Below are 111,200 nucleotides of genomic sequence, written 5' to 3' on the forward strand. Positions count from 1 at the left end.
GAGCGTGGCGAGCTTCTCCGCGAGTACCGCGGTCCGGTTGGACAGAGTCCGCATCCGTTGCCTCAGCCCCGGACGTAACCACTCGACAACCGCGGGGCTGTAGGAGACGTCGAACATGCCGAGCGTCATCACGTCAGCGCCCGCGTCCTGCAATGCCGTGATCATCAACGTCAGCTCGCGGTCGACTCGCGCCGGGTCGTACGTCGCCGGGAACGCATCGTTGCCACCGCCAACGACCAGCGCGAGATCCGGACCGAACACCAGCGCCCGCTCCAACTGGGTGCTCAGAATCTCGCGAGTACGCAGACCGCTCGCGCCAAGGTTGAGATACTCCAGCTCGGGGCGACTCCGCTTCAGCTCGTGGGCGATCCGGTCGGCCCACTGGAGTTCGCTGTAGCCCTCGACCGGTTCGCACAGCCCTTCGGCGACGCTGTCGCCGAGTACGACGAAGCGCCGCCACGGGTGACCGGCGAGCAGCTCTGCGCTCTCGCCGGGCGCGAGACAGTAGGGATCGGTCTCCTCGTTCATGTCGCCTCCACCGCGGTGGCCGGTGCATCGAGGACGCGGCCCGGCCCTCGGCGTACGAGTGGGAAGACACTGACGAGCAGGCACACGATCCCGGACAGGACCAGCGACGGGATCAACCCGAACCAGCTGACCAGCTCACCGGCGAGCAGTGCGCCGAGCGGGAGCCCGGCGAACGACGTGGCCGCGACCACTCCGATCACCCGCGCCTGCAAATCCTTCGGGACGTGCTCGTAGAGCGCGGCGCCGAAGACCGGGTTGATGGCAGCCATCCCGATCCCTGACAGGAACGTCACCGCCATCACCAGCAGCAGGTCGTCGCTCAGCCCCAGCACCAGCAGCCGCGGGCTGCCGCCGATGAGCGCGCCGAGGGCGAAGGTGAGGTACCGCGGCACCCTGGTCGCGAGGACGGCGAATCCGATACTGCCGAGCAGAGCGCCGGCCGAGAACGCGCCCAGCGTCAGACCGAGACCAGCAGCCGTGCCGAGTTGCTCTTTCACCCACAACGGGATGAACACCGCCGTACTCGCGCTGCTGAAGACGTTCAACGTGAAGGTGGTGATCAACATCGTCGCGAGCAACGCATCCCTGCGGACGAACGCGAATCCCACGCAGAGCGAGCGGAAGTACTTCTCCCGTACGGCGGACGCCGGCACCGCCGGCGGGTTGACGAATCCGGCGACCAGCAGCCCGCAGACGAGGAACGTCACCGCATCGATCCACAGCACCGACGCGGCGTCGGTCCAGTAGATCAACAGGCCGGCGAGCGGTGCGGCGAGCAGCGTCGCGCCCCGCGCGAAGGCCTCGTGGAGTGAGGTGATCCGGATCAGTTCGACCTCGGCAGCCTCGGCCATCGGCCGCACGAGCAGGTCCTTGGCGCGATCCGCTGCGCCGCGCAGGCCGCCCGCGATCGCGACGAGGACGAGCAGGGCGGCGAACCCGAGCCCGGTGGTGGCAGCGATCGCCGCCACCGCGACCGCGCTCGCGAGGTTGGCGAGGACCGACGTACGCCGTGCTCCGAGGTTGTCGATCACCGGACCGGCCATGATGCTGGCCACGATGTACGGGATCATCTCGACCGCCGCGACCACGCCCATCCGGGCGGCACTGCCCGTGGTCACCAGGACCAGCCAGGGGATCGCCACCATCGAGATCCGGCTGCCCACGGCGGACAGCACATCCGCGGTGAACAACACCACCAGCCCACGACGAGGGGTCATCGCACCGTCATTCCCTCCGGGTGCAGCTCCGCGTGGAGCTTGCGGAGGGCAACCTTGTCGACCTTCGCGATGCGGGTCAGGGGAAGTTCGTCGACGAAGTCGATCGTGGCGGGCGTCCACATCTCGTTGAGGGTGGTGGTGACGAGGTCCTGCAGTTCGTCCGCGGAGACCGGCGTACGGGCGACGACGAACGCGTGCACGGCCTCGCCGACGACAGGATCGGGTACGCCGATGACGGCAGCGGTCCGGACGGTGGGATGGCTACCGAGGACGTCCTCGATCGGGCGGCAGAAGATGGCCCAGTTGCGGCGGGTGGTGACGATCATGTCGTGCACGCGATCGACCAGGAACAGATAGCCGTCCTCGTCGACGTACCCGAGATCGCGCGTCCGCAGCCAGCCGTCGACCAGCGTCTCCGCGGTCAGCTCCGGCTTGCCGAGATACCCGGCGAACGTGAGGTTGCTCCGCACCCACACCTCTCCGGTCTGTCCCGGCGGCAGCACCTTGCCGTCGTCATCCCGGATCTGCAGCTCGACATCGCCGTACGGCGTACCTGCCGAAGCCAGCCGCTCGGGATGCAGAGGATCCTCGGTGAGCCCAGGTTGTGCGGTGACGACCACGGCTTCGCTCAGCCCGTACACGATCCGCAGCACAGGCCCGAAGCGCGCGATCCCCTGCCGCAGCCGAGCGGGCGTAGCCGGCCCGGCGCCGACGTTCAGCATGAACAGGCTGCCGCAGTCGAACTCCTCACCACCGGGATGATCGAGCACTTCGTACAGCATCGGCGGCGTCACGTACGTCGACGTGATCCGCTCCGTCGACACGATCCGGTAGAACTCGTCCGGTGACCAGATGTCGGTGAGGAACAGCACGCCACCGGTGAACAGGTTGAAGAAGCTGGTGATCTGCCCACTCGCCAGCCACAGCGGCGATCCCGAGTAGTGCCGCAGCAACGGGAACCCGTTCGCGACGAACGCCGCCGCCAACTCGAGGATCTGCTCGTAGAACGCCTGCGTGTGATGCACGAGCTTGGGATCGCCCGTCGTACCACTCGTCTGCAGCACCGAGTCCGGCGCAGGCGCGGAGGCATCGATCACGTACGACGCTCCGTCGCCGGACAACTCGGCGACGCGGAACACCGGCATCGGCGCCAGCGAGGTCGCGAGCTCACGGCCGAGGTCGCCTGTGCCGTCCGGGTCGTACACGAACGCGTCCGCATCGGCGAGCGTCGCGAACCGGTCGATCTCGCGCCGGGAGGTGATCGGCGCGCTCCAGAGCACGCGGCACCCGTGCAGGTGCAGAGCCAGTTGCAGGGCGGGGGCGTCGAAGCAGTTCGCCGCCATCACCAGCACCTTGCCGCCCGGCCGGATCCCGGCGTCGCGCAGCCCCGCCGCGATCCGCAGTACGTCGGCGATCAATTCGCCGTACGTCGCCTTCCGGTCGTCGCGAACCAGCGCGAGCCGATCGGCGAATCGGTGGAACAGCGTGAATACCCGCAGCACATAATTGCTGCTGTTTTCGGGCACGGCGAATTCAGGCGGCATTTCGTCTGCTTTCCCTCGACTCCGGCCACCCCCAGCCGTGGCGGCGACTCTACCGGAGCCGCGGACGGCTGCAAAGTGCCTGGAAACCGCTCTGCCGCGGCGGATCCGTCGCTCTCCGGAGTCGGTCGATCACTCGATCCGCCAGATGAAGGAATACCCCTGCGAAACCAGGGTGCGAGATCGGCGCTAACCGTTGCCCATGAATTTCTGGAAATGCAATTCCGGTGCATTGACCGGATTCCTCGCGGCGTATTACGTTCCGTCCGCATCCATTCCGCCGGGAGGTCCGTCCATGCATATTTCCAGCAGTTGGCGCACAGTCGCGGTGACCGCCGCTCTCACTCTCGCAGGTTCGACTCTGGCCGGCGCGAGCTACGGGGGCGACCGCGACAGCGAGTGGGTCGGCACCTGGGCGACCGCGGTCACCCACGGCAACGCCACCGGCTCGACCAACCTCGGGCTGACCGACCAGAGCGTCCGGCTGGTGGTGCGCCCGACCGTCGGCGGCGACCGGATCCGGATCCGGCTGTCGAACATCTACGGCGAGAAGACCGTGACCGTCGGCGCCGCGACCGTTGCCAAGCCCAACAAAGCGACGCCGGAGTTGTCCGACATCGACCCGAACACCCTGCGGACGTTGACGTTCGGCGGTTCGGGCAGCGCGTCGATGGTGAAGGGCAGCGAACTGCTGAGCGACCCGGTCAACCTGCGGCTGGGTACTCTCGACGACCTCGTCGTCAGCCTGTACTTCCCGGAGAACACCGGCCCGACGACGTTCCACGGCTCGTCGATCCAGGACAACTTCGTTGGCCCGTCCAACCTCGTCACCGAGTCCGGCGGCGCGGCGTACACCCTGACCCGGCGCTGCTGCTGGTTCTTCCTGTCCGGCGTGGACGTGCAGACCGACGACTCCGACGGCTCGATCGTCGTACTCGGCGACTCGATCACCGACGGCACCAACAGCACGCCGAACGCCAACAACCGTTGGCCGGACCAACTGGCCGAGCGGCTCGCCGCGAGCGCCGGGCACAAGCCGTTCCCGAGCGTGCTGAACGCCGGACTGGCCGGCAGCCGGCTCAACCACGAGGGCAGCGAGCCGTCCGACAACGGTGCGTTCCCCGGGTTCAACGAGGTCGGGGTCAACTCACTGGCCCGGCTGAACGAGGACGTGTTCGCCCAGACCGGCGTACGGACCGTGATCACCGAACTGGGCGTCAACGACATCTGGATGTCGGACGACTCCGCGGCCGAGATCATCGGCGCGCTGCGACAGGTGAACGCGCAGGTGAAGGAGCGTGGGCTGCACAGCCTGGTCAGCACGATCACGCCGTTCGAGGGACTCAGTGGCACCGACAGCTGGACCCCGGCCAAGGAGGCCACCCGGCAGGCGGTGAACAGCTATCTGCGGTCGAGCCACGAGTTCGACGGCGTCCTCGACTTCGACAAGGTCGTGCGCGACCCTGCCCAGCCGAGCCGGCTGAACCCGGCGCTCGACTCCGGCGACCACATCCACCCGAACGAGGCCGGCTACCAGGCGATGGCCGCCTCGGTGCCGCTGAACCTGGTGCGCTGACCGGTGCGCACCGCCAACGAGATCCTCGCCGCGCTGGGATCCGAGGACGGTCGCCGCGATCCGATGCCGCTCTTCGCGGAGCTGCATCGGATCGGCCCGGTCTGCCGGCTCGCCCCCGGCAGCTCGCCGTACGCCGTGGTGGTGAACGGGTACGACGCCGCCCAGGAAGCACTGAAGGACACCAGGTTCCACCGGCTGCTGTCGGCGGATCCGAACCCGAAGGAGCTGGTACTGCGCCGGCTCGGTGGGTCGATGATGTTCCGCAACGAGCCGGACCACCTGCGGATGCGCAAGGTGTTCCAGGCCGTCCTGACCCCGCGCCGGCTGACCGGGTTCGAACCGGTGGTGGACGCCCTGGCCGAGGAGTTGCTCGACGACCTGGGCAAGGCCGGCGCGGACCGGAAGGTGGTCGACTTCGTCGACTTCGCCTACCGGCTGCCGATCACGGTGATCGGGACGTTCCTCGGCATCCCGCGCTCCGACCTCGGCTGGTTCCGGGACCGGACACAGCGGATCGACGAGTACCTCGACCTCGGCGGCAAGGCACCGGAGAAGCTGGCGGCCGCGAACCAGGCCGCCGGCGAGCTGAACGACTACTACGCCCGGATGATCGCCGAACGCCGGATCCGGCCGCGCGACGATCTGGTCGGATCCCTTGTGCACGCACTGGATTCCGGTACATCGGGGATCGACGAGCAGGAGCTGATCGACAACCTGCTGGTGCTGGTGAACGCGAGTTTCGTCACCACGATGAACCTGCTCACCAACGGGCTCGAGCTGTTGCTGAACAAGCCACGGCTCGTCGACGCACTGCGTGACGACCCCGGGCTGGCATCGGACTACGTCGAGGAGATCCTCAGGCACCAGAGCTCGGTCCAGCTGATCAGCCGGAAGGCGTCGACCGACATCGAACTGGCCGGCGAGACGATCACCGAGGGCAGTCTGGTCCTCATCCTGCCCGGCGCGGCGAACCGCGATCCGGCCAAGCACCCCGACGCGGACACCTTCGATCCGGGGCGCGACGACCTCCAACACCTATCCTTCGGCGCCGGACCGTTCTACTGTGTCGGCGCCGCACTCGCCCGGATGGAAGGACGCGCGGCGTTCGCCCAGCTGTTCCAGCGGTTCCCCGGTCTGCGACTGGCCGGAGAGCCGGTGCGCAGCCGCAGCCTGCTGCTGCGTGGGCATCAATCCATGCCGATCCGAATGGGGTGATCCGGATGCCGTTGGACCCGCAGGTCGAGGCAATGCGCGCCGAGCGCGAGGCCGCCAACGTGCCGCAGCTCTACACCCAGACCCTGGCCGAGGCGCGCGCCGCCGACCTTGCCTCGATCCAGGCCGCGGGTGGTGAGGCCGAATCGGTCCACCATGTCGAGGACCTCGCCACCGATGCCGGGCTGCCGCTACGGGTCTATCGACCTGACCTGACGGGTCCGCTGCCGACGCTGGTCTACTTCTTCGGCGGCGGCTGGACGCTCGGCAGCATCGAGACCGCCGACGGCATCTGCCGCAGGCTCGCCAACGCCGTTCCCTGTCAGGTCATCACGGTCGGCTACCGACTGGCACCGGAACACCCGTTCCCGGCCGCGGTGCACGACTGCCGCGACGCCACCCAGTGGATCGCGGCGAACGCCGACAAGCTGCAGGTCGACCCGGCGCGGATCGCGGTCGGCGGGGACAGTGCCGGCGGCAACCTCGCGATCGCGACCACCTTGCTTGCCCGTGACAACGGTCCGGCGCTGGCCGGGCAGCTGCTCGTGTACCCGAACACGCTCTACGGCTCGGACACGATCTCGATGCGCAACGGCGACGACCCGTACCTGTTCAACAAGACGTCGGTGGGCTGGTACTGGGACCACTACCTGACCGACTCGGCCGATGGTCTCGATCCGCTCGCCTCACCGCTGCTGGCCGAGTCGCACGCCGATCTCCCGCCCGCGCTGGTGATCACCGCGGAGTACGACCCACTGCGCGACGAGGGTGAGTACTACGCCGAGAAGCTGCACGCCGCCGGCGTACCGACCACGCTCAGCCGGTACGACGGGATGGTGCACGGCTTCTTCGCGATGTCCGGCATCCTCGACGGCGGCAAGAACGCGATGGCCGAAGCGGCGACCTGGCTCGGCGGGATCTTCCGCGATGCGTGACGCCCGGCGCCACGATGGCTGAGTCGCTCGCCGACTACGAGCGGCTCGCAGCGACCGCTCTGCCCCGCTCGGTCCACGACTTCGTCGCCGGAGGCAGCGGCGCCGAAACCACTCTCCGACTCAACCGCGCCGCCCTGGATGCGCTGAGCGTGACGCCGCGCGTCCTCGCCGGCGTCGACGAACCCGACACCTCCACCACCCTCCTCGGCACCGAGCTCACGATGCCGGTCGCCGTGGCCCCGATGGCGTACCAGCGCCTCCTCCACCAGGACGGCGAACTCCTCCTCGCGCAGGCCGCCGCCGACGCCGGGATCCCCTACGTCATCAGCACCCTGAGCAGCTACCCGCTGGAGAAGATCGCGGCGATCGCACCGTCCTGGTTCCAGCTCTACTGGCTGCGCGATCGCGGGCTGGTCGAGTCCTTGGTCGAACGCGCCGCCACAGCCGGCTGCCAAGCGCTCATGGTCACAGTCGACGTACCAGTGATGGGCCGGCGGCTCCGCGACGTACGGAACTCGTTCACACTCCCGCCCAGCGTGGTCGCGGCGAATCTTGTCGACATGGCGACAGAGGCGCACTCCGAGGTGCCCGGTCTGTCGGCCGTCGCGACGCACACCGCCTCGGTTTTCGATCCGACGTTGAGTTGGCGGGACCTGGCGTGGCTGCGGGCGCGCTGCCCGCTTCCCCTGCTGGTGAAGGGGATTCTCGATCCTCGCGACGCCTCCCGAGCTGTCGCGGCCGGCGCGGACGGCCTGGTCGTCTCGAATCACGGTGGCCGCCAGTTCGACGGTGCGCCGGCGTCGATCGATGCCCTCGGCCCGATCGTCGATGCGGTCGGCAACGACTGCGCCGTACTGCTGGACAGCGGCGTCCGCAGTGGCACCGATGTGGTCAAGGCGTTGGCGTCGGGCGCGTCCGCCGTACTCGTCGGGAGACCGTTGCTGTGGGCACTGGCTGTGGAAGCTGCCGACGAGGCACTGGGCCTGTTGAGACAGGAACTGCGGGATGCGATGCTGCTGGCCGGCTGCGCTGACCTGACCGCGGTGGCGGGGTTGACGACGGGGAGAACGCCGTGGCAGATCTCAGGTTGACCGAGTTGCACAGTTCGCTGACCGACCGGGCGCTGAACTCGATGAACTTCCTCAACGAGGTCTCGCACCACTACCCGGAGGCGATCTCGCTCGCCGCCGGCCGTCCGACCGAGGAGTTCTTCGCGCTCGAGGACCTCCACCGCTATCTGGACCTGTTCGCCGATCATCTGCGCTCGCAGGGGTACGACGAGTCCGCGGTCCGGCGGACCATCTTCCAGTACGGCCGGACCAAGGGCATCGTCCACGACCTGGTCGCCCGCAACCTCGCGGTCGACGAGGACATCCACGTCGACCCCGAGGCGGTCGTGGTCACGGTCGGCTGCCAGGAGGCGATGGTCCTCACCCTCCGCGCACTCCGCGCCGACCCGTCCGACGTACTGCTGGCCGTCTCTCCGACGTACGTCGGAATCACCGGCGCCGCTCGCCTCGTCGACCTCCCTGTGCTGCCTGTCACCGAGGGCGACGATCTTGCCGCCGTGGTGAAGGCGGCCCGGGCGGACGGCCTGCGACCGCGGGCGTGCTACGTGATGCCGGACTTCGCCAATCCGTCCGGCCTCAGCCTGGACCTGGATGCCCGGCGCCACCTGCTCGCGGTCGCCGCCGAGCAGGACCTGCTGCTGATCGAGGACAACCCGTACGGCCTGTTCCCTGCCGAGGGCGTCGACCGGCTGCCGACGCTCAAGGCACTCGACACCGAACGTCGCGTCGTCTATCTCGGCTCGTACGCCAAGACCGGGCTGCCGGGCGCCCGGGTCGGATACGTCGTCGCCGACCAGACGGTCGCTGCGCCGGACGGGACCACCGGGCTGCTGGCCGACGAACTGTCGAAGCTCAAGAGCATGGTCACCGTGAACACCTCCCCGGTCGCCCAGGCGATGATCGGTGGCAAGCTGATCGCGAGCGACTTCAGCCTGGTCGCGGCGAACCGGCGCGAGCGGGAGCTGTACGCCGCCAACCTGCGCGCGATCACCGACGGCCTGGCGACACGGTTCCCGGCCGGCGAGCTCAGTTGGACCGTGCCGTCCGGCGGGTTCTTCGTCGTCGTCACGGTGCCGTTCCCGGTCGACGACGTACTGCTGGAGAAGTCCGCCCACGAGTACGGCGTGCTGTGGACCCCGATGAGCCATTTCTACGACGGCGACACCCCGATCCACGCGCTGCGGCTGTCCTGCAGTGCGGTCACCCCGGCGCAGATCGAGGCGGCTCTGAACCGGTTGGCGGCGTTGATCGCCGATCAACTGCCGTAACTGGTCCTCTTGCGCGGCCTGAAACTGGATCTGTAGGGGATACCGGTCCGGCCCTAGCGTCAAGGTATGACCACGGCATGCGAGTTCCCCACAGTCCAGGTGACCACTGCGCCCCGACTGGTGACCGGCCAGTTCGGACGGTTGCTGGTGATGGTGTTCGGGTCCGGGCTGAGCATGTACCTGCTCACCTCGGTGGTCCCGCTGTACCTCGCCGCGAACGGGTCCGGCGGGATCGGGGCCGGGCTGTCGACCGGCGCGATGATGCTGGCCGCGGTCGGGACCGAACTGCTGGTCCCCCGGATGCTGGCGCGCTGGGGCTACCAGGTCGTCCTGGGTCTCGGACTGATCCTGCTGGGTGCGCCGTCACTGCTCCTGCTGGTCACCGCATCGCTGCCCGTCGTCCTCACGATCTGCGTGGTGCGCGGAGCCGGCCTGGCGATCATGGTCGTCGGTGCGGTCGCACTGGTCGCCGACGTGACCCCCGACGGGCGGCGCGGTGAAGCATTCGGGATCTACGGACTGGCCGTCGGAGTGCCGGCCGTGATCGGACTGCCCCTCGGTGTCTACCTCACCAACCTGGTCGGCTTCGGCGCCCTGTTCGTGCTCGCCGCGGCCAGCTCCCTCCTGGTCCTCGGGATGCTGGCCGGGATGCCCAAGGCGACCAGCGAAGAAGAGCAGCACGTCAAGGTGCTGGGCGGCCTGCGCGGCAGCGGACTGATGATGCCGACGTTCGTCTTCGCCGCCGTCACCGTTGCCGCGGGCATCAGCGTGACCTTCCTGCCGCTGGCCGTTGCCGAGGACAAGCACTCGCTCGTCGCGACCGCCCTGCTGATGCAGGCGATCACCGCTCCCGCCGCACGCTGGCTGGCCGGTCGGTACGCCGATCGTGTCGGCCCGGCCAAGCTGCTGGCACCGTCGCTGATCCTGGCAGCCTCGGGTGCGGGCGCCCTCGTCCTGATCGGCAGCACAACCGCGATCGTCGTCGGTTCGACGCTCTTCGGCCTCGGCTTCGGTGCCGCTCAGAACCTCACGCTGACGATGATGTACGACCGCGTGCCGAAGTCCCGCTACGGCCAGGTCAGCGCCCTGTGGAACCTCGCGTACGACGGCGGCTGGGGCGTCGGCGCCATCGTCTTCGGCGCCGTGGTCGCGGGCACCGGCTACTCCGTCGCCTTCGGCCTCACCGCCGCCGTCGTCGCGCTCGCGATCGTCCCGGCGGTCAAGGCGTCAGTAGCAGCCCGCTCGTGAGCGCTCCCTGCGCAACGTTGACCACCGGCCCGGCCCCGGGCACAGCGAACCGGACATAGGCGCCGGCCGGAGTACCACCGAACAGGTAGGGCGCGATACAGAACGGTACGGCGTCCTCGTCGACCTCACCGGTGGCGATCTCGACGAACTGCATGGTGAGCCGATCGACCGGGACGTACCGCTGCAGGATGTATCCGCCCTCGACCAGCGCGGTGTCCAAGGCCTCCCGCCAGGTCTGCGCGGACACCTCCGGCCCGACGACGACACCGACACCGCCGTAGGAACCGGACGGTTTCAGGACAAGTTCGTCCTGGTCCGCGATCGCCCGGTCGCGCAGGTCCCGCGACAACACCTCCGTTCGCGGGACATGCCGGCGGACGACCTCGGCATCGTCGGGGGACATCGAGTCCAGGTCCGTCCAGAGCCAGGCGAAGATGGACTTGCTCGCCAGCAGCCAGCTCGCGGTCGGGGTGAAGACCCGGACCGTCTTGGTCCGGATGGCGGTGCCCAGGGCGTCGAGGCCGACGCTCGGCGTCGTGCCCTGCGGGACGAACATCCGCAGTACGGCGTCGATCGGCCCGTCGTCGACGAGCAGCCGGCCGGCGTCGTCCAGGGTCAGCCACTCGACCGGGAACACTCGCATATCCAATCCGAGTTCGCGACCGCGCTCGCTGAACGGCTCGAGGAGCTTGATCATCGCCTGCCCGTCCTGCGAGCCCGGATACGTGCCGCCGGTGGTGAAGATCATCGCCAGCCGGTCCGTCCCGGTCAGCTCGAGCGCCGACCGGACCGCCTCGTACCGCGCATCGACCGCGGACGGCGGCGCCGCCAGCCCGATCCCGTCGAGCACCGGATCCCCGTCGTACGCCGTCAGGAATCGCTGGACGACCCCGTCGGAGTCGTGGGCACCACCTAGTGCGCTGTCGATGTTGGCCTCGACCACGTACGGCGTTCCGTCCGCGAGCAGGATGTCCGCCCGGACACCGCCGAGCAGGTCCTCGGTCAGCGGGAGATCCTCGTCGAGCAGGTCGATGTAACCGGCCGGCATGCCGAGCGCTTGCCGCAACTCCCCCGCGGTCGACGCACGCTGCAGGCACGCGGACAGGATCAGCCGGGCGACAGTCGCCGAGATGTCGGTGAACCGGCGATACGCGGCCGCGGACATGATCGGCGGCCTGAGCGGTCGCCACTCCTTGTTGTGCGTCGCCACGCCGTCGTACACCTGCTGCCACGCGTCGAGTCCGCGCGCGACCAGCGCCGTACGCACCGCGTCGGGCAACTCGTGCCACCTGTCCGTCATTGTTCCTCCAGTACGGCGTGGATCGCGGTGACCAACTGGTCCCGGCCGGGTTGCACGGCCCGGTCCAGCGCGAGAGCGAAAGGGAGCACGGCGCCATCCGGCCGGGTCACGCGGCGAGGTGGTGCGGCGAGGTCGAAGCGTTCGGCGGCGATCGCGAGGATCTCGGCGGCGAACCCGCTGGTCCGGTTCGAGTCGTCGATCACCACGAGCCGGCGGGTGTTGGCGACCGATGCGGCCAGACCCTCCACATCGAGGGGGTAGACCGTCCGTGGATCGAACACCTCGACCGAGATCCCGAGGCCGGCCAGCTCGTCGGCAACTGTCAGCGCGTCCTGCACGAGGTGGCCGAGGGCAACGACTGTGACGTCGGTGCCGCTGCGGGCGATCCGTCCGACGCCCAGAGGCACGGGTGCGAGAGTGCTGAAGTCGAGGTCGTCGCGGACGCCGAGGGCACCGGACGGCGCGAAGACGACGACCGGGTCGTCGTCACGGATCGCCGAGACCAGCAGACCGTACGCATCGGCCGGCGTGGCCGGGACCACGGTCTTCACACCGACGTGCGCGAACAGGGTGTACGGATGGTCGGAGTGCTGGCCGGCCCACCCGGTCCGCGAGCCCGAGCCGGGGACGACGTACGTGACCGGAACTTTGCATTGACCGCCGGTCATCAGCGAGAACTTGTGGGCCTGGTTGGCGATCTGCTCGAAGACCAGGAACAGCAACGACGGGATCTGGAACTCGATCACGGGTCGCATCCCGGCCAGTGCGGCACCGGTGGCGAAGTTGGTGAACGCCTGCTCGGACAGTGGAGTGTCCAGCACCCGGTCGGGACCGAAGCGCGCGAACAGCCCGGCCGTCACGTTGGACGCGGCGGTCCGGATGTCCTCGCCGAGCAGGAAGACCGACGGATCGCGCTCCAGTTCGTCGCCGAGTGCGCGGTTGAGTGCCTTCAGATAGGAGAGTTTGGGCATCAGCGCAGCACCTCCGGCGAGGCGTACAGGTACTCCAGAGCGGCCGCCGGATCTGGGTGGGCGCTCCCCAGAGCGATCACGGCGGCCGCATCGAGCAAAGCCTCGACCTCGGCATCGACTGCGGCCCGGTCCTCGGCCGTCAGTCGTGCGCCCTGGATCTCTACTGGGTCCCGCGACCGCCCAGCGGAGATCTCCTCGGTCGAGCGGTAGGTGAGCCGGGCTCGGTGCTCGAACGTGTGGTGCGCGTCGAATCGGTACGTGGTGCATTCGAGGAACGTCGGACCCTGACCCGACCGGGCCTGCTCGACGGCACCCCTGGTTGCCTCCAGCACCTTTTCCGGATCCTGACCGTCGACCGTGACGGCTGGGATCCCGAAGGCTTCGGCACGGGCCGTGATGCTGCCCGCGACCGCGGACGCCACCGGCATCGTGGTCGCGTATCCGTTGTTCTCGCAGACGAAGATCACCGGCACCCGCCAGAGCGCGGCCAGGTTGAATGCCTCCAGCAACATGCCCTCGTTCACCGCTCCGTCGCCGAAGAACGTCGCGGCGACGGTATCCCGGCCGAGGCGGCGGTGTGCCCAGGCGGCACCGGTCGCGATCGAGCCGGCCGCGCCGACGATCGCGTTGGCACCAAGGATGCCGAGATCGAAGTCGGCCGCGTGCATCGAACCGCCACGGCCCTTGTTCAGCCCGGTCTCCCGGCCCATCAGCTCGGCGAGCAATTGCGCCGGGTCCACGCCCCGGGCCAGCACATGCCCGTGGCCTCGATGCGTGCTGGTGATGACGTCGGTGTCCGTCAGCGCCGCGCAGACCCCGGCCGCGATCGCCTCCTGGCCGATGTACGGGTGAATGCCACCGACGATCTCCCCGGACCGGACGAACTCGATCGCCCGCTCCTCGAAGCGGCGGATCAGGCGCACAGTCCGGTAGAGATCACTCATCGGTCAGTCCTTCACCGCGGCCAGGATGGCGTCCCACAACCGGACCCGCGCCGCCAGCGCGCCGTTGATGGTGTCGGCGCAGGCCTCCCACTTCGCCAGGTCGTCGCCGCACAGGTCGGTGACCATCTGCATCGCCATCGGCGTGTGCTGCTCCCCGTCGACCTCGATGTGCCGCTCGAGGTAGTCGACGAACAGGTTGAGCTTGTTGGAGCGCTCGTTCACCGCGACCACCTGGGTGAACATGTCCGGGATCAGGTCCTCCCGGCCGAACGCGAACGCGGCCGCCTGGCAGTGGATCGGCGCGTTCTCGATGATGTCCCACGTGGTGCCGGCGAAGTCGATCGATGCCGGCGGCACGCCGGCCTCGCGCAGCGACTCGACCACCGGACCGCCCTGGCGCAGGAGGTCGATCAGGGCCGAGATCGCCGTGGTGTCGGCCCCGGCCTCCTCCATGCCGTTCACGTACAGCTCGAAGTGGCTGATGAACCCGTCGCCGAGTTCGTCGCTCTCCTCGACCATCACGATGTCGTTGATCAGCCGGCGACTGCCGGTGTGCGCGGTCGGGATCCACGGCACGGTGACACAGGTGAGCTCACGCTGCAACGACTTCAGCAAGGACATGAAGTCCCACACGGCGAACACGTGGTGCTCCATGAAGGTGACCAGAGCCTCGTGCGTGTCCAGGTTGGCGTAGAGCGGATGCTGCACGACCTTGTCGCGGGCCTCGGTGACGGCCTTCTCGAGCCGTTCGATGCCGGGATGGGTCTGACCCCAGTCGTAACGGGACATGGCGGTTCCTCTCAGCGGTCGGCCCACAGGGTCGGGCAGTAGTCGGGGTCGGCGTAGTCGGGGTGGCCGTCGGCGGTCCGGCGTACCAGGACGTCGTGGTTGTACGCCGCCAGGGTGCCGTCGGAGAGGGGGAACTCGCGGTAGTGGTTCGCCCCGTCCTGCAGGTGCAGGGAGACCGCGCGGCGCGGGCGATCGCTGACGTTCGCGCCGCTGCCGTGGTAGGTCCGGCAGTGGTGGAAGTTCATGTGGCCGCGAGGGATCGTGATCGGGACCTTCACCACGTCCGCGTTGTTGTACGCCGCGTTCTCGGCCAGCATCTGGTCCAGCTGGGACCGGTCCCGCTCGGCGAAGTGGCGTACGACGGTGTCGTCCGAGCCGATCTCCCGCCAGCGGTGGCTGCCGTCGACCATCGTGATCGTGCCCATCTCCGGCGGGCAGTCGTGGAACGGGACGAACGCGGTCAGCATCCGGTCCGACGCCGAGGACGACCAGTAGTGCTTGTCGAAGTGCCAGGGCACGATGTTCGACGGCTCGCCCTCGATCGGCGGCTTGTAGATCAGCGTGGACTGGAAGATCCGGATCGCGTCGGCCTGTGCCAGCCGGGCCGCGACCGCGCCGATCAGCGGCTTGCGCAGGATCTTCGCCAGGCCGTCGTGCTCGTAGTGCACGTAGTCGTTGTGCCGCTGGACGTCACCCTTCGACGGATCCCAGTACGCCAGCTTCGGCGGGGCCGTCGGCAGGGTCCGGTCCCGTTCGCCGGCGTAGTACCGCTCGCTGGCGTTGACCAGTTCCTCGGTCTCGTCGTCCGTCAGCAGCGTCTTCGACAGGTACCAGCCGTGCTCGTTGTAGAAGGCAACGTCCTCGTCGGTCGGGAGCAGGTCCAGCTCCTCCTCGGACAGCTTGAACTCCAGGGTCATGCGTCAGCTCCTGCCAGCTCGCGTTCCTTGGCTTCGTAGAGGGCCTTGATGTTGCCGCTGCCGAACGTCATCGCGCCGCGCCGCTCGATGATCTCCAGGAACAGCGTGCGGCGGACGTGCATCGACTCGGTGAAGATCTGCAGCAGCTGGCCCCAGTGGTCCCGGTCGACCAGGATGCCGAGTTCCTCGAGTTCCTCGATCGGGGTCTCCACCTCGCCGACGCGCTCCGGCAGGGCCTGGTAGTACGTCGACGGCGTACCGAGGAAGTTGACGCCGCGGCCCGCCAGCGTGCTCACCGCCTCGACGATGTTGCCGGTGCGCAAGGCGATGTGCTGCACTCCGGCGCCGGCATGCCAGCTGAGGAAGTCGTTGATCTGGCCGGGACGGCGGTTCGCGTCGGGCTCGATCAGCGTGAACGTGACGTGCTTCGACGGACTCTGGACGACCTTCGAGTCCATCCCCTGGCCGGCCACCTCGATGTACTCCTCGAAGATCCGCGAGAACCCGAACACCTCCTCGTAGAACGTCGCCGTCGGCTCGAGCTCACCGGACGGCACACAGATCGCCAGGTGGTCGATCTCGCTTAACAACTTCTCGTCCGGACCTCCCGCAGGCTCGGTGATCTGGAACGCGCCCGGTGCGAACTCCCGTCGTGGGCCGTGCCGCTCGACCAACCGATGGATCACATCGCCGAATCCGGCCACCTCGGCGATCACGACGGTGGTCTCCCGGCCGTCGGTGTACGTCACCGGCTCGCTCACCGGCTCGGCACCCCGCGCCAGCAGCTCTGTGTAGGCGACCGACGCGTTGTCCACCTCCAGACCGACCACGGCGACCCCGTCGCCGTGCCGCCGAACGTATTCCGCCGCCGGGTGGTCCGCGGCCAGCCCCGAGGTCAGCACGATCTGTACGGCGTCCTCGCGCAGCAGCAGCGAGCGCTGATCCGGCAGACCGGTCTCCGGACCGCCCTGGCCGTGAATCTGCAGGCCGAACGCGTGCCCCAGGTAGAACGCGGCCTGCCGAGCGTCGCCCACGTACAACTCCACATGGTCGATCCCGTGGATCTCCATCACACCCTCACCTCACTGTTCATTCGTCGCCGCTCCGGCGTGGTGGCGGTGCCGAGGAGCAGGCTCACGTTCTGGCCGCCGAACCCGAACGAGTTCGACAGTGTGTACTCCGGCCGCAGGTCGCGGGGTTCCTTGCGGACGTGGTCCAGCGGGCAGGCCGGATCCGGATCGTCCAGGTGGTACGTCGGCGGCACCAGGCCGGTCGTGACCGCGCTTGCCGCTGCCGCGGCCTCGACCACTCCGGAGGTGCCGAGCATGTGGCCGGTCAGCGCTTTGGTCGAACTGACCGCCGGGGTGTGGTCGCCGAACGCGAGCCCGATCGCGACCGACTCGGCCACGTCCCCGAGCTTCGTGCTCGTGCCATGTGCGTTGATGTAGCCGACCTGACTCGGTTGTACTCCGCCGCTCGCCAGGGCTCGCCGCATGCACTCGGCGGCGCCCATCCCGTCGGGCCGGGGAGCGGTCGGGTGGTGTGCGTCGGAGTTCACGCCGTAGCCGGCCACGTCGGCGTAGCCGCCGGCGCCTCGGGCTGCCGCATGCGCTGTGCTTTCGAGGACGAGCAGACCGGCGCCTTCGGACAGCACGAACCCGTTGCGGCGTAGGTCGAACGGGCGGCTCGCCTCGGTCGGATCGTCCCAGCCCCGCGCCAGCGCTCGTGCGTTGGCGAAGGTTTCAGCGAAGGTCGGGAACAGAGGGGCTTCGCTTGCGCCGCACAGCACCACGTCCGCCTCGCCGGATCGGATCAGCCGTACCGCGTCCGCGATCGCCTGTGCACCCGAGGCGCACGCCGTACCGACTGCTGAGGTGTAGCCGCGGAGGCCGAACCGGATCGCGATCCGGGCGGCCGGCATGTTCGGGAGGATGCCGGTCAGGAGGTACGGGCTGACGGCGGCACGACCTCGCTCGGCCCGGGCCAGGACCTGTTGTTCGAGCGTCGCCATACCGCCGACGCCGCCGACGATCACGCCGATGCGGTCGGGATCGACGTTGTCGCCGACGACCAGGCCGGCGTCGTTCAGTGCGTCCTCAGCCGCCAACTGTGCAAGGACAACCGTGCGATCCATCACCTTGCCGTCAGGGCCGGAGGCGATCTTGCCCGTGTCGATCGGCGGGAGGATGCCGGCGAGCTCGACGGAGTTCGCGATCGGGTGATCCGCCGGTGGTTTGACGATGCCCGATCGCCCATGCAGCAAGGCGTCGTACACCGCCTCTGTGCCTCGGCCGACGGGCGTGATCAGACCCATCCCGGTGATCGTCACACCGCTTCCCGGCGCGGTCATGCCTCTGCCCCGGTCAGGCGCGCCTCGCGGAGTGCGACCTTGCGGACCTTGCCCGTCACCGTGACCGGGACCTCCTCCGCGCCGACCACGGTCACCGTGCGGATGATCGTTGCGACTTCCTCACCGACCGCTGCCTTCACCGCATCGAAGCGGTCTTCCTCGGCCGCGTCCGGCGTGAGCTCGAGGAGGACGTCGGCGACGTACTCGCCGTCGCCCGGCGTGATGATCACCGTGCAGTCGAGGACTTCGGGTAGGGCGGCGAGGATGCGTTCCTCGGACTGCGAGGTGAACAGTTGCGGGCCGTCGAAGCCGGCGACCGCGTCGGGGATGCGGTCGAGGTGGAAGTAGTGGCCGGTGTCGTCGCGGTAGGCCACGTCGCCGGTGAGGAACCAGCCGTTCAGGCGGAAGCGGTACGTATTGACCGAGTCGTTCCAGTAGCCGGGTGAGACGCTCGGCGACTTGAAGCCGAGCAGGCCGGGCTTGCCTGGTGGCAGTTCCTCCCCGGTCTGCGTGAGAACGGCCGCCTCGGCGAACTCGTACGGCTTGCCGATGCACCGGCCGTAGTGGTCGCTGCCGCTCGTGTGCGTGATGTGGAAACCGTTGTGGCCCATCTCGCTGGACCCGAGACCGTCGATGAAGTGTGAGCCCCTGACGGTCACGCGACCGGCGCGCGTGACGGTCTGCCGGGTGCCGACGGCAACCAGTTTGCGGATGTGCGGTTCGTGGGCGCAGTCGCCGGTGTTGAACCACATCCGGACCGAGTCGAGGTCGTGGCGATCCAGGTCCTCGCGCGCCAGTCCGGCCCAGGTGACGGCGAATCCGTAGACGGAGTGCGGTTTCCAGCGTTCGATGTGGTGCAGGACGTTCGGGGCATCCTGGCTGGACACCAGCAGCATCTCGGCCCGGTTGCCGAGGACCTGGTTCACCATCAGGACCGTGGCGGTGTGCGGGATCGGGAGGGCGTTCAGGATCCTGTCGGTGCCTTGCGCCTGCGGCATCGTGAGCAGGTGCTTCAAAGCGGCGTACAGAGTGGTGTGGGTGTGCATCACCGCCTTCGGTACGCCGGTCGTGCCGCTGGTGTGGGTGATCACGACAGGGTCGTCGGCGTGGTGCCGGTAGTGCTCCGGCGCCCTGGCCGGGTCCGCCGTACCCAGGTCGCGCGGCTCGGCGAGTATCGGTGCCTCGTGCAACAACTCGCGATGTGCCGCGTCCGCGAGTACGCCGGTTGCGCGCAGGCGGCGGATGAACTCCTCGGCGATGGGTGGGCTCATCCTGCCGTTCATCAGCGCGGGGATCGCGCCGACCCTGGTCAGCGCGAGGAAGCTCAGCACGATGTCCTGCGCCTCGGTCGCCCAGATCGCGACCACGTCCCGGCGTCCGATGCCGTGCTCGTGCAGCCACGCCGTACGGGCCTGGACCCGCTCGTCCAGCTCGCCGAGGGTCAGTGGGTGCTCGGCCGGGTAGTGGTCGACGGGTGTGTCGAAGGTCAGGCCGGGGCCGTTCAGGTCGGCGCCGTGGGCGATGACCCTCGCCAGGACGTTGCCGGTTCCGATCGCCGGGTCCGCGGCGAGCCGGGCTCTCAGGCTCTTCATGTCGGGTCTCCCCCACTCACGATCCGGGCGGACGCCCGGTCGGCACCCACCTCCACGATCAGCACCTGGTCGGCGTCCCCATCGCCGATCAGCAACGCGGCCTCGTCCTCGCCGCCGTCGGTCACACACACGACCGGGCCGCGCAGGTCCCACTTCGCCGCGATCCAGCCGGCGATGCTGTTCGGCACCGACTGGAAGAAGAACAACGGACCGATGCGCTTGCCCTCAGCAACGGCCTGGCGTACGTGCTCCGCGCTCACGCTGTCCCCGTCACTCACCAGCACGATCCCGGTCCGGGCGTTGCGTGGCTTCGTCAGCCGGCTCAGGCATCGCTCAGCCGCCACCGCGGCCAAGGGGTTGAACACCGACAACACGAACCCCGGCACCACCGGCGGCCCTGCCGCGATGTCATCACCCGGCTCCGGCCAGTAGCCCTCACCGCGCACGACGAGGTCATGAACTTCCAGCAACTCGCTCATCCCGCCCGCACCACCAACGCGGTATTGGCGCCCCCGAACGCGGAGTTCACCGTCATCCCGTACGCCGACGTGGCCGGCCGCGGCGCATCCAGAATCAGATCCACCGAACACGCGGGATCCGGCTCGAGGAACCCCGCATTCACGGGCAACTTCCCCTCCCGCAACGCCTGCACAGTCACCACGAACTCCACCAACCCCGAAGCCTCCAACGCATGCCCGTGCAGCCCCTTCGTAGAACTCACCGCCGGCACCCCCGTCTGTTGGTGGTTGCGGGGGGAGCCGGGGTGGAAGACGTGAGCGATGGCCGCGGCTTCGGCTGCGTCCGCGAACGGGGTGCCGGTGGCGTTCGCGTTGAGGTAGCCGATCGCGTCTGGTGGTACGCCGGCCTTCGCCAAAGCTGATCGGATCGCAGTGGCCAGGCCCCGGCCGGCCGGGGATGGCTGGCAGGGGTGGTAGGCGTCGCCGGCGCGGGACCAACCGAGGAGTTGGGCCAGGCCATCGCCGGCTTGGAGGACGACTGCGGCTACGCCGTCGCCCAGGAGCAGGCCGCGGCGGTTGAGGCTGAACGGACGGACTGTGTTGTCGTCGGCCAACGCCCGCCCGGCGTCGAAGAGGGCGAACTGGTGTGGTTCGACCAGATACGCGGCTGCCACGACGATGCGATCGGCGCGGCCAGTGCTGATCAAGGTCGCTGCGTCAGCGATCGCCGTACTGGCTGAGACGCAGGCGCTGGTGTAGATGCGACGTTGCCCGAAGTCGCAGGCCGGCGCGGAGTGGAGTGCGAGCAGGAGTGGCGTCGTACTGCGGTCGACACCGGCTTGCGCGCAGGCGGTGGCGATCGCCAGGTCCAGTTCTTCTTCCAGCGTGCCGGTTTCGGCGGCCGTCGCGGCGTACCGGACCCGGCGGTTGCTGGTGTCGAAGCGCCGTACCTCGGTGAACGCCGGGGTGCCGGTGAGCTGCGCCTCCGGACCGCGGCCGAGGGCGGTCAGGATCGAGAGGCCGGAGACGGAGACCGGTCGCGCTTCAGACATGGCTGGTCAGCACCTCGGCGATCACGGTGACCGCGTCGTCGACGGTGGTCATCCGCTCGAGTTGGTCGTCTCCGAGCTCGACGCCGTACCGCTGTTCGACCTGGTGGACCAGCCAGGCCAGCTCCATCGAGTCGATCCGGTCCGTGCCGGGTGGTCGCTCGCCGAGGCCGGCGAGCCAGCTGATGATCTCGTCCCGCCCGGGCGGTGGTGGGTTCGAGTTCATCAGACCTGCTGAGCTACCCGGCCGGCCACCTCGGTGGTGAACTCACCGACCGTCATCAGCGCGAGCTGCTCCGACTCGTCGTCGGAGAACCTGACCCCGAACCGGTCCTCGACCCGCACCGACAGATCCGCCAGCGCCAACGACTCCAGGTCCACACCGGCCGGGCCGAGCGTGGTCTCGTCGTCGATGCCCTCGGTGTCGTAGTTCATGTCCTGCAGTTGCGCGATGACGAAAGCGCGAACCTCGTCCTTCATCGGGTTACCTTCTTTCGGTGGGTGATTCGGTACATGTCTGGGTGGCGCCGGCCGGCGCCGAGTCGCGCGCCACGGCCCACGCGCTGCTGCTCGACCTCGCGAGCACCCTCGTCAGCTCGCCGTCGCTTCATCACGCGGACAACGGGCAGCCGTACGTCGACGGGCTGGCCGTGAGCCTCAGCCACAGCCGCAATCTCGTGGTGGTGGCCGCGTCCCTGTCGGGTCCGCTCGGGGTGGACGTCGAGGACGTCCACCCCCGCGAGGTAACCGCCCTCGCGCAGCGCTGGTTCGACCCCGCCGAACTCCAGTGGATGTCCGAGCAGCCCGACCACCTGATCGCCTTCCTCCACCTCTGGACCGCCAAGGAAGCAGTAGGCAAAGCCGTCGGCCAGGGTTTGCGGAACGCCGGTTTGAGACGCCGAATGCCGCTCCCGGCTGACCCGGCCGAGAGAGGGAGTGCTTCCGCCGCCGGCCTGACGCTCCACGCCGGCCCGGTTCCCGGCACAGCCGGCTTGCTCCGCAGCGCCCCGGTCGCGAACCCCGGCGTGGGTCCTGGGGATGCTGGTGAGCTCGTGGTGATGCATGTGCCCTGGGTGGGGGCGGTCGTTGCGGTGGCTGCGGGTCCTGGCGTCAGCGACGTCCTTGTGACCGCGCATCACGGGGTGGCCTTGCGGAGGACTGTGACGTCTCGGACCAGTTTCCCGGTGGTGGTCCGGGGGAGCTGAGCGAGGATGCGGAGGGTGCGGGGGCGTTTGTAGGAAGCGAGGAGTTGGGCTAGTTCGGCTTCCAGGTGGGCTGCTTCGCGGGGCCGGTTGAGTTGGAGGTAGGCGGTGATCGCGCCGTCGAACACGACAACGGCTGCCTCGACGCCACGGAGAGTGCCCAGGGTGTACTCGACCTCGGTCAGGTCGACCTTCAGGCCGCCGACCGAGACCTGCGAGTCGAGCCGTCCCTTGATGCTGACCAGGCCGGTATCGGGATCGACCAGACCGGCGTCGCGGGTACGGAGCCAGCCGTCGGACCATCGCGCCGGATCGGACAGCCCGAGGTACGGCGATTCAGGCCGCTGGACATGGAGTTCGCCGTCGACGGCACGGACCTCGATCCCCGGCGCCGGCCGGATCGCCGGCCGGTGTTCCCCGTACAGGTCGGTGCCGATGACCCCGACCTCGGTCATCCCATACATGTTCCCGAGCGGTACGCCGTACTTGTCCTCGAACGACTGTGAGACCGCGGCCGGCACCAACTCGCCACCCGTCGTCATCCGCTTGAACTGCGGCAACTTCGGCGGCTCCTGGACCGACGCGAGCAGCCCGATGTGGAAGGGCACCCCGAGAACCGTCGCCGGCGACGTCCCCGCAGCGATCGCCTGCACGATCGCGTCACCCGTCAACCGCGCCGGCGGCACCAACTCGACCCCGGCATGCAGGCCGTAGAGCAGACCTCCGACCAGTCCGAGCACATGCACCATCGACGGAAGCAGAATCAACCGCTCACCCCGCACCGGCACCCCGTCGATCCGGGTGTACCGCAGAACCTCCTCGACGAGATCCTCCGCCGTCCGCCCGATCACCTTCGACGGCCCCGTCGACCCGGAGCTCAGCTGTACGACGGCGTGCGCGGTTCCGGCCGGATGACCCGAGTAGCTGGCCACATCGGTGTGCACCTCGACGAACGTCCGCAACCCCGACCGCACCGGCCGCTCCGGCGACACCACAACCTGCGGAACCAGCCGCTCGATCGCCCGCCGGACCTCGTAGTCGGTCAGCCGGTGATCCAGCAGGATCGCCTGCCCGCCACTGCGCCAGACCGCCAGCAAATGCGTCACGAAAGCCAATGAGGGCGGCAATCGCAAAGCCGCCGCACCACCGGCACGAAAACCCGCGTCGCGGAGTTCCGATTGACGATCCCGGACCAATCGGCGAAGTTCCGCGCGATCAACAGGTTCCGGAAGACGAAAACAGATATCGGTGGCCGGACCGGCGAGCAGGACGTCGTCGACCCACTGCGCGCCCTGGGTGGTTCCGGGCACCACGACAGTACCGTGATTGGTCATCCGAGCTCCGAAGTTCGTTGCACACAAAGGATTCGAAGACCAGGACCTCCACCAAGGTCTGGCGATGACGCGACGATACGACACGATCACACAACTGCGCTATGGACCAGAAGTGATGATCCAACTACCGTTCGCAACCTCTTGCGAAGGCTTGTCCGGCCGCCGAAATGACACCGGAAACAATTCATCGAGAGGTTAGGAATTCCGTCCAGTCTCGGGCGCAGTGAGGGTTTACCCCACGCACAAAGAAGCAGTCCGGCAGGCCGCACCGGACTATGCCACAGAGATTGCGAAACGCAGGTGCGCCGAGCTGACGCCGCTACAGTGATGGCATTGAAGCTGCCGTGCGGAGGGGCCGATGACAGCAGGTACGGAGGAGACGCCAAGGGACTGGGTTCCGGTCGAGCACCGGTGGTTCGGACTCGACCGACGGACCTTCCCGGCCGGGCTGACCAGCCTCGCCATCGCACTGGTGCTGATCTACGGCCTGCCGGCGCTCAGTGCGGCGATTCCGTGGCACAACCAGATCAAGGCCGGCCAAGTGCTCGAGCTCGGCGACGGCGCCACCGCGGTGCCACCGGTCGGCTGGCAACTGGAAGATGGGAGCCTGACCGGCGCGAACGCGACGAGCCTGCAGGTGAAGCTGGCCAGCGGAGGCGCCACGATCGAGCTGACCGGTACGTCGTACGACGGCACCGCGACAGCGTTCCTGGATCAGGTGGATCGGTCGGAAAGCGACGCCCCGGGCGTGAGTGGCCGGCGCGGAACGCTGACGACCGCAGCCGGCCTGGTCGGAGTCGTGGAGAGCCGAACGTCCACCGGCGGTGACGGCATCGATGCTGCCTTCAAGATGGCCACCGGCGCACCCGAGACGGTGGAGGCCGCGCCTGCGTTGCTCGTCCGCGTCCGCACCGCGCCCGGTCAGTTCGAGCAGTACCAGGACGAGGTGGCAGCCCTGCTGCGCAGCATCACACCGGGGTCGGGCCGATGACCGACACCGCGGTACCCGAAGGCAAGGCCGCACAGCTCAGCGCGATCGAGGAATCGGGCTGGGGGCAACCGTTCCGGTTCCTGCAACCACACAACCTCGCCTTCTGGGTCTACGTCCTCGGCGTCGGCGGCGGTGCCCTGACGATGCTTCGGTACTTCGGACCGCGCGCCTCGTTCTACTCGCCGGCCCTGGCTGGAGGAGTCCTCCTGTTCGCGCTGTACCTCGTGCCGTGGCTGCTGCTCCTGCGCCACCACAACCGTTTCACCGCCCAGCCTGCCGGGCTGCTTGCGACCGGCTTCGTCTGGGGTGGCGTCGCCGCGACGTTCTGGATCGCACTGCCGGCCAACCAGGCGTTGCTGGAGATCTGGGCGAAGGCCGGCGGCAGCTCTTTCGCCGCGGACTGGGGCGCCGGACTGACCGCGCCGATCAACGAGGAGTGGGGCAAGGCACTCGGGCTGGTGCTGCTCATCGGCCTCGCGCCACGCCTGGTCCGCAGCGCCTACGACGGATTCATCATCGGCGCGTACATCGGTCTCGGCTTCCAGGTGTTCGAGGACGTGCTCTACGTCTACAACGGCGCGACGCAGTTGTACGGCGTGGACCAGATCGGCTCGTCAGTGCGGGTGTTCCTGGTTCGGGGCGCGGCCGGGATCGTGTCCCACGCCCTGTTCAGTGCGATCTTCTGCGCCGGCCTGATGTGGGTCCTCGGCCGGACCCGCGGTGAGCGCAACGTGGTCAGAGGCGTACTCACCATGCTGATGGCCATGTTGTTCCACTTCGCCTGGGACGACATGGCCGGTCTGAGCGGCGGTGGCATCGCCGCGGCCGGCTTGCCGTTCGTGATCGCGGCCATCGAACTGACGGCGCTGTTCTACATCCTGCGGCACGCCGCCCGGCAGGAACGCGCCTGGACCCGCGCCCTGCTCGCCCCCGAACTCGAAACCGGCGCCCTCGACCCGGCTCTGCTGGACGCGGTCAGCGGCCTGAGAAAGGATCGCAAGGTCTACCGCAAACACCTCCACAGCCGCAGCAAGGCCCGGCACCTGCTGGAAGCCGCCACCGACCTGTCCCGCGAGCTGGCCCGGGCTCGCGGCGCCGAAACTCCTGCTGTAACCCACGCCCGATCCGAACTCCTCCGCCTCCGCTCCCCCGCCTGAGTGGCGGCGTGGCCTGCTCAGGCAGAGGCGGTGCGCTGGGGCGGGGCGCCGAGGGTGGCCAGGGCGTCGGCTACTCGGCCGTGGGCGTCCTCGAGGGCGGCCCGGGCCGCCGGGATGGCGGCGCCGGTGAGCAGGTGGACGAGGGCCGGCTTCAGTTCGCCTTCGGCCGCGGCCAGTGCCGCTTCGCACGCCTGCTCGTCGGCGCCGGTCGCCTCGGCGAGGATGCGCAGCATCCGGCCGCGGAGCTTCTTGTTGGTGGCGACCAGGTCGACCATCAGGTTCGACCAGGTCCGGCCGAGCTTGATCATCAGCGTGGTGGAGAAGGAGTTGAGGATCAGCTTCTGCGCCGTGCCGGCCTTCAGTCGCGTCGAGCCGGCGATGACCTCGGGCCCGGTGTCCGCCGCGATCACGATGTCGGCCAGCGGCGCCAGCGGGGCGTCCGGGTTCGACGTCACCAGCACGGTGGTCGCACCGGCCGCCCGGGCCGCCTTGAGCGCCCCGGCGACGTACGGCGTACTCCCGGAGGCAGCGAGGCCGATGACGATGTCCTGGCCGGTCACAGCGGCCGCGTCCGCGGCACCGCCGTCCTCGGAGTCCTCGACGTTCTCGACCGCGCGGAACAGCGCGTCCATCCCGCCGGCGTGGTGCGCGACCACCAGGTCCTCGGGCGTATGGAAGGTGGGCAGCAACTCGGCGGCGTCCAGTACGGCGAGGCGTCCCGACGTCCCGGCGCCGAAGTAGTGCACCCGGCCACCGCCACGGACCGCCTCGACGGCGGCATCGACGGCCTTGGTCAGCTCGGGGATGACCAGTCCGACGGCGCCCGCGACCCGGGCGTCCTCGTTGTTCACCAACTGCAGGATCTCGGACGTCCCCACCGCATCGATGGCGAGCGTCCTCGGGTTGCGCTGCTCTGTCGGTGAGGTCACAGATCCGATGTTAGTTTCCTACTGAAGGATTTTCAATTCCGTTCATCCTTGACAGAAAACCGTTGACGTCACTCTGAGCCCTTGAGCCGGTGACCACGGACCGAGGTGGCCGTCTCCTCCAGCGCCTTGCGCGCGTCCGGCAGCACCTGCTGCGCGACCCCGATGAACAGGCAGTCGATCACGGTCAGTTGCGCGATCCGGCTGGACATGGCCCCGGACCGGTACGTCGTCTCCCGGGCAGCCGTGGTCAGCACCAGATCCGCCGTCTTGGCCAGCGGCGAGCGGGGGAAGTTCGTCACCGCGACCGTGGTGGCGCCGTGCTTGGCCGCTTCCTCGAGCGCCTCGACGACCTCGACCGTCGTCCCGGTGTGGGAGATGCCGATCGCCACGTCGCCGTCCCCGAGCAGGGCGGCGCTGGGCAGCGCGACGTGGACGTCGGACCAGGCGAACGCGACCCGCCGGATCCGGTGCAGCTTCTGCTGCAGGTCGAGCGCCACGAACGCGCTCGCACCGAAGCCGTACAGGTCGACGCGAGGCGCGTTCACGACCGCGGTCACGACCTTGGCCAGGGCGTCCACGTCGACCTGCTGGGCGGTCTCGCGGACCGCCCGCTCGTCGGCGAACGCGACCTTGCTGACAACGTCGGCCAGCGAGTCGCCGGGCTCGATGTCGCCGCCCACCTCGGGCCGCACACTCTCCTGCGCCGACTGGGCCGCCAACTGCAGGCGGAGCTGCGGATAGCCCGGGACGCCGATCTGCTTGCAGAACCGGATGACCGTGGTCTCCGAGGTGGACGCCACCTCGGCCAGTTCGGAGATCGTCATCGCGGCCACTCCGCCCGGGTCCGCGAGGACCGCGTTCGCCACCCGCTGCTCGGCCGGGGCCAGCGCGGGCATCACCGCGCGGACCCGGACCAGCAGCGGCCCCGTGGGTTCTGGAGAGGTCGTTGAATTCATGACAGCCACGGTACGGCGCCTATGCACGAAGTGGGGTCACCGACGCGAAAGTCTCCAACCTGAAGCGGCAAATGATTCAGGCGTTCGCTCTCCGTCGAGAAGAACATCGTGTCCGTGCGTGATCTTCACACCGTCGACGTACACACCGCGGCCCTGGTACAGCGGATCGGAGGCGTACCGCCACCGGATCGTCTGCGCGCCCTCGCCGAGTTCGGCCGACACCTGGTGCCAGTGCCGGTCGCCGGAGCCGCTGATCGATCCGTCGGTGTCGATCACGGTCCCGCGGTCCCGCACGGTGAACGGCAGCTTCGTCCAGGTGGTCCCGTCGGTGGACGTCTCCAGGTACAGCAGATCCGTGTCCTCGGTGTCGACGAACAGGTCGAACGCCAGCTTCGCTCCCCCGGCCGGTACGGCGACCTGCGTGGACAGGGTGGTCGTCGCGTTGTCCGTCGTACCGGAGAACCAGGCGTCCTTGCCGTGCTGCGGACCGACGCCGAGGGCCAGGGCAAGCCCTTGCACGACAGCCCGGCGGGCCGGGTTGTTGCTGCCCCAGTTGCGGCTGGGGTGGACCCGGTTGGTCAGCAGGATGGCGAACGAGCGCGAGTCGAAGTCGATCACGATCGACGTCCCGGTGTAGCCGGTGTGGCCGGCCGTCCGCGGCCCGGACAGGCCGCCCATGTACCAGCGCTGGTTCAGCTCGAAGCCGAGGCCGTGGTCATTGCCCGGGAAGGCCTGGTTGAAGTTGGTGATCATCGCGGTCACCGAGGATTCCTTCAGGATCCGGGCACCGCGGTAGCTGCCGCCGTTCAGAAAGGTCTGGGCCAGAACGGCGAGGTCGTCGGCGGTGCTGAAGACGCCGGCGTGACCGGCCACGCCGTCCAGCGACCAGGCGTTCTCGTCGTGCACCTCACCCCACACCATGCCCCGCGGCGGCGCGGTCTGGTACTCCGTCGCGGCGATGCGCGGCTTCTTCTTCGGGTCCGGGTTGTAGCCGGTGTCGCGCATCTGCAGCGGCTTGGTGATGCCGTCGGCAACCAGCTTGTCCAGCGTCTTGCCGGTCACCCGGTGCGCCAGCTCGCCGAGCGTGATCAGGTTCAGGTCGCTGTAGAGGTAGGTGCTGCCGGGCGGATTCTGCAGCTTCGCGGTGAGTGCCAGCTGGAGCCGCTCCTCCGGCGTCTTGCCGGTGCTCCACAGCGGCAGCCAGGCCGGGAACCCGGTGGTGTGCGTGAGCGCCTGCCGGACCGTGATGGCTTCCTTCCCGTTCGCGGCGAACTCCGGCACGTACGTCGCGATCGGGGTGTCGAGGTCGACCTTGCCCTTCTCGACCAGCTGCATCACCACGATCGAGGTGAACAGCTTGGACACCGAGGCCATGTCGAAGATCGTGTCGGTGCGCATCGGGATCTGCTGGTCGGCCGGCAGTTCGGTGCCCGCGCCGTCGGCGTACTTCAGCGCCATCCCGGTGGCGGTCCGGGTCACGACCTTCCCGTCGTGGCCGAGTAGCGTGACCGCGCCGGCGTACAGGGGTTTCGCCGTACCGTTCGGGCGGGTCCAGCCGTCGACCTGTGCGAGCGCCGCGTCGATCGGCGCAGGGTCCAGGCCGGCCTTCGCCGGGGTCGAGTCACGCAACAGCGTTCCCTTCGGTGCGTAGCCGTCGTACGGCTGGTCGAACCGGCCAGATCTGTTGCCATTGGCAACTGCAGGGCTTGCCATCGTCAGCATCACCGCAGAGGCTATCGTGAGCGCCGCGATCCGCCTCACCGGTGGGCTCCCTTGTAGAGCAGGTACTTGGCGCGGCGCGCGGTCCACGCGTCGGTCTCGGACTTCCAGGCCGCGACGATCTCCTCGGCGGTAGCGTCGGCCATCAGCATGGTGCGGAACCGGTCCGACCCGGTGAGCAGGTCGATCCATCGGCCGGGCGGGTTCTCGGCCCGCCAGGTGAACTCCGGGTAGAGCTTGCGGGCCTCGACGATCATGTGCGTCGCCGCGGTGATCGCCTCGACCCGGGACGGATCGGTGATCTGCACCTGGACGCCGCCGCAGAGCAGGTTCGCGTTCTTGCTGATCGTCGGCGTGAAGTACGCCTCCCGGAACTCCACGCCCGGGATGGTCTTCTGCTGCAGCGCCTGCGCCCACTTGTAGTCGACGTACGGCGCGCCGATCAGCTCGAACGGCCGCGTCGTACCGCGTCCCTCGGACATGTTGGTCGCCTCGAACAGGCACATGCCCGGGTACACCAGCGCGGTGTCCGGGGTGGGCATGTTCGGGCTCGGCATCACCCAGGGCAGCCCGGTGTCGTCGTACAGCTGGTCCCGCTTCCAGTTCGACACCTGGATGACCTGCAGCTCCTTGAGCCGCGGGCCGCCGGTGTCGAGCGGTAGGTACTCGGCGTTGAACAGCCGGGCGAGTTCGCCGACCGTCATGCCGTGCTGCTGGATGATCTCCTCCTTGCCGACGCCCGAGGTGAACCCGGGCTTCATCATCGGGCCCCGGGCGTAGCCGCCGACCGGATTCGGCCGGTCCAGGACCACGAACTTGGCGCCGGTGGTGACGGCCGCCTGCATCGCCGAGTACATGGTCCAGATGTAGGTGTAGAACCGCGCGCCGACGTCCTGGATGTCGAAGACGACCGTCTCCACGCCGGACTTGGTGTAGAGCTCGACCAGTTTCTCCACGGTCGCGCCGTACGCGTCGTACACCATGATCCCGGTGCGCGGATCGACGTGGTCGCCCTCGGAGCCGCCGGCCTGGGCCGAACCGCGGAAACCGTGCTCGGGCCCGAAGACCGCGACCACGTTGACCTTCCCGGACGCGTGCATGGTGTCGACGACGTGGTTGAAGTCGGGCAGGATGCCGGTCGGGTTGCTGATCACCCCGACCTTCTGACCGGCCAGCGCCCGCCAGCCGTCCTTGGCCAGCACCTCCGCGCCGGTCATCACCGCCTTGCCGCCGTTCGAACCGCCGGCGTGAGCGGCGGGTACGTCGATCAGCGGGGCGGCGGCGAGTACACCGGCGCCCGCCAGCAAACTGCGTCGCTTCATCAGGTCTCTCCTTCGGGCAGGGGCGTCAGGGACGGAACGACAGGTCGGCTACCACGGGGCGATGGTCGCTGGCCGCTTGCTCAGGAGGCACCGCGACCCGCAGGACGTGCAGTCCCGTGCCGACGGTGACGAAGTCGATCCGCTTGACCGGATCGACGGCAGGATAGGTGTTCGGACCGCCGGAGGTCGTGCCGGTGGCGGTCCAGCTGTCGGTGACCCGGGTCCACAGTCCCGCGAGCTCCGGAGCGGTCGCCTCGGCGTTGAAGTCACCGGTGAGGATCTGCAGATCCTTGCGGCGGTCGCCGGCGAGGATCTTCGTCGTGTCGCGGACCTGGGCCTCCCGGACCGACGGATCCGCCCGGTAGTCCAGGTGCGTGCAGTAGACGTGCACGCGGCGACCACGGACGTCGATCTCGGCCTCGAGGAATCCGGATGCCGGGGCCGGCACCGGGTTCGGGTCCTGGGTGGACAGCCGGGTGATCGGGTGGTTCTCGGTCCGCACCAGCGGGAACCGGGACAGCACGCCGACGCCGTACTGGCGACGCGGCTGACCGGGCGTGGGCGGGTCGAGGTCGTAGATCGGCGCGAACCCGGCGTACATCCCGAGCGTGGCGGCCAGCTCGGCGATGGTGTCGCGCCACTCGCTGCGCGCGTCCCAGTGAACGTCGACCTCCTGCAGCCCGATCACGTCGGCGTTCAGCGCCTTCAGGGCCCGGGCGGTCCGGTCGAGGTCGAACACGTTGTCCTCGCCGGCCCCGGCATGAATGTTGTACGAGGCAACAGTCAGCCGGGTCTGCCGCGGGTCGAAGCCGAGGCCGTGACCGAACGGGTGCAGGGTCACGGACGGATCGGGCTGCGCCGGGATCGCCACGGGCAGCTTGCCGGTCGGCGCCAGCTCGCCGTACAGCACCTTGGCCAGCGCCTCCATCGAGACCGCCGCGTAGCCGTAGGTCGCGAGCGTGGTCGACGCGGACGGGAAGTAGGCGACGTCGTACGGATCGCGGACGGCGACCAGGATCACCGGCCGGCCGGTGGCGAGCAGGGCGTTGACCAGCTTCTGCTGCTTGGCCTGCTTGTCGGTGACCTCGGTGTCCCAGGCCTTCATCGTGAGGACGACGGTGAGGTCCGCGTCCGCGGATGCGGCGACGGCATCGTCGATCTTGGCGTCGGTCGGCGTCGCACCCGTGTCCTTCACGACGGCGGTCGCCCCACGGCCCTGCAGTGCGGCCCCGAGCGCCGCCGGGCTGTAGCCGGCGACCAGGATCTTCCGCGGCGCCGGGGACAGCGGCAGCAGGCCGGCGTCGTTCTTCAGCAGGGTCGTACTGCGATCCGCGATCCGCTGGGCGGCGGCGTAGTTCGCCGGTGTGCCGACCACCTTCGCGACGCGGGCGAGGTCGACGTACGGCTGGTCGACGACGCCGGTCCGGAGTTTCAGCTTCAGGATCCGCTCGACGCTCTGGTCGATCCGGGCCTCGCTGATCCGCCCGCCACGCACCGCGTCGAGCACCGAGTTGTACGCGAGCCCCGGGTCGACCGGCATCAGCAGTTGGTCGACACCGGCCTCGATCGCCCGGAGCGGGATCTCGGCGTCGCCGTACTTGTCCCGCACGCCCTTCATGCCCAGCGAGTCGGTGATCACGACCCCGTCGAACCGGAGCTGCTCGCGCAGGATCCCGGTCAGGATCGGCTTGCTCAGCGTCGCCGGGTCCCCGGCCGGTTCGAGGGCCGGTACGACGATGTGCGCGGTCATGATCGATTCGATCCCGGCCCGGATCGCCGCCTCGAACGGCGGCCGGTCGATCCGCGTCCACTCCTCCAGCGTGTGGCTGATCACCGGGATGCCGGTGTGGCTGTCGGTCGCGGTGTCACCGTGGCCGGGGAAGTGCTTGGCGGTGGACACGATCCGCCCGTCCCGCTGGTACCCCTTCACCTGCTCGGCGGTCAGGGCGGCGACCACCGCAGGATCAGATGAGAAGGACCGGACGCCGATCACGGGGTTCAGCGGGTTGACGTTGACGTCCGCGACCGGAGCGAAGTCGGTGCTGATCCCGACCGCCTTCAGTTCGCGGCCGCCGATTCCGGCCGCCTGCCGCGCGTACTCCGCCGACCGGGTCGCGCCGAGCGCCATCGCGCCCGGGAACTGGGTCGCCGGCGGCCCGACCCGGAACACGACGCCGTGCTCCTGGTCGGTGCTGATCTGCAGCGGTACGCCGGTGTCGCCCAGCGCGGCGCTCTGCAGTCCGTTGGACAGCCGGGCGATCTGCTGCGGGTCCTTCACCGAGTCGGTCCAGGCGAAATAGATCACCCCGCCGAGGTGGAACTTGCGCACCACTTCGGCCGGGGTCGCGACGCCGTACAGGCTCGTGTTACGCGCATCGGCCGTGTCCGCTGTCGGCCCGTAGGCGTAGCAGACGAACAGCTGGCCGACCTTCTCCTCCAGCGTCATCCGGCGCAGGGTCTCGCGGACCCATCGGTCGGTACCTGCTTGGGCGGTAGTTGTTCCGGCAACCGTCGTACCGGCGACTGCTGCCGCCGCGAGTCCGAGGGTCTGACGTCGGGTCAGGTGCAAGGCGAAAACCCCCACAAGTAATTGAATTACAGGCGCTCCCCCGCGACGCGAAAGTTACCCACATGCCCACGGTGGGTCAAGACTTGACTACGAAACTGACGCTGCTCCTACGTACAGATGAACGGGTAGTGCTGCGTGAGGGGGTAGTGCACCTGCGCTTGGGGGGCGGCGTGTACGGCGTATCGGGAGCGCACTACCCGTCCGTAGGTACGCCAGTGCCACCGGGTCAGACGGAGATGTCCACCGAGGGGCGGAGCTTGGCGGCCGCGGCGAGGGCCTCGTGGGCGGGGTTGTCGAGGAACTGCTGGACCAAGGCCTGGTCGGCCGGCTCGTGGACGCGGGGCAGGGCGATCTGCTCGTACGCCGCCTGGAAGCGCGGACCCCAGCGACGGGTGCCGAGCCGAGCTGTCCGTGAGCAGTTGTCGACCATGTAGGCGACGTCGCGGGCGTGCATGTAGGGCAGCAGCGAGTCGACCGCCTCGATGACGGATTCGTTCACGATCTCGGACCAGGCGTGGCCGCGGGCGGCGAACTCGTCGAGTTGGGCGACCATCGTGGCCACGAACAGTCCGGCGGTGAGCGGGTCGATCCCGGTCCGCACCGACGTTCGGCGGGCGTGCACCGCCGTACTGTGCGACCACATCGGGCTGCCGGCGATCGGGGACATCGGGCGGGTGGCGAGGCGCTGCTCGGCCAGGATCACGCTGCGCAGTTCGGTGCCCTCGGCAACTTCGTCGTAGATCTCGGCGACCAGGTCGCGAGCCGGCCGGTAGGCGACGGAGTAGGCCCGGTCGAACAAGTCCTCGTCCCCCGTGGCGCCCCGCACCGCCGCCAGGCCCGAGTCCGAGATGGTGCGGGCGATCGGGCCGGTGATCGACTCGGTGGATCGCTCGTACGCCGTCACCGGATCCCCGCCCGCGATGACGAAATGGCGATAGAGCGCCTCCACCAGACCGTGGACCGCGCCGAGCAGGATGGCACGCTCGCCGACGATGTCGGACCGGTACTCGTCGGCCAGCGTGGTGGCGAACGTGTACGGCGATCCCAGGCCGATCGACCAGGCCAACGCACGGTCCGTCGCGTGACCGTCGGGGTCCGCATGGACGGCGATGCTGGCGTTGATGCCGGCCCCGTTGACCGTCGCGCCCTGCTGGTACAGGCGGCGTACCGAGTCGCCCATTCCCTTCGGGCACACGGCGATCACCGGATGACCCGCGGGGAAGTCACTGCCGATCGACCGCAGATGACCCAGCAGGAAGCCGTGCGAGAGCCCGATCGTGGCGCCAGGCTCGAGCACCGCGAAGATCTTCTCGTGCTCGGCAGCCAGCGCTGCGTCGGCGATGAGCAGGATCACCAGGTCCGAGTCCGCGGCGACCGCCAGCCAGTCCCCGAGCGTGCCGTTCCCCTCGGTGAAGCCGTGCGCGCGGGCATCGTCCGCCGATCTCGAACCAGGCCGCAGCCCGACGGACACGACCACCTCGGTCCCGGCCAGCGAGTCCCGCAGGTTCTGGGCCTGGGCGCTCCCCTGCGGCCCCCAGCCCAGGACGCCGATCCGCCGGACGCCGTGCAGGGCCCGCGGCAGCAACGGGAACAGGTCACGGCCGCCACGGACGATCGTCTCCGTCCCGCCTGGAACCGTCATGGTCTCGGTCCGGAAGACCGACGAGGTGAGGGTGCTCATGGCCTTCAGTTAAGGTCGATCCCAGTCGTTGCAGCAAGCGCAACATCTGCACCGGTCCGTTGCAGGAGATGAAACATGGAGCATCGCGAGCTGGAGCTGTTCCTGCATCTCGCCCGCACGCTGAACTACGGGCGCACCAGCCTCGAGTGCCACGTCAGCGCCGCGACCCTGACCAGAACGATCCAGCGACTGGAGACACGCGCCGGCGTCCGATTGCTCGACCGCGGCCCGCGCGGAGTCGTCCTCACCGCGGACGGCCAGCGCTTCACGTCGTACGCCGAACGGGCCCTGGAACTGTGGGAGGACTACCGTGCCGGCGCCGGCGAACCGGCTGAGCTCGTCGGCGAACTGCGGATCTTCGCCACCGTCACAGCCTGTCAGGCGCTGCTGCCCGACCTGCTCGCACCGCTACGGGCGGCGCATCCGCAGATCCGGCTCGCAGTTCAGACCGGCGACGCGGCGGCGGCTCTGGCGAGGCTCGACGAGGGCGAGGTGGACGCGGCGGTCGCGGGCATCCCGAAGCGACTGCCGCAGACGATGGTGACTCGGACTGTCGCAGTCACCGACCTGGTCCTGGTCAGGAGCCGCAACGGCCTAGCGGAAGGGCCGTTCGTGGTGCCGGCCCGCGGGCTCGTCCGGGAAGCGGCGTTCCGCTGGTTCCGCAGGACCGGGATCAAGCCGGTGATCGCGGCCGAGCCGGACGGGCACGAGGCACTCCTCGCCCTGGTCGCGCTCGGCTGCGGCATCGGCATCGTGCCGCGACTGGTGCTGGAGTCCTCGACCACCGCGAACCGCCTCGTCGAGCTGCCCGCGGACCCGGCGCTCGAACCGCTCAGGATCGGGCTTTGCGCGCGCCGCGCCGACCTCCGCCGCCCTTTGATCGCGGCCCTCTGGGGGCTGCGACCGTAGCGCCGGGGTGGAGCTTGGCCGGGACGAGTTGGGGTGGCAGCGGATCGGCGCCTTCCAGCTGGCGAATGAGGGCATCGGTGCCGAGCTGACCGAGCTCGGGACCGGGCGTCCGCATGATGGTGAGTTCCGGGTTCGTGAGGGCCGCCATTTCCGGTGCCATCAGCAACGGCAGGACCGAGATGTCGCCGGGGACCTGATAGCCGAGGCGATTCAGGCCGGCGACCGCGCCGAGCGCGGCGAACTCGTTGACGATCAGGACGGCGGTGGTGTCCGGGTGGTCTTGCAGCAGGCGGCCCATGGCGTCCTGACCGGCGAGCGTCGATCCGGCGCATTCCAGGACGACTGTCTCCAGGCCGTACTCCGGGGCCACCCGGCGAAACGCGGCTTCGGAGCGCACGTACGGACCGTAGGTGCTGAACAGGGGATCGTTGAGGTTGCCCGAGATCAGCGCCAGCCGTCGATGGCCGAGGCCGTGCAGGTAGCCGACCGCGTCCTCGACGGTCCGGTCGAAGTCGATGTCCACATGCGCCAGGCCCTCCAGCGAGCTCGTCCGCCCGATCATGGCGAACGGCGTACCCGTCTCCTGCAGAACGGTGACGCGGGGGTCGTCCAGTTGGACCTCCATCAGGACGACACCGTCGGCCAGACCTTGGCCGACGAGCTCGGTCAGTTCGCCGCCGTCGTTGCCGACCGGCCAGAGGACCAGGTGGTAGTCCTGTTTGCGGGCCGCGTCGGCGGCACTGGTGAAGAACTCCGCGGCGGAGAAGCCGAACTTGTGGTCGAGCGCCGGATAGGCCATCGCGATGATGTGCGTCCGCCGGCTGGCCAACGCGCGGGCCACCGCGTTGCGGCGGTAGCCGAGCTCGGCCATCGCCTGCTCGACCCGCGCCCGGGTCGCCGCGGTCACCGGCTTGGTGTCGTTCAGCAGGAACGACACGGTCGCGATCGACACGCCCGCACGGTCCGCGACGTCTCGCATGGTGACCATCGAACTCCTCCCGTCTGAACCCTTGACAGCAGTGTGACCCAAGGAACATAGTCCTGGGACATCTCAGTTAAGCGGTTTACTCCCCTTTAGAGCAAGCGAACGGAAATTATCCACAGCCCGTGGTTAAACGCTTTGATCGAAGGAGCCCGATGTCATGATCAGCAAGCGGATCGCCGCCGTGCTGGCCGGTGCGACGACCGTGTCGCTCGTGCTGGCCGCCTGCGGCAGCAACGGCGAGGACTCCTCGTCGGCCTCGTCCGGGGACAGCGTCAAGAGCCTCACGATCCTGGACTACTACAACAACGACCCGGACAAGTCGCTGGTGCAGAAGGGTCTCGACACCTGCGCGAGCCAGCTCGGCATCACCATCCAGCGGGAGACGGTGCCTGGTGACACCTTGATCCAGAAGGTGCTGCAGCAGGCGTCGTCCAAGACGCTGCCCGACGTCCTGATGCTCGACAACCCCGACGTACAGCAGATCGCCGCGACCGGTGCGCTGGCGCCCCTGAACGACATGGGTCTGAACGGGGACGGCGTCATCCAGGGCATGGTCGACGCGACGTCGTACCAGGGCAAGCTCTACGGACTGGCGCCGGTGACGAACACGATCGCGCTGTTCTACAACACGCAGATGCTGCAGGAGGCCGGCGTCCAGCCGCCGAAGACGTGGGACGAGCTGAAGGCCACGGCCAAGAAGCTGACCAAACCCGGCCGGTACGGGATCGCGTTCAACGCCAACGCGACGTACGAAGGCTCCTGGCAGTTCCTGCCGGCGATGTGGACCAACGGCGGCGACGAGACCGACCTGAACACCCCGCAGGTGACCGAAGCCCTGCAGTTGTGGACGGATCTGGTGCAGTCGGGGTCGGCGTCGAAGAGCGTGATCAACTGGACCCAGGGCGACGCGAAGGACCAGTTCGTGGCCGGCAAGGCCGCGATGATGGTGAACGGGCCGTGGCAGATCCCGGCGCTGGAGAAGTTCCCGAACATCAAGTGGGACGTGGTCACGTTCCCGCTGAACAAGCCGGACCAGACACCGGTCGCACCGCTCGGCGGTGAGGCCTGGACCGTCCCGCTGAACAAGGACCAGGCCAAGCAGCAGAAGGCCGCCGACTTCGTGAAGTGCCTGAACTCGGACGAGAACGAACTGGCCTGGGCGAAGGCCCGGTTCACGATTCCGACCAAGACCGCTCTGCTGGACCAGTACGTCAAGGACGTGCCGTCGATGAAGGCCTTCACCGAGCAGGTCAAGACCGCCCGCTCGCGGACCGGCAAGCTGGGCGACAAGTGGCCGGAGGCCGCGAAGGTGATCTACCAGGCGATCCAGCTGGCGCTCACCGGTAAGGCCTCACCCCAGGACGCCTTCAAGCAGGCGTCCGGCGGCTGATCGCGATGGCGGCATCCACAGTGCTGCAGGACGACACCCAGGTGGCCGGCCCGAAGCCTGCTCGCAGGCCTCGTGGCCGGCGCCACCGGGGTGAGGATCTGACCAAGCTCCTCTTCGTCCTGCCGGCCGCGGTCGCGATGATCGCGCTGTTCGGCTATCCCGTGGTGAAGAACCTGATGATGAGCCTGCAGGACTACGGCCTGCGGACGTTCTTCACCGGTGACGCCCCGTGGGTCGGGCTGAAGAACTACAGCACGGTCGTGACGGACAACCTGTTCTCGGACGCGATGCTGAACACGGCGCTGTTCACCGTCGGCTCGATCGCGTTCCAGTTCGTGATCGGGCTGGCGCTGGCCCTGTTCTTCCACCGGCGCTTCCCGCTCAGCGGCGTACTGCGGTCCTTGCTCCTGCTGCCGTGGCTGCTGCCGTTGATCGTGTCGAGTGCGACCTGGCGATCGATCCTCGAGCAGGACAGCGGCATCCTGAACCGCACGTTGTCCTGGCTGCACCTGATCAACGAACCGGTACCGTGGCTGAACTCGCCGTCGGTGGCGCTGATCGCGGTGATCGGCGTGAACATCTGGATCGGCATCCCGTTCAACGTGACCCTGCTGTACTCCGGCCTGGCCGAGATCCCCGACGAGTTGTACGAGGCCGGCCAACTGGACGGCGCGACCGGCTGGCGCGCGTTCCGCTACATCACCTGGCCGAACCTGCGGGCGGTGGCGAGCGTGCTGCTGATGCTCGGCGTCGTCTACACGATCAAGGTGCTGGACATCATCCTCGGTCTCACCGGCGGCGGTCCGGCCAACGCCACCCAGACGCTGGCGACCCAGTCGTACGAGCGGTCGTTCATCGACTTCAAGTTCGGCGAGGGCGCCGCGCTGAGCAACATCCTGATCGCGATCTCGTTCCTGTTCGCGATCTTCTACCTGCGCAGCACCCGCCGCGCTGTCGACGAATAGGAGGGGTACGACGATGACCGACTCCACTGTCCGTCGCGTGATCTACAGCGTGATCGGCGTGCTGATCCTGTGCGTGATGCTGTTCCCGGTCTACTGGATGCTGAACGCGTCGCTGCAACCGTCCGGCAACACCCTGACCGCCGGCTTCCTGCCGTTGCACCCGAACTTCTCCGGCTACAAGCGGGCGCTCGACGAGCAGGGCGGGAACCTCGTCACCAGCATGATCATCGCGGCCGGAACCGTCGTACTCAGCCTGGCCATCGCAACGCCGTGTGCCTACGCGCTCTCGCAGTTCCGCTCGAAGTGGGTGTCGATCGGGCTGCTCGCGATCCTGATCTCCCAGATGATCCCGGGGATCGTGATCGCGAACGCGCTGTACACGGCGTACGAGCGGATCGGGCTGCTGAACTCGATCCCGGGCCTGATCGTCGCGAACACCAGCAGCGGCATCCCGTTCGCGATCCTGATCCTGCGCTCGTTCATGCTGTCGCTGCCGCCGTCGCTGGTGGAGGCCGCGCGAGTGGACGGCGCCGGGCTGTTCCGGGCGTTCGTCGCGATCGTGCTGCCGATCAGCAAGAACTCCCTGATCACCGCGGGACTGTTCAGCTTCCTCTTCTCCTGGAGCGATTTCCTCTTCGCGCTGACGCTGACCACCAAGGGCGGCGTGCGGCCGGTGACGCTCGGGATCTACCAGTACCTCGGCACCCAGGTGCAGAACTGGAACGCGGTGATGGCGACCGCGGTGCTCTCGGCGATCCCGGCCATCGTGCTGCTGGTCGCCGCGCAGAAGTACATCGCCGCCGGCGCCATCGGCGGAGCAGTCAAATAACCCCTTACGGACAAGGACTTTCACACTATGACGATTCGCGTACTCGTCTGGGGCGAGAACCGGCACGAGCAGGTCGAGCCGCACGTCGCCGAGATCTACCCCGACGGCATGCACAGCACGATCGCCGCCGGTATCGCGGAGAACCTCGGCGACGCCGCCAAGGTCGGCACGACCACTCTGGACGAACCCGAGCACGGCCTGACCGAGGAGGTGCTGGCCGACACCGACGTACTGGTCTGGTGGGGTCATGCGGCCCACGGCGAGGTCGAGGACAAGGTGGTCGAGCGCGTGTACCAGCACGTGCTGTCCGGGATGGGTCTGGTCGTGCTGCACTCCGGGCACTGGTCGAAGATCTTCGGCAAGCTGATGGGGACCTCGTGCACGTTGCGCTGGCGCAGCGAGCGGGACCGCGAACTGGTCTGGACGGTGAACCCGACGCACCCGATCGCACAGGGCGTACCGCACCCGATCGAGATCGAGCAGCAGGAGATGTACGGCGAGTTCTTCGACATCCCGGTGCCGGACGAACTGATCTTCGTCTCGTCGTTCTCCGGCGGCGAGGTGTTCCGGTCCGGCTGCACCTTCCGCCGCGGGCACGGGAAGATCTTCTACTTCTCCCCCGGCGATCAGGATTTCCCGGTGTACCACCACAAGGACGTCCGCAAGGTGATCGCGAACGGTGTCGCGTGGGCGATGACGGACCTGCCCCAGCGAGCGGTCCCGACGCTGCTGCGGTACGAGACCGGTGACTTCTTCAACGGCCACGGCTACAAGGGCCCGATCGAGGAGCCCGCGGATGCCTGAACCCCTGCGACTGCTTCAGGTCGGTGCCGGCGGCATGGGCCGGGCCTGGCTGCGCACGATCTCGGAGAACCCTGACGTCGTACTGGTCGGCCTGGTCGACCTGGACGTCGACGTTGCCCGGGCGGCCGCCGACGAGCACGGGTACGGCGACCTTCCGGTGGCGACCTCGATCGACGAGCTGGGCGTGGAGGCCGATGCGGTCGTCGACGTGACCGTGCCGCTCGCGCATCCGAAGGTCAGCGTGGATGCCCTGCAGCGTGGGCTCCCCGTGCTGTGCGAGAAGCCGCTGGCCGAGTCGGTCCGCGAATGCCTGGCGATGGTCGCGGCGTCGGAGATCAGCGGGAAGCTGTTGATGGTTTCGCAGTCCCGCCGCTACTTCCGGGCCGGGTCCGCGTTCGGCCGGCAGATCGCCGAGCTCGGCACCATCGGTTCACTGTCGTGCGAGTTCTTCAAGGCCCCGCACTTCAGCGGCTTCCGGGAGCGGATGGCCGAACCGCTGCTGGTCGACATGGCGATCCACCAGTTCGACCTGGCCCGCAAGCTGATCGGCTCCGAGCCGGTGACGGTGTACTGCGAGTCGTACAACCCGGAGTGGAGCTGGTTCGACGGCAACGCGGCCGCGTCGGCGATCTTTTGCTTCGCCGACGGCACCCGGTTCGCCTTCACCGGCAGCTGGTGCGCGCCCGGCTTGGAGACCTCCTGGAACGGGCGCTGGCGGGCGAGCGCGGCCGGCGGTACGGCGACGTGGGACGGGGACAACCCGCCGGTCACGGAGCTGGCCACCGGCGAGGCCCGGCCTGCGGTGATGGCCGACGACCCCGAACAGATCGCCGGGTCCCTGGTCGAGTTCGTCGCCGCGGTCCGCGAGTCGACGGTCCCGCAGTCGGAGGTCCACTCCAACGTGATCAGCGTCGCCATGGTCGAGGCCGCCGTACGCTCCGCGTCCACCGGCACACCCATCCGGATCGCCGACGTCATCACCGACGCCTACACGGAGGCTCTGGCCACCGTCCAGGACCCCACCCTGCACGCTGCCCTCACCTCCTGGCCCAACCCCCTCAAGGCAGTCGGCCTGGAACCCTGAGCTCCGGTATTGCGGAACCAGTACGCCGGAGAAGCGCGGGGCTTCTCCGGCGTACGCACGTCTGCGAGGCGGCGACGGGCCAATCATCCTGAGCGGATGATGGGCCGCGCGGACCCCGAACCTACGGTGGCTGTCGAGAGCAAGACCTGTCTAGACGCCTCAGCGTCGAGGCGAGAGGACGTCGACCCGTGCCGGACACAGGAATCAACCGCAGCCAGCTCCCGATCCGGCGACCACGGTTCGCGGGCGCGACCGAGCGAACACTCTCCGGCTCGACGCCGGACTGGGACCAGGCGAGCCATGTGAAGCCACCCGACGGCGCACCGAACGTGCTCCTCGTCCTGATCGACGACGCCGGCTTCGGCAATCCGAGCACCTTCGGTGGTCCGATCCAGACGCCCAACTACACCCGGCTCGCCGAGAACGGGCTGCGGTACAACCGCTTCCATGTCACGGCGCTCTGCTCGCCGACCCGGGCGGCGCTGCTGACCGGTCGCAACCACCACCGGGTCGGCTTCGGCATGGTGGGCGAATTCTCCGGTCCCTTCCCCGGCTACAACGCGACCATCCCCCACGATTGCGCGCCGTTCCCGCGCATCCTCCAGGAGAACGGCTACCTGACGGGCGGCTTCGGGAAGTGGCATCTGACCCCGGACAACCAGCAGGGGTTCTCGGGACCGTTCGACCGGTGGCCGACCCGGCTCGGGTTCGACTACTTCTGGGGCTTCCTCGGCGGCGAGGCCGGACAGTACGACCCGCTGATCGCCGAGAACCAGAAGATGATCGGCGTCCCCGAAGCGAAGGGCCCCGACCCGTACTACCTGCAGGACGACCTCGGCGACCAGACGATCGACTGGCTGCACCGGATCCGCTCCGAGAAGCCGTCGACGCCGTGGTTCGCGTACGTCGCCACCGGCTGCAGCCACGCACCGCACCACGTGCCGCGCAAGTGGTCGGACAAGTATCGCGGCATGTTCGACGAAGGCTGGGACGTGATGCGTGAGCAGACGTTCGCGCGACAGAAGGCGCTGGGTGTCATCCCCACCGACGCGGAACTGCCGCCGCGCAACGACGCCTTCCCGACCTGGGACTCACTCGACGAGACGCACAAACGCCTCTACGCCCGTCAGATGGAGGTCTACGCCGGATACTCCGAGAACGCCGACTGGAACGTCGGCCGGATCGTCGACGCGATCGACGAGATGGGCGAGCTGGACAACACCGTGATCGTCTGGATCTGGGGCGACAACGGCGCGAGCATGGAGGGCACGCTCACCGGCACGTTCAACGAGATGACGACCCTGAACGGGATCCCGCTCACGCCCGAGCAGCAGATGGGGATTCTCTTCAAGCAGGGTGGTCTCGAGGCCTGGGGCGGCGAGCAGCTCGCGCCGCACTACTCGGCCGGGTGGGCCTGGGCCGGCAACACGCCGTTCGACTGGGGCAAGCAGGTCGCCTCGCATCTCGGCGGCACGCGGAACCCGCTGGTTGTGCATTGGCCGAGCGGCATCACCGACGCGGGCGCACTGCGCAGCCACTACACGCACGTGAACGACATCGGCGCGACGGTCCTCGACCTCGCCGGGATCCCGATGCCCGACTCGGTCGACGGCGTCCAGCAGCAGCCGTTCGACGGCGTCACCTTCGCCGACTCGTTCTCGGACCCGGCCGCGCCGGAGCGCCACACGCAGCAGTACTACGAGATCCTCGGCAACCGGGCGATGTACAAGGACGGGTGGCTGTACTGCCAGCGGATGCCACGGATCCCGTGGACGTTCGACCCGGAGGCGCTCAAGAAGTTCGGGCCAGGCTGGGATCCCGACGCCGATCCGGTCGAGCTGTACTACCTGCCCGACGACTTCACCCAGTCGAAGAACCTGGCCGCCGACCATCCGGACAAGACGAAGGAACTCGCCGAGCTCTTCTGGGCGGAGGCCGAACGCAACAACGTGTTGCCGCTGCTCGGCGGACTGACGTCGTTCTTCGGTATGACACCGCCGCTGCCGGAGGTGTCGAAGTTCGTCTTCCGCGGCGACATCCAGAACATCCCGAGCGGGATGATCCCACGGATCTACAACCACTCCTACACGATCAGCGCCGACCTGGTCGTGCCCGAGGGCGGCGCGGAGGGAGTGATCGTTGCCGAGGCCGACCATCTCGGCGGCTTCTCGCTCTTCGTGCAGGACGGGCTGCTCAAGCACACCTACTCGATGCTCGGGGTGTTCGTGTACACGCAGGCGGCCGAGCAGCCGCTGCCGACCGGCGAGGTCGCTGTCGAGCTCGTGTTCACGGCCGACGCGCCGAAACCCGCGACCGGCGGTGAAGTGACGCTGCTGGTCAACGGCGAGCCGGTCGCCACGGGGCGGATGGAGCACACCGTGCCGGCCCGCTTCTCGGGCTACTCCGGCATGGACATCGGTCGCGACAACGGCCTGGTCGTCGACCGCAGCTATGCCGACAAAGCGCCGTTCGCGTTCACGGGCAAGATCAAGCAGGTCGTCTTCGACGTTGCGCCCGACTTGACCGACGAGGACAGGCACGCGCTGAACGAGCACGCGGCTCAGGCCCTGGCGGCCCACGCCGCGAGCGCCTGAGACGCAGGGCGAAAAGGAGCATCATGAGTGACAAGGACCAGCTGGACGTCCTGATCGCGGTCTACCTCATCCCGGACCTGGCGCAGCAGGACTTCGACGCCTACACCAAGCTCGCGGCCGACGGCGGGATCACCACCGACGGCGTGGCCCTCGTCGTCAAGGACGCCGACGGCGAGGTCACCGTCAAGGAGACCGGCGACCATCTCGGTCACCGGGGAGCCAAGGCCGGAGCCGGCGTCGGCCTCGTCATCGGGCTCTTCGCCCCGCCGCTGCTGGCGTCGACAGTCGTCGGTGCCGCGGTCGGCGGGCTGGCCGGGAAGTTCGCTCGCCACCGCATGAAGGCCGGCATCGGCGACAAGCTCGACGACGCGCTTCCGCCGGGATCGGCCGGCATCATCGCGATCTACGCGCATGCCGGGGCCGACGCAGTCGCGGGGGCGCTCAGCAATGCGATCCGCACCTCGATCGCCCAGATCGACAAGGCCTCGGCGGACGAGCTGAAGGCCGGTCTGAAGGAAGCATCCGCCGGACTCTCGGGCTAGCTGGGCACACGATGATCGAGCTGATCGACGGGCTCCCCGACGGGGTCGTCGGCCTCATCGCCGTCGGCCAGGTCGAGTCCGCCGACTACGAGGCGGTCGCGGCGCCGGCGGTGAAGAAGGCGTTGGAGCATCACCAGAGGATTCGCGTCCTGCACGTGCTCGACGACCGCTTCGGCGGCTACACCGCCGGTGGCGCCTTGCAGGACGCCATCCTCGGCCTCGCCCATCCGCGCTCCTTCGACCGCATCGCCGTCGTCTCGGACGAGGACAGCATCCGGCGACTGGTGACGCTCGCAGGCTGGTCCATTCCCGGCGAGGTGAAGCTGTTCCCGAACGAGGAGCTCGAGCAGGCGACCGCCTGGGCCGTCGAAGACCTCGAAACACCCTGATGGCGTGGCTCCCAGCCCAGGTGAGCGGGAACCACGCCATCGACGCGTGAGTGTTTCCTAGAGCTTGAGTGCGCTGGCTACGGTCTCCGCCAAGGAGTGAGCGATCTCGTGGGCTGTGTCGGAGGACTCGGCCTCGACCATGACCCGGACCAAGGGCTCGGTGCCGGAGGGGCGGAGCAGGACGCGGCCGGTGTCGCCCAGGCGGTTGGTGGCTTCGGCCACCGCCGTCTGGACAGCCGGGTCCGTGCCGGCGCGGGTCTTGTCGACGTTCTTCACGTTGACCAGGACCTGCGGCAGGCGGGTCATCGCGCCGGCCAGGTCGCTCAGGGACTTGCCGGTCTGGGCGAGCCGGGCGAGCAGCATGACCGCGGTCAGCGTGCCGTCGCCGGTGGTGGCGTGGTCGGACAGGATCACATGCCCGGACTGCTCGCCGCCGAGCTTGTGACCGCCCGCTTTCATTGCCTCGAGCACGTACCGGTCGCCGACCTTGGTCTGCTCGACCGCGATCCGCTCCCGGACCATCGCCTGGACGAAGCCCAGGTTGCTCATCACCGTGGCGACCACGGTGTCGTTGGACAGCCGGCCGCTGTCGCGCATGGCCAGGGCCAGGATCGCGAGGATCTGGTCGCCGTCCACGAGTTCGCCGTTGGCGTCCACGGCCAGGCACCGGTCGGCGTCACCGTCGAGGGCGATGCCGAGGTCGGCACGGTGACCGAGCACCTCGCGCTGCAGACCCTCCAGGTGGGTGGATCCGCAGTCCAGGTTGATGTTCAGGCCGTCGGGTGCGGCGGCGTACGTGATCACCTCGGCGCCGAGCCGGCGCAGTGCCTCCGGCGCGGTCTGCGACGCGGCACCGTTGGCACAGTCGATGACGACCTTGATGCCGTCGAACCGGTTGGGTGCGGAGCGGACCAGATGCGAGACATAGGTCTCGAAACCCTGGCCGTCCTCGAGCACCCGGCCGACGGCCGCGCCGGTCGGGCGCTGCCACTGCTCGTTCATCCGGGCCTCGATCGCGTCCTCGATCACGTCGTCGAGCTTGATCCCGCCTCGGGCCAGGAACTTGATGCCGTTGTCCGGCATCGGGTTGTGGCTGGCCGACAGCATCACGCCGAGGTCGGCGCCGGTCGAGCCGGTCAGGTACGCCACGGCCGGAGTCGGCAGTACGCCGAGCTTGACCACGTCGACGCCGGCACTGGCCAGACCGGCCACCACGGCGGCTTCCAGGAACTCGCCACTGGCGCGTGGATCCCGCCCCACAACGGCGCGTGGCCGGTGCCCTTCGAAGGCACCGGCCTCGCCGAGTACGTGAGCTGCCGCGACCGAGAGGTCGAGCGCCAGCTCCGCGGTCAGGTCCACGTTCGCCAGGCCACGGACTCCGTCCGTGCCGAACAAACGCCCCATCAGGTGATCAGCGCTTGCTGTACTGAGGCGCCTTACGGGCCTTCTTGAGTCCGGCCTTCTTGCGCTCCTTGATCCGCGCGTCGCGGGTCAGCAGGCCGGCCTTCTTCAGCCCCGGGCGGTTCGCCTCGAGGTCCGCCGCGTTCAGGCAGCGGGCCACACCGAGCTGCAGCGCACCGGCCTGGCCGGTGATGCCGCCGCCGTTGATCCGGGCGATCACGTCGTACGAGCCCTCGAGGCCCGCGACGACGAACGGCTCGTTCACGTGCTGCTGGTGCACCTTGTTCGGGAAGTAGACGTCCAGCGGCTTGCCGTTGACGGTCCACTGTCCGGTGCCGGGCACCAGGCGGACGCGGGCGACGGCCTCCTTGCGGCGACCGGTGGCCGCGGCCGGGTTGATCACCGCGACGCGACCCGTCTCGGCGCGCTGCTCCGGAGTCGGGTTCGTCTCGGAGGTGTAGGCGACCGGGCCCTCGTTGTCGATGGGGACCTCGGGGTCGAACTCTTCGGTCTCGGTGGTGATGTCGCTCACGCTGAAATTCCTCGTTTACCTGGCTCGTCGATCGCTTACTGGGCGATCTGGGTGATCTCGAACGGCTTCGGCTGCTGGGCGGTGTGCGGGTGCTCCGGACCGGCGTACACCTTCAGCTTGGTGAGCAGCTTCCGGCTCAGGCGGTTCTTCGGCAGCATGCCCCAGACAGCCTTCTCGACGGCCTTGCGAGGGTCCTTGTCGAGGATCTCGCCGATCGGCGTGGCCGTCAGACCACCCGGGTGACCCGAGTGGCGGTAGGCCAGCTTGTCCGTCCGCTTGGTGCCGGACAGGGCGACCTTGGAGGCGTTGACGACGACGACGAAGTCGCCGCCGTCCACGTGCGGGGCGAACGTCGGCTTGTGCTTGCCGCGCAGCAGGGTGGCGATCTGGACGGCGAGCCGACCGAGCGTGACGTCGGTGGCGTCGATCACGTGCCACTCACGGGTGACGTCAGCAGGCTTCGGGCTGTACGTGCGCACGGTCGTTGACCTTCGTTTCTCAGAGGTTGACAAAACTGGGACGTCGGCGAGCGGTCCGCCGACGTGGCAAGGACCTGGAACGCACAACAGCAGCCCAGAATACCGGCGTCGGCACCCTGGGGTCAAAGCGAGCCCTGACCCGCCGGAGACCCCGGCTTGGAAGGAGTCGAGGACAGCACTAGTTTAGCCGTGAAGAATCAAGTCCGAACCCGCGTCCCGCCGGCTGACGATAACCCTCACTCACCAGGCGATGACGCCAGCTTCCGAAGAGGGCATTGTGACCGAACAGTCGCTCACCGTCCGGGACAACCGGACCGGCAAGGACTTCGACCTTGCCATCACCGATGGCACCATCCGTGCCGCCGACCTCAAGAAGATCAGCGCCACCGACGGCGACGGTGGCCTGGCCACCTACGACCCGGGCTTCGTCAACACCGCCTCCTGCCGCTCCTCCGTCACCTTCATCGACGGCGACAAGGGCATCCTCGAGTACCGCGGCTACCCGATCGAGCAGCTCGCCGAGCAGTCGAACTATCTCGAGGTGGCTTACCTGCTGGTGAACGGCAAGCTGCCGAACAAGGCGGAGTACGAGGCCTGGGCGCACGACGTGACGTATCACACGTTCGTGCACGAGAATCTGAAGACCTTCATGCAGGGGTTCCGGTACGACGCCCACCCGATGGGGATGCTGCTGGCCTCGGTCGGTGCGCTGTCCACCTTCTACCCCGAGTCGCGCAACATCTTCGACGAGGAGTCGCGGGCGCTGCAGATCCGGCGGCTGATCGCGAAGATGCCGACGCTGGGCGCGTTCGCGTTCCGGCACGCCCAGGGCAAGCCGTACGTGTACCCGGACAACGAGCTGAGCTACACGGCGAACTTCCTGTCCATGCTGTTCAAGATGAGCGAGCCCAAGTACGCCGCCGACGACCGGCTGGTGCGGGCACTGGAGATCCTGTTCATCCTGCACGCCGACCACGAGCAGAACGCCTCCACCAACGCGGTCCGGGCGATCGGCTCCACCCAGGTCGACCCGTACACGGCCGTTGCCGGCGGCATCGGTGCGCTCTACGGCCCGCTGCACGGCGGCGCCAACGAGGCGGTGCTGAAGATGCTCCGCCGGATCGGCTCGGTCGACCACGTCCCGTCGTTCATCGAGGGCGTCAAGAACGGCGACGAGCGGCTGATGGGCTTCGGTCACCGGGTCTACAAGAACTACGACCCGCGGGCCAAGATCATCAAGAAGGCCGCCGACGACGTGTTCGAGGTGACCGGGATCAACCCGTTGCTGAAGATCGCCGTCGAACTGGAGAAGATCGCGCTGGAGGACGAGTACTTCGTCTCCCGCAAGCTCTACCCGAACGTCGACTTCTACTCCGGCCTGATCTACGAGGCCCTGCAGTTCCCGCCGGAGATGTTCACCGTCCTGTTCGCGATCCCGCGGACGTCGGGCTGGCTGGCCCAGTGGCTGGAGATGCTCGGCGACGGCGACCAGAAGATCGCCCGGCCCAAGCAGATCTACACCGGCGAGCGAGGCGTCCAGTACGTCCCCATCGGCGACCGCTGACCGCACACACACCTGAACGGCCCCTCCTCGGAGGGGCCGTTTCGTTGCTCGGGGCCGAGCGGGTCGGATGGTGCTCATTCGCCTGTCCAGTCGTGGATTTCGGCAAGTCTTCCAGTGGATCTCGCGCATCGATCCACGACTCGACGATTGCACGGCCCCGCGGGTCGGTGCGTTAACGGATGGGAGCGGTTAGCTTCGGGGGATGGGGCTGTTGGAGGGGAAGGTCGCGCTGGTGACGGGGGCCAGTCGTGGGGTGGGGAAGGGGATCGCGCTCGGGCTCGCTGAGCAGGGGGCGACGGTCTATGTGACTGGACGGACGGAGAGCGCCGGGGCGCACCCGACGCCGCTGCCCGGCACTGTGCAGGAGACGGCCGAGGAGGTGACGGCGGTCGGTGGGCGCGGGGTGGCCATCGCGTGCGATCACCGCGACGACGAGCAGACCAGGCAGGCCGTCCGGCAGGTCGTGACCGATGCCGGGCGTCTCGACGTACTGGTGAACAACGTCTGGGGCGGCTACGAGTACTTCTGGGACGGTACGCCGTTCTGGGAGGAAGCCGGCTTCTGGACCCAGCCGATCGAGCGCTGGGACTCGGCGTTCCAGGCCGGGGTGCGCGCGCACTACGTGACCAGTGTGGCGGCGGTGCCGACGATGGTCGCCCAGCGGTCGGGGCTGATCGTCAACGTCTCCTCGGAGGGCGCCGAGAAGACCGACACCGGGGTCGCGTACGGCGCGGCGAAGGCGGCGACCGACCACATGGTCGCCTGCATGGCCCACGAACTGCGCGACCACGGCGTGACCGCGGTGTCGTTGTACCCCGGCCTGGTACGCACCGAATCGGTTCTGCGTGCGGCGGAGTACTTCGACCTCACCGACTCGGAGTCCCCACAGTTCGTCGGCCGAGGTGTCGCAGCCCTCGCCGCCGACCCCGAGGTCATCCACCTCACGGGCCAGGTAGTCCGCTCAGCCCAACTGGCCCGCCGCTACAACTTCAGCGACCCCAACCCCCGCTAGCCCCGTCCGAACCGCCGACGTGAACACGCCCTGGGCGACCCTGTGGTTAATGTGTAGGAAATTAACCAACTTTAGGGTATTGATGGAGGTCTGGGGTCAGGTTAATGCTTTCACCATGAGTACGGAAGGCCGCACGACGCTGCGGGATGTGGCGGAGGCTGCTGGGGTGTCGGTGGCAACGTGTTCGTACGTGTTGAGTGGGCGGGCGGACCGGACCACCCCGCTGCCCGAGCCGACGAGGCGGCGGGTCGAAGAGGCCGCGCGGCAACTGGGGTACAAGGGCAACACGGCCGCGCGCAGTCTGCGGCGGCAACGGTCGGAGTTGATCGCGATCGTGTACGCCCCGCCGGTCGGACCGTGGCTGGATCGGTTGACCTGGGAATGCGAGGACGTCGCCGCCGCGCACGGCTATTCCGTGATCGGAGTACCAGTACGCCGGATCGACCGAGCCGCGCAGTCGTTGCGCGTGATCACCCGCGGCCATGTTGACGGCGCGATCTTCACCCCTGGCCTGAGTGACGACCTGGACCTCACCGCGGCCCGGCGCTCCACTCGCGCCCTGATGGCCTTCAGCGACAACCTCGAACTGCCAGGTGTCGACATCGTCCGCAACAACGTCCGCCAGGCCCTGTCAGAAGCAACCACCTACCTCATCCAGGCAGGCCGGGAGCGGATTGCCTTCCTCTCCCACACCGGCAGCCACGACGACAGATACCTCGGGTACGTCGACGCCCTGCACCAGGCGGGCCGTGAGGTCGACCCGGCGCTGGTCCGCGTCGGTGCGGCCTCCCGCGAGGACGCGGTGGTCGTGGTCCGCGAACTCCTCGACTCCCCGGCACCACCGGACGCGATCGTGTCAGAGTCCGACCGTGGTGGCTTCGCCGCCCTGCAGGCAGCCGTGGACCGCGGCTTCAAGGTGCCGGACGACCTGGCCGTGATCGGTACCGGCAACACCCGGGAGGCGACGTACGCCGCGCCGCCGCTGACCAGCGTCGGCATGCACCAACTGGATTTCACCGAAATGGTCGAGGCGTTGTTCGCACGCATCGACGATCCGAGTCTGCCCGCCCGGGAGCTGTCCATGCCCTGGGTGCTGAACCACCGCGCCTCCGCCTAGCTCCCACGAGCTTCCGCCCTCCCCGCGATCGAAAGGTCTTGTCATGCCCTCGTTCAACCGCCGCTCGTTCCTCCAGCTCGGCCTGGGTGTCACCGTGCTCGGCGCGGTCGGAACGGCCTGCTCGCCGGCCACCCCGGCGGCGAAGAAGCAGGATGCCCGGACGTTCACCATCTACTGGAACGCCGGCCACGGCTACCAGGCCTACAAGGAAGTGATCGACCAGTTCGGCAAGGACCACGACCTGCAGATGAACTGGCAGAAGTTCCAGTGGCCGGATCTGACCACGAAGCTGACCGCGGACTTCCGGTCCGGCAATGTCCCCGACCTGGTCGAGGAGGTCTCCGCCGGCACGGGGACGCAGTACGGGCTGGCCGGCAACGTCCTGGCGCTGGACGACTTCGCCGCCGGGGACAAGGAGTTCGGCTTCCCGGGGGACTACCTGGACCAGGCCGTGGTCGCGCGGCAGTACGAGGGCAAGACGTACTCGATCCCGCTGCACCTGACCGCGAACGGACTGCTCTTCTACAACAAGGGGATGTTGTCGGCCGCCGGTTTCGACAAGCCGCCGACCAACTGGGAGGAGTTCCTCGAGATCGCGAAGGCCACCACCAAGGACAAGGTCAGCGGCTGCGCACTCAACTCGGACCCGAGCTATGCGGCGCCGTACTACAACCAGCAGAGCGTGGACTTCAGCAACGCCGGAGCCAAGCAGTTCATGATGCCGGCCGACGGGGCGCTCAAGGCCCTGCAGTGGATGCAGGACCTGATCTTCACCCACAAGGTCTCCCCCGCGCCGGTCGCGACGACCGACTACTCCGGACCGCAGAAGCTCTTCTCCGCCAAGCGCGCGGCGATGTTCGTGTCGGGACCGTGGGACATCGGTCCGATCCGCCAGGGCAGTCCGGACATCGACCTCGGCCTCGCCGCACCGCTGACCGGCGCCGTGCAGTCCGCCGCGATGGCCGGGTCCGGCCTGATGATCCCGGCGAAGGCGAAGGACCCCAAGCTGTCGTGGGAGCTGATCACCAAGCTCGCCGCGGTGAAGGTCGAACTGGCCGCCACCAAGGAGGCCGGTATGTCGATGCCCCGCAAGAGCTGGGCCGCCGACCCCGCCGTCGCCGCGGACCCGAGCCTGGCCACCATCGCGAAATCCCTTGCGGTGGTGGCGAAACAGGACATCGCTCTGTCCGCGAGTGGGAAGGCCGCGCAGATCAACGAGCTGTGGAAGAAGGCCTACCAGCAGATGATCATCCAGCATGCGCCGGTCGAGCAGACCCTCGCCGACTTCCGCAAGCAGGCCGAGGCGGCGCTGTGACCCGTCGCCGGCAGGCGCTGACGGCATGGCTCTTCCTGACTCCGGCGGTTCTGTTCTTCGCCTTGCTCTTCTTCCTCCCGATCGGCAACCAGTTGCTGACCGGCCTGTACGACGCCGACGGCGTCTCGTTCGTTGGCCTGGGCAACTTCAGCCGCGCCTTCGCCGACCCGGAGGTGCTGCACTCGTTCCTGATCACACTGGCCTACGCAGCCGGGACGTTGGTCGTCGGTACGGCGGTCGGCCTCGGGCTGGCCGTGATCCTCAACCAAGCCCTGCCCGGCCGCACGCTCTTCCGCTCGGTCCTGCTGATCCCCTACCTGACCTCGGTGTCGATCGTCGGCCTGCTCTGGCGGAACATCCTCGATCCGCAGGTCGGCATCCTCAACCGGTTGCTCGAGGCCATCGGTCTGCCCGGCCAGACCTGGCTCAGCACCCACCCGCTCGCGACGATCGTCGGCATCACGGTCTGGGCCGGTGCCGGCTACACGATGGTCCTGTTCCTGGCCGGTCTGCAAGGCATCCCGAGCCTGTACTACGAGGCCGCACGGATCGACGGCGCCGGACCGTGGCGGCGGTTCTTCGCGATCACCATTCCGTTGCTGGCGCCAACGACCTTGTTCGTCTCGATCATCGGCCTGATCAGCACGCTGCAGCAGTTCGCGCTTCCGTACATCGTGACCGGCGGCGGCCCCGGCAACGCGACCTCGCTGTACGCGCACCGGCTGTTCATCGTGGCCTTCAACGACAACGACTTCGGCTACGCCTCCGCGCTGTCGGTCCTGCTGCTGCTCGTCGTACTTGTGCTGTCGCTGGCGCAACTGCGGATCGGAGATCGCGCCAATGCGTGAACGGCTCTTCCCCGGCGACCGGATCGCGGCGTACGTCGTCCTGGTCGCGCTCGGACTGGTCACGGTGCTGCCGCTGCTGTACATGATCGTGCTGGCGTTGCAGAGTGACGCCGAGGTGCAGTCGGGCGATCCGGTGCTGTGGCCCGCGGACCTGCAATGGGACAACTTCACCCGGTTGTTCGAGGCGGCGCCGTTCGGACGGTTCTTCCTGAACAGCTTCGTGATGGCCGGCGCGATCACGGTCTCGCACCTCATCTTCGACCCGCTGGTCGGCTACGTGTTCGCGAAGATGGACTTCCCCGGCAAGCGGATCGCGTTCGTCGCGGTGCTGTCCACGCTGATGGTGCCGTTCTTCGTGCGGATGCTGCCGATCTACTCGATCTTCGCGAGCCTGGGCTGGATCGACAGCTACCAGGGCCTGATCGTGCCGTTCCTGATGGATGCCTACGGCATCTTCCTGATGCGGCAGTTCATCAAGCCGCTGCCGGACGAGCTGATCGAGGCGGCCCGGGTGGACGGCGCCGGTGAGTTCCGGATCTACCTGCGGGTGATCCTGCCGCAGTGCAAGCCGGCGCTGGCCGTGCTCGGCCTGTTCACCTTCGTCTTCCAGTGGAACGAGTTCCTCTGGCCCCTGATCGCCACCAGCCGGACCGAGATGCGCACGCTGCCGATCGGGCTGACGCTGTTCAACCAGGAGTACTTCACCCAGTGGAACCTGACCGCGGCCGGCGCCCTGATCCTGTTCGTCCCCACCGCTCTCTTCTTCGTCATCACGCAGAAGTTCCTGGTCGAGGGCATCGCGCTCTCCGGATTGAAATGAGTACCTCTTGACGCGCCCTAACGTCATCGTCTTCTTCACCGACCAGCAGCGCTGGGACACCGTCGGCGCGGCCGGCAGTCCGCTCGGCCTGACTCCCAACCTCGACCTGATGGCCCGCCGCGGCACGATGTTCGAGACCGCGTGCACCACGAACCCCGTCTGCGCTCCGGCCCGCGCTGCCCTGCAGACCGGGATGTACCCGACCAACACCGGCGTCTACCGCAACAACGTGCCGCTGCCGACTGACGCACCGACCCTCGGCCGGTTGTTCGGTGCGGCCGGCTACCAGACCGCCTACATCGGCAAGTGGCACCTCGGCACGCAGGACCCGGTCCCGGCCGCTGAGCAAGGCGGCTACGACTTCTGGCTGGGTGCGAACATCCTGGAGTTCACCTCCGACGCCTACCGGACCATCGTGTACGACGGGGACGGCGAGCCGGTGTTCCTGCCCGGCTACCGGCCGGACGCGCTGACCGACGCGGCGATCCGCTTCGTCACCCGTGCCTCCGAGGACGACCGCCCGTTCATGCTGTTCGTCTCGTTGATCGAGCCGCACCACCAGAACGAGCACGACGACTACCCGGCCCCCGAGGTCTACCGGGACACCTACAATGGCGCGTGGCTGCCGCCCGACCTGGCGACGCTTCCGGGTACGGCGCACCGGCACGCGGCCGGGTACTACGGCCAGATCAAACGCGTCGACGAGTGTCTCGGGCGACTGCGCGACGCACTGCTCAGCCTGGACCTCACCGACGACACGCTGCTCCTCTACACGTCCGACCACGGCTCCCACTTCAAGACGCGCAACAGTGAGTACAAGCGGTCACCCCACGACGGATCGATCCGGGTGCCCTTGGTGGTCGAGGGTCCGGGGTATCGAGGTGGATCGCGGGTCAGCAGTCCGGTCAGCACCGTTGACGTCGTACCGACGCTGCTGGATGTGGCCGGGATCGAGCTGCCGGACCACCTGGACGGCGTACCGCTGCGAGAGGCCGTGGCGGACGCCGTACTCATCCAGATCAGTGAGACGGAGGTCGGGCGGGCGGTGCGGACCGAGCGGTGGAAGTACCACGTGCTCGCACCGGACGCGGGCGACGAGCCGGCCGCCGACCACTATGCGGAGCGGGCGCTGTACGACCTGGACGCCGACCCGTACGAATTGGACAACCTGATCGACAGTGCGGGGCATCGGGAGGTCGTCGACCAGTTGCGGGAGGTGCTGATCCGCGAGGTCACACGGATCGAACGGCGTACCGTGACCGTCGCGCCGTACCCCGGCGTGCGGGACCGGGGGCGCTTCGCCGAGACCACGGTACGACGGCTCAAGCTGGACGGCCGCCGGCTCGAGTGACCTACTCCCCCAGGCCTCAGGGTGACCCTGAGGCCTACCGCTGCTGGGGTAGCGGAAGTGCCCTCGGTTGCCCGACGCGGTAGGCGGGTGGTTTTCGGGAGTCTGTTCGTGACATCGAACACGACAGGGAGACCACCATGAATGCCTTGCTGTACAAGGGAAATCGACTGGCCGACTGGCTCGGCCGGCAGAGTGTCGACATCCTGAGGGTCAGTCTCGGACTGATCTTTCTCATCTTCGGCGTACTGAAGTTCTTCCCGGGTGCGAGTCCGGCGGAGGCGCTGGTGATGCGGACCGTCGACACACTGACTCTCGGCGTCGTCCATGGCCGCTCCGCGGTGCTGCTGACCGCGGTGATGGAGTGCTTCATCGGACTGACGCTGCTGTCCGGCCGGTTCCTGCGCACCGGGCTGCTGGTGCTGGGGTTCTCGCTGGTCGGGATCATGTCGCCGCTGGTGCTGTTCTTCAGCGACCTGTTCCCGGGTGCTCCGACGCTGGAGGCGCAGTACGTGCTGAAGGACATCGTGCTGGCGGCCGCCGGACTGGTGATCGCCGCGAAGGCTCTGGCCGGCTCGCCTCTGCGGTTGCGGGCTTGAGCATTGGAGATGGCCCCGGGCGGGCTTGGCGCCTCGGTCCGGGGCCATCCGGCGCCTCTGCGGACTACGACGCGGCGGGGGCGCCGACCGGTTCCCGCAGGACGTCGATCAACTTCTCGACCTGACCCCGGGCACGCATCATCGCCACGTGGTCGATGTAGTCCCGGGACTCGACGATCAGGCCGTCGCGGACCCGCAGCACGAAGATCCCGGGAACGCTGAACGGCGCACCGGTCGCGGTGACCGTGCCGGCGTAGGAGAACTCGGCCACGATCACCTCCGGGTCGGACGTGTGGTGGATCCGGATGCCGACCGGCTCGAACCGGACGACGTCGCCGACCAGTGACGCCGCGGACGCGAAGTGCTCGCGCAGCGCTTCGCGGCTCAGCAACGGGTGATCGCCGAACGGGTTCATCGGATGGCGTACGTCGGTCTGCTCGGCGTAGAGCTCGTGCAGGTCGTCGTACTCGCGGTTCGAGACGCCGCGGGCGACAGCCAGGAAGACCTCTTCGGGTGTCATCTGCATCCTCAGGGTTAAACGGAGTAGTTACTCCGAATATACAAAGTCACAACTTCGTTTACAACCCCTGGCGGCCGAGCGGCGTCTCCTAGGCTGAGGGCGAGGAAGAGGAGTTGGGGTGCGAGCAGACGCGCGGGACAACCGGGCCCGGATCATGACCGCGGCGGACGAGGTGTTCGGCCGGTCGCCGAACGCGTCCACCGACGACGTCGCCAAGCTGGCCGGCGTCGGCATCGCGACCGTGTTCCGGCACTTCCCGACCAAGGTCGATCTGCTCGAGGCGGTGCTGGCGCTGCGGCTGGAGCGGCTGCGCGACCGAGCGCTGGAGCTGGCCGCGAGCGACGATCCCGGGCCCGCGTTCTTCGGGTTCTTCAGCCAGGTCGTGGCGGAGTCGGCGACGAAGCTGGCGATCGGCGAGGCGCTGATCGCCGCCGGACCTGGCGTCGGCACGGGTGTGCGGGAGGCGGGGGCCGGCATGCGCGAGGCCTTCGACAAACTGCTCGCCCGGGCTCAGAGCAGCGGCGCGGTGCGGGCGGACGCGCAGTTCCCCGAGGTGTATGCCCTGCTGATCGGGACCTCACGCGGCGCGACGGCGGTCGGGCTGGCGCCGGAGGTGCGCGATCGGATGCTTGTCCTGGTCTATGACGGCCTGAAGCCTCGTTCGTGAGGCGCTGGTCGCGGAGGCGCCGGGTCCTGGTGGTCATCGCACTGGCGCTGGTCCTCCTGCTGTCGGCGTACCCGGTGTCGTTGCGCCTGCAGTACGCCGGTGAGCCCGCAGCAGACACGCGGACGCGGAATCACGACGCTCTCTGGCTCGGTCATGCCTGGGTCGACGGACGCAAGACGCCGGCCGATGTCACCGCGCTGGCCCAGCAACTGAAGGGCACTGGCATCCGGGATCTCTACGTCCACGCCGGTCCGCTGGAGCACGACGGCTCACTGCCGTTGGCGAAGGCCTCGCCGAAGGCCCGCTGGTTCACGGAGGCCATGCGGACCGCGGCTCCCGAAGTACGCGTGCAGGCGTGGCTCGGGGACGTCGTACAGCCGGGGAAGGACCCGGGGGTGGATCTGGACGACCCTGCGGTGCGCACCCGAGTGGTGGCGTCGGCGAAAGCTGTTCTGGACCAGGGATTTCAGGGCATCCACTACGACTTCGAGCCGGTGAAGTCCGGCTCCGAGGGCTTTCTCGCGGTGCTGGATGCAACCCGAGCCCTCGGAGTACCTCTGTCCGTCGCAGCTGCCCAGATCGACCCGCTCTGGCAGCTCCACAGGATCCCGATCGACAAGTGGTGGTCACAGGAGTACTTCGGCGAGGTCGCGCGCCGGGTCGAGCAGATCGCCGTGATGTCCTACGACACCGCCATGCCACTGGAGTCTTTGTACGGCGGCTATGTCGCCAAACAGACCAAACTCGCGCTGGAGGCGACTCCCGCGTCCACGGACCTGCTGATGGGGCTGCCGGCGTACTGGGAGAGCAATCCGTCGCACTGGGGCCATGCGGAGACCGTCGAGGCCGCAGTCCGAGGCGCCCGGCTAGGACTGGGCACCTCGGACCGGCAGAACTTCGGTCTGGCCATGTACGTCGACTTCACCGCCACATCGGCCAACTGGGCCGCGTACCGCGACGGCTGGTGCACAGCGCCTTGAATCAGAAGCCGATGGCTTCCCGGAGCAGCAGGACGGTACCGCGGCCGGGTTCGTACTCGGCGTTGAGGACGAGAAGGCGGTTGATGGCGCTGGGCCACCCGTAGGCCTCCAGGGAGCGGACGTTTTCCAGCGGGAGGCAGTGCTCTTCGACGCGGCGCAGCGCGGTCTCCAGGTCGGGAACCACCTTCTGCGCCCCGACGATCCAGATCGCCCGGGCGGCGCCACCGGCGTTGGCCGGGAGCTGGCTGCCACTGCCCGAGGCAATCACCAGGGAGCCGGTTTCGGTGACCGCGTGGACGCTTCCCACCACGACGTCAGGGCCGGCGCGCAGCCGCCGGATGTCGTCGCTCTGCGTGGCGCGGTCCATGGCCAGGGTGCGTGGCTTGACGGCCTGGTACCGCCCGCTGCTGTTGATGTCGTCGTCGATGCCGGACAGGCGGAGCGTCTCGCTGGCCCCGGTGAACACACTGGCGCCCTCCGGGATCAGTTCTTCGATCCGGATCCGCGCGGCGGCGGTGTCGTCGAGGATCTCCACGGTGAAACCGTGTGCGGTCAACGCAGCGGCTGCCCGCTCCAGGCGCCGCTCGGATACCGCGTCGGCGAACGTCGTTGCCGGCAGTGGGGTCGTCATGTGAGCTTCCTGTTCGCTGGATGATGGTTCGTCTCAGCGGTTTGACAAGACAGCACCCCGAAATGTCAGGTCGAGGCGTCGCCTGACATTTCGGGGTGCTGTCTTGTCTGACTGAATGAGGGAAGCTGCGACCAAGGGAGCCGTCGGCACCATGACCACCCCATCCGAGCCAGGACAGGACCGGGCCGATCCGGGCCTGGACGCGGTCATGAGCGAACGGCGTCAGCTGATCAACCTCGCGTACCGGCTGCTGGGCTCGCTGGCCGAGGCCGAGGACGCCGTCCAGGAGACGTACACCCGCTGGTACGCCATGTCGCGGGAGCAGAAGGACGCCGTCGAGTCCCCCGCCGCCTGGCTGACGACGGTCGCCAGCCGCATCTGCCTCAACCTGCTCAAGTCGGCTCGCGCCCGGCGGGAGACCTATGTGGGCGACTGGATCCCCGAGCCGCTACCCGACGGCGCGGGATGGGCCGGCGGGCGGCCGGGCGGCGCGACCGTCGACCCCGCCGACCGGGTCACCCTGGACGAGTCGGTCGGCCTGGCCTTCATGGTCGTGCTGGAGTCGATGACCCCAGCCGAGCGCGTCGCGTTCATCCTGCACGACGTCTTCTGCCACTCCTTTGCCGAAGTGGCCGAGATCGTCGGCCGTACCCCGGCCGCCTGCCGGCAACTGGCCTCCTCGGCCCGCCGCCGGCTCCGGACCTCGCAGCCATCCTCGACCCTGCCGGCCGAGCGCGCCGGCGTTGTCAGGGAATTCAAGCAAGCCTGGGAAGCCAAGGACATCGACGCCCTCATCGACCTGCTCGACCCCGACGCCACGGCGACCGGCGACGGCGGCGGTCTGGCCACCACGTTCCTGAAGCCCATCGAAGGTGGCGAGCAGGTCGCGCATGCCTGGGTCGAGATCGCCCGCCGGAGACCTGCCAACATGACGCTGCTGGAGCGTACGGTCAACGGTCAGCCCGGTCTGGTGGCCGAGCAGGACGGCGTGATCGTGACGGTGTTCGCGTTCGAGGTCGCGGGCGACCGGATCACGCACATCTGGGTCATCCGCAACCCCGAGAAACTCCGTCGCTGGACGACCGGCTGAGCTCTCAGCGGGCGCGTTCCACCCGGCCCTCGTCCCAGACCGGTTCGTCGGACTCGTAGACGGTGCCGTCGGCACCGAAGACGAGGTGGCGGTCGAAGCCGCGGGCGAACCAGCGGTCGTGAGTGACCGCCAGCACCGTGCCGTCGAAGGAGTCCAGGCCTTCCTCCAGCGCCTCGGCGGACTCGACGTCCAGGTTGTCGGTCGGCTCGTCGAGCAGGAGCAGCGTCGCACCGGACAGCTCGAGCAGCAGGATCTGGAACCGCGCCTGCTGTCCGCCGGACAGACTGTCGAACGTCTGCTCGGCTGCGTGCGCCAGCTCGTACCGGTCAAGCTTCCGCGACGCCAGCTCGCGGCCCATCCCCTCCCGGTGCTCGTCGCCCCGGTGCAGGATCTCCAGCAACGTCCGGCCGACCAGCTCCGGGTGCTCGTGCGTCTGCGCGAACCATCCCGGCCGGACGCGGGCACCGAGCTTGGCCTTGCCGGTGTGCGCGACCGGAGCGATCTGCACGTCGCCGATCGGCTGGTGCTCGATATCCGGGTCGGAGCCACCGTTGGCGAGCAGCCGGAGGAAGTGCGACTTCCCGGACCCGTTGGACCCCAGTACGGCGACGCGTTCGCCGTACCAGACCTCCAGGTCGAAGGGCTTCATCAGACCCGTGAGCTCCAACGCGCTGCACACCACCGCACGCTTGCCGGTGCGACCGCCGGTCAGGCGCATGCTGACCTTCTGCTCGCGCGGCAGCGCCTGCGGCGGACCGGCCTCCTCGAACTTGCGCAGCCGGGTCTGCGCGGCCCGGTAGCGCGACGCCATGTCGGAGTTGTACGCCGCCTTCTGCTTGTACATGAGCATCTGCGCGCGGAGCTTCGCGTGCTCCTCGTCCCAGCGCTTGCGCAGCTCCTCGAACCGCTCGAACCGGTGCTGCCGGGCCTCGTGGTACGTCCGGAAGCCGCCGCCGTGCGTCCAGGCGGTGTTGCCCGCGGCACCCAGCTCCACAGTGACGATCCGGGTGGCCGTGTTGGCCAGCAGCTCACGGTCGTGGCTGATGTAGAGCACGGTCTTGTCGGTGCTGCGGAGCTGCTCCTCCAGCCAGCGCTTACCCGGTACGTCGAGGTAGTTGTCCGGCTCGTCGAGCATCAGGACCTGGTCCGGACCGCGCAGCAGGGCCTCCAGCACCAGGCGCTTCTGCTCACCGCCAGACAGCGTCTTCACCTCACGCCAGCGACAGCGGTCGAACGGTACGCCGAGGGCGGCCGTCGTACAGACGTCCCACAGGACCTCGGCGTCGTACCCGCCGACCTCGCCCCAGTCGGACACCGCCTGCGCGTACTTCAGCTGGGTCTTCTCGTCCTCGGCGTCCATCATCGTCAGCTCGGCCTTGTCCAGCTTGGCCGCGGCGTCCTGGATCGCCTGCGGTGCGACACCGAGCAGCAGGTCGCGCACGGTCGACGAGTCGCGCACCGAGCCGACGAACTGGCGCATCACGCCGAGCCCGCCGGACCGCGCGATGCTGCCGGAGTGCGGCTTCAGGTCGCCGGCGATGATCCTGGTCAGCGTGGTCTTGCCAGAACCGTTCGCCCCGACCAGTGCGACCTTGGCCCCGTCGGCCACCCGGAACGTGATGTCGTCCAGCAACACCCGCCCGTCCGGCAGTTCGTAACCGATCCCGGCGACATCTACGTGGCCCATCCCACCAGTCTGACCGCCGTACCCACCGACAGGCGAACCCTTATCGTCACCAGTCCCCGAGAGCGCTCAGGAAGGTGCCTCCGGCCGGACGGAGGTCACCGACCATGAACAGCTTGAGCGGAGCGGAGAACAGACCGTAGGTGTGGGTGCCGGTGAAGAAACCGGCCGAGTCACAGCCGTCGTACTCGACCCAGACCTCGCGGACGCCGTCAGCGGTGTCGAAGCGCAGCACGATCGCCTCGGAGGGCTGAGCGGTCTGCGGCGTGCACTTGAACACGGGCAAGGTCGGGTTGCGCTCCGGCAACACCTTGATCGCGTCGACCACCTGCTGCGCGGTGGCCGCGTCGAACTGCTGCTGGCCGAGCAGTGCGGTGGCGTTGGGGGTGAGGCGGTAGCGGCACGCCTGCAGTCCGGTCACCGGCGTGGTCAGGTCCAGTCCGGTCCCGGGCGGGACCGCGTTGTGCCCGCCGGGCTTCAGGATCGGGTGGTTGGGCGGACAGGACGCATCCGTCTCGGACCCCACGAACCCGGGGCTCGGCAGCCCCTTGCCCGAACCGGTCGCTTCCTTCGCGCTGCTGTCGCTGGCGTTCGACGCGGTCGGCACCTCGTTGCCCACCGCGTTCCACACCCCGCCGATGGCTATTGCCACCACGGCCGCCGCCGCGGCCATGGTGAGTGTCTGGCGCCTTTTCCGGACGCGCCGGCGCGCTTCCCTCGCCATCCCGCTGCCAGTCAGCGCACTCGCGTCGGCCTTGTTCTGGAACGCGGAGGAGATCTTGGGGCCGAGCTCCTGCTCAGGGTCGTGCTCAGGCATCCTCGGCTCCTTCCTTGCTCAGCGTGGTTTTCAGTGCGGCCAGTGCTCGGTGTACGTGCGATCGGGCGGTCGCCTCTGCGCAGTGCAGCAGCTCACCGATCTCGGCGTACGAGAGCTCCTCGTAGAACCGCAGTACGACGGCTGCCCGCTGCTTGTCCGGCAGCGTCGCGCACAGTGCCCAGACCGCATCGGACTCAGCCCGCGCGGTCGCACCGTCCGAGGCGGACGGTGCGGTCCGGATCGGGTCGGGCGACGGTGCCTCCCGGCGGCGGAACCTGCGCCACCAGGAGATGTGTGCGTTCACCACCATCCGCTTCACGTACGCCTCGGGGTCGTCGGCCCTGCTGACCCGGCTCCACCGGGCGCAGGCTGTCGTCAGGGCATCCTGGACGGCGTCCTCGGCCAGGGCCTTGTCCCCGGTCAGGACGTACGCGAACCGCAGCAGCGCGTCTGCCTTCTCGCTGACCCAGAGCTCGAACTCGATCGGGCTCGTCCGTGCCTCTGCTGCCGCCAAGGCTGCCTCCATAACCTCAGGACGGCGACGGGCCCGCGTTCGTTGCACGCAGTACCCGGAACCCCTTCGCGCTGCCGGCCCGGTCGCAGGGATAGCCCTGCTCGGTCAGCCAGCGCTGCAACGAGTCACCGCCCAGGTTCTTGCCGACGACGAAGCGTGCCACGCCACCGGGGGCAAGGCGGGCCAGCCAGAGCAGCAGCATCTTGTGCAACTCCGCTTTGCCGATGTGGATCGCCGGATTCGACCAGATCTCGTCGAACCGCACCTCCGCGGGTACGCCGTCCGGCAGCACCGGGTGCACGCGGTCCGCAACCCCTGCGGCCTTGGCGTTCTCCGCGGTCAGCTCCAGCGCCCGGGTGTTCACGTCGACCGCCCACACCTGCGCCTCGGGCGCCTCCACCGCGATGGCACAGGCGATCGGGCCGTAGCCGGTCCCCAGGTCGAGGAACGTGCCGGATCCGGTCGGAGGGGCCACCTCCCGCAGTAATACCGCCGTACCGATGTCCAAGCGGTCCCGGGAGAACACACCGGTCGCGGTCGTGAAGGTGTACTCGCGACCCCAGATCCGCGCCTCGACAGTACGTCGTACGTCCGCGGAACCGGGCTCTGCCGAGAAGTAGTGGTCAGCCACGCTGGTGCACCTCTCCCCTCACTTGGCGGGCCTGCAGCGCCCGTGCGGCCAACTCGTCATCCGCCGGGTAGCGCACTTCCTCCAGTGTGAGGCCGTGCGCGGGCAGCACCGATACGGCCGAGTCCCGGACCTTGCCGGCCAGTACGGCGGCCGGCCAGTCGACGTCACGGCGTCCGTCACCCACGGGGATCATGGAGCCGACCAGAGCCCGGACCATCGAGTGGCAGAAGGCGTCGGCGATCACCGTGCCAGACAGCTGTCCCACGGCGGTGCGTTGCCAGGAGAACTCCAGCAAGGCGCGCACTGTGCTGGCGCCTTCGCGCTTCTTGCAGAAGGCGGCGAAGTCGTGCTCGCCGAGCAGACCGGCCGCGGCGGCGTTCATCCGGACCACGTCGAGCGGGCGGCCGACCCGCAGTACATGTCCGCGGGTCAGCGGGTCCCAGCCGGCCGGATCGTCACAGAGCCGGTACACGTAGCGACGGGCCAGCGCGGAGAAACGGGCGTCAAAGCCGTCTGGAGCGGCCGTGACGGCCGTGACAGCCACATCCTCGGATAGGACGCCATTGAGGCCTCTGAGGAGCCTGAGCGGTTCTACAGCGCCTTCGACGTCCACGTGGGCGACCTGACCGCGCGCGTGGACGCCGGTGTCCGTCCGGCCGGCGCAGGTGACCGTCAGCGGCTCGGGCAGCCGGAGGACGACCCGGATCGCCTCTTCCAGGGCTCCTTGCACGGTCCGGAGACCCTCCTGCCGGGCCCAGCCGTGGAAGGCCGTTCCGTCGTACTTGAGGTCGATCCGCCAGCGCACACGGCAATCTAACGCAAACAGCGCCCCTCACCGTGCGGTGAGGGGCGCCGTGTGCAGCTGGTGTTACTTGTCCTCGGTCTCCGGAGTCTCGTCCTGGACCTTCTCGTCCACGACGTCCTCGACCTTGGCGTCGTCCTCGACCTTGTCCTCGACCTTGTCGTCGGCCTTGTCCTCGGCGGCATCCTTCTTCGCCGCCGCCTTCTTGGCCGGGGCCTTCTTCGCGGTCTTCTTGGCCTTCGGCGAGTCGGCCAGCGCCTCGACCAGCTCGATCTTCACCATCGGGGCGTTGTCGCCCTTGCGCGGACCGAGCTTGGTGATGCGGGTGTAGCCGCCCGGACGGTCGGCGTACCGCTCGCCGATCTCGGTGAAGAGCACGTGCACGACGCTCTTGTCCTTGATCCGCTTCATCACCTGACGGCGCGAGTTCAGGTCACCACGCTTCGCCTTGGTGATCATCGACTCCGCCAGCGGCTGCAGGCGCTTGGCCTTGGCCGCGGTGGTGGTGATGGCGCCGTGCTCGAACAGCGACGTCGCGAGGTTGCTGAGGATCAGCTTCTCGTGCGCCGGGCTGCCGCCCAGCCGGGCACCCTTGGTGGGGGTTGGCATCTCTTACTCCAGGAATCTCAGGCCCGCTCGGACCCGGGGTGGGTTGGGCTCGGTAGCTCAGTACTGCTCGGTCTCGGCGAAGCTCTCGTCCTCGTCCTCGGCCTCGGTGCCGTAGGCCTCGGCGGCCGCACGCAGGTCGAAGCCAGGAGGCGAGTCCTTCAGCGACAGGCCCATCTCGGCCAGCTTCAGCTTGACCTCGTCGATCGACTTGGAGCCGAAGTTGCGGATGTCCAGCAGGTCCTGCTCGCTGCGCGAGATCAGCTCACCCACGGTGTGGATGCCCTCGCGCTTGAGGCAGTTGTACGACCGGACGGTCAGCTGCAGGTCCTCGACCGGCAGCGCCAGGTCGGCGGCCATCTGCTCGTCCACCGGCGACGGGCCGATGTCGATGCCCTCGGCCTCGACGTTCAGCTCGCGGGCCAGGCCGAACAGCTCGACCAGCGTCTTACCGGCCGACGCGACGGCGTCGCGGGGCAGCATCGACGGCTTGGTCTCGACGTCGACGACCAGCCGGTCGAAGTCGGTGCGCTGCTCGACACGGGTCGCCTCGACCTTGTAGGTGACCTTGAGCACCGGCGAGTAGATCGAGTCGACCGGCATCCGGCCGATCTCGGCGTCGGCGGACTTGTTCTGGATCGCGGAGACGTAACCGCGGCCCCGCTCGACGACCAGCTCCATCTCGAGCCGGCCCTTCTCGTTCAGGGTGGCGATCTTCAGGTCCGGGTTGTGCACCTCGACACCGGCCGGCGGCGCGATGTCGGCGGCGGTGACGTCACCGGGGCCCTGCTTGCGCAGGTACATGGTGACCGGCTCGTCGTGCTCGGAGGAGACGACCAGGTCCTTGAGGTTCAGGATCAGCTGGGTGGCGTCTTCCTTGACCCCGGCAACGGTCGAGAACTCGTGCAGGACACCGTCGACCTTGATGCTGGTCACGGCGGCACCGGGGATGGAGGACAGCAGGGTCCGGCGGATCGAGTTGCCGAGGGTGTAGCCGAAGCCCGGCTCGAGCGGCTCGATCACGAACCGCGAGCGGTGCTCGCCGACGACCTCTTCGGTCAGGGTGGGGCGCTGTGCGATAAGCACTGTTGTTTTCCTTGTCTGTCGCGACGACCACTATTTGAGGTCGCGAAGGGGTGAAGCACAGACCGGTCCCGCCGGCGGCCACCAGACCGCCGGCGGGACTGAGATCAGTTCTTCGAGTAGAGCTCGACGATCAGGTGCTCGGCGACCTGGGTGTCGATCTGCTGCCGGGTCGGCAGCTGGTGGACGAGGATCCGCAGCCTCTCGGGCATCACCTCGAGCCAAGCCGGGACGACGCGCTCGGAGTGCGTCTCCCGGGCGATGATGAACGGGGTCGTCTCGGCCGACTTCGCCTTGACATCGATGATGTCGTGGGCAGCCACCCGGTACGACGGGATGTTCACCTTGACGCCGTTCACGGTGAAGTGACCGTGTACGACGAGCTGACGGGCCTGCCGCCGGGTCCGGGCCAGGCCGGAGCGGTAGACCACGTTGTCCAGCCGGGACTCCAGGATGATCAGCAGGTTGTCACCGGTCTTGCCGGAGCGCCGCGAGGCCTCCTCGTAGTACCGGCGGAACTGCTTCTCCAGGACGCCGTACGAGAAGCGGGCCTTCTGCTTCTCGCGCAGCTGGAGCAGGTACTCGCTCTCCTTCGGACGGCCGCGGCCGTGCATACCCGGCGGGTACGGACGGCGCTCGAACGCCTTGTCGCCACCGACGAGGTCGACCCCGAGACGGCGCGACTTCTTGGTCATCGGTCCGGTGTAACGGGCCATGTTCGCTACCTACCTCTCTGGATCAGACCCGGCGCCGCTTCGGCGGGCGGCAGCCGTTGTGGGCGGTCGGGGTGACGTCCTGGATGGTGCCGACCTCGAGGCCGACCGCACCCAGGGAACGGATCGCGGTCTCACGGCCGGAGCCGGGACCCTTCACGAACACGTCGATCTTGCGCATGCCGTGCTCCATCGCCCGGCGTCCGGCGGCCTCGGCGGCCATCTGGGCGGCGAACGGGGTGGACTTGCGCGAACCCTTGAAGCCGACGGTGCCCGCGGAAGCCCACGAGATGACCGCGCCGGTCGGGTCGGTGATCGTCACGATCGTGTTGTTGAACGTGCTCTTGATGTGCGCGTGGCCCGCGGCCACGTTCTTCTTCTCCTTGCGGCGCACCTTCTTCGCGCCGGCCGCTGTGCGGCTCTTGGGAGGCATAGGTCAGTTGCTCCTGGGGTGGTCGAAAGTCATCCGGGTCATCACTTCTTCTTCTTGCCGGCGATCGCCTTGCGACGACCCTTGCGGCTGCGGGCGTTGGTCCGCGTGCGCTGACCACGCACCGGCAGGCCGCTGCGGTGCCGGCGACCCTGGTACGACCCGATCTCGATCTTGCGGCGGATGTCCGCGGTCACCTCACGGCGGAGGTCACCTTCGATCTTGTAGTTGGCTTCGATCCAGTCCCGGAGCTTCACCAGTTCGTCGTCGCCCAGTTCGTGGACGCGCTTGTCACCGGAAACCCCGGTGTTCTGCAGCGTCTCCAGGGCGCGAGTACGGCCTACACCGAAGATGTAGGTCAGAGCGACCTCGATGCGCTTGTCGCGCGGAAGGTCGACTCCTACGAGGCGTGCCATGTGGCGGTGTTCCTTTCGTCGGCAGAGGTGTGGTGGCGCGCCGCGTCCTTGCCCGCCTCGGTGAGTTGGTTGTCACCGGCAAGGCCCCGGCCTCTGTTCCGGGGGCGACGTCCGGCCGTGGTGCGTGGCCGGACGAGCATGCGCGCTGTGGTGCGAAAGTGCTGTGTGCTGCTCGACTGGGGGCTGTCAGCCCTGCCGCTGCTTGTGCCGCGGGTTCTCGCAGATCACCATGACCCGGCCGTGACGGCGGATCACCTTGCACTTGTCGCAGATCTTCTTGACGCTCGGATTGACCTTCATCGAGCTTCTTTCTTCGACAGGTGTTGGTGGTGGTCTTACTTGTACCGGTAGACGATGCGACCCCGGGTGAGGTCGTACGGCGACAGCTCCACGACGACCCGGTCCTCGGGGAGGATCCGGATGTAGTGCTGCCTCATCTTGCCGCTGATGTGCGCGAGCACCTTGTGCCCGTTGGACAGCTCAACACGGAACATCGCGTTCGGCAGGGCCTCAACGATGGTGCCCTCGAGTTCGATGACTCCCTCTTTTTTGGGCATGTCCTCGCACTTCTGTAGACGTCGTACTGAATGATGGTTGACACATGGCTCCAGCCCGGGCTCAAGGCGCCCTCCTGACCAGGTCAGGCAGCCGCGGGCAGCACGAGACAGAGGCTACAAAGAGCCAAGGAAAGAGTGTACGCCACTCCCCCACACGAAACCCAATCGAGACCCCGTCACCCCGCCCGCGAGGCCTCCAGTTCGGCCAGGTGGTCGGCACCCCAGGCATCCAGGGGACCCAGTGCAACGTTGAGTGACCGACCGAGCCCGGTCAGCGAGTACTCAACCTTCGGCGGGACCTGGTGAAACACCTCGCGATGGACGATGTCGCGGCTCTCCAGTTCGCGCAACTGCTGGATCAGCATCTTCTCCGTCACGCCGGCGATCGCCCGGCGCAACTCCCCGAACCGCATCGGCCCGTGGTGCAGCGCCCACAGGATCCGCGGCTTCCACTTCCCGCCGATCACGTCGGCCGCGGCGTCCAGTCCGCAGGTGTACGGGATCATCACTTACCTTTCGGTCAGTACCTCACAAATTAGTGGGTACTTGTCCACCCTAAAGTCTCCAGGCCAGGGTTGACGCCATGAAGACACCTGTCACGGTGCTCGGGCTGGGCGCGATGGGGACCGCGCTCGCCCGCACCTTCCTGGCCGCCGGCCACCCGACTACCGTCTGGAACCGGACCCCTGGACGCTCCCCCGAGCTGGACGCCCTCGGCGCCGTCCGCGCCACCAGTCCGGCCGACGCCGTCGCCGCCAGTCCGCTCGTGGTCGTCTGCCTGCTGGTCGACGCCACGGTTCGGAGCACGCTCGACGGACTCGACCTCTCCGGCAAGGCGGTCGTCAACCTGACCAACGGCACTCCCACGCAGGCCCGGGACACCGCGGCACGAGTCGCCGCCGCGGGAGCGGAGTACCTGGACGGCGGCATCATGGCCGTCCCCGCGATGATCGGCGGACCCGGCGCCTTCGTCTTCTACAGCGGCTCGCCGGTTGCCTTCGAACGACACACCGCGGATCTCGCCGTACTCGCCCGGCCCGAGTACGTCGGCAGTGACGCCGGGCTGGCCGCATTGCACGACGTCGCTCTGCTCAGTGCCATGTACGGAATGTTCGGGGGTGCCCAGCATGCGCTGGCCCTGGTCGGCAGCGAGAAGATCCCGGCCACACAGTTCACCGAGAACTTCCTGGTCCCCTGGATGATGGCCATGCTCGGGAGCCTGCCCAGGATCGCCAAGGAGTTGGACGACGGCCCGAGGCCTGGTGCGGCAGGGTCGAACCTGGCGATGCAGGCGGCGGCCTACGACAACCTGATCGACGCGTCGGTTGCCCAGGGCATCGATCCCGGCCTGCTCGCCCCACTGGGCGAACTGCTCCGGCGGGCGGTCGCGACCGGCCACGGCGACAAGGATCTGGCCGCCCTGGTCCCGCTGCTCAGGAGGAGTGTGTAGCGGCCCACTGTTCGCCTTCGCGCCAGATTTGCTGGGGCATCAGGTCCAGAAGGTCACAGGCTGCGTCCAGTTGGGCGAGTGCGGTGACGGAATCGCGGTACGCCGGGAGGATCGCGACGAAGCGCCGCCCCTCGCAACTGAAGCCGAACGGCGGGACCTGGGCGAGTGCCTCGACCGCACGCGGGTGCAGCACGGCCTGCGCGTGGTCCTCGCGACCGTTGAACAGGCAGTAGCGACCGGGCAGGCCGTCAACCGCGAGGTCCAGCGGCAGCAGGCTGGCCGCCGCGACCTGCGACAGCGACGCGGGCAGCACCTGGAGCGGCGGGAGCGGCCGATCCACCTGGAGATCAAGGAAGTCGAAGCCGAGCTCACGGCGCCCTACCTTGTGCCGGAAGCGCCCGGTCCAGAACTCCCGGCCGCGGTGCCGGCCCGTCGTCACATCGGACACCTCGGCGTTCGGGTCGACGTCGAACGGCGGGAACGGCCAGCGCTCCCGCAGTTCGGGCTCGGTGGCCTTGATCCGCCAGCCGAGCTGGGTCACCACGTCGGCCCAGGACTTCCGCAACCGGCCGTCCGCGACCCGCATCGCCAGCGTGAACAGGATCAGCACCAGGAACCAGCCGAGCATCATCCAGCCGACCCAGCGCGGTTCGAGCAGCAGCCCGGCCACCACCAGTGGGACGGCCACGGCGAACCAGATCACGTACACGAGAGCCGAGCCCCGCCGCAGCTGCCACGCCAGGTCTGGACGCAGACGCGGACCCGCGGGGCGACGGGTGACCGGGGTGGCTGTCAACGGCGCCTGCCGAGGCTACCCATCGCGATCAGGGCCCACGGGATCAGCAGCCAGACCGGCCAGAAGTGCGGCCAGTGCCCGCCGTTGGCGAGTCCGATCACGAACCAGATCACCACGTTGACCATCACGACACCGGTGAAACCACCGATCGCCCCACGCCGGTCCGGCTGCGCGTCCTTCTTGCGCTCCGGGAACTCGCCCGGAGCGGGCGCCGGCTTGCTGTCCTGCACCACCGCCGGGGTCTGGTACGTCCGCACCGGCGGCAGGTCACGCACCAGTGGCTCGAGTTCGCCGTAGGTCTGGACGGCGTACAGCTGGTCCAGGCGGGAGGAGAACTCGGGCTGGTCCAGCCGGCCGTCCGCGAACGCGTCCCGCAGCCGCCCGGCGATCTTGTCCCGGTCGGCTTCGGTGAAACGCTGGTGCGGCTGGTACTGAGGCATGTCTCAAGTGTGCCTCAGGCCGGGGTTCGGCGGCGTCCCCCGATGGGCTGACCCCAGAGGTAGTTCTTCTAGTCGGCGAGAGCGCCGCAGGCGATCCCGAGCTCCGCGAGCTTGGCCTCGCCCCCGTCCAGGGCGGTGAGGATCCACGGGCCCTTCGGAGTGAGCGTGAACGTGTGCTCGGTGTGCGCCGCGGACCGGCCGTCGTCGGTGACCACGGTCCAGTCGTCCTCGAGGGTGTGGTTGTCCTGCTTGCCGAGCGTGAGCATCGGCTCGACGGCGAGTGCCATCCCCTCGACCAGCTTCGGCCCGCGGCCCGGGCGGCCGAAGTTCGGCACGTTCGGCGGCTGGTGCATCGCCGAGCCGATCCCGTGCCCGACGAAGTCCTCGACGATCCCGTACGACGAATTGGCCCGGACATAGGCCTCGACGGCGGCCGAGATGTCGGTGAGCCGGCCGCCGAGCTTCGCGGCGGCGAACCCACGCCACATCGACTCCTCGCAGATCCGGGCCAGCTCGAGCAGCTCGGCACCGACCTCGCCGACACCGACGGTGATCGCCGCGTCACCGTGCCAGCCGTCCACGATCGCACCGCAGTCGATCGAGATCAGGTCGCCGTCGGCCAGCACGCGTTCGCCGGGGATGCCGTGCACGATCTCGTCGTTCACCGATGCGCAGATCGAGCCGGTGAAGCCGTGGTAGCCCTTGAACGACGGGACCGCACCGGAGGACCGGATGTGGTCCTCGGCGATCGCGTCCAGCTCACCAGTACTGATGCCGGCCTTGACCTCACCGCGGAGCAGTTCCAGCGTGCCGCCGACCACCAGGCCGGCGGCACGCATCGACAGGATCTGCTCGCGGGTCTTGATCTCGATGCCGCGGTCCCTGAACATCACACCCCGTGTCTTACTCCGTGATCGACTTCAGCGCGACGAGCACGCGCTCGCTCACCTCGTCGATCTCGCCGACGCCGTCCACCTCGCACAGCAGGCCGCGCTGCGCGTACACGCGCAGCAGTGGCTTGGTCTCGGCCGTGTAGACGTCCTGCCGGTGCCGGACGACCTCTTCGGAGTCGTCCGTGCGCCCCTCGGTGTGGGACCGCTTCATCATCCGCTCGACCAGTACGTCGATGTCGGCGATCAGCGCCACCACCGCGTCCAGCTTGTGACCGTGTTCGGCCAGGATGTCGTCCAGCGTGCCCACCTGGGCCAGGGTCCGCGGGTACCCGTCCAGCAGGAACCCTTCACCGGCGTCCGCCTCGGACAGCCGGTCGCGGACCATCGCGTTGGTGACCTCGTCCGGGACGTAGTCACCGGCGTCCATGTAGCGCTTCGCTTCGAGCCCGAGCGGCGTCTCGTCCTTGACGTTCGCACGGAAGATGTCGCCGGTGGACACGGCCGGGATATTCAGGCGTTCCGCAAGCACCTTTGCCTGCGTGCCCTTGCCCGCCCCGGGCGGACCCATCAGCAACATTCTCATCAGCGCAGGAACCCTTCGTAGTTACGCTGCTGCAGCTGACTCTCGATCTGCTTCACCGTGTCCAGTCCGACGCCGACCATGATCAGGATCGACGTACCACCGAACGGGAAGTTCTGGCTCGCGTTCAGCAGGACGAGCGCCACCAGCGGGATCATCGAGATCACCGCCAGGTAGAGCGCGCCCGGCAGCGTGATGCGGGACAGCACGTAGCCCAGGTACTCCTCGGTCGGCCGTCCCGCCCGGATCCCGGGGATGAAGCCGCCGTACTTCTTCATGTTGTCTGCAACTTCCTTCGGATTGAAGGTAATCGAGACGTAGAAGTAGGTGAAGAAGATGATCAGCGCGACGTACGTCACCATGTAGATCGGGTGGTCGCCCTTGACCAGGTTCCCTTGGATCCACTGGGCCCATTTCTTGTCCTGCTGGAACTGGCTCACCAGCACCGGTAGGTACAGCAGGCTCGAGGCGAAGATGACCGGGATGACACCGGCCTGGTTCACCTTCAGTGGGATGTACGTCGAGGTGCCGCCGAACATCCTGCGGCCGACCATGCGCTTGGCGTACTGCACCGGGATGCGGCGCTGCGCCTGCTCGATGAAGATGACCGCGGCCATGATCACGAGGCCGATCGCGACCACCACCACGAAGGTGGGGATGCCCTTCTCCTTGCGGATGTTCCACAGCTGGGTCGGGAAGGTGGCGACGATCTGGGTGAAGATCAGGATCGACATGCCGTTGCCGACGCCGCGGTCGGTGATCAGCTCGCCCAGCCACATGATCACGCCGGTGCCGGCGGTCATGGTGAGCACGATGACGCTGATCGAGAACCAGTCGTCGCGGTGCAGCAGCGGCTCCTGGCACCCCTGGAACAGCCGGCCCGGGGTGCGCGCCAGCGCCACGAAGGCGGTGGACTGCAGGATCGCGAGACCGACGGTCAGGAACCGGGTGTACTGGGTGATCTTGGCCTGGCCCGCCTGGCCTTCCTTCTTCAGCGACTCCAGCCGCGGGATCACCACGGTGAGCAGCTGCAGGATGATGCTGGCGGTGATGTACGGCATGATGCCGAGCGCGAAGATCGCGAGCTGCAGCAGCGCGCCGCCGGAGAACAGGTTGATCAGGTTGTACAGGTTGGCGTTGGCGCCACCTTGCGCCTGCTTGAGACAGGTGTTCAGCGACTGGACGTTCACGCCAGGCGCCGGCACGACCGAACCGATCCGGAAGATCACGACGATGAAGAGCACGAACAAGATCTTCCGGCGCAGGTCCGGAGTCTTGAACGCGTTGGCAAAGGCGCCTAACACCCTGTCCTCCCACATGTTTCCTCTGCCCGCTCAGGGCAGGGGCCTAGCAAAGCAGCTGGGCAAGAGACGAACCAGGGCTCGTCCGAACTCCAGCGCACGATATCAAGCGCCGGCTCGCACGAGCCCTGGACCTCGTTACACCTCGGTGGTGGTCCCCCCGGCCGCCTGGATCTTGTCCAGGGCGGACTTGGAGAACTTGTGCACCGAAACCTGCAGTGCCACGGTCAGTTCGCCGTCACCCAGTACCTTCACCGGCTGACCGCTGCGGACCGCGCCCTTGGCGACCAGGTCGGCCACGCCGACCTCGCCACCTTCGGGGAACAGTTGTCCGAGCTTGTCCAGGTTAACGACCTGGAACTCCACCCGGTTCCTGCTCTTGAAACCCTTCAGCTTCGGCAGCCGCATGTGCAGCGGCATCTGGCCACCCTCGAACCACTCGGGGATGTTGTTGCGCGCCTTGCTGCCCTTGGTACCGCGGCCGGCCGTCTTGCCCTTGCTGCCCTCACCACGACCCACGCGGGTCTTGGCGGTCTTGGCACCGGGCGCCGGACGCAGGTGGTGAACCTTCAGCGCCATGTCAGTCGACCTCCTCGACGGTGATGAGGTGGCGAACAGTGCGGACCATGCCACGGATCTCCGGGCGGTCGTCGTGAACGGCGACGTCGCCGATCCGCTTCACGCCCAGCGTGCGCAGGGTGTCGCGCTGGTTCTGCTTGCCACCGATGCCGGAACGGGTCTGGGTCACCTTCAGGCGTGCCATCAGGAAGCCACCTCCGCCCGCGCCTTCAGCAGTGCCGCCGGGGCGACGTGCTCGACCGGCAGGCCACGGCGCGCGGCCACGGCCTCCGGGGTCTCCAGGCTGCGCAGCGCCGCCACCGTCGCGTGCACGACGTTGATGGCGTTGGACGAACCCAGCGACTTGCTGAGGATGTCGTGGATCCCCGCGCACTCCAGTACGGCGCGCGCCGAGCCACCCGCGATCACACCGGTACCGGGAGCGGCCGGACGCAGCATGACAACGCCTGCGGCCTTCTCGCCCTGGACCGGGTGCGGGATGGTGCCCTGGATCCGCGGCACCTTGAAGAACGCCTTCTTGGCCTCCTCGACACCCTTGGCGATCGCCGCGGGCACCTCCTTGGCCTTGCCGTAACCCACACCGACGGTGCCTTCACCGTCGCCGACGACCACGAGGGCGGTGAAGCTGAAGCGACGACCACCCTTCACGACCTTGGCGACACGGTTGATGGCTACCACGCGCTCGATGTAGGCGGTCTTGTCAGCTGCCTGACCGCGACCACCGTCGCGACCACGGCGCTCACCACCGGCGCCGCCTCCGCGACGCTGCTGGCCTCCGCTCATTTCGAATCCTCGCTTCGCTCGGAGTTCTCATTCGCGAGACGCTGCTGCGTTGAACTGTCCACTCGCATGCGCTCGTGCACGGAACTACCTCTTCCTGTGTTTTGTGTCGCCATGTCAGAAGCCGAGCCCGCCCTCACGGGCGGCGTCGGCCAGGGCCGCGATGCGGCCGTGGTACTTGTTCCCGGCCCGGTCGAACACGACCGAGTCGATCCCGGCTGCCTTGGCCCGGTCGGCGATCAGGCCGCCGACGGTCTTGGCCTTGTCGGTCTTGTTCGCCTCCGCGCCACGCAGGTCGGCCTCCATGGTGGAGGCGGACGCCAGCGTCTTGCCGGCCACGTCGTCGATGACCTGTACGAACAGGTGCCTCGACGACTTGGTGACCACCAGCCGCGGCCGGTCGGCCGTGCCGTTGATCTTCTTCCGGACCCGGATCTGGCGACGCAGTCGCGACGCCGTCTTCTTGGCGGAGTGCTTGTGCGGACGCAGTCCGATCGCCATGGTTACTTACCAGCCTTTCCGACCTTGCGGCGCACCTGCTCGCCGGCGTACCGCACACCCTTGCCCTTGTACGGCTCGGGCTTGCGCAGCTTGCGGATGTTGGCGGCAACCTCGCCGACGGACTGCTTGTCGATTCCCTGCACCGAGAAACGGGTCGGCGCCTCCACCGTGAACGTGATGCCTTCCGGCGCGTCCACCGTGATGGTGTGGCTGTACCCGAGCGAGAACTCCAGCTGGGCCGGGCCCTTGGAGATGACGCGGTATCCCACGCCGACGATCTCGAGCTTCTTCTCGTAGCCCTCCGTCACTCCGGTCACCAGGTTGGCGATCAGGGTGCGGGACAGGCCGTGCAGTTCCTTGCTCTTGCGCTGGTCGTCCGGGCGGGTCACGGCGATGGCGCCGTCCTCGTCCCGGTTGACCGCGATGGGCTCAGCCACGACATGCGAGAGCTGACCCTTGGGACCCTTCACGGTGACCGTCTGGCCGTCGATCGTGACGTCGACGCCGGACGGGACCGAGACCGGGAGCTTACCGATGCGAGACATTTCTGTGGTCCTCCTTCCGGTTCTTCGTCACCAGACGTAGGCGAGGACTTCCCCGCCAACGCCCTTGTTCTTGGCCTGTCGGTCGGTCAGCAGTCCCTGGGACGTCGAGATGATCGCGACGCCCAGGCCACCGAGGACCTTGGGCAGGCTGGTCGACTTCGCGTAGACCCGCAGACCCGGCTTGCTGATCCGGCGGACGCCCGCGATGGAGCGCTCCCGGCTCGGGCCGAACTTGAGGTCGACGACCAGGGTCTTGCCGACCGCGCCCTCCTTGGGCTCCTCCACCTTGTAGGAGGAGATGTAGCCCTCCTGCTGGAGGATGTCGGCGATGCCCTGCTTGATCTTGCTGTACGGCATCGAGGTCGACTCGTGGTACGCCTGGTTGGCGTTGCGCAGACGCGTCAGCATGTCTGCGATCGGGTCGGTCATCGTCATGGCCTGGGGCCTCTTTCCCGCCGTGGTTTCGCCGGCCGGCGACCTACGGTGACTAGATGGTGAGTGGAGAAAAGATCGGGGGTGGAGACGGTCACCAGCTGGACTTGGTCACACCGGGCAGCTCGCCCCGGTGCGCCATCTCCCGCAGGCAGATCCGGCACAGGCCGAACTTGCGGAAGACCGCCTTCGGCCGGCCGCAGCGCTGGCAGCGGGTGTAACCGCGTACCGCGAACTTCGGCTTCCGGGCCTGCTTGACCTTGAGTGCTGTCTTCGCCACGTCAGTTCTCCTTGAACGGGAAACCGAGCTGCCGTAGCAGGGCCCGGCCCTCGTCGTCGTTCTTCGCGGTGGTCACCACGGTGATGTCCATACCCCGGACCCGGTCGATCCGGTCCTGGTTGATCTCGTGGAACATCACCTGCTCGGTCAGGCCGAAGGTGTAGTTCCCGGTGCCGTCGAACTGCTTCGGCGACAGACCGCGGAAGTCGCGGATCCGCGGCAGCGCGAGCGCCAGCAGCCGGTCCAGGAACTCCCACATCCGGTCGCCGCGCAGCGTCACGTGCGCACCGATCGGCATGCCCTCACGCAGCTTGAACTGCGCGATCGACTTGCGGGCCTTGGTCACCTGCGGCTTCTGCCCGGTGATCGCGGCCAGGTCCTTCACCGCGCCCTCGATCAGCTTCGAGTCGCGAGCCGCCTCGCCGACGCCCATGTTCACCACGATCTTGGTGAGGCCGGGCACCTGCATGACGTTCTCGAACTGGAACTGCTCCTGCAGCTTGCCGACGATCTCCTCGCGGTACTTCGTCTTCAGCCGCGGCTGGACCCTGGTTTCGGTCACTGCGGTGGTCATCAGATCTCCTCGCCGGTACGCCGCGCGACCCGGACGCTCCGGAAACCGGTGTACGTCGAGCCGTCGGGGCGCCGCTTCTGCACCTCGACGCGGTTGTAGCCGACGCGGGTGGTCACCTTCTGCTTCTTGCCGTCCTTCTCGACCTCGACGACGAGCATCACGTTCGAGACGTGGATCGGGGCTTCCTGGGTGACGATGCCACCCGTGGTGCCGCCGCGCTGGGCCTGCTGCACCTTGGTGTGCTTCTTGACCCGGTTCACGCCCTCGACGATGACCTTCTCGGCGTCGGGCAGGACCTGGATGATCTTGCCCTCGAGGCCCTTGGACTTGCCGGCGATCACGCGGACGAGATCACCCTTCTTCACGTGCAGTTTCCTCTGCGCCATCTCAGAGCACCTCCGGGGCGAGCGAGATGATCTTCATGAAGCGCTTCTCCCGCAGCTCCCGGCCGACCGGCCCGAAGATGCGGGTACCGCGGGGCTCGCCGTCGGCCTTGAGGATCACCGCGGCGTTCTCGTCGAAGCGGATGTAGGAGCCGTCCGGACGCCGGCGCTCCTTCACGGTCCGCACGACGACCGCCTTGACGACGTCACCCTTCTTCACACCGCCGCCCGGGATCGCGTCCTTGACGGTGGCGACGATCGTGTCACCGACACCGGCGTAGCGCCGACCGGAGCCACCGAGCACCCGGATGCAAAGGATCTCCTTCGCACCCGTGTTGTCGGCGACCTTCAGTCGCGACTCCTGCTGGATCATCTGTTGATCTCCTGGTTGTCTCGCTGGTTCTCACTCGCGTGAGCCTTGCGGAACGAATGATTTCGATTGGTTACCGGACGGACCGGCAACTACTTGGCCTTCTCGAGGATCTCCACGACGCGCCAGCGCTTGGTCGCCGACAGCGGCCGGGTCTCCATCAGGAGGACGCGGTCGCCGGTACCGGCGGCGTTCTGCTCGTCGTGCGCCTTCAGCTTGCTGGTGCGACGGATGACCTTGCCGTACAGCGCGTGCTTGACCCGGTCCTCGACCTGGACCACGACGGTCTTGTCCATCTTGTCGCTCAGCACCAGGCCCTCACGGGTCTTGCGGCGGCCTCGCGTCTCGGTGGTCGTGCTCACGGTCTCGTCCTTCGCGTTCTCGGTCATGCCTTGCTCCCGGCCTTCTCGCTGTCGTCCGCGGTCTCCTCGACCTCGGCCTCGGCCTCAGCCTCGGCGGCCGGGGCGTCGACCTCGTCGGTGATGCCGAGCGCCCGCTCGGTCAGCACCGTGTAGATGCGGGCGATGTCCTTGCGGACGGCGCGCAGCCGGCCGTGGGACTCCAGCTGGCCCGTGGCAGCCTGGAACCGGAGGTTGAACAGCTCCTCCTTGGCTTCACCGAGCTTGCTCAGCAGCTCGTCCCGGCCCAGGTTCCGCAGCTCGGCGGCGGTCTGGATAGCCATCAGTTCTCACCTGCCTCTCGGGCGATGAAGCGGCACTTCATCGGCAACTTGTGGATCGCACGGCGGAGGGCCTCGCGAGCGATGTCCTCCGGTACGCCGGACAGCTCGAACAGGACCCGGCCGGCCTTGACGTTGGCGATCCACCACTCCGGCGAACCCTTACCGGAACCCATCCGGGTCTCGGCCGGCTTCTTGGTCAGCGGGCGGTCGGGGTAGATGTTGATCCACACCTTGCCGCCACGCTTGATGTGCCGGGTCATCGCGATACGCGCGGCCTCGATCTGCCGGTTGGTGACGTAGTGGTTCTCCAGCGCCTGGATGCCGTAGTCACCGAAGGCCAGCGTCGTACCACCCTTGGCAGCGCCGGAGCGCTTCGGGTGGTGCTGCTTGCGGTGCTTGACCTTGCGGGGGATGAGCATGGTTCAGCTCTCCGTTCCGGTCGTCTCAGCGGGCTTGTCGGCAGCGGGGGCGGTCGCCTCGGCCCGCGGGGCCTCGGCGCGGTCGCCACCACGGCCACCACGGTCGCCACGGTCGTCGCGGCGGCCACCACGGCCACCACGGTCGTCGCGACGGGCCGGCCGGCGCTGCTGAGTGGCGGCACGGGCCGCGGCCTGCGCCTCGCGCTCGGCCCGGGAGCCGGCCACGTCACCCTTGTAGATCCAGACCTTCACGCCGATCCGGCCGAAGGTCGTACGGGCCTCGTAGAAGCCGTAGTCGATGTCCGCGCGGAGCGTGTGCAGCGGCACCCGGCCCTCACGGTAGAACTCCGACCGCGACATCTCCGCGCCACCGAGCCGGCCGGAGCACTGGATCCGGATGCCCAGGGCGCCGCCACGCATGGTGGTCTGCATCGCCTTGCGCATCGCGCGGCGGAACGCCACACGGCCGGACAGCTGCTCGGCCACGCCCTGCGCGACCAGCTGGGCGTCGACCTCGGAGTTCTTCACCTCGAGGATGTTCAGCTGCACCTGCTTGCCGGTGAGCTCCTCAAGGCTGCCCCGGATCCGGTCCGCCTCGGCGCCACGGCGACCGATGACGATGCCCGGACGGGCGGTGTGGATGTCGACCCGGACCCGGTCACGGGTGCGCTCGATCTCCACGCGGGAGATGCCGGCGCGCTCCATGCCCTTGCTCAGCAGGCGGCGGATCTTGACGTCCTCGCCCACGTAGTCCTTGTACAGCTTGTCGGCGTACCAACGGCTCTTGTGATCGGTGCTGATGCCGAGACGGAACCCGTGCGGGTTAACCTTCTGGCCCACGTCAGGACTCCTTCTTCTCAGCGGTCTTCTTGGCAGCCGTCTTCTTGGCGGTCGCCTTCTTGGCCGGCTTGTCGTCGGCCTTGTCGGCGGCGGCCTTCTTGGCCGGAGCCTTCTTGGCCGTGTCCGCCTTCTTGGCCGACTTCTTCGCCGGGGCCTTCTCGGCCGGCTCTTCCTCGACCCGCGGCGCCACGACCACGGTGATGTGGCTGGTCCGCTTGTCGATCCGGGTGGCCCGGCCCTGCGCACGCGGGCGGTGACGCTTCAGCGTCGGACCCTCGTCCACATAGGCCTTCGCCACGACCAGGTCGGCCCGGCTCAGGTGCTCGGTGCCCTCGGCGTTCGCCGCGGCGCTGTCGACGACCTTGTACACGGTCGCGGCAGCGGCCTGCGGGGCGAACTTCAGAGTGGCGAGTGCGTCGTCGACGCCCAGACCGCGCACCAGATCGACCACGCGGCGCGCCTTCATCGGCGTCACGCGGACGAAGCGCGCGACCGCGAAGGCCCCGGGCTCGTCGCCCAGCAGGCTCTCGCGACGGGCACTGACGGCCCTACGCTCTTGAACGCTCATGATGTTCGAATCTCTCCGTAGGTTGCTATCGCTTCGTCACTGACCAGGGTCAGCGACGCCGTGACTTCCGGTCGTCCTTCTCGTGACCCTTGAACGTGCGGGTCGGGGCGAACTCGCCGAGCTTGTGCCCGACCATCGCGTCCGTCACGAACACCGGCACGTGCTTGCGGCCGTCGTGCACCGCCAGCGTGTGGCCGATCATGTCCGGCACGATCATCGATCGGCGGGACCAGGTCTTGATGACGTTCTTGGTGCCCTTCTCGTTCTGCACCTCCACCTTCTTCATCAGGTGGTGGTCGACGAACGGGCCCTTCTTCAAGCTGCGTGGCATTCTGGCCGGCTCCTATCAGCGCTTCTTGCCGGCCTTGCGGCGCCGGACGATCATGCGGTCGCTTTCCTTGCGGGTGCGGGTACGGCCCTCGGGCTTGCCCCACGGGGACACCGGGTGACGACCACCCGAGGTCTTGCCCTCACCACCACCGTGCGGGTGGTCGACCGGGTTCATCGCGACACCGCGGACGGTCGGGCGCTTGCCCTTCCAGCGCATCCGGCCCGCCTTGCCCCAGTTGATGTTCGACTGCTCGCCGTTGCCGACCTCACCGAGGGTGGCGCGGCAGCGCACGTCGACCATCCGGACCTCGCCGGACGGCATCCGCAGGGTGGCCATCCGGCCTTCCTTCGCGACCAGCTGGATGCTGGCACCCGCCGAGCGGCCCATCTTGGCGCCGCCACCCGGACGCAGCTCGACGGCGTGCACCGTGGAGCCGACCGGGATGTTGCGCAGCGGCAGGTTGTTGCCGATCTTGATGTCGGCGGCCGGGCCGTTCTCGACGATCGTGCCCTGCTTCAGGTTCGACGGGGCGAGGATGTAGCGCTTCTCGCCGTCGACGTAGTGCAGCAGCGCGATCCGCGCGGTGCGGTTCGGGTCGTACTCGATCTCGGCGACCTTGGCCGGCACGCCGTCCTTGTCGTACCGCTTGAAGTCGATCAGCCGGTACGCCCGCTTGTGACCGCCACCGTGGTGCCGGGTGGTGATCTTGCCGGTGTTGTTGCGGCCGCCCTTCTTGGGCAGCGGACGCAGCAGCGACTTCTCGGGGGTCGAACGGGTGAGCTCGACGAAGTCGGCCACGCTCGAGCCACGGCGGCCCGGCGTCGTCGGCTTGTATTTGCGGATACCCATTACGACTGGCCTCCGAAGATGTCGATGCGGTCGTCACCCTTGAGGGTCACGATCGCTCGCTTGGTGTCCGGGCGCTTGCCCCAGCCGGCACGGGTCCGGCGGCGCTTGCCCTTGCGGTTGATGGTGTTGACGTCGCTGACCTTGACCTTGAACACCTTCTCGACCGCGAGCTTGATCTCGGTCTTGTTGGCGTTCGGGTCCACCTCGAACGTGTACTTCTGCTCGTCCAGCAGGCCGTAGCTCTTCTCGCTCACGACCGGCCGCAGCAGCACGTCCCGCGGATCCTTGTTGACTCCGTGGCTCATGCCTCAACCTCCTGCTCGGCCTCGGTCGACGTGGCGACGGCCTTGACGGACTTGCCCTGGGGCGCGCCGGCGACGAAAGCGTCGAGGGCACCCTGGGTGAACACGACCGCGTCGCTGCACAGCACGTCGTACGCGTTCAGCTGGTCGGCCGCGATCAGGTGCACGTGCTGCACGTTGCGCAGGCTCAGCCAGGTGAGCTCGTCGGCCCGCTCGACCACGACCAGGACCTTGCCCGGCTCGGTCGCCGCGGCCAGCACGTTCAGCGCGGCCTTGGTGGACGGCTTGTCACCGTCGACGAACTTCTCGACCACGTGCACGCGGCCGTCACGGGCCCGGTCAGACAGCGCACCGCGGAGCGCGGCGGCGATCATCTTCTTCGGGGTCCGCTGGCTGTAGTCGCGCGGCACCGGGCCGTGGACGACGCCACCACCGGTGAACTGCGGCGCGCGGATCGAACCCTGGCGGGCGCGACCGGTGCCCTTCTGCCGGTACGGCTTGGTGCCACCGCCGGAGACCTCACCGCGGGTCTTGGCCTTGGCCGTGCCCTGGCGGGCCGCGGCCAGCTGGGCCACCACGACCTGGTGGATCAGCGGGATGTTGACCTGGACGTCGAACAGCTCGGCCGGAAGCTCGGCGGAGCCCTTCTTGCTGACCTTGTCGCCCTTCACGACGACGACGTCGACCGAGCTCATTTCTGGGCTCCCTTCACAGCTGCGCCCTTGGCGGCGTTGCGGATCAGCACGAGGCCGCCCTTGGGACCGGGCACCGCACCCTTCAGCAGGATCAGGCCGCGGTCGGTGTCGACCGCGTGCACGGTGATGTTCTGCGTGGTGACCTGCTCGGAGCCCATCCGGCCCGCCATCCGCAGGCCCTTGAAGACCCGGCCCGGGGTGGCGCAGCCGCCGATGGAACCCGGCGAGCGGTGCTTCTTGTGGACACCGTGGGTGGCGCGGAGGCCGTGGAAGCCGTGCCGCTTCATCACACCGGCGAAGCCCTTGCCCTTGCTGGTGGCGGACACGTCGACCCGCTCACCGGCCTCGAAGGCCTCGGCCTTGATCTCCTGACCCAGCGTGTACTCGCTGGCGTCGGCGGTGCGCAGCTCCAGCAGGTGGCGCCGCGGCGTCACGCCGGCCTTGTCGAAGTGGCCGCGCATCGGGCTGGTGACCTTGCGGGGGTCGATGTCGCCGAAGGCGATCTGGACGCCGTCGTACCCGTGGCTGTCCGAGGTGCGAACCTCGGTCACGACGCACGGGCCGGCCTGGATCACGGTGACGGGGACGACACGGTTGTTCTCGTCCCAGGTCTGGGTCATGCCGAGCTTGGTGCCCAGCAGACCGCGCGTGTTCTTGGTAGAAGTGCTCATTGGTTGTTCGCGTCCCTCAGAGCTTGATCTCGATGTCGACACCGGCCGGCAGGTCGAGCCGCATCAGCGAGTCGACGGTCTTCGGCGTGGGGTCGATGATGTCGATGAGCCGCTTGTGGGTGCGCATCTCGAAGTGCTCGCGGCTGTCCTTGTACTTGTGCGGCGAGCGGATGACGCAGAACACGTTCTTTTCCGTCGGCAACGGCACCGGGCCAGCAACCTTCGCACCAGTACGCGTCACCGTGTCGACAATCTTGCGCGCCGAGCTGTCGATGACCTCGTGGTCGTAGGCCTTCAGCCGGATGCGGATCTTCTGTCCCGCCATCGCTTCGCTTCGTCCTTCTCTATCGTCTTCGTTGCGTTGCTCCGACCCCCGCGGTCGGGTGTGTCGCGTGCGCGGCACGCACGTGACTCACCGCTTCATCGACCTGGAATGGTGATCGGGGCCCGGTCTCGGACCGGAACCTCGGCATGGTCTCCGGTCCGGCGCACTCGCCAGACGCATGGTCTGGGGCGCGCCCCGGCGGCCTCGCCTGAGCAACCTGAATATTGTGCCAGAGATCGGCGCCGAAACGCCAATCGGGTGGCTCCACGCCTGATCCGGTGCCACCTGTGCACCGGATCAGGCACAAAGCAGAGGTCCGCGGGGCTCAGGATGCGAGCCCTCGCGGACCTCGTGAGATCACTTGATGATCTTGGTGACCCGGCCGGCGCCGACGGTGCGGCCACCTTCGCGGATCGCGAACTTCAGACCCTCTTCCATGGCGATCGGCTGGATCAGCTCGACCGACATGTCGGTGTTGTCGCCCGGCATGACCATCTCGGTGCCCTCGGGCAGCGTGACGACGCCGGTGACGTCCGTGGTGCGGAAGTAGAACTGGGGCCGGTAGTTCTGGAAGAACGGCGTGTGACGGCCGCCCTCCTCCTTCGACAGGATGTAGACCGAAGCGTCGAAGTTGGTGTGCGGGGTCGTGGTGCCCGGCTTGATGACGACCATGCCGCGCTCGACGTCCTCGCGCTTGGTGCCACGAAGCAGCAGACCGACGTTCTCACCGGCCTGGCCCTCGTCCAGCAGCTTGCGGAACATCTCGATACCGGTGACCGTGGTGGTCTGCTTCTCCGGACGGATGCCGACGATGTCGACGGTCTCGTTGATCTTGACGACACCGCGCTCGATCCGGCCGGTGATGACCGTACCGCGACCCGTGATGGTGAAGACGTCCTCCACCGGCATCAGGAACGGCTTGTCGATCTCACGCTGCGGCTGCGGGATGTAGGAGTCCACCGCGTTCATCAGCTCGATGATCGACTCGCCCCACTTCTCGTCGCCCTGCAGCGCCGGGTGAGCGGCGACGCGGACGATCGGCGCGTTGTCGCCGTCGAACTCCTGCTCCGAGAGCAGCTCGCGGACCTCGAGCTCGACGAGCTCCAGGATCTCCTCGTCGTCGACCATGTCGCACTTGTTCAGCGCCACGACCATGGCCGGCACGCCGACCTGGCGGGCGAGCAGAACGTGCTCACGCGTCTGCGGCATCGGGCCGTCGGTGGCGGCGACGACCAGGATCGCGCCGTCCATCTGAGCCGCACCGGTGATCATGTTCTTGATGTAGTCCGCGTGACCCGGGCAGTCGACGTGGGCGTAGTGCCGGGCCTCGGTCTGGTACTCGACGTGCGCGATGGAGATGGTGATACCGCGCTGACGCTCTTCGGGCGCCTTGTCGATCTGATCGAAGGCCGATGCCTCGTTGAGCGTCGGGTACTTGTCGTGCAGCACCTTGGTGATCGCCGCGGTAAGAGTGGTCTTACCGTGGTCGATGTGACCGATGGTGCCGATGTTGACGTGCGGCTTAGTCCGCTCGAACTTCGCCTTCGCCACTGGGGCCCTCCTAGTTAAATGTTGACTACGCCGTACGCCGACGCGCTTGGGGTGTGGTGGTCAGGAGCGAGAGACTACTCGCCCCGGGCCTTCTTGATGATCTCTTCCGCCACGTTCTTCGGAACCTCGGCGTAGGAATCGAACTGCATCGAGTACGACGCGCGGCCCTGCGTCTTGGAACGCAGGTCACCGACATACCCGAACATCTCCGACAACGGCACCAGAGCCTTCACGACCCGGCTGCCACCGGGGCCCTCGTCCATCGACTGGATCTGGCCACGGCGAGAGTTGAGGTCGCCGATCACTTCACCCATGTAGTCCTCAGGGGTGGTGACCTCGACCGAGAACATCGGCTCCAGGATGACCGGATTCGCCCGGCGGGCGGCATCCTTGAACGCCATCGAACCGGCGATCTTGAAGGCCAGTTCGGAGGAGTCGACATCGTGGTAGGCGCCGTCGGTCAGCGTGACCTTGACGTCGACCATCGGGTAGCCGGCCAGTACGCCGAACTCCATCGCTTCCTGCGCGCCCTCGTCCACCGACGGGATGTACTCCCGCGGGATCCGGCCACCGGTGACGGAGTTGACGAACTCGTAGCCGCCTTCGCCGCCGGCCTCGACCGAGGTCGGCTCGATGTTGATGATCACGCGCGCGAACTGACCCGAACCACCGGTCTGCTTCTTGTGCGTGTAGTCGACCTTCTCGACCTTCTTCTTGATCGTCTCGCGGTAGGCGACCTGCGGCTTGCCGACGTTGGCCTCGACGCGGAACTCGCGCTTCATCCGGTCGACCAGCACCTCGAGGTGCAACTCGCCCATACCGGCGATGATCGTCTGGCCGGTGTCCTCGTCGGTCCGGACCTGGAAGGTCGGGTCCTCCTCGGCCAGCCGCTGGATCGCGACGCCCAGCTTCTCCTGGTCGCCCTTCGACTTCGGCTCGATGGCGACCGAGATGACCGGGGCCGGGAACTGCATCGACTCCAGCACGACCGGCTTGGCCGGGTCGGCCAGCGTCTCACCGGTGGTGGTGTCCTTCAGACCCATCACGGCGACGATGTGGCCGGCGCCGATCGACGCGATCTCCTCACGCTTGTTCGCGTGCATCCGGTAGATCTTGCCGATCCGCTCCTTGCGCCCCTTGGTGGGGTTCAGGACCTGGGTGCCGGTCTCGAGCTTGCCCGAGTACACCCGGATGAAGGTCAGCTTGCCCAGGTGCGGATCGGCCGCGATCTTGAACGCCAGCGCCGAGAACGGCTCGCTGTCGTCCGGCTTGCGCAGGACGACCTGCTCGCTGTCCTTGACGTCGTGGCCCTCGATGGCCGGAACGTCGAGCGGGCTCGGCAGGAACGCGTTGATCGCGTCGAGCAGGGGCTGGACGCCCTTGTTCTTGAACGCGGTCCCGGTCAGCACCGGGGTCAGCTTGCTCGCGATCGTCGCGCGCCGGATGCCGGCCATGATCTGCTCCTCGGTGGGCGCTTCGCCCTCGAGGTACATCTCCATGATCTCGTCGTCGGCCTCGGCCAGCGTCTCGATCAGCTTGTCGCGCCACTCGGCGGCGATCTCGGTGTGGCTGGCCGGGATCTCCTCGACCGTGTAGTCCTCACCCATCGTCGTCTCGCCGCGCCAGGTCAGCGCACGCATCCCGATCAGGTCGACGACGCCGATGAAGTCGGACTCGGCACCGATCGGCAGCTGCAGCACCAGCGGCACCGCGGCCAGCCGGTCGACGATCATGTCGACGCAGCGCATGAACTCCGCGCCGGTCCGGTCGAGCTTGTTGACGAAGCAGATCCGCGGTACGCCGTACCGGTCGGCCTGACGCCACACGGTCTCGGACTGCGGCTCGACGCCGGCAACGCCGTCGAACACCGCGACGGCACCGTCCAGGACGCGCAGCGAGCGCTCCACCTCGACGGTGAAGTCGACGTGCCCAGGGGTGTCGATGATGTTGATGGTGTGGTCTTTCCAGGTGCAGGTCGTCGCGGCGGACGTGATCGTGATGCCGCGCTCCTGCTCCTGCTCCATCCAGTCCATCGTGGCGGCGCCGTCGTGGACCTCACCGATCTTGTAGGTGATACCGGTGTAGAAGAGGATCCGCTCGGTCGTCGTCGTCTTGCCGGCGTCGATGTGAGCCATGATCCCGATGTTGCGGACCTTGGCCAGGTCGGTGGTGATTTGTACGGCCACCTCGGTGGTCTACCTCTCGATTCTGTACTGCTGTCAAAGGGTGAGCGCTGGGGTCCGGATCGGACCCCGGATCACCAGCGGTAGTGGGCGAAAGCCTTGTTGGCTTCGGCCATCTTGTGCGTGTCCTCGCGGCGCTTGACCGAGGCTCCCAGGCCGTTGGAGGCGTCCAGGATCTCGTTCATCAGGCGCTCGGACATGGTCTTCTCGCGACGCGCCCGGGAGTACGTCGTCAGCCAGCGCAGCGCCAGCGTGGTGGACCGGCCCGGCTTGACCTCGATCGGCACCTGGTAGGTCGCGCCACCGACGCGGCGGCTCTTCACCTCGATGCTCGGCTTCACGTTGTCCAGCGCACGCTTGAGCGTGATCACCGGGTCGGTGCCGGTCTTGGTCCGGGTGCCCTCGAGCGCGGTGTAGACGATGCTCTGCGCGATCTGCTTCTTGCCGTCGACCAGGATCTTGGAGATCAACTGGGTGACGAGCGGCGAACTGTAGACCGGGTCGATGATGACCGGACGCTTCGGGGCGGGGCCCTTGCGCGGCATTAGCTCTTCTCCTTCTTCGCGCCGTAACGGCTGCGCGCCTGCTTGCGGTTCTTCACACCCTGGGTGTCGAGCGAACCGCGGATGATCTTGTACCGGACACCCGGCAGGTCCTTCACACGACCGCCACGCACGAGCACGATCGAGTGCTCCTGCAGGTTGTGGCCGACGCCGGGGATGTACGCGGTGACCTCGATGCCGCTGGTCAGGCGGACACGCGCGACCTTGCGAAGGGCCGAGTTCGGCTTCTTCGGCGTGGTCGTGTAGACGCGCGTGCACACACCGCGACGCTGAGGGGAACCCTTCAGGGCGGGCGTCTTGTTCTTGGACACCTTGTCCTGGCGGCCCTTGCGGACCAGCTGCTGAATGGTGGGCACCGCGTAGGTCTCTTTCTGTCGTCCGGCTTTCTTCTGCTCTGCTTTTGCTGACCCCCGCGGTCGGGTGTGTCGCGTGCGCACGGGCGTACCGAAGCCGTAATCTTCCAGACTGTCGGCAGGAGTCCCGTGCCACGCGCGCAACCCGTTCGACCAGGGGCACGCATGACGGCCCAGGATGACCCGGGCACGATCGTTAAGACTAGCGGCTGCCTCAACCACGGTCAAAATGACTGACCGCACGGGCCTGAGGCTGGTCCGCTCCTCCAGTTTACAGGGTCTACGGAGTGGCCCTTCCGGCCAGGAAAGCGGATGCCACCGCCTGGTCCCCCTCGACTGTCAGAACGCTCCCCGGCAACCGCTTCCAGAGGCACAGATCGAGCTCGGCGGCAGTGCCCGAGACAACCGCCTCACCGGCTGCCGCACCTCGCTCCACCTGGGGCGGATCCCCTTCTGACACAGGCGTCAGCGTCCACTCGTCGCCCGTGTCGGTCGCCCGTACGCCGATCCGCCGGGTGACCGCCGGCGCGACCCGCCGGGCCAGCATCCGCGGCAGGAAGACCCCGAACACTTCGTCCACCCCGTCGGCCGCCAGGGCCGCAGGTACGACGGCCAGACCACTGGCGGCCTGTCCATCCGGCGCCACGCCGGCCTGGACCGCGTCCACGAGGTGGATGGCTGTCTCATGCATGCGCCGCCGGGACCAGAATCCCGCGTACTGCGCGACCGGCGCGAAGTTCCAGCACGGCTCGTCCGGATCGACCGCCCGGATCGCGGCGGCCAGCGCCGCGGTCGTACCGGCATACCAGTCGCTCCAGGAGATCGTCGTCCGCAGGACCTCCGGGACCCTCTGGGAGGTGCCGCTGAGCAGGATCGACGCCGCCCAGCGCTGGCCGGAGCCGACGTGCAGGGCCAGGTCGGCCAGCGTCCAGCCCGGGCAGGCAGGCACCTCGGAGGCCGGGTCGGCCTGGTCGAGGACGGCCGCGAATTCCGCGGCCGTCCGCTCGAACTCGGCCAGATAGTCGATCGGTCCGTCAGGCACGGAACTCGACGTCGGTGATCAGCCCCTCGGAGACGCGGTACAGCGCGATCATCGGGACCCCTTCGCCGGTGTCGTAGGCCAGCACGTGCTCGACGACCCACTCCCCCAGCATCAGCTTCTGCACGACCTCGGTCTTGCACCGGCCGGCGGCGAACCGTGACCCGTAGTACTCGCGCAGGAACCGGCGGCCCTTCAGCTCGGTGCCGTCGGCGAGGTGGATCCGGGCGGTCGGCGAGTACATCGCCAGGAACGCCTCCAGGTCGTGCGCCGCGTACGCCGCGTGCTCGCGCCCCACCACCCGGGCCGCCGGAGTGTCCACCGGAACGGCGGGAGTGGTCGGAAGAGGATCGAGCGTCGGAACCGGAGCGGTCGGCGCCGGCTGACTGGCGGGCGCAGCCGGAGTCGGGAGATCCATCAGCGGTTCAGCCGCGGCCGGCGGACGCGCAGCGGTCTTTCGTGATGCCGGGGCGCTCTTGGCCCGGGTCTTGGTGGTGGTCGTCGGTGAGGTGGATGCCGTGGTCACGCCGTCCGGGTCCTCGCCCAGGTGGGCGATCGCCCAGTCCAGAGCCTTGGTGACGGCGGCGCGTGATTCTTCGGTGTGGTCGAGCATGTCGAACCCGTGGTGCCCTTTCGGTACGTCGATGATGTCCAGCGCGCTGCCACCTGCGGAGACGAACTCCGCGACCGGACCGGCGAGTTCCTCACGCTCGCGTCCGGCTCGGGTGAGCAGCACCGGCAGATCCTTGTGTTTCCCGATCACTTCGGCGGCGGTGACCAACTCGTCGACACCGGGCGGGGTGGCGAGCAGGGGGTAGGTCAGGGCGATGCAGCGCAGCCAGTCGGGGCGGCTGTCCAGCCACTCCCCGGCCAGCAGGCCCGCACCGGAGAAGAACCACAGCCCGACCCGATCGGGGTCGACCCGTGGATCAGAACGCAGTACGCCGATCGCAGCCTCCACCTCGTCCGCGGCGGTGACCAACTGGTCGAAGCCGCGAATCAGGCTGTGGTCGACGACTGCGGCCACCAGGCCTCGCCTGGCGACAGCGGTCGCATAGCCCTTGTAGACCGGCCAGTGCCGTGGTGTGGCCACGAGCTCGGCCGGTCCCGGTCCCCCGTGCACGAACAGCATCGCGCCCGTCCGGGCAGTCCCGGCCGGACGATAGATGTCGATCTCTCCGAGCCTGTCCACCCGCACGTCGGGCCCGTCCAATACCCCCAGGACGAAAGGCCGCAGATAGGCCGGGAGATCCGTCATGGACCAATCTTGGCCTATCACCCGGACACTTTCAGCCCCGCCCCCGAGTGTCTTGTGCAGACCGGCGTACCAACTCGGTCAGAACGCCGGAATCCACGTCTGCCAAGCGTTTGACGTACAGGCATCCGGCGCTGGTCGAATGCGGCCCGAGGCGGGCGAGCAATTCGTCGTACCCGTCGAAACCGGCGGTCAGATAAAGCGTCAGTGCTTGTTTCCGGGCCGCGAATCCGACGTCGAACCAGTCCAGCTCGCGACCGCTGTCGTAGACCAGGTGGCGGTCGCCGAAACCGACGATCGACGGTCCCCACATGGCCGGCTCCAGACCGGTCGCCTTGGTGATCAGCGCGTTCAGCTCGCGGGCGTCGTCGCCCCGGACTCCGGCGATGCCGGCCAGGTAGTCGTCGACGGACGCGTCCGTCTTCCGGGTCTTGTTCTCGGCCATGGTTCATCCTGGCCGGAATGCCGCGAGGGCGGCACCCCCTGGTGGGAGTGCCGCCCTCGGTACCTCTTCTTCCCCGCCCCACCGCCCCGGTCAGGGAGTGACTCGGCTCAGTTCTGGTAGGAACCGAGGTCGAAGTCGTCGAGCGGGACCGACTGACCGGTGGACGGGCCGAAGTCGTAGTCGTACGACTCGTAGCCGACCATCGAGTACATCGCGGCCTTCGCCTCCTCGGTGGGCTCCACCCGGATGTTGCGGTACCGGTCCATGCCCGTACCGGCCGGGATCAGCTTGCCGATGATGACGTTCTCCTTCAGACCGACCAGCGAGTCGGACTTGCCGTGGATCGCGGCCTCGGTCAGGACGCGGGTCGTCTCCTGGAAGGAGGCGGCCGACAGCCACGACTCGGTGGCCAGCGAGGCCTTGGTGATACCCATCAGCACCGGACGACCCGAGGCCGGTGTACCGCCCTCGGCGACCACGCGGCGGTTCTCCGCCTCGAACATGATCCGGTCCGCGAGCTCACCCGGCAGCAGCTGGGCGTCGCCCGACTCGATCACCGTGACCCGGCGCAGCATCTGCCGGACGATGATCTCGATGTGCTTGTCGTGGATGGCCACACCCTGCGACCGGTACACCTCCTGGACCTCGTCCACCAGGTGCTCCTGCGCCTTGCGGACACCCAGGATCCGCAGAACCTCCTGCGGGTCCGGCGTACCCTGCGTCAGCTGCTGACCGACCTCGACGTGCTGACCCTCTTCGATCAGCAGGCGGCCACGCTTCGACACCGGGTAGGCGACATCCTCGGAACCGTCGTCCGGGGTGAGCACCAGCTTCCGGGTCTTGTCGGTGTCCTCGATCGAGATCCGGCCGGCGGCCTCGGAGATCGGCGCCTTGCCCTTGGGCTGGCGGGCCTCGAACAGCTCGACCACACGCGGCAGACCGTGGGTGATGTCATCACCCGCGACACCACCGGTGTGGAAGGTCCGCATCGTCAGCTGCGTCCCCGGCTCACCGATGGACTGGGCCGCGATGATGCCGACCGCCTCGCCGATGTCGACCGGCTTGCCGGTCGCCAGCGAACGGCCGTAGCACTTCGCGCAGGTACCGGTCTTGGCGTCACAGGTCAGCACGGAGCGGACCTTGACCTCCTCGATCCCGGCCTCGACCAGCTTCGCGATCGAGACGTCGCCCAGATCGCTGCCGGCCGCCAGCACGACCTTGCCGCTCGCGTCGGACACGTCGGTGGCCAGCGTCCGTGCGTACGCGCTGGTCTCGACGTTCTCGGCGTGCACGACCTTGCCGTCCGGACCGGGCTCGCCGATCTTCTTCGGCAGGCCCCGCTCGGTGCCGCAGTCCTCCTCGCGGATGATCACGTCCTGCGAGACGTCCACCAGACGACGGGTCAGGTACCCCGAGTCGGCGGTCCGCAGCGCGGTGTCGGCCAGACCCTTCCGGGCACCGTGGGTGGCGATGAAGTACTCGACCACCGACAGACCCTCACGGAAGTTGGACTTGATCGGCCGGGCGATGATCTCACCCTTCGGGTTGGCCACCAGGCCACGCATACCGGCGATCTGCCGGATCTGCATCATGTTGCCTCGGGCACCCGAGTGGACCATCATCCAGATCGGGTTGGCCTTCTCGAAGTTCTCCTCCATCGCCTTGCCGACCTCGGCGTTGGCGCCGGTCCAGATCTCGATCAGCTCCTGGCGCCGCTCGGACGAGGTGATCAGACCCCGCTCGAACTGCTTCTGGACCTTCTCGGCCTGCGACTCGTACCGGGCCATGATCTCCGGCTTGGACGGCGGCGTGCTGAAGTCGTCGATCGACACGGTCACACCGGACCGGGTGGCCCAGCGGAAACCGAGGTCCTTCAGCGCGTCGAGGGCGTTGGCGACCTCGACCTTGGAGTACCGCTCGGCCAGGTCGTTGACGATCCCGCCCAACTGCTTCTTGCCGACCTCGACGTCGACGAACGGGTAGTCCGTCGGCAGCGCCTCGTTGAACAGCGCCCGGCCCAGCGTGGTCTCCAGGGAGAACCCGCCCTCGGCCCGCTCGGTCGCACCGGCCGGTACGCCGGACTCGTCCAGACGCAGCGTGATCTTGGCCTGCAGCGACAGCTCGTTGCGGTCGAACGCCATCAGCGCCTCGGCCACCGAGCTGAACGCCCGGCCCTCGCCCAGCGCGCCTTCCTTCAGCATGGTCAGGAAGTAGATGCCGATGATCATGTCCTGCGTCGGCATCGTGACCGGACGGCCGTCGGCCGGCTTCAGGATGTTGTTGGTCGACAGCATCAGGATCCGCGCCTCGGCCTGGGCCTCGGCCGACAGCGGCAGGTGCACCGCCATCTGGTCACCGTCGAAGTCCGCGTTGAACGCGGAGCAGACGAGCGGGTGGATCTGGATCGCCTTGCCCTCGATCAGCTGCGGCTCGAACGCCTGGATGCCGAGCCGGTGCAGCGTAGGCGCACGGTTCAGCAGGACCGGGTGCTCGGTGATGACCTCTTCCAGCACGTCCCAGACCTGGGCGCGCTGGCGCTCGACCATCCGCTTGGCGGACTTGATGTTCTGCGCGTGGTTGAGGTCGACCAGCCGCTTCATCACGAACGGCTTGAACAGCTCCAGCGCCATCGCCTTCGGCAGACCGCACTGGTGCAGCTTCAGCTGCGGACCGACGACGATGACCGAACGGCCCGAGTAGTCGACCCGCTTGCCGAGCAGGTTCTGACGGAACCGGCCCTGCTTGCCCTTGAGCATGTCGGACAGCGACTTCAGCGGCCGGTTGCCCGGGCCGGTGACCGGACGGCCACGACGGCCGTTGTCGAACAGTGCGTCGACGGCCTCCTGCAGCATCCGCTTCTCGTTGTTGACGATGATCTCCGGCGCGCCCAGGTCGAGCAGTCGCTTGAGCCGGTTGTTCCGGTTGATCACCCGGCGGTACAGGTCGTTCAGGTCCGAGGTGGCGAACCGGCCACCGTCGAGCTGGACCATCGGCCGCAGGTCCGGCGGGATCACCGGCACGCAGTCGAGCACCATGCCCATCGGGCTGTTGTTGGTGGCCAGGAACGCGGTCACGACCTTGAGCCGCTTCAGGGCGCGGGTCTTGCGCTGGCCCTTGCCGGTCTTGATCGTCTCGCGCAGGTTGTCCGCCTCGGCCTTCAGGTCGAAGGTCTCCAGCCGGCGCTGGATCGCGGCGGCACCCATGGCGCCCTCGAAGTACTTGCCGAACCGCTCCTTCATGGCGCGGTAGAGGATCTCGTCGCCCTCCAGGTCCTGGACCTTCAGGTTCTTGAACCGGGTCCAGACCTCGTCGAGGCGGTCGATCTCGCGCTGCGCACGGTCGCGCAGCTGCTTGACCTCACGCTCGGCGCCTTCCTTGACCTTGCGGCGTACGTCGGCCTTGGCGCCCTCGGCCTCGAGCTGCGCCAGGTCCTCCTCGAGCTTCTTCATCCGCGTCTCGATGTCGTTGTCGCGCCGGTTCTCGAGCTGCTTGCGCTCGACGTCGGTCCGGCCCTCCAACGACGACAGGTCGCGGTGCCGCGCCTCGTCGTCGACGTCGGTGATCATGTACGCCGCGAAGTAGATGACCTTCTCCAGGTCCTTCGGGGCGAGGTCGAGCAGGTAGCCGAGTCGCGACGGGACACCCTTGAAGTACCAGATGTGGGTGACCGGCGCGGCCAGCTCGATGTGGCCCATCCGCTCACGGCGCACCTTGGAGCGGGTGACCTCGACGCCACACCGCTCGCAGATGATGCCCTTGAAGCGAACGCGCTTGTACTTGCCGCAGTAGCACTCCCAGTCCCGGGTGGGACCGAAGATCTTCTCGCAGAAAAGGCCGTCACGCTCGGGCTTGAGCGTCCGGTAGTTGATCGTCTCGGGCTTCTTGACCTCGCCGTGCGACCACTGACGGATCTCATCCGCGGTGGCCAGGCCGATCCGAAGCTCGTCGAAGAAGTTCACGTCGAGCACGATGTGTTATCTCCCGATAGTTGCTGTTGCCATCTGGGGGGCGACCCCCAGACCCCCGAGGGGTTTGGTCTGAGTGAGTTGTGTGCTGATCTCAAGCGGCAACCCGCTCAGACCTCCTCGACGCTGTTCGGCTCCCGCCGGGACAGGTCGATGCCCAGTTCCTCCGCGGCACGGAAGACGTCCTCCTCGCTGTCGCGCATCTCGACCCGGCTTCCGTCGGACGAGAGCACCTCCACGTTCAGACACAGGGACTGCATTTCCTTGACCAGAACCTTGAAGGACTCCGGGATACCCGGCTCCGGAATGTTCTCGCCCTTGACGATCGCCTCGTACACCTTGACCCGCCCGACGACATCGTCGGACTTGATCGTCAGCAGTTCCTGCAGCGCGAAGGCGGCACCGTAGGCCTCCAGGGCCCACACCTCCATCTCGCCGAACCGCTGACCACCGAACTGCGCCTTACCGCCCAGCGGCTGCTGGGTGATCATCGAGTACGGACCGGTCGACCGTGCGTGGATCTTGTCGTCGACCAGGTGGTGAAGCTTCAGCATGTACATGTAGCCGACACCGACCGGCTCCGGGAACGGCTCACCCGAACGGCCGTCGAACAGCCGGGCCTTGCCCGATCCGTCGACCATCCGGACACCGTCGCGGTTCGGCAGCGTGGAGCTGAGCAGGCCGGTGACCTCCTCCTCCTTGGCGCCGTCGAACACCGGGGTGGCGACGTTCGTCATCGGAGCAGCCGAGCCGGCGCCGATCTTGATCAGCCGCTGTGCCCACTCCTCCTGGTTCTCCGGGTCGATCTCCCAGCCGCGGCTGGCGATCCAGCCGAGGTGGGTCTCGAGCACCTGACCGACGTTCATCCGGCCGGGCACGCCCAGCGGGTTCAGGATGATGTCGACCTGGGTGCCGTCCTCGAGGAACGGCATGTCCTCGACCGGCAGGATCTTGGAGATGACGCCCTTGTTGCCGTGACGGCCGGCCAGCTTGTCGCCGACCGAGATCTTCCGCTTCTGGGCGACGTACACCCGGACCAGCTGGTTGACGCCCGGCGGCAGCTCGTCGCCGTTGTCACGGTCGAAGACGCGGACACCGATGACGGTGCCCTCCTCGCCGTGCGGCACCTTCAGCGAGGTGTCGCGGACCTCACGGGCCTTCTCACCGAAGATCGCGCGCAGCAGCCGCTCCTCCGGGGTCAGCTCGGTCTCGCCCTTGGGGGTGACCTTGCCGACCAGGATGTCACCGGTGGTGACCTCGGCGCCGATCCGGATGATGCCCCGCTCGTCCAGGTCGGCCAGCATCTCGTCGGAGACGTTCGGGATGTCCCGGGTGATCTCCTCCGGGCCCAGCTTGGTGTCGCGAGCGTCGACCTCGTGCTCCTCGATGTGGATCGAGGTCAGCAGGTCCTGCTGCACGACGCGCTGGGACAGGATGATCGCGTCCTCGTAGTTGTGACCCTCCCACGGCATGAACGCGACCAGCATGTTCCGGCCGAGCGCCATCTCGCCCTCGTCGGTGCACGGACCGTCGGCGAGCGGGGAGTTCACCTCGACACGCTGCCCCGCGTCGACCAGCGGGCGCTGGTTGATGCAGGTGCCCTGGTTCGACCGGCGGAACTTCGCCAGCCGGTAGGTCTGGTACGTGCCGTCGTCGGCGGCGATCTCGATCAGGTCGGCCGAGACCTCCTTGACCACACCGGCCTTGTCGGCCACGACCACGTCACCGGCGTCGACCGCACCGCGGTACTCCATGCCGGTGCCGACCAGCGGAGCGTCGGCGGTGATCAGCGGCACCGCCTGGCGCTGCATGTTGGAGCCCATCAGCGCGCGGTTGGCGTCGTCGTGCTCGAGGAACGGGATCATCGCGGTCGCCACCGACACCATCTGGCGCGGCGAGACGTCCATGTAGTCCACGTCCTCGACCAGGGCGAGCTCGACCTCACCGTGCCGCCGGCGAACCAGCACGCGGTCCTCGGCGAGCCGGTCGTCGTCGGTCAGCGCGGCGTTCGCCTGCGCGATGACGAACCGGTCCTCCTCGTCAGCGGTCAGGTAGTCCACCTGGTCGGTGACCTGGCCGGACACGACCTTGCGGTACGGCGTCTCGACGAAGCCGAACGGGTTCACCCGGCCGTACGACGCGAGCGAGCCGATCAGACCGATGTTCGGGCCTTCCGGAGTCTCGATCGGGCACATCCGGCCGTAGTGGGACGGGTGCACGTCGCGGACCTCGAAGCCGGCCCGCTCGCGGCTCAGACCACCCGGGCCGAGCGCGTTCAGCCGGCGCTTGTGGGTCAGGCCCGCGATCGGGTTGGTCTGGTCCATGAACTGCGACAGCTGGGAGGTGCCGAAGAACTCCTTCAGCGCCGCCACCACCGGACGGATGTTGATCAGGGTCTGCGGCGTGATCGCCTCGACGTCCTGGGTCGTCATCCGCTCCCGGACCACGCGCTCCATCCGGGCCAGGCCGGTGCGCAGCTGGTTCTGGATCAGCTCGCCGACGGTACGCAGCCGCCGGTTGCCGAAGTGGTCGATGTCGTCTTCCTCGACCACGATCTCGCCGGTCGGGGCGGGCAGCTCGGTCTTGCCCTCGTGCAGCGCCACCAGGTACTTGATCGTGGCGACGATGTCGTTGATCGTCAGCACCGCGGTGTCGTGGGTCTCGTCCCGGCCGAGCTTCTTGTTGATCTTGTACCGGCCGACCTTGGCCAGGTCGTAGCGCTTGCCGTTGAAGTAGTAGTTGTCCAGCAGCGCCTGGGCGGCCTCCCGCGTCGGCGGCTCACCCGGCCGCAGCTTGCGGTAGATGTCCAGCAGCGCGTCGTCCTGCCCGGAGGTGTGGTCCTTCTCCAGGGTGAGCCGGATCGACTCGTAGTCGCCGAACTCCTCCAGGATCTGCGCGTCGGTCCAGCCGAGCGCCTTCAGCAGCACGGTGACGTTCTGCTTGCGCTTGCGGTCCAGCCGGACACCGACCATGTCGCGCTTGTCGACCTCGAACTCCAGCCACGCGCCGCGCGACGGGATGATCTTGGCGGTGAAGATGTCCTTGTCCGACGTCTTGTCCGGGGTGCGCTCGAAGTACACACCGGGCGAGCGGACGAGCTGGGACACGACGACCCGCTCGGTGCCGTTGATGACGAAGGTGCCCTTGCGCGTCATCAGCGGAAAGTCACCCATGAAGACGGTCTGGCTCTTGATCTCACCGGTCTCGTTGTTCATGAACTCGGCGGTGACGAACAGCGGAGCGGAGTACGTGACGTCCCGCTCCTTGCACTCGTCCACCGTGTTCTTCGGAGGCTCGAAGCGGTGGTCGCGGAACGACAGCGACATGGTGCCGCTGAAGTCCTCGATCGGGGAGATCTCCTCGAAAATCTCTTCCAGGCCGGAGGGGCCGGACAGTTCGGTCCGTCCCTCGGCCTCGGCGGCGGCCACGCGGGCCTGCCACGTTTCGTTGCCGACCAGCCAGTCGAAACTGTCCACCTGCAGCGCAAGCAGATCCGGAACCTCGAGAGGTTCGGAGATCTTTGCGAAGGAGATGCGGCGTGGTGAGCCGGAAACGTCGGAAATGCTGTCGGACTGGGGGTTGCGCGAGGCGACCAAGGGGCGTCCTTCCACGGGCTCGCAGAAATCACTTCGGTGCTGGGAGCGCACGCCGAACCGCCCTAGTCAAGTCGAGACCCGAACCAGGGTGGAGGTTAAAGGCAGCGCAAAGCACAAGATTACATGATCCAGGCAAGCCTGTCCAATGGGGTCCAACACTATGCCGTCGGACCACCCTTTCCGTCAAGGACCGACCCGGTGTCTCCAGCGAGTAGATCACCCGCGAGACCTCCGGCGCCCTCCTGGTGCGGAGTCACAAAGAGACTACAGTCCGGCGATCTCCTGGACCAGCCATCGGCCGTCCTTTCGGACCATCGTGAACCTCGTCCGGTTGAGGTCGACCCGGGGACTACCCTTCGTGATCGTGCTGGTGGTGGTCTGGTTCACGAAGATGATCAGCGTGACCCGGTCGGCGTTCCCGTCACGGACCCCGACCTCGCGGACGTCGGCCTTGACCGTCGCCTTGGTCTTGGTGGCCAGTTCGCCGGCCACCTTCGCGGTCTCGTCGAACTTGGCGGCGAAGTCCGGGGTCATCGTCGACCGGGCCGCGGCGAAGCTCTTGTCCAGGTCGCGGTAGTCGTAGCTGAGCGCGGTCTCGGCCGCCTTCCGCCCGGCCGCGGCCGCCTGGTCCCGGGCATCCTCGGCCTGCTTGCCCTGCCACGCCTTGATCCCGAGCACCGCCCCGACGGTCAGCACGAGTACGACGACCACCGCCAGCACCACGGACAGCACCACGGACAGGCCGCGCTTGCCGGAGGTCACCTGATCCTGGACGCCCTGGTCGCTGTGCTGCTCGGCCGGCTCGCCCGCCTCCGGGTCCAGGACGGTCAGCTTGAAGGCCTCGTCGTCACTCCAGGTAGCCGGTTCGTCGTCATCGGCGACCCGGACGGAGACCTCGGCCTGGTCCGATGTGGCGGGGCTCACACCCTCGGCGGCCGCTTCGGTGTCGTTCGTTGTCAGTTCGCCCGCGGCGGGCGCCGTACCTGGGGTACGGCGCTGGCCCGCGATCCGGGGGCGGTTGCGGGAACGGTCCGGCATCAGCCCACCACCTGGAGGTCGGCGGTCAGCCAGTGGTCGCTGTCGCGCACCATGTCCAGCTTGATCCGGTAGCGGCGCTCCACGCCCTGGGTGGAGGCGGTGTTGGTGACGACCGCGTTGACGATCACCAGCACCTGGGCGGAGTCCTTGTCGTTCGAGACCACCGCGGCCTCCTTCACGTCACCCTTGGAGGTCGCCTTGTTGGTCAGCACCTCGGCCTTCACCGAGTCGGTGCCGGCCTGGAACTCCTGTTTGAACTGACCGGTGGAGTCGTCCAGCACCCGCTTCGCGTCGGCGTCCCAGGTCTTGTAGTCGTACGTCGTGAAGTCGAGCGCCAGCTGCCGGGCGGCCTTCATCGCGCCATCGCGCTGCGAGTCGTCGGCCCGCTGCTTCTGCAGTGCGATCACCGACAGCGTCGTACCCGCCAGCGCCACCACGAGCAGAACGCTCAGCGCCCACGCCAGAATCAGAGGTCCCCGCCGGGACTTACCAGAAGTCACTTGCCGGTCACCGGTCCAAGGATGAGTGCTTTCCAGGAGTCGCTGCCGAGCAGCTCTTCCTGCCCACCGGTCGAGCCGAGGACGATCTCCGGCATTCCGCCGGAGCCGCCGGCGGCGCCGGTGGTCGGGTCGTAGCCGATGCCGTAGCCGGTCCGGTTCCGGTCGCCGCGGGTCGACGGGCTCGGCTTGTTCTGCGCGCCGCGGACGTTCACGTCCGTGGAGGGCTTCGCGGTGCAACCCGCCTTGTTGTTGGCCGGGGTGTTGGTGAGATCCTGCGGGACCCGCTTGTTGGTGCTGCCGTACCCGGCCCGGCAGGCGGGCGGGTCGAAGCCGAGCACCAGGCCGAAGTGCGCGTCGTAGTGCCCATCGCTGTTCTTCGCCGGTACGACGTACCCGCCCATCGACACCGCCGGGTACACCACCAGCAGTTGCTCGACGGCGTCGAGCCGGACCGCGGTCATCTCGCTCACCGTCAGCAGGTTACCGAGCAGCACCGCGATGTCCGCCCGGTTGTCCTGGATCAGCCCGGTGACCTGCTGCGACGCGAGCGAGCCCTGGTCGATCACCTGGCGCAGGTCCGCGTCCGAGCTCACCAGGGTGTCGGACAGCAGCGCGAGATTCTTCGCCCAGGTCTTGATCGCGTCGCCGCTGGCGACCTGGGTGGCCAGCACGGTGTCGCCGTCGTTGATCAGCTTGATCGTCTGCAGGATGTTCGCGTCCGCGTCGTCGATCAGCGTGCCGGAGCTGTCGATGATCCGCTGCAGGTCGGTGCCGCGGCCCTTCAGCGCCGCGCCGAGCTCGCGGACCGTGGTCTGCAGGCTCTTCTTGTCGACCGAGTTGACCAGCTGGTCCAGGTTCAGCAGCAGTTCGGTGGTGTCGATCGGGATCGCGGTGTCCGCGCGGGCGATCTTGGAGTTGTCGCGCAGGTACGGACCACCGTCGCGCCGCGGCTGCAGGTCGACGTACTGCTCGCCGATCGCGGACCGGTTCGCGACCACCGCGAGCAGGTCGCTGGGGATCTTCGCCTTCTTCTCGATGTCGAGGTTCACCTCGACGCCGTCGGACAGCAGCTTGAGTTCGCCGACCCGGCCGACCGGCTGGCCGCGGTACGTCACCTCGGCGCCGGTGAAGATGCCGCCGGACTCGGCGAAGCTGGCGCTGACCGTGTAGTCCTCGTCGAAGAACAGCTTGTCCACCTGGGCGTACTTCGCGCCCACGAAGGCGACACCGACGACGGTGATCAGCAGGAACACCATCAGCTGGATCCGGACCGCTCTGGTGATCACTTCGCCACCCCCGGCATCAGCGCCCGGGCCAGGTCGGGATCGAGCCCGGGCCGGTTCAGCTTCGGCGTACAGACCGGCAGGCCGAGCAGCGTGATGCAGCTCGTCGCCGTCCCGGTCGGGACCGGAAGCGCCGGCAGGCCGTTGCCCTGCGGGTTGGTCGAGTTGTGCAGCGGGATGCTCAGACCGGGCAACGGGATCGACGCGGGCCCTCCGGTCGGCAGCTTGAGACCCAGCAGGCCTTGCAGTGCCTTCTGCGTGTTCACGTCCAGCGTGATCCCGAGGTTGGTGAAGTCACCGCCGACCGCCTTGGCCGCGCCGTCCGGGAACGGGTAGGTGAACAGCAGCTCGAGCGACTTCGGCAGGTCCTCCCCCGCCTGGGCCAGCTTGGTCAGGATCGGGTACAGCGACTGCAGGTTCGCGACCAGGTCCTTCTGGGACGCGGTGATCACCCGCGTCGCCGTGTTCCCCAGTGTCGCCAGGGCCTGCAGCGTCTTGACCAAGGCGGCCCGCTGCTTGTCCAGCGTCGCGATCGACTTCGGCAGCGAGTCGATCGCGGTGGCCAACGTGGCCTTCTGGGCGTTCAGCTTCTTGGCGAGCGCGTCGACCGCGGTGATCGCGGTGACGATCCGCTGCTTGTTCTGGTCCAGGGTCCCGACGAAGGTGTTCAGCTGGGTCAGCACGCTGCGGATGGCCGGCTCGTTGCCGGTCAGCGCCTTGTTCAACTCCTGGGTGATGATCTGCAGCTGGGCCACACCGCTGCCGTTCAGCAGCAGCGACAGCGCCGACAGGACTTCCTCGACCTCGACGTTGCTGGTGGTCCGCGACAGCGGGATGAGCTCGCCGTTCTCCAGCTTCCCGCGCGGCTTCTCCGACCCGGTCGGCGGAGCGAGCGAGACGAACTTCTCGCCCAGCAGGCTGGTCTGCCGGATCGTCGCCCGCGCGTTGTCCGGCAGGTCGAGGCTCTTCGGCAGCTTCAGCCGGACCTTCGCGACGTACCCGTCCAGCCAGACCTTCTCGACCGTGCCGACGGTGACGTCGTCCACCTTCACCGACGACTTCGGCACCAGGTCCAGGACGTCGGCGAACTCGACCGTCACGGTGTACGACGGTCCCTTGATCTTCGCGCCACCGGGCAGCGGCAGCGAGTACACGCTGAAGTCGCACCCGGTCAGCACCATGGCCAGGCCGAGCACTCCGGCGACGATCTTCGTACGGCGTCTGATCCGGGGTCTCATCGGACCAGCCCCCCGAGAGTCGGGTCGACCGGGTCCGGGCTCGACAGCTTCGGGGCCGGCGCCGGCGCCCATGGCGTACCGGCCGGGCCGCCGCTCGGCGGAGCGCCGGTTATCTGGCTCAGCAGCGGTAGCTTCGGCAGCGCGTCGAAGACCGGCTTCAGCGCGGAGCAGGTCGACAGCGGCTGGTTGGCCTGCAGCAGCAGGGAACAGATGAACGTCGCCGGGTCGTCCAGCTGGGCCAGGTTGATCCGCTGGTCCAGCGTGCCGAACTGCGGGTTGTAGATCCGGGCCAGGTTGCCCAGGCCGAGCGGGGCCGTGTCGAGGACCTCGGCCAGCGCGGCCTTCTCCTTGACCAGGATCTGCGACAGGTCGGTCGCGCCGGAGACCGTGGTCTTCACCAGCGTCCGGTTGTCCTTCACGAACGTCGCGACCTCGCCGAGTGCGGTCGCCAGCAGCGACAGCGACGCGGCCAGGTCCTTCCGCTCGCCGGCCAGGGTGGTCGAGGTGGCCGCGAAGTTGGTGTTGAACTGCTTCACCAACTGGTCGTTCGCGGCGAGTGCGGACACGAACGTCTGCAACTGCCGGATGGTCGAGAACAGGCTCTGCGAATTGCTCGCCAGCGTCCCGGTCAGCTTGGACACGTCGGTGATCGTCTGGTTCAGCTTCGCGCCCTGGCCGTTGAGGTTCTGCGCGGACACGTCCAGGAGCCGGGACAGCGCGCCCTGGTCGTTCGCGCCCTTCGGCCCGAGGGCGACGGACAGGTCATTCAGGCTCTGGTAGATCTGGTCCAGCTCCAGCGGTACGGCGGTGCGGTCCATCGGGATCTCGGCACCATCGGCCATCACGTCACCCTTGGCGTACACCGGGGTGAGCTGGAGGTACCGGTCGGCCACGATCGACGGCGCGGCGATCACCGCCTTGGCGTTGGCCGGCACCTTGTGCTCGGCCTCCCACCAGAACTTCACCCGGACCGATCGCCCGGCAGGGGTGACGCTCTCCACCTCACCGACCTTGATCCCGAGGATCCGTACGTCGGAGCCGGGGTACACCGACACAGCGCGCGGGAAGTACGCCGTCGCGGACACTCGATCGGCCTTTGGCCACAGCGAGATGACCGTGACCGTGACGATCACCAGGACGACCGCCATCGCGACCAGGCGGGACAGTGACGCGAGCTTCATCAGCCGCCACCTCCCAGGATCGGTGGCAGGCCGGGCGGCATGACGTTCGGCACCGGGATCTCCGGCACCGGGACCAGGTTCTGCACGTAGGTGTCGAACCACGGACCCGTGCCCAGGGTGTTCGTGAACAGCTTGACGAACGGCGCCAGCCCGCGGATGCTCGCGTCCAGGTCGTTCTGGTTCCTCAGCAGCGTGGCCAGCACCGCGTTCACCTTCTGCAGCGTGGGTGTGAGGTCCTTGCGGTTCTCCCGGACCAGCGCGGTGATCTGCGCGGACAGCTTCTGCGTCGAGACCAGCAACTGGTGGATCAGTGCCCGCCGGGCCTGCACGGCCTGGAAGACCGAGTTGCCGTCCTTCAGCAGCTTGATCAGCTGCTGGTTGCGGTCGGCAAGGACCTTGGTGACCACGTTCGAGTGCTGCAGCAGCAGCTTCAGCTGCTCGTCCCGCTTGGCGACGTTCTGAGACAGCCGGGACAGGCCGGTCAGCGACGCCTGCACCTCGTCGGGCGTGTTCTTGAACGTCGCCGACAGCGTGTCCAGGGCCTTGGCCAGCTGCGTGGTGTCGATCCGCTCGGTCGTGTTCGCGAGATCCGTGAACGCGTCCACCACGTCGTACGCCGAGACCGTGCGGTCCAGCGGGATCTCGGATCCGGCCTTCAGCTCGCCCTTGCCGGCCGGGTTCAGCTTCAGGTACTTCTGGCCGAGCAGGGTCTTGATCTTCATCTCGGCCCCGGTCTGGTCACCGAGCTTGACGCCCTTGTCCACCACGAAGTCGACTCGCACGTGCGTGCCCTCGAGCTCGACCTTGCGCACCTGCCCGACGCGGACGCCGGCGACCCGGATCTCGTCGTTCGGCTTCAGGCCACCGGCCTCGGAGAACTGCGCGGAGTACTTCGTCCCGCCACCGATCAGCGGCAGGTCCTGCGCCTTGAACGCGGCCAGCATGATCAGCCCGATCACGGTCAGGCCGATCACGCCGACGGTCACCTGGTTCTGCTCACGGAACGGCTTCACGGCTTCGTGCACCTCGCCGAGTTGTTGTCGTAGGCAACGGGGATGCGGGTCCCGGTCGGCAGGGTGACGTTGCCGTCGAAGTTGCACAGGTAGAAGTTGAACCAGGAGCCGTACGACGCGGTCCGGGTCATCGTGTTCAGCTTCCCCGGCATGTTCTGCAGCGTTTTGACCCAGATCGCCTGGGTGTCGTCCAGGGTGGTGGCGACCGCGCGGATCTTGTCCAGGTCCGCCTTGATCGGCACCCGGGTCTGCTGCAGCAGGCCGGCCGTCTTGGTGTTCAGCGAGTTGATCGAACCGAGCGAGTTCAGGATCGGGTTGATGTCCTGGCTCAGCCCGGTGATGAACTGCTGCAGGTTCACCAGCAACTGGGAGAAGTTCTGCTGCCGCTGGGAGACGATCTGCAGCGTCGAGGTCAGGTTGGTGATCAGGTCACCGATCACCTGGTCCGCGTCGGCCAGCGTGGTGGTCAGCGACGCCGTCTTGGCCAGCAGCGACTCGATCGTGCCGCCCTCGCCCTGCAGCACCTTGATCACCTCGAACGCGAACTGGTTCACGTCCGCCGGCGTGAGCGCGGTGAACAGCGGCTTGAACCCGTTGAACAGCACCGACAGGTCCAGCGCCGGAGCCGTGCGCTCCTTCGGGATGACGCCGTTCTTCTTCATCCGGTCGCCACCACCGACGCCGTCGGTGAGCGCGATGTAGCGGTTGCCGACCAGGTTCCGGTAGCGCAGCGTCGCGTGCGTCGAGGCGTCGAGGATCTGGTCGGAGTCGACGCTGAAGGTCACCATCGCCAGGGTGTCCTGGTACAGCGCGATCTTGTCGACCTGCCCGACCTTCACGCCGGCGATCCGGATGTCGTCACCCTTGTTCAGCCCGACCGCGTCGGTGAACACGGCGCGGTACTTCGTCGTCGCGTTGAACGTGATGTTCCCGATCGTCACGGCGAGCAGCGCGGTCGCGACCGTCGTCACGACCACGAAGATCGCCAGCCGCACGGTGTCGATCGAGGTCTTCTTGTCGAGGATCTTCATTTCAGATTCACCTGCCCTCCCCGGAGGAGAGGGCCGACCATCAGGGTGGTCAGATCGGGTACGTCGGTGGCCGGGACGCCCATCGCGGGGCCGACGACCGAGTCGATCACCTGCTGCTCGGCCGGCGTACCGACGCCGCCGGTGTCCAGGTCGAAGCCCGGCACCGCCCGGTTCAGCTGCAGGTTGAGCGGGAAGCGCTGGTTCTTGTTGTGGTCGCCGATCACACCGTCGTCACCGGTGATGTACGGCGCGGGGTTCTGCTGGGTGTACGGACCCGGCTTCGCACCGGGGTGACTGTAGTTCTTGCCGACACAGGTCGGCCCACGGTGGTCCTTGTACGCCGGGAGTTCGTTCGGGGCGTACGGCGTCGGCTGGTTGGTGATCAGTTCGAGGTTGATGTTCAGCCGGCCGTCGCGGAACGTGTCGTTCAGGATCGGGGCGGTCTCGGTCATCACCTTGAGGAAGCACGGCACCTCGGGCGAGTACCGCTCCAGCAGATCGAGCACCGGCCGGCTCACCTCGCCGAGCCGGATCACCTTGTCCTCGTTCTGCTTCAGGAACGTGTTCGTGGTCGAGGACAGGCCCTGCACGTCGACGAAGAACTTCTGCAGCTGCGCCTGCTTCTCCACCACCGTGTTGCCGGTGACGGTCAGGTTGCGCAGCGCCCGGACCAGGTCCGGCGTGGCGTCGCCGTACAGCTCGGAGACCTGGGTGAGCTTGGTCAGCGCATCCATCAGCTTCGGGACGTTCGGGTTCAGCTTCTTCAGGTAGCCGTCCAGCTGGGTCAGCGTGCCGCCGATCTCGGCGCCGCGACCCTCCAGCGCGGTGGCCAGTGTGTTCAGCGTGGCGTTCAGGTCGGCCGGGTCGACCGCCTGCAGCAGCGGCAACGCGTCGTTCAGCACCTTCTCGATCTCGATGCCGACCGCGGTCTTGTCCCGGGAGATCACGTCCCCGGCCCGGATGTGGCGACCCTCGGAGCCCTCCGGCGGCACCAGGGCGACGTACTTCTCACCGAACAGCGTCTTCGGCAGGATCCGGGCGCTGACCGCGCTCGAGATCTCGCCGATCTGGTCCGGCTTGAGCGACAGGTTCACCGTCGCCTCGTCGCCGTCGGTGGAGACGCTGCGGACCTCGCCGACGATGATGCCGCGCAGCTTCACGTCGGCGTGCTCGTTCAGCTGCAGGCCGATGTGGCTGGTCTTCAGTTCGACGTCGACCGTCTTGGTGAAGACCTTGGCGTAGAACGCGTACGTCAACCAGAGCAGGAAACACAGCACGCCGATGAAGGCGACCCCCAGGACTCGTCTCGTCATGCCGTCACCCCGCCAGCCTGACGGTGGTCGTCGTACCCCAGATCGCCATCGAGAGCAGCAGGTCGACGACGTTGATGACGACGATGGAGGTCCGGACCGCACGGCCGACCGCGACGCCCACACCGGCGGGACCGCCGGTCGCGTGGTAGCCGTGGTAGCAGTGCACCAGGATTACGAGGACGGAGAACACCAGCACCTTGCCGAACGACCACAACACATCGCCGGGTGGCAGGAAGAGATGGAAGTAGTGGTCGTACGTGCCCGTACTCTGCCCGTAGAACGTGGTCACGGTGAGCCGGGTGGCGAAGTACGACGCGAGCAGGCCGACGACGTACAGCGGGATGACCGCGACCAGGCCGGCGATGATCCGGGTGGTGACCAGGAACGGCAGCGACGGGATCGCCATCACCTCGAGGGCGTCGATCTCCTCGCTGATCCGCATTGCGCCCAACTGCGCGGTGAAGCCGCAGCCGACGGTCGCGGCCAGCGCGATCCCGGCGATCAGCGGGCCGATCTCACGGGTGTTGATGTACGCGCTGACGAATCCGGCGAAGGCCGACGTACCGATCTGGTTCAGCGCGGAGTAGCCCTGCAGGCCGACCTCGGTGCCGGTGAAGAAGGCGAGGAACGTGATCACGCCGACGGTGCCGCCGATCACCGCGAGGGCGCCGGTGCCCAGCGTGACCTCGGCCAGCAGCCGGAGGATCTCCTTGCGGTACCGGGTGATCGACTTGCCCGACCAGGCCAGCGCCTTGAGGTAGAACGAGAGCTGCTCGCCCAGCCGGTCGAGCGAGTGCAGCGGCTTCTTCACCAGCGTGTCGACGAGGGCTGACATTCTTCAGGCCCCCTTCGGCGGAACGAGCTGGAAGTAGATCGCGGTCATCGAGAAGTTCGCGACGAACAGCAGCATGAACGTGATCACGACCGACTGGTTCACCGCGTCGCCGACTCCCTTCGGCCCGCCGCCCGCGTTCACTCCCTTGTACGACGCCACGACCGCGGCGATGAATCCGAAGACCAGTGCCTTCGCCTGCCCCTGCCACAGGTCGGGCAGGTGAGCCAGCGCGGTGAACGAGGCTATATAACTGCCTGGTGTGCCGTCCTGCAGGACGACGTTGAAGACGTAGCCGCCCATCACGCCGACCACGCTGACGAAACCGTTCAGGAAGAACGCGACCAGCATCGTCGCCAGCACCCGCGGCACCACCAGCCGCTGGATCGGGTCGATGCCGAGCACCATCATCGCGTCCAGTTCCTCGCGGATCTTCCGCGAGCCCAGGTCCGCGCAGATCGCCGAACCGCCGGCGCCGGCGATCAGCAGCGCGGTCGCGATCGGCGACGCCTCCCGGACCACGGCCAGTACGGCGGCCGACCCGGTGAAGGCCTGCGCGCCGAACTGCTTGATCAGCCCGCCGACCTGCAAGGCGATCACCGCACCGAACGGGATCGCGACCAGGGCGGTCGGGATGATCGTCACACTGGCGACGAACCACGCCTGCTGAAGGAACTCCCTCAACTGGAACGGCCGCCGCACTGAGGCGCGGGCAGTGTCGAGAGCGAAGGAGAACAGCGAACCGGCGTGCTTCAGCGGGGCGGTCGCGGAAACAGTCACGTCGCGCCCACCCTTGAATCCGCGAACGAACCCGGTGGCGGGGTGACGCCGTTCTCCTGGCACCACTCGCCCGGCGGGCGCTGCGTGGCCCGGAGCATGCCGCTGCTCGGCAGCTGCTGGATCGGGATCGGCGGCAGCGGGGGCAGCTCCTGGCCGGCCTCGGCGGCCAGCTCGTCGGCGTCCTTCTCCTCGGACATGCCGATCGGGCCGATCATCTGCGCGTTCAGGAACTGCCGGATGACCGGCTCCTCGCTGGACAGCAGCATCTCGCGCGGTCCGAACATGGCCAGATGCCGGTGGTACAGCATGCCGATGTTGTCGGGCACCGTCCGCGCGGTGTTGACGTCGTGGGTGACGATCAGGAACGTCGCGCCGAAGGCCTCGTTCAGGTCGATCATCACCTGGTTCAGGAACGACGTACGGACCGGGTCCAGACCGGAGTCCGGCTCGTCGACCAGCAGGATCTCGGGGTCCAGCACCAGCGCGCGGGCCAGGCCGGCCCGCTTGCGCATCCCGCCGGAGATCTCGCCGGGCAGCTTCTTCTCCGCGCCGACGAGGCCGACCATCTCCATCTTCTCCATCACGATGGAGCGGATCTCGGACTCGGACTTCTTGGTGTGCTCGCGGAGCGGGAAGGCGACGTTGTCGTACAGATTCATCGAGCCGAACATCGCGCCGTCCTGGAACAGCACGCCGAACAGGCGGCGGATCTCGTACAGCTCGCGCTCGCTGCAGGTCGCGATGTCGGTGCCCTCGATGTAGATGTGGCCCCTGTCCGGCTTGAGCAGACCGATCAGCGTCTTGAGGAACACCGACTTGCCGGTGCCGGACGGGCCGAGCATGACGCAGATCTCGCCGGCGGGCAGCGTCAGGGACACGTCGCCCCAGATCAGCTGGTTTCCGAAGGACTTGGTGAGACCTTCGACGCGGACTTCTACGCCCACCGGTCCTCCTCACGGGATGTCTGTCAGGCCCCGAACCGACGAGTTTCTGCCCGGTCCAACGAGGCACGGTTGCCTAGGTTACGCACGAGTACGGTTTTCCGTAACCCCCGCATGTCAAGCGACGGTGACCGCTTGGTCACGCTCCGGTCACGCCGATCACGGTGCGTCGATCGGCCGACACGGAGTGCTGATAGGCACACGGCACCGGCGATCTTAGCGGCTGCCTGAGGTCTGTCCCGACCGCGACCCGAAAGTTAGCGTCGATCAAAGGTTCCGCACGCCATGGAGGGGACGACGGATGAGCATCGAACGACGAACATTCCTCAAGGGCAGCGCGGCCGTCGCGGGCGGTGTGTTCGCGGCCGGGCCGTTCCAGGGATTCGTGGCCCAGCAGGCGGTCGCGTCGCCGCGGAGCGGTGCGCCGTTCCGGGCGCTGCGGGCGATTCCGGATCAGCGCGACGGCAAGGTCCGGCTGCATCTGCCGGAGGGCTTCAACTACCGGTCCTTCCACGACACGGAGTTCCCGGTCGTGCTGACCGACGGAACGGACCTGCCTGGACGGCACGACGGCATGGGCGCGTTCACCCGGCGCAACGGCAACATCGTGCTGGTCCGCAACCACGAGCTGAACAACCCCGGTACGCCGTTCGGTCCGGGGACGCCGTACGACGCGATGGCACAAGGCGGGACGACGACGATCGAGGTGACGCGGTTCGGCGAGGTGGTCGACGCCTACACCAGCCTGAACGGCACGATGATGAACTGCAGCGGCGGAATCATGCCGTGGGGCAGCTGGATCACCTGTGAGGAAACGGTGAACGGGCCCGACGTCGGACCCGACTTCACCGGCGCGCCGAACGTGGCGCTGACCAAACCGCACGGTTTCGTCTTCGAGGTCCCGGCCCGCGGCCAGTCCGAGCGCGAGCCGATCACCCACGCCGGCCGCTTCGCGCACGAGGCCGTCTCGTTCGATCCCAGGGACGGGTTCCTCTACCTGACCGAGGACAACTTCGCGTTCC

At 67.9% G+C, this 111,200-nt stretch carries 117 protein-coding genes and 1 pseudogene (2 of these 118 only partly in view); 31 read left to right on the forward strand and 87 right to left on the reverse strand.

Annotation, left to right across the window (positions count from 1 at the left end; all coding sequences use genetic code 11):
- The 3 genes in view from ACGFH6_RS03635 to ACGFH6_RS03645 are tightly spaced (each overlapping or abutting the next) and all read right to left on the reverse strand, a layout consistent with a single transcriptional unit that may run on beyond the window.
- Positions 1 to 528 carry the 5' portion of an SGNH/GDSL hydrolase family protein gene (locus ACGFH6_RS03635; RefSeq protein ID WP_393380175.1) on the reverse strand. Its footprint begins 144 nt before the window's first position, so the window shows 528 of its 672 coding nt (coding positions 1–528); the start codon lies at positions 526 to 528; its stop codon lies off the left edge, out of view.
- A complete protein-coding gene (locus tag ACGFH6_RS03640; protein ID WP_393380177.1) occupies positions 525 to 1,745 on the reverse strand; it encodes an MFS transporter in 1,221 nt (406 codons plus the stop codon). The genes ACGFH6_RS03635 and ACGFH6_RS03640 overlap by 4 nt, the downstream gene beginning before the upstream one ends.
- Positions 1,742 to 3,289, reverse strand: a complete 1,548-nt coding sequence (locus ACGFH6_RS03645; protein ID WP_393380178.1) for a class I adenylate-forming enzyme family protein — start codon at positions 3,287 to 3,289, stop codon at positions 1,742 to 1,744. The genes ACGFH6_RS03640 and ACGFH6_RS03645 overlap by 4 nt, the downstream gene beginning before the upstream one ends.
- 292 nt (positions 3,290 to 3,581) lie before the next feature.
- Between ACGFH6_RS03645 and ACGFH6_RS03650 the strand changes: the two genes are divergently transcribed.
- The 6 genes from ACGFH6_RS03650 (at position 3,582) to ACGFH6_RS03675 (ending at position 10,595) form a co-directional block, all read left to right on the forward strand.
- On the forward strand, positions 3,582 to 4,862 hold the full coding sequence (locus ACGFH6_RS03650; protein ID WP_393380180.1) for an SGNH/GDSL hydrolase family protein: 1,281 nt from the start codon (positions 3,582 to 3,584) through the stop codon (positions 4,860 to 4,862).
- 3 nt (positions 4,863 to 4,865) lie between these two features.
- Positions 4,866 to 6,077: a cytochrome P450 gene (locus ACGFH6_RS03655; protein ID WP_393380181.1), complete on the forward strand. Its 1,212-nt coding sequence runs from the start codon at positions 4,866 to 4,868 to the stop codon at positions 6,075 to 6,077.
- Between the two features lie 5 nt (positions 6,078 to 6,082).
- Positions 6,083 to 7,009 (forward strand): alpha/beta hydrolase, encoded by a 927-nt coding sequence (locus ACGFH6_RS03660; RefSeq protein ID WP_393380183.1) that lies wholly within the window; start codon positions 6,083 to 6,085, stop codon positions 7,007 to 7,009.
- Positions 7,010 to 7,023: 14 nt separating this feature from the next.
- Entirely contained in the window at positions 7,024 to 8,100 is a 1,077-nt protein-coding gene (locus ACGFH6_RS03665; RefSeq protein WP_393380184.1) for an alpha-hydroxy acid oxidase, read from the forward strand.
- Positions 8,082 to 9,347 carry a PLP-dependent aminotransferase family protein gene (locus ACGFH6_RS03670; protein ID WP_393380186.1) on the forward strand — a complete coding sequence of 422 codons (1,266 nt, stop codon included), beginning with the start codon at positions 8,082 to 8,084 and terminating at the stop codon, positions 9,345 to 9,347. The genes ACGFH6_RS03665 and ACGFH6_RS03670 overlap by 19 nt, the downstream gene beginning before the upstream one ends.
- A 66-nt stretch (positions 9,348 to 9,413) precedes the next feature.
- A complete protein-coding gene (locus tag ACGFH6_RS03675; protein ID WP_393380187.1) occupies positions 9,414 to 10,595 on the forward strand; it encodes an MFS transporter in 1,182 nt (393 codons plus the stop codon).
- On the opposite strand, the gene ACGFH6_RS03680 is transcribed toward ACGFH6_RS03675, so the two are convergent.
- Genes ACGFH6_RS03680 through ACGFH6_RS03735 form a run of 12 tightly spaced genes read right to left on the reverse strand, consistent with a single transcriptional unit; the run spans position 10,567 to position 21,445 of the window.
- A complete protein-coding gene (locus ACGFH6_RS03680) occupies positions 10,567 to 11,895 on the reverse strand; it encodes a hypothetical protein (RefSeq protein WP_393380189.1) in 1,329 nt (442 codons plus the stop codon). The two genes, ACGFH6_RS03675 and ACGFH6_RS03680, sit on opposite strands and share 29 nt — an antisense overlap.
- Entirely contained in the window at positions 11,892 to 12,866 is a 975-nt protein-coding gene (locus ACGFH6_RS03685) for an alpha-ketoacid dehydrogenase subunit beta (protein WP_393380190.1), read from the reverse strand. The genes ACGFH6_RS03680 and ACGFH6_RS03685 overlap by 4 nt, the downstream gene beginning before the upstream one ends.
- Positions 12,866 to 13,810, reverse strand: coding sequence for a thiamine pyrophosphate-dependent dehydrogenase E1 component subunit alpha (locus ACGFH6_RS03690; protein ID WP_393380191.1), 945 nt, complete (start codon positions 13,808 to 13,810; stop codon positions 12,866 to 12,868). The genes ACGFH6_RS03685 and ACGFH6_RS03690 overlap by 1 nt, the downstream gene beginning before the upstream one ends.
- A 3-nt stretch (positions 13,811 to 13,813) precedes the next feature.
- Positions 13,814 to 14,599 carry a DUF3050 domain-containing protein gene (locus ACGFH6_RS03695; RefSeq protein ID WP_393380193.1) on the reverse strand — a complete coding sequence of 262 codons (786 nt, stop codon included), beginning with the start codon at positions 14,597 to 14,599 and terminating at the stop codon, positions 13,814 to 13,816.
- Between the two features lie 11 nt (positions 14,600 to 14,610).
- On the reverse strand, positions 14,611 to 15,516 hold the full coding sequence (locus ACGFH6_RS03700) for a phytanoyl-CoA dioxygenase family protein (protein WP_393380194.1): 906 nt from the start codon (positions 15,514 to 15,516) through the stop codon (positions 14,611 to 14,613).
- Entirely contained in the window at positions 15,513 to 16,586 is a 1,074-nt protein-coding gene (gene hppD / locus ACGFH6_RS03705; protein WP_393380196.1) for a 4-hydroxyphenylpyruvate dioxygenase, read from the reverse strand. Before hppD ends, ACGFH6_RS03700 begins: the two co-directional genes overlap by 4 nt.
- Complete coding sequence (locus ACGFH6_RS03710) at positions 16,586 to 17,866, reverse strand: beta-ketoacyl-[acyl-carrier-protein] synthase family protein (protein WP_393380197.1); 1,281 nt, start codon at positions 17,864 to 17,866, stop codon at positions 16,586 to 16,588. Before ACGFH6_RS03710 ends, hppD begins: the two co-directional genes overlap by 1 nt.
- Complete coding sequence (locus ACGFH6_RS03715; RefSeq protein WP_393380199.1) at positions 17,863 to 19,458, reverse strand: class I adenylate-forming enzyme family protein; 1,596 nt, start codon at positions 19,456 to 19,458, stop codon at positions 17,863 to 17,865. Before ACGFH6_RS03715 ends, ACGFH6_RS03710 begins: the two co-directional genes overlap by 4 nt.
- A complete protein-coding gene (locus ACGFH6_RS03720) occupies positions 19,455 to 19,937 on the reverse strand; it encodes a hypothetical protein (protein ID WP_393380200.1) in 483 nt (160 codons plus the stop codon). The genes ACGFH6_RS03715 and ACGFH6_RS03720 overlap by 4 nt, the downstream gene beginning before the upstream one ends.
- A complete protein-coding gene (locus tag ACGFH6_RS03725) occupies positions 19,934 to 20,968 on the reverse strand; it encodes a beta-ketoacyl synthase N-terminal-like domain-containing protein (protein ID WP_393380202.1) in 1,035 nt (344 codons plus the stop codon). Before ACGFH6_RS03725 ends, ACGFH6_RS03720 begins: the two co-directional genes overlap by 4 nt.
- A complete protein-coding gene (locus ACGFH6_RS03730) occupies positions 20,961 to 21,191 on the reverse strand; it encodes an acyl carrier protein (protein WP_393380203.1) in 231 nt (76 codons plus the stop codon). Before ACGFH6_RS03730 ends, ACGFH6_RS03725 begins: the two co-directional genes overlap by 8 nt.
- On the reverse strand, positions 21,191 to 21,445 hold the full coding sequence (locus ACGFH6_RS03735; protein ID WP_360446597.1) for an acyl carrier protein: 255 nt from the start codon (positions 21,443 to 21,445) through the stop codon (positions 21,191 to 21,193). The genes ACGFH6_RS03730 and ACGFH6_RS03735 overlap by 1 nt, the downstream gene beginning before the upstream one ends.
- A 17-nt stretch (positions 21,446 to 21,462) precedes the next feature.
- Here ACGFH6_RS03735 and ACGFH6_RS03740 point away from each other — a divergent pair, with 17 nt between their 5' ends.
- A complete protein-coding gene (locus tag ACGFH6_RS03740; protein ID WP_393380205.1) occupies positions 21,463 to 22,170 on the forward strand; it encodes a 4'-phosphopantetheinyl transferase family protein in 708 nt (235 codons plus the stop codon).
- Here ACGFH6_RS03740 and ACGFH6_RS03745 read toward each other — a convergent pair.
- Positions 22,101 to 23,501: a class I adenylate-forming enzyme family protein gene (locus ACGFH6_RS03745; RefSeq protein ID WP_393380207.1), complete on the reverse strand. Its 1,401-nt coding sequence runs from the start codon at positions 23,499 to 23,501 to the stop codon at positions 22,101 to 22,103. The genes ACGFH6_RS03740 and ACGFH6_RS03745 overlap by 70 nt on opposite strands.
- A gap of 358 nt (positions 23,502 to 23,859) precedes the next feature.
- Here ACGFH6_RS03745 and ACGFH6_RS03750 point away from each other — a divergent pair, with 358 nt between their 5' ends.
- On the forward strand, positions 23,860 to 24,492 hold the full coding sequence (locus ACGFH6_RS03750) for a hypothetical protein (protein ID WP_393380208.1): 633 nt from the start codon (positions 23,860 to 23,862) through the stop codon (positions 24,490 to 24,492).
- Entirely contained in the window at positions 24,489 to 25,649 is a 1,161-nt protein-coding gene (locus ACGFH6_RS03755; protein ID WP_393380210.1) for a PrsW family intramembrane metalloprotease, read from the forward strand. The genes ACGFH6_RS03750 and ACGFH6_RS03755 overlap by 4 nt, the downstream gene beginning before the upstream one ends.
- A 17-nt stretch (positions 25,650 to 25,666) precedes the next feature.
- Here ACGFH6_RS03755 and murQ read toward each other — a convergent pair whose 3' ends face one another.
- The 6 genes from murQ to ACGFH6_RS03785 all read right to left on the reverse strand — a co-directional run bounded on the left by murQ (position 25,667) and on the right by ACGFH6_RS03785 (position 34,825).
- Positions 25,667 to 26,578: an N-acetylmuramic acid 6-phosphate etherase gene (gene murQ / locus ACGFH6_RS03760; protein WP_393380211.1), complete on the reverse strand. Its 912-nt coding sequence runs from the start codon at positions 26,576 to 26,578 to the stop codon at positions 25,667 to 25,669.
- A 68-nt stretch (positions 26,579 to 26,646) separates the two neighbouring features.
- Positions 26,647 to 27,534, reverse strand: coding sequence for a MurR/RpiR family transcriptional regulator (locus tag ACGFH6_RS03765; protein WP_393380212.1), 888 nt, complete (start codon positions 27,532 to 27,534; stop codon positions 26,647 to 26,649).
- Between the two features lie 36 nt (positions 27,535 to 27,570).
- Complete coding sequence (locus ACGFH6_RS03770; protein ID WP_393380214.1) at positions 27,571 to 29,256, reverse strand: serine hydrolase; 1,686 nt, start codon at positions 29,254 to 29,256, stop codon at positions 27,571 to 27,573.
- 35 nt (positions 29,257 to 29,291) lie between these two features.
- Entirely contained in the window at positions 29,292 to 30,575 is a 1,284-nt protein-coding gene (locus tag ACGFH6_RS03775; protein WP_393380216.1) for an exo-beta-N-acetylmuramidase NamZ domain-containing protein, read from the reverse strand.
- Between the two features lie 25 nt (positions 30,576 to 30,600).
- Positions 30,601 to 33,144, reverse strand: a complete 2,544-nt coding sequence (locus ACGFH6_RS03780; protein WP_393380218.1) for a glycoside hydrolase family 3 N-terminal domain-containing protein — start codon at positions 33,142 to 33,144, stop codon at positions 30,601 to 30,603.
- A gap of 226 nt (positions 33,145 to 33,370) precedes the next feature.
- Positions 33,371 to 34,825, reverse strand: a complete 1,455-nt coding sequence (locus ACGFH6_RS03785; protein WP_393380219.1) for a ketol-acid reductoisomerase — start codon at positions 34,823 to 34,825, stop codon at positions 33,371 to 33,373.
- Positions 34,826 to 34,900: 75 nt separating this feature from the next.
- On the opposite strand from ACGFH6_RS03785, the gene ilvY reads away from it, so the two are divergent.
- A complete protein-coding gene (ilvY, locus tag ACGFH6_RS03790; RefSeq protein ID WP_393380220.1) occupies positions 34,901 to 35,734 on the forward strand; it encodes an HTH-type transcriptional activator IlvY in 834 nt (277 codons plus the stop codon).
- Here the strand turns inward: ilvY and ACGFH6_RS03795 are convergent.
- Entirely contained in the window at positions 35,658 to 36,722 is a 1,065-nt protein-coding gene (locus ACGFH6_RS03795) for a LacI family DNA-binding transcriptional regulator (protein ID WP_393380222.1), read from the reverse strand. The two genes, ilvY and ACGFH6_RS03795, sit on opposite strands and share 77 nt — an antisense overlap.
- A 154-nt stretch (positions 36,723 to 36,876) precedes the next feature.
- Here ACGFH6_RS03795 and ACGFH6_RS03800 point away from each other — a divergent pair, with 154 nt between their 5' ends.
- The 8 genes from ACGFH6_RS03800 to ACGFH6_RS03835 all read left to right on the forward strand — a co-directional run bounded on the left by ACGFH6_RS03800 (position 36,877) and on the right by ACGFH6_RS03835 (position 45,316).
- Complete coding sequence (locus ACGFH6_RS03800; protein WP_393380223.1) at positions 36,877 to 38,109, forward strand: extracellular solute-binding protein; 1,233 nt, start codon at positions 36,877 to 36,879, stop codon at positions 38,107 to 38,109.
- Positions 38,110 to 38,114: 5 nt separating this feature from the next.
- Complete coding sequence (locus tag ACGFH6_RS03805; protein WP_393380225.1) at positions 38,115 to 39,074, forward strand: carbohydrate ABC transporter permease; 960 nt, start codon at positions 38,115 to 38,117, stop codon at positions 39,072 to 39,074.
- Positions 39,075 to 39,087: 13 nt separating this feature from the next.
- Positions 39,088 to 39,903, forward strand: a complete 816-nt coding sequence (locus ACGFH6_RS03810) for a carbohydrate ABC transporter permease (RefSeq protein WP_393380226.1) — start codon at positions 39,088 to 39,090, stop codon at positions 39,901 to 39,903.
- A 27-nt stretch (positions 39,904 to 39,930) separates the two neighbouring features.
- Entirely contained in the window at positions 39,931 to 40,707 is a 777-nt protein-coding gene (locus ACGFH6_RS03815) for a ThuA domain-containing protein (RefSeq protein WP_393380228.1), read from the forward strand.
- The gene (locus ACGFH6_RS03820) at positions 40,700 to 41,791 is read left to right on the forward strand and encodes a Gfo/Idh/MocA family protein (protein ID WP_393380229.1); all 1,092 of its coding nucleotides are present in this window, start codon (positions 40,700 to 40,702) and stop codon (positions 41,789 to 41,791) included. The genes ACGFH6_RS03815 and ACGFH6_RS03820 overlap by 8 nt, the downstream gene beginning before the upstream one ends.
- A gap of 188 nt (positions 41,792 to 41,979) precedes the next feature.
- Positions 41,980 to 44,385 carry a sulfatase-like hydrolase/transferase gene (locus tag ACGFH6_RS03825; protein ID WP_393380231.1) on the forward strand — a complete coding sequence of 802 codons (2,406 nt, stop codon included), beginning with the start codon at positions 41,980 to 41,982 and terminating at the stop codon, positions 44,383 to 44,385.
- Between the two features lie 23 nt (positions 44,386 to 44,408).
- Positions 44,409 to 44,927, forward strand: coding sequence for a DUF1269 domain-containing protein (locus tag ACGFH6_RS03830; RefSeq protein WP_393380233.1), 519 nt, complete (start codon positions 44,409 to 44,411; stop codon positions 44,925 to 44,927).
- An 11-nt stretch (positions 44,928 to 44,938) separates the two neighbouring features.
- A complete protein-coding gene (locus tag ACGFH6_RS03835; protein WP_393380235.1) occupies positions 44,939 to 45,316 on the forward strand; it encodes an STAS/SEC14 domain-containing protein in 378 nt (125 codons plus the stop codon).
- Between the two features lie 57 nt (positions 45,317 to 45,373).
- On the opposite strand, the gene glmM is transcribed toward ACGFH6_RS03835, so the two are convergent.
- From glmM to rplM, 3 genes are read right to left on the reverse strand one after another with little or no spacing between them, the layout of a single operon-like run.
- Complete coding sequence (gene glmM, locus ACGFH6_RS03840) at positions 45,374 to 46,720, reverse strand: phosphoglucosamine mutase (RefSeq protein WP_393380237.1); 1,347 nt, start codon at positions 46,718 to 46,720, stop codon at positions 45,374 to 45,376.
- 7 nt (positions 46,721 to 46,727) lie between these two features.
- Positions 46,728 to 47,249 carry a 30S ribosomal protein S9 gene (rpsI, locus tag ACGFH6_RS03845; RefSeq protein WP_393380239.1) on the reverse strand — a complete coding sequence of 174 codons (522 nt, stop codon included), beginning with the start codon at positions 47,247 to 47,249 and terminating at the stop codon, positions 46,728 to 46,730.
- 35 nt (positions 47,250 to 47,284) lie between these two features.
- Positions 47,285 to 47,728 carry a 50S ribosomal protein L13 gene (gene rplM, locus ACGFH6_RS03850; RefSeq protein ID WP_131286311.1) on the reverse strand — a complete coding sequence of 148 codons (444 nt, stop codon included), beginning with the start codon at positions 47,726 to 47,728 and terminating at the stop codon, positions 47,285 to 47,287.
- Positions 47,729 to 48,005: 277 nt separating this feature from the next.
- Here rplM and ACGFH6_RS03855 point away from each other — a divergent pair, with 277 nt between their 5' ends.
- The 8 genes from ACGFH6_RS03855 (at position 48,006) to ACGFH6_RS03890 (ending at position 56,351) form a co-directional block, all read left to right on the forward strand.
- Positions 48,006 to 49,292: a citrate synthase gene (locus ACGFH6_RS03855; protein ID WP_238162916.1), complete on the forward strand. Its 1,287-nt coding sequence runs from the start codon at positions 48,006 to 48,008 to the stop codon at positions 49,290 to 49,292.
- Positions 49,293 to 49,494: 202 nt separating this feature from the next.
- Positions 49,495 to 50,304, forward strand: coding sequence for an SDR family NAD(P)-dependent oxidoreductase (locus tag ACGFH6_RS03860; protein WP_393380241.1), 810 nt, complete (start codon positions 49,495 to 49,497; stop codon positions 50,302 to 50,304).
- A 115-nt stretch (positions 50,305 to 50,419) separates the two neighbouring features.
- On the forward strand, positions 50,420 to 51,421 hold the full coding sequence (locus tag ACGFH6_RS03865; RefSeq protein ID WP_393380243.1) for a LacI family DNA-binding transcriptional regulator: 1,002 nt from the start codon (positions 50,420 to 50,422) through the stop codon (positions 51,419 to 51,421).
- Positions 51,422 to 51,464: 43 nt separating this feature from the next.
- Positions 51,465 to 52,736: an extracellular solute-binding protein gene (locus ACGFH6_RS03870; protein ID WP_393380245.1), complete on the forward strand. Its 1,272-nt coding sequence runs from the start codon at positions 51,465 to 51,467 to the stop codon at positions 52,734 to 52,736.
- Positions 52,733 to 53,584 carry a carbohydrate ABC transporter permease gene (locus tag ACGFH6_RS03875; protein ID WP_393380246.1) on the forward strand — a complete coding sequence of 284 codons (852 nt, stop codon included), beginning with the start codon at positions 52,733 to 52,735 and terminating at the stop codon, positions 53,582 to 53,584. Before ACGFH6_RS03870 ends, ACGFH6_RS03875 begins: the two co-directional genes overlap by 4 nt.
- On the forward strand, positions 53,577 to 54,404 hold the full coding sequence (locus ACGFH6_RS03880) for a carbohydrate ABC transporter permease (protein ID WP_393380247.1): 828 nt from the start codon (positions 53,577 to 53,579) through the stop codon (positions 54,402 to 54,404). Before ACGFH6_RS03875 ends, ACGFH6_RS03880 begins: the two co-directional genes overlap by 8 nt.
- Before the next feature lie 7 nt (positions 54,405 to 54,411).
- Positions 54,412 to 55,755 (forward strand): sulfatase-like hydrolase/transferase, encoded by a 1,344-nt coding sequence (locus tag ACGFH6_RS03885; protein WP_393380249.1) that lies wholly within the window; start codon positions 54,412 to 54,414, stop codon positions 55,753 to 55,755.
- Between the two features lie 137 nt (positions 55,756 to 55,892).
- A complete protein-coding gene (locus ACGFH6_RS03890) occupies positions 55,893 to 56,351 on the forward strand; it encodes a DoxX family protein (RefSeq protein WP_393380251.1) in 459 nt (152 codons plus the stop codon).
- Positions 56,352 to 56,415: 64 nt separating this feature from the next.
- On the opposite strand, the gene ACGFH6_RS03895 is transcribed toward ACGFH6_RS03890, so the two are convergent.
- Positions 56,416 to 56,871: a nuclear transport factor 2 family protein gene (locus tag ACGFH6_RS03895; protein ID WP_393380253.1), complete on the reverse strand. Its 456-nt coding sequence runs from the start codon at positions 56,869 to 56,871 to the stop codon at positions 56,416 to 56,418.
- 118 nt (positions 56,872 to 56,989) lie between these two features.
- Here ACGFH6_RS03895 and ACGFH6_RS03900 point away from each other — a divergent pair, with 118 nt between their 5' ends.
- Both ACGFH6_RS03900 and ACGFH6_RS03905 read left to right on the forward strand, forming a co-directional pair.
- On the forward strand, positions 56,990 to 57,538 hold the full coding sequence (locus ACGFH6_RS03900; protein ID WP_393380255.1) for a TetR/AcrR family transcriptional regulator: 549 nt from the start codon (positions 56,990 to 56,992) through the stop codon (positions 57,536 to 57,538).
- Positions 57,539 to 57,567: 29 nt separating this feature from the next.
- Positions 57,568 to 58,518: a hypothetical protein gene (locus tag ACGFH6_RS03905; protein WP_393380257.1), complete on the forward strand. Its 951-nt coding sequence runs from the start codon at positions 57,568 to 57,570 to the stop codon at positions 58,516 to 58,518.
- 1 nt (position 58,519) lies between these two features.
- On the opposite strand, the gene ACGFH6_RS03910 is transcribed toward ACGFH6_RS03905, so the two are convergent.
- Positions 58,520 to 59,149, reverse strand: a complete 630-nt coding sequence (locus ACGFH6_RS03910; RefSeq protein WP_393380258.1) for an LUD domain-containing protein — start codon at positions 59,147 to 59,149, stop codon at positions 58,520 to 58,522.
- Positions 59,150 to 59,300: 151 nt separating this feature from the next.
- Here ACGFH6_RS03910 and sigJ point away from each other — a divergent pair, with 151 nt between their 5' ends.
- On the forward strand, positions 59,301 to 60,239 hold the full coding sequence (gene sigJ / locus ACGFH6_RS03915; RefSeq protein ID WP_393380260.1) for an RNA polymerase sigma factor SigJ: 939 nt from the start codon (positions 59,301 to 59,303) through the stop codon (positions 60,237 to 60,239).
- Between the two features lie 4 nt (positions 60,240 to 60,243).
- On the opposite strand, the gene ACGFH6_RS03920 is transcribed toward sigJ, so the two are convergent.
- From ACGFH6_RS03920 to ACGFH6_RS03980, 13 genes are all read right to left on the reverse strand, one after another.
- A complete protein-coding gene (locus tag ACGFH6_RS03920; protein ID WP_393380262.1) occupies positions 60,244 to 61,926 on the reverse strand; it encodes an ABC-F family ATP-binding cassette domain-containing protein in 1,683 nt (560 codons plus the stop codon).
- A 46-nt stretch (positions 61,927 to 61,972) separates the two neighbouring features.
- On the reverse strand, positions 61,973 to 62,740 hold the full coding sequence (locus tag ACGFH6_RS03925; RefSeq protein ID WP_393380264.1) for a hypothetical protein: 768 nt from the start codon (positions 62,738 to 62,740) through the stop codon (positions 61,973 to 61,975).
- Positions 62,733 to 63,254, reverse strand: a complete 522-nt coding sequence (locus ACGFH6_RS03930) for a SigE family RNA polymerase sigma factor (protein WP_393380266.1) — start codon at positions 63,252 to 63,254, stop codon at positions 62,733 to 62,735. Before ACGFH6_RS03930 ends, ACGFH6_RS03925 begins: the two co-directional genes overlap by 8 nt.
- Positions 63,255 to 63,270: 16 nt before the next feature.
- On the reverse strand, positions 63,271 to 63,885 hold the full coding sequence (locus ACGFH6_RS03935) for a class I SAM-dependent methyltransferase (RefSeq protein ID WP_393380268.1): 615 nt from the start codon (positions 63,883 to 63,885) through the stop codon (positions 63,271 to 63,273).
- Complete coding sequence (gene truA, locus ACGFH6_RS03940; protein ID WP_393380270.1) at positions 63,878 to 64,690, reverse strand: tRNA pseudouridine(38-40) synthase TruA; 813 nt, start codon at positions 64,688 to 64,690, stop codon at positions 63,878 to 63,880. The genes ACGFH6_RS03935 and truA overlap by 8 nt, the downstream gene beginning before the upstream one ends.
- A gap of 63 nt (positions 64,691 to 64,753) precedes the next feature.
- Positions 64,754 to 65,296, reverse strand: coding sequence for a 50S ribosomal protein L17 (gene rplQ / locus ACGFH6_RS03945; protein ID WP_393380272.1), 543 nt, complete (start codon positions 65,294 to 65,296; stop codon positions 64,754 to 64,756).
- Between the two features lie 57 nt (positions 65,297 to 65,353).
- Complete coding sequence (locus ACGFH6_RS03950) at positions 65,354 to 66,379, reverse strand: DNA-directed RNA polymerase subunit alpha (protein ID WP_131360975.1); 1,026 nt, start codon at positions 66,377 to 66,379, stop codon at positions 65,354 to 65,356.
- A gap of 104 nt (positions 66,380 to 66,483) precedes the next feature.
- Entirely contained in the window at positions 66,484 to 67,092 is a 609-nt protein-coding gene (gene rpsD, locus ACGFH6_RS03955) for a 30S ribosomal protein S4 (protein WP_131360977.1), read from the reverse strand.
- Between the two features lie 22 nt (positions 67,093 to 67,114).
- The gene (gene rpsK / locus ACGFH6_RS03960) at positions 67,115 to 67,522 is read right to left on the reverse strand and encodes a 30S ribosomal protein S11 (protein WP_012923659.1); all 408 of its coding nucleotides are present in this window, start codon (positions 67,520 to 67,522) and stop codon (positions 67,115 to 67,117) included.
- Between the two features lie 41 nt (positions 67,523 to 67,563).
- Complete coding sequence (gene rpsM / locus ACGFH6_RS03965) at positions 67,564 to 67,935, reverse strand: 30S ribosomal protein S13 (RefSeq protein ID WP_131360979.1); 372 nt, start codon at positions 67,933 to 67,935, stop codon at positions 67,564 to 67,566.
- A gap of 186 nt (positions 67,936 to 68,121) precedes the next feature.
- A complete protein-coding gene (gene rpmJ, locus ACGFH6_RS03970) occupies positions 68,122 to 68,235 on the reverse strand; it encodes a 50S ribosomal protein L36 (protein WP_008361054.1) in 114 nt (37 codons plus the stop codon).
- A gap of 35 nt (positions 68,236 to 68,270) precedes the next feature.
- Positions 68,271 to 68,492 (reverse strand): translation initiation factor IF-1, encoded by a 222-nt coding sequence (infA, locus tag ACGFH6_RS03975; protein WP_012923661.1) that lies wholly within the window; start codon positions 68,490 to 68,492, stop codon positions 68,271 to 68,273.
- A 176-nt stretch (positions 68,493 to 68,668) separates the two neighbouring features.
- Positions 68,669 to 68,998, reverse strand: a complete 330-nt coding sequence (locus ACGFH6_RS03980; protein ID WP_393380274.1) for a winged helix-turn-helix transcriptional regulator — start codon at positions 68,996 to 68,998, stop codon at positions 68,669 to 68,671.
- A gap of 77 nt (positions 68,999 to 69,075) precedes the next feature.
- Between ACGFH6_RS03980 and ACGFH6_RS03985 the strand changes: the two genes are divergently transcribed.
- A complete protein-coding gene (locus ACGFH6_RS03985; RefSeq protein WP_393380276.1) occupies positions 69,076 to 69,942 on the forward strand; it encodes an NAD(P)-dependent oxidoreductase in 867 nt (288 codons plus the stop codon).
- Here the strand turns inward: ACGFH6_RS03985 and ACGFH6_RS03990 are convergent.
- The 46 genes and pseudogenes from ACGFH6_RS03990 to ACGFH6_RS04215 all read right to left on the reverse strand — a co-directional run bounded on the left by ACGFH6_RS03990 (position 69,926) and on the right by ACGFH6_RS04215 (position 110,181).
- Entirely contained in the window at positions 69,926 to 70,738 is an 813-nt protein-coding gene (locus ACGFH6_RS03990) for a hypothetical protein (protein WP_393380278.1), read from the reverse strand. The two genes, ACGFH6_RS03985 and ACGFH6_RS03990, sit on opposite strands and share 17 nt — an antisense overlap.
- Positions 70,735 to 71,178: a DUF1707 domain-containing protein gene (locus ACGFH6_RS03995; protein WP_131512861.1), complete on the reverse strand. Its 444-nt coding sequence runs from the start codon at positions 71,176 to 71,178 to the stop codon at positions 70,735 to 70,737. Before ACGFH6_RS03995 ends, ACGFH6_RS03990 begins: the two co-directional genes overlap by 4 nt.
- A 68-nt stretch (positions 71,179 to 71,246) precedes the next feature.
- Positions 71,247 to 72,068, reverse strand: coding sequence for a type I methionyl aminopeptidase (gene map / locus ACGFH6_RS04000; protein WP_393380280.1), 822 nt, complete (start codon positions 72,066 to 72,068; stop codon positions 71,247 to 71,249).
- 13 nt (positions 72,069 to 72,081) lie between these two features.
- Positions 72,082 to 72,654, reverse strand: a complete 573-nt coding sequence (locus tag ACGFH6_RS04005; protein WP_393380282.1) for an adenylate kinase — start codon at positions 72,652 to 72,654, stop codon at positions 72,082 to 72,084.
- The gene (gene secY, locus ACGFH6_RS04010) at positions 72,654 to 73,955 is read right to left on the reverse strand and encodes a preprotein translocase subunit SecY (protein WP_393380284.1); all 1,302 of its coding nucleotides are present in this window, start codon (positions 73,953 to 73,955) and stop codon (positions 72,654 to 72,656) included. The genes ACGFH6_RS04005 and secY overlap by 1 nt, the downstream gene beginning before the upstream one ends.
- Positions 73,956 to 74,090: 135 nt before the next feature.
- Positions 74,091 to 74,531 (reverse strand): 50S ribosomal protein L15, encoded by a 441-nt coding sequence (gene rplO / locus ACGFH6_RS04015; RefSeq protein ID WP_393380286.1) that lies wholly within the window; start codon positions 74,529 to 74,531, stop codon positions 74,091 to 74,093.
- 1 nt (position 74,532) lies between these two features.
- Positions 74,533 to 74,715, reverse strand: a complete 183-nt coding sequence (gene rpmD / locus ACGFH6_RS04020; protein WP_012923669.1) for a 50S ribosomal protein L30 — start codon at positions 74,713 to 74,715, stop codon at positions 74,533 to 74,535.
- Positions 74,715 to 75,314 carry a 30S ribosomal protein S5 gene (gene rpsE / locus ACGFH6_RS04025; RefSeq protein WP_393380288.1) on the reverse strand — a complete coding sequence of 200 codons (600 nt, stop codon included), beginning with the start codon at positions 75,312 to 75,314 and terminating at the stop codon, positions 74,715 to 74,717. Before rpsE ends, rpmD begins: the two co-directional genes overlap by 1 nt.
- Positions 75,315 to 75,428: 114 nt before the next feature.
- The gene (gene rplR / locus ACGFH6_RS04030; RefSeq protein WP_131360993.1) at positions 75,429 to 75,812 is read right to left on the reverse strand and encodes a 50S ribosomal protein L18; all 384 of its coding nucleotides are present in this window, start codon (positions 75,810 to 75,812) and stop codon (positions 75,429 to 75,431) included.
- Positions 75,813 to 75,814: 2 nt separating this feature from the next.
- A complete protein-coding gene (rplF, locus tag ACGFH6_RS04035; RefSeq protein ID WP_131360995.1) occupies positions 75,815 to 76,357 on the reverse strand; it encodes a 50S ribosomal protein L6 in 543 nt (180 codons plus the stop codon).
- Between the two features lie 27 nt (positions 76,358 to 76,384).
- A complete protein-coding gene (gene rpsH, locus ACGFH6_RS04040) occupies positions 76,385 to 76,792 on the reverse strand; it encodes a 30S ribosomal protein S8 (protein ID WP_131512855.1) in 408 nt (135 codons plus the stop codon).
- A gap of 91 nt (positions 76,793 to 76,883) precedes the next feature.
- Complete coding sequence (locus ACGFH6_RS04045) at positions 76,884 to 77,069, reverse strand: type Z 30S ribosomal protein S14 (RefSeq protein WP_012923674.1); 186 nt, start codon at positions 77,067 to 77,069, stop codon at positions 76,884 to 76,886.
- A 1-nt stretch (position 77,070) separates the two neighbouring features.
- Entirely contained in the window at positions 77,071 to 77,643 is a 573-nt protein-coding gene (gene rplE, locus ACGFH6_RS04050; protein ID WP_131360999.1) for a 50S ribosomal protein L5, read from the reverse strand.
- The gene (rplX, locus tag ACGFH6_RS04055; protein WP_131361001.1) at positions 77,643 to 78,029 is read right to left on the reverse strand and encodes a 50S ribosomal protein L24; all 387 of its coding nucleotides are present in this window, start codon (positions 78,027 to 78,029) and stop codon (positions 77,643 to 77,645) included. The genes rplE and rplX overlap by 1 nt, the downstream gene beginning before the upstream one ends.
- Before the next feature lies 1 nt (position 78,030).
- Entirely contained in the window at positions 78,031 to 78,399 is a 369-nt protein-coding gene (gene rplN / locus ACGFH6_RS04060; RefSeq protein ID WP_012923677.1) for a 50S ribosomal protein L14, read from the reverse strand.
- 89 nt (positions 78,400 to 78,488) lie between these two features.
- Complete coding sequence (gene rpsQ, locus ACGFH6_RS04065; RefSeq protein ID WP_131512852.1) at positions 78,489 to 78,785, reverse strand: 30S ribosomal protein S17; 297 nt, start codon at positions 78,783 to 78,785, stop codon at positions 78,489 to 78,491.
- The gene (rpmC, locus tag ACGFH6_RS04070; protein ID WP_393380292.1) at positions 78,782 to 79,078 is read right to left on the reverse strand and encodes a 50S ribosomal protein L29; all 297 of its coding nucleotides are present in this window, start codon (positions 79,076 to 79,078) and stop codon (positions 78,782 to 78,784) included. Before rpmC ends, rpsQ begins: the two co-directional genes overlap by 4 nt.
- Entirely contained in the window at positions 79,078 to 79,497 is a 420-nt protein-coding gene (gene rplP, locus ACGFH6_RS04075; RefSeq protein ID WP_393380294.1) for a 50S ribosomal protein L16, read from the reverse strand. The genes rpmC and rplP overlap by 1 nt, the downstream gene beginning before the upstream one ends.
- A gap of 3 nt (positions 79,498 to 79,500) precedes the next feature.
- Positions 79,501 to 80,337 (reverse strand): 30S ribosomal protein S3, encoded by an 837-nt coding sequence (gene rpsC, locus ACGFH6_RS04080; protein ID WP_393380296.1) that lies wholly within the window; start codon positions 80,335 to 80,337, stop codon positions 79,501 to 79,503.
- 106 nt (positions 80,338 to 80,443) lie between these two features.
- Positions 80,444 to 80,905 (reverse strand): annotated as a pseudogene (rplV, locus tag ACGFH6_RS04085) (50S ribosomal protein L22); the annotation flags it as partial.
- Positions 80,906 to 80,954: 49 nt separating this feature from the next.
- A complete protein-coding gene (gene rpsS / locus ACGFH6_RS04090) occupies positions 80,955 to 81,236 on the reverse strand; it encodes a 30S ribosomal protein S19 (RefSeq protein ID WP_131361012.1) in 282 nt (93 codons plus the stop codon).
- Between the two features lie 15 nt (positions 81,237 to 81,251).
- On the reverse strand, positions 81,252 to 82,085 hold the full coding sequence (gene rplB, locus ACGFH6_RS04095) for a 50S ribosomal protein L2 (protein WP_131361014.1): 834 nt from the start codon (positions 82,083 to 82,085) through the stop codon (positions 81,252 to 81,254).
- A complete protein-coding gene (gene rplW / locus ACGFH6_RS04100) occupies positions 82,085 to 82,390 on the reverse strand; it encodes a 50S ribosomal protein L23 (RefSeq protein ID WP_131512847.1) in 306 nt (101 codons plus the stop codon). The genes rplB and rplW overlap by 1 nt, the downstream gene beginning before the upstream one ends.
- Positions 82,387 to 83,082, reverse strand: a complete 696-nt coding sequence (gene rplD / locus ACGFH6_RS04105) for a 50S ribosomal protein L4 (RefSeq protein ID WP_360446668.1) — start codon at positions 83,080 to 83,082, stop codon at positions 82,387 to 82,389. Before rplD ends, rplW begins: the two co-directional genes overlap by 4 nt.
- Entirely contained in the window at positions 83,079 to 83,753 is a 675-nt protein-coding gene (rplC, locus tag ACGFH6_RS04110; RefSeq protein ID WP_131361020.1) for a 50S ribosomal protein L3, read from the reverse strand. Before rplC ends, rplD begins: the two co-directional genes overlap by 4 nt.
- Positions 83,754 to 83,769: 16 nt before the next feature.
- The gene (gene rpsJ / locus ACGFH6_RS04115) at positions 83,770 to 84,078 is read right to left on the reverse strand and encodes a 30S ribosomal protein S10 (RefSeq protein WP_012923688.1); all 309 of its coding nucleotides are present in this window, start codon (positions 84,076 to 84,078) and stop codon (positions 83,770 to 83,772) included.
- 357 nt (positions 84,079 to 84,435) lie between these two features.
- On the reverse strand, positions 84,436 to 85,629 hold the full coding sequence (gene tuf, locus ACGFH6_RS04120; protein WP_393380299.1) for an elongation factor Tu: 1,194 nt from the start codon (positions 85,627 to 85,629) through the stop codon (positions 84,436 to 84,438).
- A 74-nt stretch (positions 85,630 to 85,703) separates the two neighbouring features.
- Positions 85,704 to 87,764 carry an elongation factor G gene (gene fusA, locus ACGFH6_RS04125; RefSeq protein WP_393381148.1) on the reverse strand — a complete coding sequence of 687 codons (2,061 nt, stop codon included), beginning with the start codon at positions 87,762 to 87,764 and terminating at the stop codon, positions 85,704 to 85,706.
- A gap of 122 nt (positions 87,765 to 87,886) precedes the next feature.
- Positions 87,887 to 88,357, reverse strand: a complete 471-nt coding sequence (gene rpsG / locus ACGFH6_RS04130) for a 30S ribosomal protein S7 (RefSeq protein WP_131361025.1) — start codon at positions 88,355 to 88,357, stop codon at positions 87,887 to 87,889.
- Complete coding sequence (rpsL, locus tag ACGFH6_RS04135) at positions 88,357 to 88,731, reverse strand: 30S ribosomal protein S12 (protein ID WP_012923692.1); 375 nt, start codon at positions 88,729 to 88,731, stop codon at positions 88,357 to 88,359. Before rpsL ends, rpsG begins: the two co-directional genes overlap by 1 nt.
- A gap of 277 nt (positions 88,732 to 89,008) precedes the next feature.
- A complete protein-coding gene (locus ACGFH6_RS04140; protein ID WP_393380301.1) occupies positions 89,009 to 89,770 on the reverse strand; it encodes a maleylpyruvate isomerase N-terminal domain-containing protein in 762 nt (253 codons plus the stop codon).
- Positions 89,763 to 91,025, reverse strand: coding sequence for a nuclear transport factor 2 family protein (locus ACGFH6_RS04145; protein ID WP_393380303.1), 1,263 nt, complete (start codon positions 91,023 to 91,025; stop codon positions 89,763 to 89,765). Before ACGFH6_RS04145 ends, ACGFH6_RS04140 begins: the two co-directional genes overlap by 8 nt.
- 31 nt (positions 91,026 to 91,056) lie before the next feature.
- The gene (locus ACGFH6_RS04150) at positions 91,057 to 91,467 is read right to left on the reverse strand and encodes a DUF1801 domain-containing protein (RefSeq protein ID WP_393380305.1); all 411 of its coding nucleotides are present in this window, start codon (positions 91,465 to 91,467) and stop codon (positions 91,057 to 91,059) included.
- Between the two features lie 107 nt (positions 91,468 to 91,574).
- Positions 91,575 to 95,435, reverse strand: coding sequence for a DNA-directed RNA polymerase subunit beta' (locus tag ACGFH6_RS04155; RefSeq protein ID WP_393380306.1), 3,861 nt, complete (start codon positions 95,433 to 95,435; stop codon positions 91,575 to 91,577).
- Positions 95,436 to 95,542: 107 nt separating this feature from the next.
- Complete coding sequence (gene rpoB / locus ACGFH6_RS04160) at positions 95,543 to 99,028, reverse strand: DNA-directed RNA polymerase subunit beta (RefSeq protein ID WP_360446684.1); 3,486 nt, start codon at positions 99,026 to 99,028, stop codon at positions 95,543 to 95,545.
- Between the two features lie 264 nt (positions 99,029 to 99,292).
- Positions 99,293 to 100,066 (reverse strand): hypothetical protein, encoded by a 774-nt coding sequence (locus ACGFH6_RS04165; protein ID WP_393380308.1) that lies wholly within the window; start codon positions 100,064 to 100,066, stop codon positions 99,293 to 99,295.
- The gene (locus tag ACGFH6_RS04170; protein WP_393380310.1) at positions 100,066 to 100,566 is read right to left on the reverse strand and encodes a hypothetical protein; all 501 of its coding nucleotides are present in this window, start codon (positions 100,564 to 100,566) and stop codon (positions 100,066 to 100,068) included. Before ACGFH6_RS04170 ends, ACGFH6_RS04165 begins: the two co-directional genes overlap by 1 nt.
- A complete protein-coding gene (locus ACGFH6_RS04175; RefSeq protein WP_393380312.1) occupies positions 100,563 to 101,852 on the reverse strand; it encodes an MCE family protein in 1,290 nt (429 codons plus the stop codon). The genes ACGFH6_RS04170 and ACGFH6_RS04175 overlap by 4 nt, the downstream gene beginning before the upstream one ends.
- A complete protein-coding gene (locus ACGFH6_RS04180; protein WP_393380313.1) occupies positions 101,849 to 103,087 on the reverse strand; it encodes an MCE family protein in 1,239 nt (412 codons plus the stop codon). The genes ACGFH6_RS04175 and ACGFH6_RS04180 overlap by 4 nt, the downstream gene beginning before the upstream one ends.
- Complete coding sequence (locus ACGFH6_RS04185; RefSeq protein ID WP_393380315.1) at positions 103,084 to 104,268, reverse strand: MCE family protein; 1,185 nt, start codon at positions 104,266 to 104,268, stop codon at positions 103,084 to 103,086. The genes ACGFH6_RS04180 and ACGFH6_RS04185 overlap by 4 nt, the downstream gene beginning before the upstream one ends.
- Positions 104,268 to 105,281 carry an MCE family protein gene (locus tag ACGFH6_RS04190; RefSeq protein ID WP_393380316.1) on the reverse strand — a complete coding sequence of 338 codons (1,014 nt, stop codon included), beginning with the start codon at positions 105,279 to 105,281 and terminating at the stop codon, positions 104,268 to 104,270. Before ACGFH6_RS04190 ends, ACGFH6_RS04185 begins: the two co-directional genes overlap by 1 nt.
- Complete coding sequence (locus ACGFH6_RS04195; RefSeq protein WP_393380318.1) at positions 105,278 to 106,312, reverse strand: MCE family protein; 1,035 nt, start codon at positions 106,310 to 106,312, stop codon at positions 105,278 to 105,280. The genes ACGFH6_RS04190 and ACGFH6_RS04195 overlap by 4 nt, the downstream gene beginning before the upstream one ends.
- Complete coding sequence (locus ACGFH6_RS04200; RefSeq protein WP_393380320.1) at positions 106,309 to 107,625, reverse strand: MCE family protein; 1,317 nt, start codon at positions 107,623 to 107,625, stop codon at positions 106,309 to 106,311. Before ACGFH6_RS04200 ends, ACGFH6_RS04195 begins: the two co-directional genes overlap by 4 nt.
- A 4-nt stretch (positions 107,626 to 107,629) precedes the next feature.
- Positions 107,630 to 108,460, reverse strand: coding sequence for an MlaE family ABC transporter permease (locus ACGFH6_RS04205; protein WP_393380322.1), 831 nt, complete (start codon positions 108,458 to 108,460; stop codon positions 107,630 to 107,632).
- 3 nt (positions 108,461 to 108,463) lie between these two features.
- On the reverse strand, positions 108,464 to 109,237 hold the full coding sequence (locus ACGFH6_RS04210) for an ABC transporter permease (RefSeq protein WP_131361050.1): 774 nt from the start codon (positions 109,235 to 109,237) through the stop codon (positions 108,464 to 108,466).
- Entirely contained in the window at positions 109,234 to 110,181 is a 948-nt protein-coding gene (locus ACGFH6_RS04215; protein WP_393380324.1) for an ABC transporter ATP-binding protein, read from the reverse strand. The genes ACGFH6_RS04210 and ACGFH6_RS04215 overlap by 4 nt, the downstream gene beginning before the upstream one ends.
- A 298-nt stretch (positions 110,182 to 110,479) precedes the next feature.
- Here ACGFH6_RS04215 and ACGFH6_RS04220 point away from each other — a divergent pair, with 298 nt between their 5' ends.
- Positions 110,480 to 111,200: the beginning of a PhoX family protein gene (locus tag ACGFH6_RS04220; protein ID WP_393380326.1), read on the forward strand. The gene runs 743 nt beyond the window's last position; 721 of the gene's 1,464 nt are visible here — the first part of the coding sequence; the start codon lies at positions 110,480 to 110,482; the stop codon falls past the right edge of the window.

The sequence above is a fragment of the Kribbella sp. NPDC049227 genome (assembly GCF_043197265.1).
In the GTDB taxonomy this organism is placed as follows: Bacteria; Actinomycetota; Actinomycetes; order Propionibacteriales; family Kribbellaceae; genus Kribbella.

What these genes read in the sequence shown, in the direction of transcription:
- ACGFH6_RS03640 (WP_393380177.1), bottom strand. Translation starts at nt 1,745, where the DNA reads ATGACCCCTCGTCGTGGGCTGGTGGTGTTGTTCACCGCGGATGTGCTG.
- ACGFH6_RS03645 (WP_393380178.1), bottom strand. Translation starts at nt 3,289, where the DNA reads ATGCCGCCTGAATTCGCCGTGCCCGAAAACAGCAGCAATTATGTGCTG.
- ACGFH6_RS03650 (WP_393380180.1), top strand. Translation starts at nt 3,582, where the DNA reads ATGCATATTTCCAGCAGTTGGCGCACAGTCGCGGTGACCGCCGCTCTC.
- ACGFH6_RS03660 (WP_393380183.1), top strand. Translation starts at nt 6,083, where the DNA reads ATGCCGTTGGACCCGCAGGTCGAGGCAATGCGCGCCGAGCGCGAGGCC.
- ACGFH6_RS03665 (WP_393380184.1), top strand. Translation starts at nt 7,024, where the DNA reads ATGGCTGAGTCGCTCGCCGACTACGAGCGGCTCGCAGCGACCGCTCTG.
- ACGFH6_RS03675 (WP_393380187.1), top strand. Translation starts at nt 9,414, where the DNA reads ATGACCACGGCATGCGAGTTCCCCACAGTCCAGGTGACCACTGCGCCC.
- ACGFH6_RS03680 (WP_393380189.1), bottom strand. Translation starts at nt 11,895, where the DNA reads ATGACGGACAGGTGGCACGAGTTGCCCGACGCGGTGCGTACGGCGCTG.
- ACGFH6_RS03685 (WP_393380190.1), bottom strand. Translation starts at nt 12,866, where the DNA reads ATGCCCAAACTCTCCTATCTGAAGGCACTCAACCGCGCACTCGGCGAC.
- ACGFH6_RS03690 (WP_393380191.1), bottom strand. Translation starts at nt 13,810, where the DNA reads ATGAGTGATCTCTACCGGACTGTGCGCCTGATCCGCCGCTTCGAGGAG.
- ACGFH6_RS03695 (WP_393380193.1), bottom strand. Translation starts at nt 14,599, where the DNA reads ATGTCCCGTTACGACTGGGGTCAGACCCATCCCGGCATCGAACGGCTC.
- ACGFH6_RS03700 (WP_393380194.1), bottom strand. Translation starts at nt 15,516, where the DNA reads ATGACCCTGGAGTTCAAGCTGTCCGAGGAGGAGCTGGACCTGCTCCCG.
- hppD (WP_393380196.1), bottom strand. Translation starts at nt 16,586, where the DNA reads ATGGAGATCCACGGGATCGACCATGTGGAGTTGTACGTGGGCGACGCT.
- ACGFH6_RS03710 (WP_393380197.1), bottom strand. Translation starts at nt 17,866, where the DNA reads ATGACCGCGCCGGGAAGCGGTGTGACGATCACCGGGATGGGTCTGATC.
- ACGFH6_RS03715 (WP_393380199.1), bottom strand. Translation starts at nt 19,458, where the DNA reads ATGAAGAGCCTGAGAGCCCGGCTCGCCGCGGACCCGGCGATCGGAACC.
- ACGFH6_RS03720 (WP_393380200.1), bottom strand. Translation starts at nt 19,937, where the DNA reads ATGAGCGAGTTGCTGGAAGTTCATGACCTCGTCGTGCGCGGTGAGGGC.
- ACGFH6_RS03725 (WP_393380202.1), bottom strand. Translation starts at nt 20,968, where the DNA reads ATGTCTGAAGCGCGACCGGTCTCCGTCTCCGGCCTCTCGATCCTGACC.
- ACGFH6_RS03730 (WP_393380203.1), bottom strand. Translation starts at nt 21,191, where the DNA reads ATGAACTCGAACCCACCACCGCCCGGGCGGGACGAGATCATCAGCTGG.
- ACGFH6_RS03735 (WP_360446597.1), bottom strand. Translation starts at nt 21,445, where the DNA reads ATGAAGGACGAGGTTCGCGCTTTCGTCATCGCGCAACTGCAGGACATG.
- ACGFH6_RS03745 (WP_393380207.1), bottom strand. Translation starts at nt 23,501, where the DNA reads ATGACCAATCACGGTACTGTCGTGGTGCCCGGAACCACCCAGGGCGCG.
- ACGFH6_RS03750 (WP_393380208.1), top strand. Translation starts at nt 23,860, where the DNA reads ATGACAGCAGGTACGGAGGAGACGCCAAGGGACTGGGTTCCGGTCGAG.
- ACGFH6_RS03755 (WP_393380210.1), top strand. Translation starts at nt 24,489, where the DNA reads ATGACCGACACCGCGGTACCCGAAGGCAAGGCCGCACAGCTCAGCGCG.
- ACGFH6_RS03765 (WP_393380212.1), bottom strand. Translation starts at nt 27,534, where the DNA reads ATGAATTCAACGACCTCTCCAGAACCCACGGGGCCGCTGCTGGTCCGG.
- ACGFH6_RS03770 (WP_393380214.1), bottom strand. Translation starts at nt 29,256, where the DNA reads ATGCTGACGATGGCAAGCCCTGCAGTTGCCAATGGCAACAGATCTGGC.
- ACGFH6_RS03775 (WP_393380216.1), bottom strand. Translation starts at nt 30,575, where the DNA reads ATGAAGCGACGCAGTTTGCTGGCGGGCGCCGGTGTACTCGCCGCCGCC.
- ACGFH6_RS03785 (WP_393380219.1), bottom strand. Translation starts at nt 34,825, where the DNA reads ATGAGCACCCTCACCTCGTCGGTCTTCCGGACCGAGACCATGACGGTT.
- ilvY (WP_393380220.1), top strand. Translation starts at nt 34,901, where the DNA reads ATGGAGCATCGCGAGCTGGAGCTGTTCCTGCATCTCGCCCGCACGCTG.
- ACGFH6_RS03795 (WP_393380222.1), bottom strand. Translation starts at nt 36,722, where the DNA reads ATGGTCACCATGCGAGACGTCGCGGACCGTGCGGGCGTGTCGATCGCG.
- ACGFH6_RS03800 (WP_393380223.1), top strand. Translation starts at nt 36,877, where the DNA reads ATGATCAGCAAGCGGATCGCCGCCGTGCTGGCCGGTGCGACGACCGTG.
- ACGFH6_RS03805 (WP_393380225.1), top strand. Translation starts at nt 38,115, where the DNA reads ATGGCGGCATCCACAGTGCTGCAGGACGACACCCAGGTGGCCGGCCCG.
- ACGFH6_RS03810 (WP_393380226.1), top strand. Translation starts at nt 39,088, where the DNA reads ATGACCGACTCCACTGTCCGTCGCGTGATCTACAGCGTGATCGGCGTG.
- ACGFH6_RS03815 (WP_393380228.1), top strand. Translation starts at nt 39,931, where the DNA reads ATGACGATTCGCGTACTCGTCTGGGGCGAGAACCGGCACGAGCAGGTC.
- ACGFH6_RS03820 (WP_393380229.1), top strand. Translation starts at nt 40,700, where the DNA reads ATGCCTGAACCCCTGCGACTGCTTCAGGTCGGTGCCGGCGGCATGGGC.
- ACGFH6_RS03830 (WP_393380233.1), top strand. Translation starts at nt 44,409, where the DNA reads ATGAGTGACAAGGACCAGCTGGACGTCCTGATCGCGGTCTACCTCATC.
- ACGFH6_RS03835 (WP_393380235.1), top strand. Translation starts at nt 44,939, where the DNA reads ATGATCGAGCTGATCGACGGGCTCCCCGACGGGGTCGTCGGCCTCATC.
- glmM (WP_393380237.1), bottom strand. Translation starts at nt 46,720, where the DNA reads ATGGGGCGTTTGTTCGGCACGGACGGAGTCCGTGGCCTGGCGAACGTG.
- ACGFH6_RS03860 (WP_393380241.1), top strand. Translation starts at nt 49,495, where the DNA reads ATGGGGCTGTTGGAGGGGAAGGTCGCGCTGGTGACGGGGGCCAGTCGT.
- ACGFH6_RS03865 (WP_393380243.1), top strand. Translation starts at nt 50,420, where the DNA reads ATGAGTACGGAAGGCCGCACGACGCTGCGGGATGTGGCGGAGGCTGCT.
- ACGFH6_RS03870 (WP_393380245.1), top strand. Translation starts at nt 51,465, where the DNA reads ATGCCCTCGTTCAACCGCCGCTCGTTCCTCCAGCTCGGCCTGGGTGTC.
- ACGFH6_RS03880 (WP_393380247.1), top strand. Translation starts at nt 53,577, where the DNA reads ATGCGTGAACGGCTCTTCCCCGGCGACCGGATCGCGGCGTACGTCGTC.
- ACGFH6_RS03890 (WP_393380251.1), top strand. Translation starts at nt 55,893, where the DNA reads ATGAATGCCTTGCTGTACAAGGGAAATCGACTGGCCGACTGGCTCGGC.
- ACGFH6_RS03895 (WP_393380253.1), bottom strand. Translation starts at nt 56,871, where the DNA reads ATGACACCCGAAGAGGTCTTCCTGGCTGTCGCCCGCGGCGTCTCGAAC.
- ACGFH6_RS03910 (WP_393380258.1), bottom strand. Translation starts at nt 59,149, where the DNA reads ATGACGACCCCACTGCCGGCAACGACGTTCGCCGACGCGGTATCCGAG.
- sigJ (WP_393380260.1), top strand. Translation starts at nt 59,301, where the DNA reads ATGACCACCCCATCCGAGCCAGGACAGGACCGGGCCGATCCGGGCCTG.
- ACGFH6_RS03920 (WP_393380262.1), bottom strand. Translation starts at nt 61,926, where the DNA reads ATGGGCCACGTAGATGTCGCCGGGATCGGTTACGAACTGCCGGACGGG.
- ACGFH6_RS03925 (WP_393380264.1), bottom strand. Translation starts at nt 62,740, where the DNA reads ATGCCTGAGCACGACCCTGAGCAGGAGCTCGGCCCCAAGATCTCCTCC.
- rplQ (WP_393380272.1), bottom strand. Translation starts at nt 65,296, where the DNA reads ATGCCAACCCCCACCAAGGGTGCCCGGCTGGGCGGCAGCCCGGCGCAC.
- rpsD (WP_131360977.1), bottom strand. Translation starts at nt 67,092, where the DNA reads ATGGCCCGTTACACCGGACCGATGACCAAGAAGTCGCGCCGTCTCGGG.
- rpsK (WP_012923659.1), bottom strand. Translation starts at nt 67,522, where the DNA reads ATGCCTCCCAAGAGCCGCACAGCGGCCGGCGCGAAGAAGGTGCGCCGC.
- rpsM (WP_131360979.1), bottom strand. Translation starts at nt 67,935, where the DNA reads ATGGCACGCCTCGTAGGAGTCGACCTTCCGCGCGACAAGCGCATCGAG.
- rpmJ (WP_008361054.1), bottom strand. Translation starts at nt 68,235, where the DNA reads ATGAAGGTCAATCCGAGCGTCAAGAAGATCTGCGACAAGTGCAAGGTG.
- infA (WP_012923661.1), bottom strand. Translation starts at nt 68,492, where the DNA reads ATGCCCAAAAAAGAGGGAGTCATCGAACTCGAGGGCACCATCGTTGAG.
- ACGFH6_RS03980 (WP_393380274.1), bottom strand. Translation starts at nt 68,998, where the DNA reads ATGATCCCGTACACCTGCGGACTGGACGCCGCGGCCGACGTGATCGGC.
- ACGFH6_RS03985 (WP_393380276.1), top strand. Translation starts at nt 69,076, where the DNA reads ATGAAGACACCTGTCACGGTGCTCGGGCTGGGCGCGATGGGGACCGCG.
- ACGFH6_RS03995 (WP_131512861.1), bottom strand. Translation starts at nt 71,178, where the DNA reads ATGCCTCAGTACCAGCCGCACCAGCGTTTCACCGAAGCCGACCGGGAC.
- map (WP_393380280.1), bottom strand. Translation starts at nt 72,068, where the DNA reads ATGTTCAGGGACCGCGGCATCGAGATCAAGACCCGCGAGCAGATCCTG.
- ACGFH6_RS04005 (WP_393380282.1), bottom strand. Translation starts at nt 72,654, where the DNA reads ATGAGAATGTTGCTGATGGGTCCGCCCGGGGCGGGCAAGGGCACGCAG.
- rplO (WP_393380286.1), bottom strand. Translation starts at nt 74,531, where the DNA reads ATGGCGCTGAAGGTTCACCACCTGCGTCCGGCGCCCGGTGCCAAGACC.
- rpmD (WP_012923669.1), bottom strand. Translation starts at nt 74,715, where the DNA reads ATGGCACGCCTGAAGGTGACCCAGACCCGTTCCGGCATCGGTGGCAAG.
- rpsE (WP_393380288.1), bottom strand. Translation starts at nt 75,314, where the DNA reads ATGAGCGGAGGCCAGCAGCGTCGCGGAGGCGGCGCCGGTGGTGAGCGC.
- rplR (WP_131360993.1), bottom strand. Translation starts at nt 75,812, where the DNA reads ATGGCGATCGGACTGCGTCCGCACAAGCACTCCGCCAAGAAGACGGCG.
- rplF (WP_131360995.1), bottom strand. Translation starts at nt 76,357, where the DNA reads ATGTCTCGCATCGGTAAGCTCCCGGTCTCGGTCCCGTCCGGCGTCGAC.
- rpsH (WP_131512855.1), bottom strand. Translation starts at nt 76,792, where the DNA reads ATGACGATGACCGACCCGATCGCAGACATGCTGACGCGTCTGCGCAAC.
- rplE (WP_131360999.1), bottom strand. Translation starts at nt 77,643, where the DNA reads ATGACCACCGCAGTGACCGAAACCAGGGTCCAGCCGCGGCTGAAGACG.
- rplX (WP_131361001.1), bottom strand. Translation starts at nt 78,029, where the DNA reads ATGGCGCAGAGGAAACTGCACGTGAAGAAGGGTGATCTCGTCCGCGTG.
- rplN (WP_012923677.1), bottom strand. Translation starts at nt 78,399, where the DNA reads ATGATCCAGCAGGAGTCGCGACTGAAGGTCGCCGACAACACGGGTGCG.
- rpsQ (WP_131512852.1), bottom strand. Translation starts at nt 78,785, where the DNA reads ATGACCGAGAACGCGAAGGACGAGACCGTGAGCACGACCACCGAGACG.
- rpmC (WP_393380292.1), bottom strand. Translation starts at nt 79,078, where the DNA reads ATGGCTATCCAGACCGCCGCCGAGCTGCGGAACCTGGGCCGGGACGAG.
- rplP (WP_393380294.1), bottom strand. Translation starts at nt 79,497, where the DNA reads ATGCTCATCCCCCGCAAGGTCAAGCACCGCAAGCAGCACCACCCGAAG.
- rpsS (WP_131361012.1), bottom strand. Translation starts at nt 81,236, where the DNA reads ATGCCACGCAGCTTGAAGAAGGGCCCGTTCGTCGACCACCACCTGATG.
- rplB (WP_131361014.1), bottom strand. Translation starts at nt 82,085, where the DNA reads ATGGGTATCCGCAAATACAAGCCGACGACGCCGGGCCGCCGTGGCTCG.
- rplW (WP_131512847.1), bottom strand. Translation starts at nt 82,390, where the DNA reads ATGAGCCACGGAGTCAACAAGGATCCGCGGGACGTGCTGCTGCGGCCG.
- rplD (WP_360446668.1), bottom strand. Translation starts at nt 83,082, where the DNA reads ATGAGCTCGGTCGACGTCGTCGTCGTGAAGGGCGACAAGGTCAGCAAG.
- rplC (WP_131361020.1), bottom strand. Translation starts at nt 83,753, where the DNA reads ATGAGCACTTCTACCAAGAACACGCGCGGTCTGCTGGGCACCAAGCTC.
- rpsJ (WP_012923688.1), bottom strand. Translation starts at nt 84,078, where the DNA reads ATGGCGGGACAGAAGATCCGCATCCGGCTGAAGGCCTACGACCACGAG.
- fusA (WP_393381148.1), bottom strand. Translation starts at nt 87,764, where the DNA reads ATGGCTCACATCGACGCCGGCAAGACGACGACGACCGAGCGGATCCTC.
- rpsG (WP_131361025.1), bottom strand. Translation starts at nt 88,357, where the DNA reads ATGCCGCGCAAGGGCCCCGCCCCGAAGCGTCCGGTCATCATCGACCCG.
- ACGFH6_RS04145 (WP_393380303.1), bottom strand. Translation starts at nt 91,025, where the DNA reads ATGACGGATCTCCCGGCCTATCTGCGGCCTTTCGTCCTGGGGGTATTG.
- ACGFH6_RS04150 (WP_393380305.1), bottom strand. Translation starts at nt 91,467, where the DNA reads ATGGCCGAGAACAAGACCCGGAAGACGGACGCGTCCGTCGACGACTAC.
- ACGFH6_RS04165 (WP_393380308.1), bottom strand. Translation starts at nt 100,066, where the DNA reads ATGCCGGACCGTTCCCGCAACCGCCCCCGGATCGCGGGCCAGCGCCGT.
- ACGFH6_RS04180 (WP_393380313.1), bottom strand. Translation starts at nt 103,087, where the DNA reads ATGAGACCCCGGATCAGACGCCGTACGAAGATCGTCGCCGGAGTGCTC.
- ACGFH6_RS04185 (WP_393380315.1), bottom strand. Translation starts at nt 104,268, where the DNA reads ATGAAGCTCGCGTCACTGTCCCGCCTGGTCGCGATGGCGGTCGTCCTG.
- ACGFH6_RS04195 (WP_393380318.1), bottom strand. Translation starts at nt 106,312, where the DNA reads ATGAAGATCCTCGACAAGAAGACCTCGATCGACACCGTGCGGCTGGCG.
- ACGFH6_RS04200 (WP_393380320.1), bottom strand. Translation starts at nt 107,625, where the DNA reads ATGACGAGACGAGTCCTGGGGGTCGCCTTCATCGGCGTGCTGTGTTTC.
- ACGFH6_RS04205 (WP_393380322.1), bottom strand. Translation starts at nt 108,460, where the DNA reads ATGTCAGCCCTCGTCGACACGCTGGTGAAGAAGCCGCTGCACTCGCTC.